The following is a 115,343-nucleotide window of genomic DNA, read 5'->3' as shown; positions in this document are numbered from 1 at the left end:
GCCGTACTTGGGCAGCGGGTCGGACGAGTAGAACTGCACCGTGCCGCCGAGGTCGCTGGTCGACGCCGTGCCGAGCGCGCCGATGCCTTCGGCAAGTTCCGCGCTGCCGAGGTTCTCGGCGATCAGCGCGCGGCTGATGTGCAGGCCGTTGTTGTTGCCGTAGCTCATGTCGCCGAGCGGGATGCCGTCCAGCGTGAAGCCCAGGCGGTTTTGGTTGAAGCCGCGCAGGCTGAAGCGGGTCGACCACTCGTAGTTGCCGAACGGATCGGACGACTCGAAATGCACGCCCGGCTTGCCGGCCAGCACTTTCAGCGCGCTGGTGCCCGGCGGCAGGATCTTCACGTCTTCCACGGTGATGCGCTGCACCTGGCGCACTTCGCCCTGGCCGATCGCGGAGACCGACTCCAGCGTCTTGGCCTTGTCGGCGGCGGCATCGGCCGGCGCGGCGGGCGTGGTGTCGTTGTCGCCGGGAGCTGCGGCGGCCGTGCCGTGCAGCGCCGCGAACAGCGCGAGCGCGAGGCCGGTAAGGCGGATGGAACCCTTGCGGACTGACATGCGTACGTTTCCTTTGCGCAGCCGTTCCCCTCGCGGGAAGCCACGTCGACAGGTGGAACAGGTGAATGGGAAAAAAGAACGGCTGCCCCTTCGGCGGACGCATCACCCCTTTGCGTCCTGAAGCTGCCCTGCAAGGACGACATGACGCGACCGCCAGCAGCCGTTGGTGTGCAAGCTTGCTGGGGATTTGTGAAATCGGATTTACATCCGCATGTCAGTGGACGCGGATGTGCGTTGGCGCAAGATTGGCGTCAGTTACGCGGGAATTACGCAGGAATTCGCGGCCGCAGAGCGGAGGGCGTAGGTTGGGGTGAGCCGCAGGCGAACCCCAACGATGCGATGCATTTGAACGTGGTGATGTTGGGGTTCGCCTGCGGCTCACCCCAACCTACGCGGGCATGGCGTTACGGCGAGAACAGCACCTTGCCCTGCGCCGCCGGCAACGCCACGCCCAGCGACTTCGCCAGCGTCGGCGCGATATCGCGCATATCGATCGCACCGAGGTTCTTGCCCACCGGCACGCCCTTCCCTTCCACCAGGAACGTCGAGCGCATCATCGGCCAGGCCGGGTCGTAGCCATGCATGCCGCGGTAATGGCTGGGCGCCGGCAGCGGCACGTCCGGCTTGATCGCCATCTCGTAGCCGGCCTTGAACAGCACGAACCACGAGGCCTGCGCCGTGCCGCCGCGTTCCACCGTCTGCGCATGATCGAGCACGCGCTCGATGCCGTACGCCGGATTACCCTGCAGCTGCGCGAGCAGGCCCTGCACCTTCGCCACCGTCGCCGCGTCGCCCGGCTCCTTCAGCACGATCGCCGCGCTGCCGCCGTCGTTCCACGGCATCGCCTGCCAGTCGGCCACGGCGCCGTCCTTCAAGGTGATCAGGCCGGCCTGGATAAAGGGCGCATAGAGATTGACGTCCTGCTGCACCGGCGCGAAGCCGTGATCGGACACCACCGCGATCACGCCATCCGGATGCACGCGGCGCGCCGCCGCCACCATCTCGCCGACCAGGCTGTCGATGCGCTCCAGCGTGCGCTTCGACTCCGGCGTATCGGGGCCGCTGTGGTGCTGCTCGTGATCGAGCGAAGCCAGGTACGCCGTCATGAAAGCGGGCTGGCGCTCTTCCAGCAGCTTCACCGCGAAGCGCGTGCGGTTCTCGTCGCCGGCCAGGGTCTCGTCGATGCCGTCGGCGTAAGGGCCGAGTTCTTTCTCCAGCGCCGGCAGCAGGCCGGGCGTGGCCAGCGCGGCGAGCAGCTTGCGGTCGTCCGGCAGGCCGGTGCGCCAGATCTGCGGCAGGTTCCAGTCCACCTGCGCGCCCACGCTCACCGGCCAGTGCACATTGGCGGTGCTCAGGCCCGCGGCATGCGCGGCGTCCCACAGCGTGGGCACGCGGATATCGCTGGCGTACCAGGCCCAGCCCTGCTGGTTCTTGTTGGTGGGGTCGAAGGTGAGGTTGCCGGCGATGCCGTGCTTATCCGGCGACACGCCGGTCAGCAAGGTGGTGTGGCTCGGATAGGTCAGCGTCGGCAGCACGCCGCGCACGTCGGTGGCGTAGCTGCCTTCGGTCATGAAGCGCTGCAGGTTGGGCAGCTTCAGGCCGTGCTGCGCGGCCTGCAGCACGTCGGCCGGGCGCAGGCCGTCGATCGAGATCAGCAGCACCGGTACCGCATGTACCGGTGCGAGAAAGGCCAGGCCGAGCAGGCCGGCCGCGAAGCCACGTTGCAGACGCATGGAGTCACCGCGCAAGGAATGAACGGGCGAGTGAACCCGTCCGCGGTGACAGCGTGATGGCAGCTCAGCGACCGTCCACCGCTTTGCGGCCCAGTGCCGGGTCGTCGGTAAAGAAGGCATCGACGCCGGCATCCAGATAAGCGCGGATTTCCGCGATGGAACCGGCCTCGTTGAAGGTCTTCGGATCGCTGCCCTGCCAGAAGTTCTTCGCCTGGAAATGGTTCTCCGGGCGGAACGTATACGGGTGCAGCTCCAGCTTCGCCGCATGCGCGTCGTGCGCCAGCGCGGTGGGCTGGCCCAGCGTGCCGTCCTTGTTGAGCGGGATGATGGCGCGGATGTTCGGGCCGATCGCGTCGGCATAGCCGGCGATCTCGCGCAGCCCGGCCGGCTTCATCATGTCGGCATAGGTGAGCTTGCCGCCCGCCGCCGCCACGTCGTATGGCTGCTCCTTCGGATCGTCCAGCAGCTGCAGCAGGCGCACGTTCGGATGGCTCTTGCCCAGCTTGCCGCGCAGGTAGCGCAGGTTGGCGATCTCGAAGGACTGGATCTCCACCGGCGCGGTACGCGTATAGCTATGCGCATCGAGGATGGCCAGCACGCGGTCTTCCATCGGCAGGCCGGCTTTCTGGAAATACGTGCCGTGCTTGATCTCGGGGATCAGCCCCACCACGCGCCCTTGCGCGGCGGATTCGGCGGCGACGAAATCGATGATTTCGTCCAGGGTGGGAATCTGGAACTGCCCGTCGTACTTGGTGCCGCGGAATTCCGGCAGGCGCTCGCGCGCGCGCAGGGTTTTCAGTTCCGCCAGGGTGAAGTCTTCGGTGAACCAGCCGGTGACAGGGTGGCCGTCGATGGTCTTGGTGGTCTTGCGCCCGGCGAACTCCGGATGCGCCGCCACGTCGGTGGTGCCGCCGATCTCGTTCTCGTGGCGCGCCACCGGCACGCCGTCCTTGGTCATCACCAGGTCCGGCTCGACGAAGTCGGCGCCGTCGGCGATCGCCTTGGCGTACGAGGCCAGGGTGTGCTCCGGCCTCAAAGCGCTGGCGCCGCGATGGCCCAGCACCAGCGGCTTGGCCGCCAGGGGACGTTCGTTGGCATCGACCGGATGCGACATGAGCAGGGCCAGCAGGGTGACGGCCATGCAGCTTAGCGTTTTCATCGGCGTGTTCCTCAAGGCACCTGCGCAGCATACGGGTTGGGGATGGCGGGCCCGTACACGGCCCGCCATCCCGCCCGCCCCTTAATTTCTTAGAACTTCACGTCGAGCGTCAGGAAGCTCTGCCGCGGCGCACTGGCGTGGAACGCCAGCTGGCGGCCGTTCGGATCGGTGTTGGCGAAGGCCGTCAGGTTCGATGCATAACGCTTGTCGGTGAGGTTGCTCACGTTGAGCGACAGCCGCACGTCCTGCGCAAACCACGCCGCGCCGAAGTCGTAGCCGGCGCCGAAATCGAACGAGGTATAGCCGCCGAAGCCCTGGTCGTTGGTGTAGGTGTAGTAGCGCGAACCGGTGTACTTGCCGCGCAGGCTCAGGTTCCAGGGGCCGTAGGTCCAGGCGATCTCGCTGGCGAACATGCGCTTGGGCGTATCCACCGTGATCTTGCCCTTGGTCGGCACCACCGCGCCGTTCTGCACGTAGTTGTCGTCATACGTGGAACGGTTGAACGAGGCCGAGTTGTACCACTGGAAATGCTCGAACGGCTTCCAGATAAAGGTGAACTCCGCGCCGCGGCTGCTCACCGAACCCACGTTGTAGAAGCGCGTGGTGCACGCCGCCGTGGTGCCCTGCTGGATGCTCGGGCAGGGGTTGAGCGAGAGCAGGCGGTTGTCGAACTTCACGTCGTACACCGCCGCCGAGGCCTCGAACTCGCGCTGCACGATGCGGTAGCCGCCTTCGATGGTGCGCGACTGCTCGGGCTTGAGGTTGCCGCGGGTGGCGTCGAACGAGGCCTGCGTCACCAGCAGCGGGCCGCTGGCGCCGCCGCCCTGGAACGCGGCGATGTTCTTGGCGTAGGACAGGAACAGCTCCTGGCCGGCATCGAGCTTGTAGCCCAGGCCCACCTGCGGCAGCAGGTTCTTCTCGGCCTTCAGCGTGCCGTTGGCCACCGGTGCCTCGTAGTTGCCCGGCGCCTGGCGCGCGGTCATGGTCACGTGCGGGCTCTTCACGCCGATGTCCACGCTGAGGCGGTCGTCCAGCAGCTTGAAGCTGTCCTGCAGATAGGCCTGGCGCGTGGTGATGGTGTAGGCCTGGTTGAACAGGCGGCGGTCCGGATCGCTCAGATAGGTGTCGTCGCTGATCGGGCTGCTGAGCGTGTACGGGATGTAATAGAAGTTGCGCTCGACGTTGTGGTGGTTCTGCTCGTACCACACGCCGCCTTCCAGGTGATGGCTGCCCAGGTCCCAGCCCAGCGACGCCAGCACGCCGTTGCGGTTGATCTTGTAGTTGGTGCTGCGGATCGAGATCGGCAGCTCCTGCGCGGTGCCCGGGTTGGACTTCTGGCCCGGCGACCACCAGTGGCCCTGGCCGGCGTTCTCGTGGTGGTAGACCTGCGCGTGCACGGTCACCGCGTCGCTGGGATAGAAGTCGCCGGCGAGGTAGTACAGGTCGTCGCGGCGCAGCGCGCGGCTCTGGTAGTAGGCGTCGTCGATATTGTCCACGCCGCCGGAATAGCCGCAGCGCGCGTCCTTCGCACCCTTCACCGTGTAAGCCGGCGCGCAGTACGCCGCGGCCAGCGCGCGCTTCCAGTCCGGCGCGTACAGGTTCCAGTCCCAGCCCAGGCCGCGCGCCATGCCGCTCTTGGACAGATACGCATAGTCGGCCTGCGAGGTGCGCGAGGTGTCGGCGAAGGCGGTGATGCGGCCGCCGTCGAACTGGTACACCGCCTTGGCGTTGAACTGCTTGGTGGTGGTCGGCGATTCCGGCGGCGCCCACATGTCGGCGGTGGCGCGCACGCCCGACAGGTACATGGAGAAGCCGTGGAAGTCGCCCGTATCCAGGCGCAGATAGGTGCGGCGATTCTGGTCGCTGCCGAAGGTCTGCGCGAAGCGGCCGCCGAAGGTCGGCAGCGGATCGGCGGAGAAATACTGGATGGCGCCGCCCAGGTTGCTGGTCGAGGCGATGCCTAAGCTGCCGATGCCCTGCGCCAGCTCGGCGCCGGCGGCGTTCTCGGCGATCAGCGCGCGGCTGATGTTCAGGCCGTTGTAGTTGCCGTAGGCGTTGTCGCCCAGCGGCAGGCCGTCCAGCGTGTAGCCCAGGCGCTGGCCGTTGAAGCCGCGCAGGCTGATGGTCTGCGATTCCTCGTTGGCGCCGAAGGCGTCGTTGGACTGCACGTTCACGCCCGGCATCCGGTTGAGGATCTTCTGCAGGCTGGTGCCCGCGGGCAGCACGGCGACGTCCTTGGTGGTCACGCGCTGCACCTGGCGGGTTTCACCCTGGCCGATCACCGAGACGCCTTCCAGATTCTTGGCCGCGTCGGGCTTGGCGGTGGCGTCAGCGGTCGGCAGGTCCTCGGCCATGGCGCCGTGGGACAAAGCGGCGAGCGCGACGGCGGTGGCCATCGCCAGCAGGTTCTTCTTCATGAGATGCAGAGCTCCAGGAGATCGGGGCGCCGCGCGTGGGGACGCGGACGTTCAAATATCGTGAAGCGGGCAGATGTCGGTTCTTTGACGATGGGATGACGGGCGCGGGCGCCCGGTCACAAAGCGGGCCGCCCCTCGACCTGGCGCAGATACTCCGTGGGGCTGGCGCCGATGATCCGGTGGAACATGCTGCAGAACGCACTGCAGCTGGCATAGCCGGCCTCGCGCGCCACCGTCTTGATCGGACGGCCCAGGCTCATCTGGCTGATCGCCCGCGCCAGCCGCACGTGCTGGCGCCAGCGCACGAAGGACATGCGCAATTCGCTTTCGAACAGGCGCGCCAGCGTGCGGCTGCTGGCGCCGACGCGCGCCGCGAGCTGTTCGAGCGTATCGGGCCGCGTGGCATCGTCGAGCAGGCGCTGGCAGGCCTTCTTCAGGCGCGGGTCCGCGGGCACCGGGATGCGGAACGGCGCTTCGTCCGCCTTCAGCAGCGCATGCAGCAGCAACGGCATGGCCAGCTGCAAGGTGGACGCATCGCGTTCGCCATGCGCCTGCACCGCGGCCAGGACCAGCTCGCGCAGCAGCGGCGACACCGCCAGCACGCGGCAATGCGTGCCGAACGGCGCGCTGGTGGCGCGGTCGAGATAGAGCATGCGCACCGCCACGCGCCCTTCCATCAGGATCTCGTGCGGCATACCGATCGGTATCCACAGCGCACGCTGCGGCGGCACGATCCAGATGCCTTCGCGCGTGGTCACCTGCATCACGCCGCTGGCGGCGTAGATCAGCTGGCCGCGACGATGCTGGTGCCTGGGCACGTGGCAGCCGCGCGGGTAGTCCTTGGCCAGCGCGGTCATCGGCCACGCGGCGGCGCGCTTCGCTGGCTGTCTGATTCGCGACACAGGATGGCTGCCGTTCGATGGATGGACAGGGCTAGCTTAAGTCTGTGCCCGCGGCACCCCACGCCGCAACGGCTTTTCCCCACCACCGGCCACGCTTATGCCAACCCATTCCCCTTCCCGGCGCAGCCTGCTGAAAGCCGGCCTTGCCGCCGCCGGCGCGCTTGCGCTCGGCCCCTTCGATGCCTTGGCATCGCCACGCGAACGCCCGGCCCTGGTCGTGCTGTGGTTGAACGGTGGGCCCGCTGGCTTGTTCAACAGTGCCGACGCGTTTCTTGCCAACGGCGCGTTTGGCGTGACATCCGGCAATGTCCGCGCGCTGGGCCATGGCTTGTATGTCGATGCCGCTTCGCTGGGCGCGCTGCCGCCGGTCGCGCTGGCGCATATGGCAGCCGTGCCGTTCAAGCATGGGTTGTACAGCCACAACGATGCGCGCGTGGCGATGCTGCAAGCGGGGCCGCGCAGCCAGCTGCTGCGGATGGCTGCGGCCTTGCCGGTCAGCCCTCTGCCCTGCGCGATCGTCAATCGGCTCGGTCTTCCTGTGGGTGTTGCGTCCGATCCGCCGGCGGAGCGCGGCATCGCGTGGCGGCACGTCGGCAACTTTGCGGATGCGGGGCTTGCTGCTGCCGAACGCGAAGATATTCGCCATGCGTATGGCGTGAGTCAGGGACGTTCGGCGGTGGAGGATCTGCCCGGCACCTTCGCGGCCGTCGAAGCGCTGATCCGTGCCGATACCCGCGTGGTCTTCGCGCAGATCGCTTTCACCGGCCGTGAGGACAGGCAGTTCGATACGCATCACGACGACAGCGGCAAGCTTGCGCGGCAGATCATGGCGCCGATCACACCCGGCCTTTCGGTGTTCCTGCAGCGCATGCTCACCTTGCGCGGCCGCAATGTGGTGACGCTGCTGACGGGCGAGTTCAGCCGCACGCTGCCCGGTGCCGATCATGCGAAGGGCGGGACGGCGACGGTGATTGGGAAATATCTGAGAACAGGTTCCGCGGGACGGCAATTGCCGGATGGTTCGCCGTCAGAAAATTCTGCTGCGCCAGAGGCGCTATGGGCGTTTCTCGCTGCTGCCTTGCGCGTGGATGGCGCCGCACCTTTCGGCAGCCATCCACATTCGCAACTGCTGATTTGAATTTTTCAGATTTCGACTAAAGACAAGGCGAGGTTGCCTTGCTAGTTTTGCAGGTGTTGTCCGCGGAGTGATTTCAAGCGCGTCGCGGACAACCATGGCAGCAATGTCGTGAGAGCGCGGGCCAAGGGTGGTAGGACACCCCTGACCCGCTAACCATCACCAACTTCTAGGGAGTCGATCATGGCTAGGCCAGATCATACGTCACTCGCACGCTCGCCGATCCCCAGGGCGACACCTCCACCGAGCATCCAGGTCGTCCGCATACGTCGCGGGCACGGTTGAAGAACCGCGGACTTAAGAGTTTTCGCAGGTAATGATTCCTAGCCGTGCAACCCGGCGCGTTGCTTCGTGCAACGGCGAAAGCGACTGAAGCCGCAACCTACTTCATCAATCAAGCCGCCCGGCGCCTGTGTCCCAGGTGACCGGTAAGCCTCGAGTCCGTATGGTCGCGGCACGCCGTGCTGTCCGGCGGCGTGCCGTTCTCGGAACGAGGGCGGCGCATGGCAAGGAGTTGCTTATGGATATCTATGGCGAAGCGTGGATGACGCGCCACGTGGAGTATTTTTCCGATCCGGAGGCGGGGCCGGATGCGTTGTTGAACGATGCGACCGAGTGGCTGCATTACGCGCATAACGCGATTCGGTGGCTCTCTGAATTGGGCGACGAACGCGGCAGCGTGAATACACAGCGCCTACCGGTCATGCTGGAAAGCATCGCGGCGTTTATCGAAATGGGAACGCGCTGCGCGACGCAGGCGCATTTGCGGATGCAGTGGTTGCAGGTACGCGCCGAGGAACACGCGACCATCGACGATGACCGCGACGCTTCCTAGAACAAATCGAGCGACACCCTCTCAACCCCCTCTCCCCTCCGGGGAGAGGGTCGGGGTGAGGGGCCGGGCGGAGCAGTGCGCTGATGATCGAGAAAGCCCAAAGGCTTCTCCTCTCTTCGTAGCAACGCCACCGCGAGCACCCGCCCCTCATCTGCCTGCCGGCATCTTCTCCCCGGAGGGGCGAAGAGTTGCTTCGATGGGCCTTATTTACTCACCTGCTTCAACCAAGCCTCATACGTCGGCCGCTCCACCGGCACCCCGTCCGCATTGCAGCTCCCCAGCTTGCACAACTCCTCCCGCAAGCGCGGCGCGTTCTGCACGATCACATGGAAGATCGCGTTCTGCTCGATCTCCCCATGGAATGCCGACGCGCCCGGGCCATTGGCAAAGATCGCCACGTCCTCGCCACCATGCGTCTCGCCCTTCAACGGCACGATCGACTCCTGCATGTAATCCGGCGCCGCCGTATCGACCTTGGTCAGATCCGGCCGCCCCTTCTTGGCCGGCGAGTACTCATTGGGGTTGTGCGGATAACGCTTCGGCCCTTCCGGCTGCTTGTCGGTAGCGCCGGTATAGCCCGGGCCATTGGCAAACCCTAAGGTGGTGTACGGCTTGCCGGTCGCATCGCGCGCCAGACCCGCGCCGCCTTCCTCGTCGTAGCTGTCGGTATGGCCCTGCACCAGGCCGAGGATGTCGTTGCCGCGCTTGGGGTAACCGGCGAAGGTCATCGTATGCGCGTGATCGGCGGTGACCACGATCAGCGTGTCCTTGGGATCGGTGTTAGCAAGCGCCGCCGCCACCGCATCGGCCATCGAAATGGTCTCGTCCAGCGCACGATAGGCATTGCCCGCATGCAGTGCATGGTCGATACGGCCGCCTTCGACCATCAGGAAGAAACCGTTCGGGTTCTGCTTGAGCACATCGATCGCCGCCGTGGTCATCTCAGCCAGGCTCGGCTCGCCGGCCTTGTCCTGCGGGCGCTCATGCTCGTAGTTCATATGCGAAGGCTCGAACAGGCCGAGCAGGCGCGGCGTCTTCGACAGATCCAGCCCCTTGAGCTGCTGCTCGTTCCACACGTAGGTGCCACCAGGATGCTTGGCCTTCCACTCGGCGATCAAGTCGCGGCCATCGAGGCGCTGCCCCACCTTGTTGACGTACTCCGGATCGGTCTCGCCCGCCGGCATGAACTCGGTGCGGCCGCCGCCCATCGCCACGGTAAGCCCGTCGATGGCGGGAAAATCGACCAGCTGCGCCGCGAAATCCTTGCACCCCTGCGCCTTCGCCTGCGCGCTGAGCTCGGCATCCACTTCCCAGTTGCGCTCCGGCAGATGGCCATACGTGGCCGCCGGCGTGGCGTGGGTGATGCGCGTGGTGGTCACCGCACCGGTACTCATGCCCGCGGCCGCGGCCAGCTCCAGCGTCGTCACCAGTTCCTGGCCCTTGCTGGCCGCGCAATCCTGCCTACGCGGCACCTGCGAAATGCCGATATAGCCGGCGCGCGTCTTCACGCCGGTCATGATCGCGGTCATGGTGCCGGCGGAATCCGGCGTCTGCTGATCGGTCTCGTAGGTGCGGCTGAACGCGCTGAACGGGAACTGCTCGAAGCTCAGCTTGTAGCTTTCGCCATCGACGCCCTTGCGCTGACCGGCGCGCACGTGCGCGGCGGCGATGGTGGGGATGCTCATGCCGTCGCCGAGAAACACGATGACGTTCTTGGCGCGCTGTCCTTGAACGCTGGCCTGGGCGGAGACTTTGGCCGCTTGCGCGGCGCCGTTGCGGAACCACCATTGCGGGGTTTCGCCTTCGGGGCGCTTGATCTGCGGGACGTCAATCGCTGCCGCGGTGTTCTGCTTGGCTGGCGCCATGGGCTGGCTGGCGCAGGCGGTGATCAGCGCGCTGAGGGAGAGTGTCAGCGCGCGTTGCGCTAGCTTGGACGAATGGGTCATGGGTGATCTCTCGTCGGTGGGGCGGGTGCGGCAAGCCGCGGATGATAGCTCACGGGTGTGGGCTGTGATTCCGCCTTGCTCGTCATCCCGGCGTAGGCCGGGATCCAGTTTCTGTATCGCTCGGTTGTCGTGGTGCTGCGATTTGGCCGCTTATGCAGCGGGCATTTCGGACGCCTGCCGGCGCCCGAGTCACTTTTTCTTTGCTGGCCCAAAGAAAAAGTAACCCAAAAGAAATGGCCTTAGAGCCAAGGCTCGCGACGCGACTAGAAGGAGCGGTGGACGGCTGCGGTAACCGGATTAACCTGGGTCTACACGAAACGACGGTGCGTTTGCGTGGCGGGTGCTTCAACGTGCCGTTGCGAAGAGGATGTTCAAGGAACGAGGCTAGCTTTGGCTCTTCGTTCCTGTTTGCGACGCCACATCACTTCTCCCTCTCCCCTCCGGGGAGAGGGTCGGGGTGAGGGTTCGGGCGGAGCGCGGCGGTGGATATCACCTCAATCTGATCTGAAAGGCTTCGCCGATTTTTTTAGCACGCGTAGGTTGGGGTGAGCATAGCGAACCCCAACGTGGCAAGGCGCATGAAGGTGCGAGTGTTGGGGTTCGCCTACGGCTCACCCCAACCTACGCCGTACGCAACGAACAGAGCTAAGCCCAAACGCCGGCCTCGCTCCTTGAACATCCTCTTCGCCACGGCACGTTGAAGAACCCGCTACGTAAACGCACTGTGGTTTCGTGTAGACCCAGGTTAATCAGGCTACCGCAGCCGCCCACCGCTCCTTCTAGTCGCGTCGCGAGCCTTTGACTTGAGGCCATTTCTCTTTGGTTACTTTCTCTTTGGGCCAGCAAAGAGAAAGTGACCCGGGCGCCGGCAGGCGTCCGGAATGCCCGCTGCATAAGCGGCCCAATCGCGACCACGCAAAAAAAGCGCACTACAGCTTGAGGTAAACCCGCCGGCGATCCATCGCCCAAACAATGGCCCACCACACGGCAACAAACGCCACCGCATAAGCAAACGAAGCGACATATGCCCCCGCCACCGGCGTAATCCACCCACCGAACACCGTTCGATACAACGGATCCTGTATCCCCAAACCAGGCAGAAGGATCTGCATGAACTCCGAGCCGGCGTAGGCGGCCACCGCGTTAACGCCAAACCGCCGCCCCCACGCCGGCCACCCACGCAAATCCACCAACAGGTGGAACACCAACAAAGCCAACGTGGCCCACCCAGCCGTCCACAACACAAACGACGGCGTCCACAGATTCTTATTGAGCGGCTGCAACAGCCCCCACATCGCGCCAAGCAACACATAGACAGTGCCACTCAACAGCAACGCACGGCGATCATTGCCGCGCAACCCATGCCCCGCACGCAACCCCAGCAGCGCCGTCGCGATAGAAGGCAGCGTGCCGAGCAACCCCTCCGGGTCATGCCCCAACCCCGTGGCAGGGAAATAGCGATACGCGTAATGGCCGAAGATCGCCGTATCGGTACGGCTCAAGACATTGTGGAACGGCTCCAGCGTGCCGCCGAGCACCAGTAACGCCGCGTAGCCGATCAGCAACAGCGCAATGGCACCCCACTGCGCCCGCGCATTCGCATAAAGCTGGAACGCGGCCACCGCGCCAAAACAGATGCCGATCCGCTGCAGCACGCCGGGAATGCGCATATGCGCATCCGGCAGGATCAGTGCCGCCGCCACATTGATCAGCAGCCCGAGGCCGACGATGCGCAGCGCACGCACCATCGCCGCGCGCAACAGCACCCCGCGGTCCGCGCCCTGCTCCATCCGCGGCGCGATCGCCAATGCCACCGATACACCCACCACGAACAGAAAGAACGGAAACACCAGATCCGTCGGCGTGCAGCCATGCCACTGGGCGTGCTCCAACGGCCAATACACATGGCCCCAGTCGCCCGGATCGTTGACCAGCAGCATCGCCGCGACGGTGCAGCCGCGCAGGGCGTCGACCGAGGCGAGGCGAGGCTGGCTGGCGGGGGTCATGGCTGGGCGGTCGGGGTCAGGCTGGCGCGCTCGATGCCGTACAGCGGGCCGGTGATGGGGGCGGTGAAGACCAGGCAGAGGTCGTGTACGCCGCGCTGGTCGGGCAGTGCGGCGGCGAGCTGGAAGCGGCGTGGGCCGGACGGGTCGGGCAGCGGCATGCTGGCGAGTACTTCGCCGTCGCAGCGGTCCTTGTGCACCACCATTTCGCCGTGCGCGGTCCTGGCCGGACGCGACACCACCAGCTTGGCCTCGTGCGCGAGCTGGAAGTTGCGCTCCAGCCGCACCGCTTCCACCTGGATGCTGCGGATACCGTCGAGGCGCGCCTCGGGGTAGCGCTGGCAGGTATCGAAGATATTGATGCTGTAGGCCGGCGCCGTGCTGGTGGCATCCGGCAGCGGCTGCACGCGCAGGCGGAAATCGCTGCCCGGGCAGTTGCGCAGCTCGGCGTTCTCGCGGGTCAGCAGATGGGTGGCGTCGAGCACGCGCTCGCGTGGCGCGGCCAGCGGATGGCCGCTGGCATCCAGCGCAATGGCACGCACCGTGGTGGGCAGCTTCACCTCGAACGGCGCCTGGTAGCGCGGCGATTGCGCGGTGGGTTCGCTGCCGTCCACCGTGTAGTGCAGTTCGCCGAACTTCGTCTGGTTGCCCAGCGTCACGCTGGCCTTGCCGGCGGCGAGCGCGGCATTGCGGTCCACCTCGATCGACGGCGCGAACGCGCTGTCCGCATAGCCCACGTTCTGCGCGCGGTAACGCGCCAGCTGCGCGGGCAGGCGTGCAAGGAAGCCCGGCCAGTCGCGCGTGGCCACCGGCGACCACACCACTTCGGCCAGCGCGTCCAGGCGCGGGTAGATCGTGTGCTGCAGCAGCGCGTCGCTGGTGATGTATTCGGTCCACACATTGGCCTGGGCGCCGAGCACGTGGCGCGCCTGGGCGGCATCGAGTTCCTTCGGTACGGCTTCGAAGGCGTAGATGCTGGCCAGGTCCTGCACCGGCTCGCGGCCGGCGCTTTCGTCGGCGCGGTCGCTCTGCAGCTGGTTGAGGTACAAATCCGGCGACGGCGAGGACACCACGTCGTGGCCCTTCTGCGCCGCTTCGATCGCACCCTTGATGCCGCGCCACGACATCACCGTGGCATCGGCCGGCACGCCGCCTTCCAGGATCTCGTCCCAGCCGATCAGGCGGCGCCCATGCGCTTTCAGGTAGGTGCCCATGCGCGCGATGAACCAGCCCTGCAGCGCGTCCTCGTTCTTCAGGCCCAGCGCATGCATCTTCGCCTGCACCGCGGGCGAGACCTGCCACTGGTCCTTCACCGCCTCGTCGCCGCCCACGTGGATATAGCGCGAGGGGAACAGCGCCATCACTTCGTCCAGCACGTGCTGCATGAACACGAAGGTGGCGTCGTCCACGTTGTACAGATAGGTGTGCACGCCCCAGTCCACCGACACCGGCGGACGCTTGCCAGTCACGCCCAGCTCCGGATACGACGCCACGGCGGCCTGCGCATGGCCGGGCATGTCCAGCTCCGGCACGATGGTGATGTGGCGCGCGGCCGCATAGGCCACCACGGCGCGGATCTCGTCCTGCGTATAGAAGCCGCCATAGCGCTGCGGCTCGCCGTTGCTGCCGGCATCCGGCGGCGTGCGCCAGGCGCCGATGCGGGTCAGGTCCGGATAGCGCTTGATCTCGATGCGCCAGCCCTGGTCGTCGGTGAGATGCCAGTGCAGCACGTTGAGCTTGTGCAGCGCCATCTGGTCGATCAGCGCCTGGACCTCGGCGACGCTCTGGAAATGCCGCGCCGAATCCAGCATCAGGCCGCGCCAGGCGAAGCGCGGCGCATCTTCGATATGCACGAAGGGCGCGGCGGCCTTGGCCTCGCCCTGGGTAAGCAGCTGCCACAGCGTCACCGCGCCGTGGAACAGGCCGTCGCCGTCGCGCGCCACGATGCGCGCGCCATGCGCGTCGACGTCGAGGATGTAGCCCTCGGCCGGCGTGGATGCCTTGGCATCGTGGCTCAGCACGATGGCGGGCGCGTTGCCTGCCTTGTCGACGATGCGCAGCTCCACGCCGCGGCTGCGCTTGATCTGCCCGGCCAGCCAGCCGGCGGTGCGGCGGCTTTCGGCATCGGCGGCGACCAGCACGGTATGGGCGTCGACGGTAAAACTGCCAACGGCGCGCGTGAGCTTCGCCGGCAGCGGAATCAGCGATAGCGGCACGTCGGAGCGTTGCTCCGCGGCGAGCGTAAAAGACGGAAGGATGGCCAGTGCGGCCAGCATCAGGGTCCGGCCAAGGCGTGGTGCAAAAGTCACTGGCTGCGTTCCTCGTAGCTCAAGTCTGGCGTAGGTTGGGGTGAGCGCAGCGAACCCCAACGAAGGCACGTGTCCAGACGTCCGTTGGGGTTCGCTGCGCTCACCCCAACCTACAACTTTTCGGGGCTCCTCCCAAAGAAGGGCCCGGACATGCCGGGCCCAATGGGGAGGTTGTTGCTCAAGTCTGCCACCGAAGCGGACGTCGCTCGACCAGGCGGTGGCACCGCCCCGGCGCGGCCGCGTGCGGCATGAGGGGAAAGGCCAACCCTGGCCGGTCTCATGCGCCCGCGGCGCGCCGCCCCGCAAGGGCGGCTGTTCCTCGTCGAGCCATCCCCTGCGCTTCCGATGAAGGAAGCGCAGGGGCACAGAGCACGATCAGAAGTTCACGTGCGCGGCCAGCATGTAGCGGCGGCCGGTCGTGTACTTGTTCAGTGGCATCGACTCGCTCTGCAGGTACTGCACGTACTTGGAGTTGAGCAGGTTCATGCCGTCCAGGGTGAACGAGATGTTGTCGTTGAGCTTGTAGCCGATGGTCGCGCCCAGGTCCTTGTAGGAACCGGTCGTGGCCGGCGGCGCACCGGCGATGTAGCCGCCGGCGAGGTAGGAGCTGCGCCAGTTGTAGGTCAGGCGGGCGCTGTACGGACCCTTCTCGTAGTACGGGCTCAGCGAGTACGAGTTCTTCGAGCTGTACGGCAGGGCGCCGCCGGAGTCGAGCGTGGCATCGGCATAGGTGTAGTTGGCCACCACGCCGAAGCCGGTATCGGCGAACGGCTGCTGGTAGGACAGGCTCACGCCCTTCACCTTGCCGCCGCCGACGTTGCGCGGACGGCTGATGTCGTAGCCGCAGAAGCCATTGGCCGTGCACTGGCCGTTGGCGACGAGGCGGGCGAAGGTGGTCGGGTCGTTGTCGTGCGCCGAGTTGTAGTGCTGCTCGATGGCCGAATCGACAAAGATGTAATTGTCGATCTTCTTGTAGAAGCCGGTCAGCGCCAGCACCGACTGCGGCGCGAAGTACCACTCCGCCGAGGCCGAGAAGTTGCTCGACTTGTACGGGTCGAGCTTGGAGTTGCCGCCCGAACCGGTCAGCACCGAGTCGTTGAGGAACAGGTTGTTCACCTGCATGTTGTACGGCGCGCGGGAGATGACCTTGGCCGCCGCGAAGCGCAGCACCACGGACTCGGTCAGGTCGTACGACACGTTCAGCGAGGGCAGCCAGTTGTTGTGCGTGGTGGAGGTGGTCTGCCACCAGCCGGCCGGGGCCGGGTACACCGGCACGCCGCTGTAGTTGAAGCCGCTGGCGTCGTCCACGGTGTGCACGTAGCGCACGCCCACGTTGCCGCGGAACGGGCCCGAGCCGAAGTCCGCCTGCAGATAGGCGGCCGTGGTCTTCTCCACGATCTTCCAGGTGCCGTTGAGATACGAGCCCGGATCGTCATTGCCGCCGTTGGTGCTGCGCACCCAGTTCCACTCCGCGTCGCGGTCGGGCTGGATGTGGCTGGCCGCGTCCGGCAGCATGCCGGAGAAGCCGCCGAGCGTGTCGGTGTAGCCGGACGTGCCGAGGTTGGCCAGCGAGATCGGGCCGTTCGGACCGTAGACGTGCTGCTCCATGCTTTCTTCGTGGCGGTTGTAGCGCGCGCCCACCAGCACGGTGTTGACGAAGCTGTCGAAGTCCTTGGTGAAGTCGAGCTGGCCGTAGGTGTCCTTGGCGTTGGCATGGAACACGCCGTAGTTGCCCGGCCAGCCGCCCATCCCGGGGGTGTCGCCCATGTGCCAGTTGGCCGGATTGCGCGCCAGGGCGGGGCTGTCGAACTGGAAGCCGCGGTTGATATCCCAGCTGTAGCCGCCGCCGTACACCGGCTCCATGGCCACCTGCGACATGTCGTTGTTGTTGGCCTTGCTGTAGCCGACGGCGCCGCCGAGGGTCCAGCCGTCGCCGCGGTAGTTGCTCTTCAGGTCGAACGCGGTGGTGCGCACCACCGAGTGGCGGATGTTGCTGTCGAAGGTGCCCTGGGCGATGTCGCCGCAGGTCGGGTCGTCGAGCTTGCCGCACACGTGGCCGCCGGTGACGATGCCGTTGGCGCCCTGGGTGAAGCTGGTGATCTGGCCGGGCGTGGCATGCGTGAACGGATACAGCGACTGGTTCCAGTTGTTGAAGTTCTCGCGGATGTACAGGCTGTTGAAATCCACGTCCCAGTTGCTGGTCGGACGCAGCTGGAAGCCCAGCGTGACGGTGTCGCGCTTGCGCTCCTGCTGGAAGAACGCCGAGTTGATCTCGTCCGGCACCTTGGCATTGGGATTGAGCGAGCCGTTGGCGATGCCGGCGGCCACGGCCGGGCTGCTGGCGTAGTCGGACACCGGGTGGTAGCCGAAGATCTCGATGCCCTGGCGGTCGATCTTTTCCTCGAAGTGCTGCGCCGAGGCGATCACGCCGAAGGTCTTGGCGTCGTTATGCCAGCTGTACAGCAGCGAGCCGGACGGACGATGGTTCTCCGCCTGGTCGTTGTAGTTCAGGCTGAAGGAGCCGCGCCAGGTGTTCGGCGCCAGGTCCAGCGGCTGCAGCGTGTGCAGCAGCACGGTGCCGCCCAGGCTGCCTTCGGTCAGGCGCGCTTCCGGGCTCTTGTACACCTCCAGGCGGCCGACGATTTCCGGCGCCAGCATGGTGAAGTCGAAGCCGCGGTTCGGCTGCGCACCGTACTGCCACGGCGTCTGCGAAATCGGCTGGCCGTTGAGGAAGGTGAGGTTGAGGCTGGGGTCGGTGCCGTCGATGCTGACACGGTCGCCCTGGCCGAACTGGCGGTCGATGGTGACGCCGGGAATCAGCGCCATGGCTTCGGCCACGTTGGTGTTGGGGAACTTGCCGATGTCTTCGGCGGTGACCGCTTCGACGATGGCGTCGGCATTGCGCTTGGTGTCCAGCGACTGCTGCAGGCTGGCGCGGATGCCGGTGACGGTGACGCCCTGCAGGTCGACGGCCTTCTTCTGGTCGGCCTGCGACTGGCTGCTCTGACCCTGTGCGTTCGGGTTGGGCGTGGTCTGGCTCTGCGTCGTGGCGTCCTGAGCATGGATCGCGCCGGCCATACACAGGCTGGCGATGATGCTCGCGGCGAGCATAGTTCTACGGTGCGACATGTAAACCTCCCTCAAGGCTTATGTGTTCCAAACGAGCGAACGGCCTCGCGTGGTGTGACTGGCTGGGCCGAGGCCCCCGGATACGTCGTTGCGTTACAACTCTGGTGAGTTCATTGCCTGGTTGCCTCCCCGGCCGGCGCATGACCGTCCAGGTACATGCCAGCCGCGCCGATGACGCCGAGCTGGCCGTGTTCCATCAGGCGCACGGGCACTTGCTGCAAGAAGGCCCGCATCACGCCCTTGTTGAAGAAGCGCTCGCGGAACGTGCTGGCCAGCAGCACTTCGCGGATCTGCGGCAGGATGCCGCCAGCGAGAAACACGCCGCCGCGCGCGCCGTAGAGCAGGGTGAGATCGCCGACGAAGCTGCCGAGCAGGCCGCAGAACACCTCCAGCGCTTCCACCGCCGCCGCATCGCTGCGTTCCAGCGCGGCGCGGGTGATGTCGCTGGGCTTGGCCAGCACCGGCGTTTCGGCGCGCAGCACGCACAGCGCGCGGTAGAGATTGAGCAGGCCGGGGCCGGACAGCGCGTGTTCGAACGACACGTACGGACGCTCGCCCGACAGCACGCGCAGGATCTCGATCTCGCGCTCGTTGCCCGGCGACAGGGCGATCTGCCCAGCTTCGGTCGGCAGCACTGTGGCGTGCGGCTTGCCCGGCAGCAGCACCGCCGAACCCAGGCCGGTGCCCGGCCCCATCACCAGCACGGGGCCGGCGCCGCCCGGCGTCTGCGCCTCGATCACCGGCGTGGTGTCGGCCTGCACCAGGAACTGGGTGGCGTAGGCCACCGCTTCGAAATCGTTGACCACCGCCAGCTGCTGGATGCCTAGGCTGTCGCGGATGTCGCGGATGGACACCGGCCAGGGCAGGTTGTCATTGACGATGGCATCGCCCAGCACGTAGCCGGCGCTGGCCACGGCGCACTGGTCCACGTGCACGGTGGCGCCCAGCTGGCTGACGAAATCCTTGAGCACGGCGGTGAGGCTGGGCCATTCGGCGCAGGCGTAGCGGTGGTACTGCAGCACGGTGACCGGCCGCGCGCCGTCCGGGCGCTGGCTGACCAGCCCGATCCGCGCATGGGTGCCGCCGACATCCGCCGCCAGGAAAAGCGTGCCCTGCGAGGCACCCTTCAGCCCGACGCCCTGGTTGGCCAGTTCCGCCACAAGCCCCTCCCCGTTTCACGATCGACGCGGTCATGCCGACGTCATGCTGTTGTCACAGCCCCCGATGGAGGCGGAATATGGGAGCGCGATGACAACGTTGTCAACAGGTCGAATTTCCTAGACCCGCAAAGACGTTTCCGCGACGCAGCAAACACTTCGCCATAACGCAGGTGACGGCCGTGCCAAAAGCCCGCCAATCCGCATGGCTGCGCCACTTAGCACGGTTTTTGCGGGGTCCGGAACGGCCATGCCGCGGCGCGCCATGGCCGGGCGGACAGGGGGATGACCCGGGTTGCCCCGGACTGGCCGGCCGGGAACGCCGATTGACAACGTTGCTAGTTAGCGCCGATAAAACGACGGGAGGCGACGCGGCCCGCGGGCCTTCGTCGGCATCGGCACATTCGGGGAGTCAATACATGTCGTCCACAACGCTAGCTACCGGCGATACGCACGCCCGGGCCTCCGGCCTGGTGCCGATGCTGATCATCGGCCTGCTGTTCTTCATCTTCGGCTTCGTCACCTGGCTCAACGGGCCGCTGATCACCTTCGTCAAGCTGGCGTTTTCCCTGGACGACGTGAACGCCTTCCTGGTGCCGATGGTGTTCTATTGCTCGTACTTCTTCCTCGCCCTGCCCTCGTCCGCGGTGCTCAAGCGCACCGGCATGAAGAAGGGCATGGCGCTGGGCCTGTTCGTGATGGCCATCGGCGCGGTGCTGTTCGGCCAGTTCGTGTCGATGCGCGTCTACGGCGGCGCGCTGTCCGGCCTGTTCGTGATCGGCGCGGGCCTGGCCCTGCTGCAGACGGCGTCCAATCCGTACATCAGCATCCTGGGCCCGATCGACAGCGCCGCGCAGCGCATCGCCTTCATGGGCATCTGCAACAAGATCGCCGGCGCGCTGGCGCCGTTCGTGTTCGGCTGGCTGGTGCTGAGCGGCATCGACACCTTCGACCAGCAGGTCAAGGCCGCGCCTACGCCGGAAGCGCGCGAAGCGCTGCTCACTACCTTCGCCGCCAAGGTGCACATGCCCTACCTGGCGATGGCCGGCCTGCTGGTGGTGCTGGCGGTGTGGGTGCTGCGCTCGCCGCTGCCGGAGATCAAGCCGTCGGGCGCCAACAGCGAGACCGAGATCGGCCACGCCAAGGGCAACCTGCTGAGCTTCCCGCACCTGTGGCTGGGCGTGCTGTGCCTGTTCCTCTACGTGGGCGTGGAAGTGATGGCCGGCGACGCCATCGGCACCTACGGCCAGGGCCTTGGCCTGCCGCTGGATGCCACCAAGCATTTCACCTCGTACACGCTGATCGCCATGCTGGGCGGCTACCTGGCCGGCCTGCTGCTGATCCCGAAGATCATTTCGCAGCAGAGCTACCTGGCCGTATCGGCCGTGCTCGGCGCGATCTTCACCATCGGCGCCTGGCTCACCACCGGCTATACCTCGGTGGGCTTCGTGGCCGCGCTGGGCTTTGCCAACGCCATGATGTGGCCGGCGATCTTCCCGTTGGCGATCAAGGGCCTTGGCCGCTGGACCGAGGCCGGCTCGGCGCTGCTGATCATGGCGATCGTCGGCGGCGCGCTGGTGCCGCAGGCCTTCGTGCACCTGAAGCAGCATTACGACTTCCAGCTGGTCTTCATGCTGCTGATGGTGCCCTGCTACCTGTACATCCTGTTCTACGGACTGCGCGGGCACCGCGTGGGCCAGCACGCGCCGTGAGGTAGTCAGGCGGGGCCGTTTGTCACGGTCCCGCCATCCTCACTGCAACTTGCTGGGCTACGATGCCCGTCCTGTTTCCCCCGGAGTTTCCCGCGTTGCGCAACCCCACCATCAAGGACGTCGCCAAATCGTCCGGCGTCTCGCTGAAAACGGTCTCCCGCGTGATCAACCGCGAGGCTTCGGTGCGTGCCGACACGCGCGAAAAGGTGGAGCGAACGATCCAGGCGCTCGGCTACCAGCCCAATCCTTCCGCGCGCGGCCTGCGCAGCACGCATGCGTATGCGATCGGCCTGGTCTACGACAACCCCAACGCGCACTACGTGATCAGCATGCAGGAAGGCGTGCTGTCGGCCTGCCGCGAGCGCGGCTTCGGCCTGCAGATCCACCCCTGCGATTCCTCTTCGCCCAGCCTGGAACAGGAACTGTGCGCCCTGGTGGAACGCAACCGCCTGGCCGGCCTGGTGCTGGCGCCGCCGATGTCCGAGCAGCATGAGCTGGTGACGGCGCTGTCGGCGCAGGGCATCGACTTCGTGCGCATCATTTCCTCGCGCGACGACCCGCACGACGGCTCGCCCTGCGTCTACGTGGACGACCGCAGCGCGGCCTATGCGATCACCGAGCATCTGATCCAGCTCGGCCACAAGCGCATCGGCTTCCTGTGGGGCGAGCCGCATCACCGTTCCAGCCCCGAGCGCTACCAGGGCTATGCCGACGCGCTGAAGGACTACGGCGTGGTGCAGGACCCGAAACTGGTGCTGCCCGGCCGCTACGCGTTCGACGACGGCTTCCGCGGCGCGCGCAACCTGCTGGCGCTGGACGATCCGCCCACCGCGATCTTCGGCAGCAACGACGAGATCGCCGCCGGCGTGCTCGCCGCGGCGCGCTCCAGCGGGCTGGACGTGCCGTGGGATCTGTCCATCGCCGGCTTCGAGGACAGCCCGTTCTCCAAGCAGGCCTGGCCGGCACTGACCACCGCGCGCCAGTCCACCCGCGAGATCGGCCGCCACGCCGCGCTGCACCTGATGGCCGACCTGCAGCGCGACAACGGCGACGCCTTCGCCGAGCCGCCGAACGAATGCTTCATCCCGGAGCTGGTGGTGCGCGGCTCGACCGCGCCGCCGAAGAACAACACTCCGAAGAACCCATCCAGGAATGCTCCGGCCAAGAGCGCTCCCGTCAAGAACACTTCCACCAAGAGCGGCACGCGCCCGACCCGCAAGGCCTGACGCCGCGCCGCTGCATGCATCACCGAGAACGCCATCCATGAAGCAAGCCAGCGACACCCTGATGTACCGCGAGGCCCACGAGTCCGCCGACGTGGTCGAGCGCCAGCTCGCCGCCAATGCCGGCGTGCTCAAGGCCCTGGGCGAACGCCTGCGCGCCGAGCCGCCGCGGTTCATCGTCACCTGCGCGCGCGGCAGCTCCGATCATGCGGCGGCGTATGCCAAGTACGTGTTCGAAACGCGGCTGGGCCTGATCACCGCCTCGGCCTCGCCGTCCGTGGCGTCGATCTACGACGCCGACCTGAAACTGGATGGCGCGCTGTTCCTGGCCATCTCGCAGTCCGGCAAGAGCCCCGACCTGCTGCGCAGCGCGCAGGCGGCGAAGGATGCCGGCGCCCTGGTGGTGGCGATGGTGAACGTGGAGGATTCCCCCCTGGCCGCGCTGGCCGACACGGTGATCCCGCTGCGCGCCGGCCCCGAAGTGAGCGTGGCGGCGACCAAGAGCTATCTGGCCACGCTGGCGGCGATCCTGCAGCTGACCGCGCACTGGGGCAACGACGACACCTTGCACGCCGACGTGGCGCGCCTGCCGGCCGACCTGCGGCGCGGCTGGGACGCCGACTGGAGCCCGCTGGTCGAGGGCCTGCGCGAGGCGCGCAACCTGTTCGTGGTCGGCCGCGGCTACGGCTTCGGCGCGGCGCTGGAAGCGGCACTCAAGCTCAAGGAAACCTGCGGCCTGCACGCCGAGGCGTTCAGCGCGGCCGAAGTGAAGCATGGCCCGATGGCGATCGTCGGCGCGGGTTTCCCCGTGCTGTTCTTCGCCCAGGGCGACGACACCCTGGACAGCACCCTGGCCGTGGCTGAGGAATTCCGCGCGCGCGGCGCGCGCGTGCTGGTGGCCAAGCCCGGCGCCAGCGGCCCGGACGCGCTGGCGCTGCCGGCCGGCATGGATTCGATCGTCACCCCGCTGCTGGCCGTGCAGAGCTTCTATCGCGCGGCGAGCGAACTGGCGCTGGCGCGCGGCTTCGATCCGGATGTGCCGCCGCATCTGCGCAAGGTGACGGAGACAGTGTGATGAGCGCAGCGCAACCGCTTACCGCCCTGGTCAATGGCCGCGTGCTCGGCGAACACGGCACGCGCAGCGATCTCGCCGTGCTGCTGCGCGGCGGCCGCATCGAGGCGCTGGTACCGGCGGGCGATGCTCCGCTTAGCTACGCCGAACGCCACGATCTGCAGGGCCGCTTGCTGCTGCCCGGCTTTATCGACGTGCAGGTCAACGGCGGCGGCGGGCTGCTGTTCAACGCCGCGCCCACCGTCGAAACATTGCGCGGCATCGCCGCCGCGCACCGCCGGTTCGGCACCACCGGCATGCTGCCGACCCTGATCACCGACACCGCCGACGTGATGCACGCGGCGCTGGAAGCCGTGGACGCCGCCATCGCCGAAGGCGTGCCGGGCATTCTCGGCATCCATCTGGAAGGCCCGTTCCTGGCGCCGGCGCGCAAGGGCATCCACGACGCCAACCTGTTCCGCCTGCCCGATGCCGCCGATATCGCCGATATCGCGCGCCGGCACCGCGGCGTGGTGATGATGACCCTGGCGCCCGAACGCGTGCCGCTGGAAACCATCCGCCAGCTCAGCGCCGCCGGCGTGATCGTGGTGGCCGGCCATACCGCCGCCGACTACGCCACCACGCGCGCCGCACTCGATGCCGGCGTCAGCGGCTTCACCCATCTGTACAACGCGATGACCCCGCTGAGCAGCCGCGAACCCGGCGTGGTCGGCGCGGCGCTGGACGATCCGCACAGCTGGTGCGGCCTGATCGTGGACCTGCACCACGTGCATCCGGCCAGCCTGCGCGTGGCCATCGCGGCCAAGGCGCGCGGCAAGAGCGTGCTGGTCACCGACGCCATGCCGCCGGTGGGCGCGGACGATCCCACCTACGTGCTCAACGGCCAGACCATCGTGGCCCGCGACGGCATCTGCCAGAGCGCCGACGGTGTGCTGGCCGGCTCGGCGCTGGACATGGCCACCGGCGTGCGCCACCTGGTCGACGCCGTGGGCCTGCCGCTGGCGGAAGCCTCGCGCATGGCCAGCGCGTATCCAGCCGCTTGGCTGGGGCTGGAGCGCGAGCTGGGCCGCATCGTGGCCGGGCAGCGCGCGGACTTCGCCGTGCTGGACGACGGCCTGGTGGTACAGGAAACCTGGATCGGCGGCGTGCGCTACGCCGCCTGATCGCGCCTTACGGGGCGGCGCCGTCCACCACTTCGACCGACACGATGCCGTGCACCCAGCGCGCGGCGCGCTTGTCTTCGGGCACCACCAGCCGGAACGGGCCGTCCGCGGCCAGCGGCTGGCCGTCGTGCGCATCGGCGAGCAGCACGGTGCGGCCTTCGATCAAGGGATCGAGCTCGGCCAGCGCGAACACCGCCTGGTAGTGGTCCGTGGCGGTGACGCGCACGAACAGCGCCAGGCTCTTGCCGCGCAGCGGCTTGTCCAGCGCGCCGGCCTTGCGCAGCACGTCGGCCAGCGCGACGCCGGACCACACCGAAGGCTTCTCGTCATGCACCGCGGCCGTGATCTTGGCCTGCGGCAAGGCGGCCAGCGCGGCGTGATCGAACACGGTGGTCTTGCCGTCCACCACCACGCGCAACGACGGCGCAGGATCGGCAGCCTGCGCCGCAAATGCCCACAGGCAGCCCAGCAGGAACCACGCAAAGCGATAGCGGCTTGCACGCATCATGGTCGGCAGATCCATTCCCCGGGTGGTGCCGGATTGTAGGCGGCGTTTCCTCCGGCCGTCGCTGCCGGCTTCACCGAACTTGAACGTGAAGCGCCGGTACAGTGCGCGGCGAAGTGGTTCGACTTGACCGGCGTCAAGTGATGCCCGGCCAGGCGGCGCTAGCATCGATGGAGGGCGCGGCCTCGCGTCCGTCCCGCCGGCAAGGGGAGTGAGCATGGAACGTCCCGCGGATCGCACCGGGAAACGCCAGGAGCGGATGGTCTTCCTGCTCCTTACCGTCGCGCTGTTTCCCATCCTGGCCGTACTTACCGTCGCCTCCTACGGCTTCGCCGTGTGGATCTGGCAGATGTTCAACGGCCCGCCGGGGAGCTGAGCATGAGCTCCGATACTTTCCAGGCCGGCCGCCGCGCCTTTCTGCAGGGGCGCTTCCCGCGCGGGAACGAAGCCGTGAACGACGAACTGCATATCTCCAGCCTGCTGGTGCAGCTGCGGCCCGAGGCCATGCCCGCGCTCGAAGCCTATGTCGGTACGCAGCCCGCGCTGGACATCTCCGCCCGCGGCGAGCACCGCTGCGTGCTGCTGTGCGAAACCGGCCATCAGCGCGAGGTGATGGAGCTGATCGACGCGATGCTGGCCCTGCCCGGCGTGGTCAACGTCTCGCTGATCTACCACCACGCCGAGCCGCGCGAGGAACTCGAACAGCCGCTGCATCCGCCACCGGGAGCCGACGCATGACCCTGACGCGACGCGACTTCATCCGCAGCACCGCGGCCGCCGCCGCGGCCAGCGCCGCCGGCCTCGCGCTGCCGGCAGCCGCCAGCAACGTGCTGACCGAAGGCGATCTCACCCAGCTGAAATGGGACAAGGCGCCGTGCCGTTTCTGCGGCACCGGCTGCGGCGTCAACGTGGCGGTGAAAAACGGCCGCGTGGTGGCCACCCATGGCGACGTGCATGCGGAGGTCAACCGCGGCATCAACTGCGTCAAGGGCTATTTCCTCTCCAAGATCATGTACGGTACGGACCGCCTGACCCAGCCGCTGCTGCGCAAGACCAACGGCGCCTACGACAAGAACGGCCAGTTCACGCCGGTGTCGTGGGACGAGGCCTTCGACGTGATGGCCGCGCAGTTCAAGCAGGTGCTGAAGGCCAAGGGGCCGGGCGCGGTGGGCATGTTCGGTTCCGGCCAATGGACCATCTTCGAAGGCTATGCCGCCAACAAGCTGATGAAGGCCGGCTTCCGCAGCAATCATCTGGACCCCAATGCACGCCATTGCATGGCCTCGGCGGTGATGGGCTTCATGCGCACGTTCGGCATGGACGAGCCGATGGGCTGCTACGACGACATCGAAGCGGCCGACGCCTTCGTGCTGTGGGGCTCGAACATGGCGGAGATGCACCCGATCCTGTGGACACGGGTGACCGACCGGCGCCTGTCCAATCCGCACGTGAAAGTGGCGGTGCTGTCGACCTACGAGCACCGCAGCTTCGAGCTGGCCGATATCCCGATCGTGTTCACGCCGCAGACCGACCTGGTAATCCTCAACTACATCGCCAACCACATCATCAAGAGCGGCCGGGTCAACCAGGACTTCGTCGGCAAGTACACCACGTTCAAGCGTGGCAACGACGATATCGGCTACGGGCTGCGCCCCGACAATCCGCTGGAACTGAAAGCCAAGCACGCCAAGGATGCCAATGGCGGCCAGCCGATCACGTTCGAGGAGTTCGCCAACTTCGTCGCGCCGTACACGCTGGAGAACACGGTGCAGATGACCGGCGTCGAGCGCGGCTGGCTGGAAAAGCTGGCCGAGCTGTACGCCGACCCGAAGATAAAAGTGACCTCGTTCTGGACCATGGGCTTCAACCAGCACACGCGCGGCGTGTGGGCCAACAACATGGTCTACAACATCCATCTGCTCACCGGGAAGATCGCCACGCCGGGCAACAGCCCGTTCTCGCTGACCGGCCAGCCCTCGGCCTGCGGCACCGCACGCGAGGTGGGCACCTTCAGCCATCGCCTGCCGGCGGACATGGTGGTGACCAATCCGGAACATCGCCGCCACGCCGAGGACATCTGGAACATCCCGCACGGCATCATCGACCCGGTGCCCGGCTATCACGCGGTGGAGCAGAACCGCGCGCTGCGCGACAGCAAGCTCAATGCCTACTGGGTGATGGTCAACAACAATATGCAGGCCGGCGCGAACATGCTGGAGGAGACCTATCCCGGCTATCGCAACCCCGACAACTTCATCGTCGTCTCCGATGCGTATCCCACCGTCACCGCACAGGCCGCCGACCTGATCCTGCCCGCGGCGATGTGGGTGGAGAAGGAAGGCGCCTACGGCAATGCGGAGCGGCGCACGCAGTTCTGGCATCAGCTGGTGAAAGCGCCGGGCGAGGCGCGTTCGGACCTGTGGCAGCTGATGGAATTCGCCAGGCGCTTCACCACCGACGAATGCTGGCCGGCCGACATCCTCGCCGCCAACCCGCAGTTCAGGGGCAAGACGCTGTATGACGTGCTCTATCGCAACGGCAAGGTGGACCGCTTCCCGGTGAGCGATATCGAAGCCGGCTTCCAGAACGACGAAGCCGCCGCGTTCGGCTTCTATGCGCAGAAGGGCCTGTTCGAGGAATACGCCGAATTCGGCCGCGGCCACGGCCACGACCTGGCGCCGTTCGACGCCTACCACCAGGCGCGCGGCCTGCGCTGGCCGGTGGTCGACGGCAAGGAAACGCGCTGGCGTTATCGCGAAGGCGCCGACCCTTATGTCAAAGCCGGCACCGGCTTCCAGTTCTACGGCAACCCCGACGGCCGCGCCGTGGTGTGGGCGCTGCCGTACGAGCCGCCGGCGGAAATGCCGGATGACGAATACAACCTGTGGCTGTGCACCGGCCGTGTGCTGGAGCACTGGCATTCCGGCTCGATGACCATGCGCGTGCCGGAGCTGTACCGCAGCTTCCCGGCGGCGGTGGTGTTCATGCATCCCGACGATGCGGTGGCGCGCGGCCTGAAGCGCGGCGACGAAGTGCGCGTGGTCTCGCGGCGCGGCGAAATGCTTTCGCGCATCGAGACGCGCGGCCGCAACCGCGTGCCGCGCGGGCTGGTGTTCGTGCCGTGGTTCGATGCCGGGCAGCTGATCAACAAGGTCACGCTGGACGCGACGGACCCGATCTCCAAGCAGACCGACTACAAGAAGTGCGCCGTCAAAGTGCTGCCCGCCTGAGGATGCCCTGATGTCGAACACTTCCCGCTTCGCCGCCAGCGCCATCGTGGTGCTCGCACTGGCCTCGGCCCTGGCCTTCGTGGCTACGCACCGGCGCGTGGGGCCGACTGGCGAGCAGCAGGCAGCAGCGCCGGCCGCCGAGGCGCCTGTGGCGGCGCCGCGTCCGGCCGTGGCGGTGGTGCCGGCCGGCGCCGGGCTCGATGCGATCCGCCGCGGCGCCGAGATCGACAAGGAGATCGCCCCGGCGCCGATGGCGCGCGTGGAGAACACCGACATAAGGCGCAACCGTGCGTATCCGATGCAGCCGCCGACCATTCCGCACACCATCGACAACTACCAGATCGACCGCAATTCCAACCGCTGCATGCTCTGCCACGCGCGCGCCAACGCCGACAAGTTCCAGGCGCCGCCGGTCAGCGTCACGCATTACATGGACCGCGACGACCAGTTCCTCGCCACCATTTCGCCGCGCCGCTATTTCTGCAACCAATGCCACGTGGTGCAGACCGATGCGCAGCCGCTGGTGGCCAACGGTTTCAAGGACATCGACACCGTGCTGTCCGAACAGAAGGCGAACTGAGCATGTGGCCGTGGCTCAAGCGCTGGGCGCTCGCTTTCTGGCACACGCTGCGCCGCCCCAGCGTGCACTACAGCCTGGGCTTTCTCACCCTGGGCGGCTTTCTCGCCGGCGTGCTGTTCTGGGGCGCGTTCAATACGGCGCTGGAAGCCACCAATACCGAGAAGTTCTGCACGAGCTGCCACGAGATGCGCGACAACGTATTCCAGGAGCTGAAAACCACCATCCACTACAGCAACCGCTCCGGCGTGCGCGCCACCTGCCCCGACTGCCACGTGCCGCATAACTGGACCAACAAGATCGCGCGCAAGATGCAGGCCTCCAAGGAGGTATGGGGCAAGATCTTCGGCACCATCAACACGCGCGAGAAATTCCTCGACGAACGCCTGGTGCTGGCCGAACACGAGTGGGCGCGCCTGAAAGCCAACGATTCGCTGGAATGCCGCAACTGCCACAACTACGCCTCGATGGACCTGACCCGCCAGTCGCCCCGCTCCGCCGCCATCCACAAGCGCTGGCTGGGCACGGGGGAGAAGACCTGCATCGACTGCCACAAGGGCATTGCGCACCATCTGCCGGATATGAAGGGTGTGCCGCAAGGATGAGCTCTTGCCCCCTCTCCCCTCCGGGGAGAGGGTTGGGGTGAGGGGGCGGGCGGAGCGTAGAAGCGGTAGCAGAAAGCGAGCGACGCCCTGTCGACCCCTTCCCGCGAGCCCCGCCCCTCATCCGGCTGCCGCCACCTTCCTCGCTCCTCAAAGCAGAGCACATCCATGTGCTCTCCCCGCGTGCTCCCCGGAGGGGAGAAGGCTTCGATAGCCACGCTCGACACCAAACTGCAACACCCATTGCCCAGCATGGCCGGCTGGCTCCTACCCATTCGCCGAGGTCCCGCATGTCCCCGCTCCATCGCCGCGCCCTGAAAACCGCGGCCACCCTGCTGCTGGCCGCCGTTTCCGCCAGCCCCGTCCTGGCGGCTCCGCACCGGGTGATCCTGTTCGTATGGGACGGCATGCGCCCGGACGCGGTGAGCGAGGAGGACACGCCTAACCTGCTGGCCCTGAGCAAGCGCGGCACCTGGTTCGAGGACAACCACTCGACCTATCCCACTTTCACCATGGCCAACGCCTCTACCTTCGCCACCGGCAGCTTCCCGGGCCCGCTGGGTTTCTACGGCAACCGCTTCTGGGCGTCGCGCGAGACGGGCCTGAAGAGCGAGCCGGTGGCGCGCACCACCACCGGTGAGGATGTGAGCTTCCGCAACCCGGTCTACACCGAAGACGACCTGGTGCTGCGCGCGCTGGACAAGGCCAGCAAGGGCGACCTGCTGGAACTGCCCACGCTGTTCGCCGCCGCGCAGAAGGCGGGGCTGAAGACCGCGGCCATCGGCAAGTCCGGCGCGGCTTTCCTGCAGAACTACCGCCTGCCCAACCAGGGCGACCCGGACAAGGTCGGCCTGCTGCTGGACGAGCGCGTCGCGCTGCCGCTGTCCTTCGCCAAGGAGCTGCAGGCCGCCGGCTATCCGCTGCCCAAGACCGCGCCGAACATCTACGCCGAAGGCGAAGTGACGCTGAGCGAAGAGAACGCCGACCCCACCGAGCGCGCCAAGGCCGCCAAGCTCAAGGACGGTGCCACCAGCGACGCCACCGCCGGTGGCGACACCCCGCCCACCGCGGCGAACGCGTGGATGATGAAGGTGTACCTGGACCAGGTGCTGCCCAAGCACAAGCCGGACCTGAGCGTGGTGTGGATGCGCAATCCCGACACCACCCAGCACATCTACGGCGTGGGCTCGCCGGAATTCCACCTCGCGCTGCAGGCACAGGACGCGCTGCTGGGCCAGCTGGAAGCCAAACTGCGCGAGCTGGGCATGGCCGAGGACACCGACATCATCGTGGTCTCCGACCACGGCCACAGCAATATCGCCGGTGCGCGCGACCTGTTCCCGCTGCGCCAGATCAACGACGGCCGCGTGGCCGGCGTGGACAACGAATGGGGCTATTCGGTCTCCGGCGGCATCCGCATGGCGCACGAGCTGAGCACGCGCGGCGGCATCCCGTCCTTCGACGGCCTGGGCTGCGTGTACTCGCCGGTGATGACCGGCCTGCGCGCCGACGGCTCGCAGCTGCAGCCGACCCGCTACGACGACGACGGCCGCCTGTGCGGCAAGCCGATGCCCTACACCACGCCCAGCTACGTGGTGCCGGACAAGCTGCCCAAGGGTGCGCTGGTGCTGGCCCCCAACGGCGGCACCGAATACTTCTACCAGCCCGAGCACAACGCCGAGGTGGTGAAGCGCGCCGTGCGTTTCCTGCAGTCGCGCGAGTACGTGGCAGCCGTCTTCGTGGCCAAGCGCTACGGCGACCTGCCGGGCACCCTGCCGGCGGAGAACGTGCATCTGGAGAACGCGGCGCGCGGTCCGGACATCATCGTCAGCTATGCCTGGGATGCCGATGCGGTGATCCAGGGCTTCCGCGGCACCGAGTACTCCACGGTCTATCCGGAATCGCCCAGCGAACGCGGCGAGCACGGCAGCTTCAGCCCGATCGACGTGCACAACACCTTGCTCGCCGCCGGCCCCGGCTTCCGCGGCGGCTTCCGCGACACGCTGCCCAGCGGCAACGTCGACGTGGCCCCGACCATCGCCGCCCTGCTCGGCCTGAAGCTGCCGCAGGCGCAGGGCCGCGTGCTGAGCGAGGCGCTCGGCGGCGTGCTGGGCAAGGCGGCGGACAGCTATCGAGTGACGCCGACGGAACTGCGCCCGGCGCAGGCGTCCACGGGCTTGAGCATGCAGCGTGTGGACGGCAGTGCGCTGTCGGCTTCGAGCTACAACTTCAGCCTGCAGCTGAAGCAGCTCGAGAGTGCGGACGGCAAGCGCTGGACGTATTTCGATTACGCCAAGCCCGAGCGGCATTGACGCATAACGGGGTGGGCCATCGCGGCCCACCCCGGTGCGGGATCATTCTTCGTACACGTGCAGGTGATTGAACGTCCACGCGTGGTACGACTTCACCAGGTCCTGGTCGATGCAATCGGTGTACAGGCCCTTGCAGCGCTCGCGCAGCACCGTGGCCGCGGAGAAGTACGGATCCATCGGCACGCCCGCCGCCTGCAGCACCATGTTCGGCAGGTGCGCGATATCGAGCATCGGGTAGTTCGGCAAGCTACGGCCCGGCACGTTGCTCTTGATCATGTAGTACGACAGATAGTCCTTGTACGGCTGCAGCGCCGGCGGCCAGCTGCGCTCCATCTGGCGGATCAGGCCGTTGAACGAGGGCTGGTGGTCGCCGAAGTGCATCAGCACGGTGGGCTCGGGGCGATCGAGGAAGGCCTTCTCCAGCTGCGTCATCGCGACATCCGAGTTGTGCAGGTTGGAGAGATAGGTGTTGAAGTTCAGCGCCGGCTTCTCCGCCAGGCCCTTGAGCAGCGGATGGTTGAACGGCGCCGGCAGGGTCGACAGCGGATCCATGTCGTGCGGCCCGTGCTGGGCCAGGGTCAGGATCATCACGAACACCGGCTGGCCCGGCTTCTTCACCTTGTCGTAGACGCGCTTGGCCGCGTCGAACATCTGCGCGTCGGTTTCCTCCCACTCGTCCAGCCCCAGGTCCTTGGCGTCGTAGAACTGGTCGAAGCCATAGGCCGTGTACGCGTTGCGGCCGTTGAGGAAGGCGCCGTTGGTCGGGTAGATCGCCACGGTGAGGTAGCCCAGGCGCTGCAGCTGCTGCGGCAGCGCGTCGCGCACGTGCGGCGCCAGCACGTAGGGCGCGTACATGCCGCCGGGGCCGAAGATGTCCTGCGGCATGCCGGTGAGCACGGCGAATTCGCTGACCCAGGTGCCGCCGCCGAAGGTGTGCACGCGCAGCGGGCCGTGGGCCAGCGTGTACTTGTCCGGCTTGAACATCTGCACGCGGCACTGCGGCACGTTGCATACGGTGAAGTTGGACGGATCGAAAGTGCTTTCTTCCAGCACCTGCACGATGTCCGGATACGGCTGCTCCGCCGCGCCGTGGCCGCCGTGCGCGGTGGCGCTCCACTCCTGCTCGGCCAGGGTGTCGTCGGTCATCGGCGGCAGCGAGACGTTGGAGTCCTGCAGGTTGACGAAGAAATTGGTGAGCTGAGCGTCGTCCGACAGCTTCTGCCAGGCATTGCGCGCATGCACCTGGGCGAACGGGCCGTTCGGCAGCAGGCAGACCCAGAACGCCAGCGCACAGGCCACGGCGCCGCCGACGCGCACGGCCAGCGCCTTCGGCCGCGACAGGCCGTTCAACAGGCGCCGGTCGCCGCGCCACACCAGCCACAGGCCCAGCGGCACCAGCACCGCCACGCCCAGGGTCAGTTCCCACAGGTGCGGGTAGTGGGCCAGGGTTTCGACCAGGCTGGAACGCAGGTAGTAGACGAAGTCCGACGGCATCAGCGGCGCGTCGAGGTACTGCTGCTTCATCTCCGAAATGAAATCCAGGCCCAGGAACAGCGCGCCGGTCACCACCAGCGCCATCGCCACGCGCGCGAACGCGAACAGCAGCACGCCGCAGGTGCACAGCATCAGCGCAAAGACGAAGCTCTGCTGCTGCAGCACGGGTTCCTGGCCGGCGGTGGCGCGCACGCAGCCGGCGAAGAACAGTGTGGCGCACAGCCACGCCACGCTGTTCCGCGTGAAGCGAAACGACCATCTCTGCATGTTGCGTTGGCCCCCTGTTCCGGCCGGTCTGTCATCAGGGCGCCATCTTACGTTCTCATTTCTTTCACAGACAGAACCAGAGGTAACAGGCAGCCCGCGCCGCGCAAGGGTTCAGCCGCCGTTGCCCGGGTACGGCGCGGCGCCGAGGCATCGCCGGCCATGCCGATCTGCTAGCTTGCGCGGCTTGCTTTCGTTCGCAGGGAATCCACCATGTCGCTCCGCCAGCTCCCCCTCGCCGCCCTGACCGCCATGCTGCTCGCCGGCTGCGCCGCCCAGGGCCCACGCACCGACCGCGTGCCGGACGGCAGCCACGCCCAGGTCGCGATCCTGGAGACCACCGACATCCATTCCAACGTGCTGAGCTACGACTATTACAAGCTCAAGCCGGACGCCACGGTGGGCTACGAGCGCACCGCCACCCTGATCCGCCAGGCCCGCCAGCAGTACCCGAACAGCTTTCTGTTCGACAGCGGCGACACCATCCAGGGCAGCGTGCTGGCCGACTACGAGGCCCAGGTGAAGCCGGTCGGCTGCAACCAGGAGCTGTCGATCTACGCCGCCATGGACGCCATCGGCTACGACGGCGGCACCGCCGGCAACCACGAGTTCAACTACGGCCTGCCGTTCCTGTCGCAGGTGACCGGCACGCCGATGAACGTCGACGGCGGCCGCAGCGACCGCTGCGCCGGCCCGCATTTCCCGCTGGTGCTGGCCAATGTGTTCAGCGCCCGCGACGGCGCGCCGATCTTCAAGCCGTGGACGGTGGTGGAGAAGACCATCCAGGTCGACACGCCCAGCGGCGGCAAGCGCGCCGTGCCGCTGCGCGTGGGCATCATCGGCTTCACCCCGCCGCCGATCCTGGAATGGGACAAGCAGAACCTGGAAGGCAAGGTCACCGTGACGGGCGTGGTGGAAGCGGCGAAGAAATACCTGCCGGAACTGCAGGCCCAGCATCCGGACCTGATCGTGGCGGTGCTGCACGGCGGCCTCAACACGGCCACCTATACCTCCGACATGGAAAACGGCGGCTGGTACCTCGCCGCCGTGCCCGGCATCGACGTGCTGCTGCTGGGCCATTCGCACACCGAATTCCCCGGCCCGCACTACAAGGACATGCAGGAAGTGGACGCCCAGCGCGGCTTCGTGCGCGGCGTGCCGGCGGTGATGGGCGGCTTCTTCGGCAAGGACCTGGGCGTGGTCGAGCTGGCGCTGGCGCGCCGCGACGGCCGCTGGACGGTCGACAAGGAACACACCCACAGCGAAGTGCGCCCGATCTGCCCGAAGAAGAACGAATGCGTGGCGGCCGACCCCGCCATCGCCCCGCTGGTGGCCCAGGCGCATGAGGCGGCCGTAGCGCACGTGAGCACGCCGATCGGTGAGACGCGCATCCGCCTGAGCAGTTATTTCGCCGACGTGGGCAATATGACGGCGCTTTCGGTGGTCAACGCCGCCGAGCGCGACTACGTGCAGGCCGAGCTGCCCAAGACCCATCCGGAACTGGCCAAGGTGCCGGTGGTGGCCTCGGCCGCTGCCTTCCGCACCGGCTTCGGCGGCCCGGACGACTACACCGACGTGCCGGCCGGCCCCTTGAGCCTGCGCAGCGCCGCGGACCTGTACTTCTATCCGAACACCCTGGCCGCGGTGAAAACCGACGGTGCGGGCCTGAAGGCGTGGCTGGAGAAATCGGCCGAGCGCTTCCGCCAGATCGACCCGTCCGCCACCGCCGAACAGCCGCTGCTCAACGACCGCATGCCGGGCTACAACTTCGACCAGCTGCAGGGCGACATCAGCTATGTGATCGACGTGACCAAGCCGGCCGGGCAGCGCATCGTCGACCTGCGCTGGAAGGGCAAGAAGGTGGATCCGCAGCAGCCCTTCGTGATCGTCACCAACAACTACCGCGCCAGCGGCGGCGGCAATTTCCCCGGCCTGGACGGCAAGAACATCGTGCTGTCCGCGCCGGACGGCACCCGCGAGATCCTGGCCAAGTGGCTGGAGCGCCAGCGCACGCTGGATGCGAAGGCCCTGCCGAAGCGGTCCTGGCGCTTTGCGCCGGTGAAGACGCGCGGCCCGGTGGTGTTCAAGGGCGCGGCGGGCAAGGAGGCGGAGGCCCGCGAGGCCGGGGTGAAGAACCTGCGGCAGGTGAAGGACAACGGGGACGGGACGGCGGTGTACGCGATCGACCTCTCAAAGTAAGCGATCATCTGCCCCCTCTCCCCGCCGGGGAGAGGGTTGGGGTGAGGGGGAACTACGGAGCGGTAAAGCGGCAACGCAAAAACGCTTATCGCTTCGTCGATAACTCGTGGCGAGCCCCGCCCCCTCATCCGGCTGCCGCCACCTTCCTCGCTCCTCAAAGCAGAGCACATCCATGTGCTCTCCCCGCGTGCTCCCCGGCGGGGAGAAGGGTTCCACTAGGCAGCCTTACATCCCCAAAAACGACTTACCCTGCTTCAACACCGTGTCGCACACCTTGGTGGTGATCTGCGACTTCAGGTCGCTCGATCCGCCGCCCACGCTCGACAAGTCCAGGCTCTTGCCATTGCTGCCCTGCAGGATGCCGTTGGCGCCGCTCAGATAGCTCGGATCGCGGCTGGGATCGCCGCCCGCCGGCTGGCTGGAGTTCTTCTTTTTCTTGCCCATCAGCCCGCCCAGCACATCGCCGCCTGAGGCCGCCTCGCCGCTGGACGAGGCACCGCCGCCGGCGCCGAGCTTGCCCATCAGCTGGTCCTTGATGCCCGAGGCGCCGGAATTGCCGCCGAGGTAGTTGTTCTTCACGCAGTACTGCAGCAGGCCGGCGACGTTGCCCATGCTGCCGGAGCTCATCGAGCCGCCGCCGCCGCCCAGCAGTCCGCCGAGCTTGCCGAGGTCCTGCGCGCTGGCGGTGCCGCAGGCCAAGGCCAGGCAACAGGCCAGGCCGGTAGCGGCGATGCCGCGGATGCGCTTGTTCATGGGGATCGCTCCTTGTTGTTGAGTCCGCGGGGATTCAACACCGCGCCTCGTTACGCGGGTGTCACTGCGGCCTGCTCCTAAAGTTTCAGTTGCACCTGTTGACTGCGGTGCAGCATGGCCCGTATGGTCGGTCGCATGTCGCCGATTTCTTCCTCCATCCGCATGCTGTCCAACCCGGTCCTCACCGGGCGCATGCCGCTGGCCGGCGCCATCGCTTCCTCCGCCACGATTATTACCACCGGTACCGGTACCACCGGCCACGGGTGGGTGTCCGCGCGCGAGTAGCTTCATCACACGCAACGGCCCCGCCCCTCGAAGAGGCGGGCCGGGCCACTCCGAACCGCCAGCGAGAGACGGGGCTCCCAACCCAAGGAGACCACCGTGAACGCCCTCGCCCCGCAACTGGAACATCCCAAACACCCCGTGCTTGTCCGGGCGCTGCCGACGACCACTCCACGCCGCCGCATGCTGGCCGTGGGTCTGATCGGCCCCGGTCGTGTCGGCAGCGCCCTGCTCACTCAATTGCGTGCGGCGCAGACGCGCCTTTCCGAAGCCGGCCTGGAACTGAAACTGTGCGGCGTGGCCGCCAGCAAGCGCATGTGGCTGGACTGCGACGACCCCGACCTCAACCGCCGCTGCGACCGCGCCCAGACCTGGCGCCCCGCCGACCTGCGCCAGTTCGCGCGCCACGTGCTCGGCGACGACGGCCGCCACGCCATGCTGATCGACTGCAGCGCCAACGATGAAGTGGCCGCGCACTACGCCGACTGGCTCGCCGAAGGCGTGCACGTGGTCACCCCCAACAAGCTCGCCGGCAGCGGCCCGCTGGAGCGCTGGCAGGCGATCCGCGCGGCCAGCCATGCCGGCGCGCGCTTTCGCTACGAAGCCACCGTCTGTGCCGGCCTGCCGGTGGTGCAGACGCTGCGCGACCTGCTCGACACCGGCGACGAGCTGCTCGCCGTCGACGGCATGTTCTCCGGCACGCTGGCCTGGCTGTGCAACCGCCACGACGGCGGCCGCCCGTTCTCCGCGCTGGTGCGCGAGGCGCATGCGCTGGGCTATACCGAACCCGATCCGCGCGACGACCTGTCCGGCCTGGACGTGGCGCGCAAGCTGGTGATCCTGGCCCGCGAAGCCGGCTGGGCGCTGTCGCTGGACGAGGTGAACGTGCAGAGCCTGGTGCCGGCGGAACTGGCCGCGCTGGACCCCGAAGCCTTCATGGCGCGCCTGCACGAACTGGACGCCCCCATGGCCGCCCAGCTGGCCATCGCCCGCGCCGAGGGCGGCGTGCTGCGCCACGTCGCCAGCCTGGACCGCGACGGCCGCGCCAGCGTGAAGCTGGCCGTGCTGCCCGCGTCCCACCCTTTCGCGCACACGCGCCTGACCGACAACGTGGTGCAATTCACCACGCGCCGTTACCACGATAATCCGCTGCTGGTGCAGGGACCGGGCGCCGGGCCGGAAGTGACGGCCGCGGGCGTGTTCGGCGACCTGCTGCGCATTGCCGAGTCGCTGGAGGCACGCGCATGAACGCCCAACTTGCCCAATCTCCGGAACCGATGGCCCGCTCTCCCCAACGCGCTCTATCCGCCCAGGCCCTGGCGCCGGCCAGTGTCGGCAACGTCGGCGTCGGCTTCGACGTGCTCGGCCACAGCCTCGCCGGCGCCGGCGACCGCGCCACGGTGCGCCGCATCGAAGAACCCGTGGTGCGCATCGCCGCCATCGAAGGCGTGGTCACCGACCTGCCGCTGGACGCCGCGCAGAACACCGCCGGCATGGCGCTCATGGCGCTGCGCAAGGCGCTGGGGCTGCGCCACGGCTTCGAGCTGGTGCTGCACAAGGGCATCGCGCTGGGTTCCGGCATGGGCGGCTCGGCGTCCTCCTGCGTAGCCGCGCTGGTGGCCGCCAACGCGCTGCTGGAACGCCCGCTGCCGATGGAAGCGCTGTACGGCTTCGCGCTGGAAGGCGAGGCCGTGGCCAGCGGCGGCCGCCACGGCGACAACGTCGGCCCGATGCTGCTCGGCGGCCTGGTGCTGGCCACGCGCGACCGCCTGGTGCGCGTGCCGGTGCCGGAGGCCTGGCATTGCGCCCTGGTCCATCCGCATATGGTGCTGGAGACACGCAAGGCGCGCGCCGCGCTGGCCGGCGCCTACCAGCTGGGCGAGTTCGTCGCGCAGAGCGCCCATCTCTCGCTCACCCTGGCCGGCTGCTGGCAGGGCGATGCGGCGCTGGTGCGAGAAGGCTTGAACGACGTGCTGGTGGAACCGCGCCGCGCGCCGCTGATCCCGGGCTTTGCGCGGGTGAAGCAGGCGGCGATGGATCACCACGCGATGGGCGCCAGCATCTCCGGCGCCGGCCCCAGCGTGTTCGGCTGGTTCGAACGCCGCGAAGAGGCCCAGGCCGCGGCGGCCGCCATGGCCGCGGCCTTCGCCGAAGCGGGCCTGGACAGCGACACCCTGGTCTCGCCCGTCGCCGGGCCGGCCGCCGCATTGATCGACGTGGAGCGCAAGGCATGAGCGAACCGCTGCTCTATCACAGCACCCGCGGCGCCGCGGAAGGCGCCGGCATCGGCGAGGCGATCGCCGCGGGCCTCGCACCCGATGGCGGCCTGTACGTGCCGGAGGCGCTGCCCAGCCTCAAGCCGGGCGACTTCGATGCGCGGGGCAGCCTCGCCGACACCGCCGCGCGCCTGCTGCGCCCCTTTTTCGCCGGCCATGCGCTGGCCGCGGAGCTGCCGGCCATCTGCGCCGAGGCCTTCGCCTTCGACGCACCGCTGCGCCCGCTGCCGCAGCACCCCGGTGCCGCGATGCTGGAGCTGTTCCACGGCCCCAGCGCCGCGTTCAAGGATTTCGGCGCGCGCTTTCTCGCCAGCTGTTTCCGCCGCCTGCGCCATGCCGGCGAGCCACCGCTGACGATCCTGGTCGCCACCTCCGGCGATACCGGCGCCGCCGTGGCCGCCGCGTTCCACCGGCAGCCGGGCGTGGAGGTGGTGATCCTCTATCCCGACGGGCTGGTCTCGCCGCGCCAGGCGCACCAGCTCGGCTGCTTCGGCGACAACGTGCGCGCGCTGCGTGTGGCCGGCCGCTTCGACGACTGCCAGCGCATGGTCAAGGCCGCGCTCAACGACAAGGCGCTGCAGGCGCAGCGGCCGCTGTCGTCCGCCAACAGCATCAGCCTCGGCCGCCTGCTGCCGCAGATGGCCTACTACGCGCACGCTTCGCTGCGCTGGTGGCACGAGCACGGCCGCCCGCTCAACTTCGTGGTGCCCACCGGCAACCTCGGCAATGCGCTCGCCGCGGTGTGGGTGCGCGAGATGGGGCTGCCGGTCGGCGCCATCGAGCTGGCCTGCAATGCCAACGAGACGCTGCCGGATTACTTCGCCGGCGCTGCGTACGCGCCGCGCGCCGCGGTGGCCACCCTGGCCAATGCGATGGACGTGGGCGCGCCCAGCAACTTCGAGCGGCTGCGCTGGACCTTCCCCTACGACACCGATCTGCGCCAGCAGCTTTCCTCGCACAGCGTGGACGACCAGACCATCCGCGCCACCGTGCTCAGGCACGCCGCGCATGGCGAAGTGTTCTGCCCGCACACCGCCACCGCCATGCACCGGCTCGACCTTCGCGCGGACCGGGCCGACTGGGCCGTGGTGGCCACCGCGCATCCGGCCAAATTCGAAAGCGTCATCGAACCGCTGATCGGGCAGACCGTACCCCTGCCGCCCGCACTGGCCGCTATGCTCGCCCGGCCGGCGCACGCCGAAGCGCTGGACGCCAGCGACGAGGGGCTGAAAGCGTGGCTGCTGGATGGAGCCGCGCCGCAGCAGGCGCGCCGGCTGGGTTGAATGTCCGGGCAAACACGCGAGGTGAACGCATGGGCGAACTGCAACCTTGGTTCTACTGACCGGTGAGGCCGTCGGCACTCGCCGGCGGCCCACCCTCATGCACGCCGCCAACCGCTTTTTGTGCCCCGCCGCAACCGCTTTTCGCCCCCGGTAAAGCCGGCCTCGAATGACTCCGTACGCCGCTGAATGGTTTCTCATGCGGCTCGACGTACCAGTCCATGCAAAGCGCTGATATGCGTCGACTTAGCTGTCGACTTTCGATGCCATCGATAGGAATGGTCTGATTTCCAGGCTTTTCCTCGATCCATGCGCATCCACGAAATCACCACGAATAATCGCGCGCTCATCGCATCCAGCCATCTGGACGTCCAAATGTGATCGAGCAAACTTTTTTCGATCATTACACAAGAAACTGTTGACACGCCCCGACGAGCCCCGTTAGGGTCGATGACATGTCGCAACGCAACACCACCGCCAGCATCGCCGAAAGGACCCGCCCTCCAGCGGTTCACGGCTTGCTGCGGCTCCGCGGCAACCTCCTTCTTGCCCTTGTACTCGTACTCCTTATTACCAACGGAGGTGCGGGCTGAGGGCGTGTGTCCAGGTAAAGAAAAACTGACCTGAATACTCCTAAAGAACCCCGCACCCGAACAGGATGCGGGGTTTTTTGTTGCCCTCGGCCCAGCACCGCAACGGAGCCGACATGACCAACGACACCCAGCACAGCAACGACAGCAGCGAGGACGGCGTAGTAGCCGACGACCGCGTGCGCATCTTCGACACCACCCTGCGCGACGGCGAACAGGCGCCCGGCTTCGGCATGGACCGCCGCGCCAAGCTGCGCATGGCGCATGCGCTCGAAGCACTGGGCGTGGACGTGATGGAAGCGGGCTTTCCACAGGCGTCGCCGGACGATTTCGCCGCCGTCGCCGAGATCGCCAGGTCCGTGCGCCACTCCACCGTGTGCGCACTGGCGCGCTGCCAGGCGGCGGATATCGACACCGCCGGCCGCGCACTGGAAGCCGCGCAGCACTCGCGCATCCACGTGTTCCTGTCGACCAGCCCGCTGCATCGCGAGCACAAGCTGGGCATGAGCAAGCAGCAGGTGATCGACACCGCCATCGCCGCCGTCGAGCGCGCGAAGGCCTTGTGCCACGAAGTGGAGTTCTCCGCCGAAGACGCCATGCGCACGGAACCCGATTACCTGGCCGAAGTGTTCAGCGCCGCGATCGCCGCCGGCGCCACCACGGTCAACGCGCCGGACACCGTCGGCTACGTCACTCCCGCCGAAATCGCCGAACGCTTCGCCTACCTGCGCAAGCACGTGAAGGGCGCCGAGCGCGTGGTGTTCTCCTCGCACTGCCACGACGACCTCGGCATGGCGGTGGCCAACAGCCTCGCCGCGGTGAGCGCCGGCGCGCGGCAGATCGAATGCACCATCAACGGCATCGGCGAGCGCGCCGGCAATGCCTCGCTGGAGGAAGTGGTGATGGCGCTGCGCGTGCGCGGCCCCTACTTCGGCGTGGACTCGCGCATCGACGCGCGCCGCCTGGTGCAGACCTCGCGCCTGCTGACCCAGCTGACCGGCCAGGCCGTGCCGCGCAACAAGGCCATCGTCGGCGACAACGCCTTCGCGCACGAATCGGGCATCCACCAGCACGGCATGCTCAAGCACCGCGGCACCTACGAAATCATGCGTCCGCAGGACGTCGGCATGGGCGAAACCAAGCTGGTGCTGGGCAAGCATTCCGGCCGCCACGCGCTGCGTTCGCGCCTGCAGGCGCTGGGCCACAGCCCGGAAGAAGCCGCGATGGACGAGATCTTCGCGCGCTTCAAGACGCTGGCCGACAAGAAGCGCGAGATCCACGACGAAGACCTGGAAGCGCTGGCGCTGGGCCAGGACCCGGACGCCGCCGGCCCTTGGCGCATCGTGCAGCTCAATTCCACCTCGCACCTGGGCGGCAGCGCGTCCGCCTCGGTGCGCCTGGCCCACGACGACGGCCGCGAGGTCGGCGAAGCCGCCATCGGCGACGGCCCGGTCGACGCCGTGCTGCGCGCCATGGAGCGCGCCACCGGCACCGACCTGGAGCTGACCCAGTTCCAGGTGCGCGCCGTCAGCGAAGGCGGCGACGCCCAGGGCCAGGCCCAGCTCACCGCGCGCCACGCCGCGCGCGACTGGCGCGGCAACGGCGTCAGCACCGACATCGTCGAGGCCACCGCCCTGGCCGCGCTTTCCATCGTCAACCGCATCGAGCGGCAGGCCGCCCCGACCGCCGCCGCGCAACCGCAAGTCCAAGGAGCCACCGCATGACCACGCCCTTTCTCTGGCACAACGGCCAGATCAAGCCGTGGACCGAAGCCACGGTCCATGTCAGCACCCACGCGCTGCACTACGGCTCCTCCGTGTTCGAAGGCGAGCGCGTGTACGCCACGCCGCAGGGCCCCGCCTATTTCCGCCTGGCCGACCACACCCGCCGCCTGTTCGAGTCGGCGCGCGTGTACGAGATCGAGATCGGCTACAGCGAGGACGAGATCAACGCCGCCTGCATGGAAGTGATCCGCGCCAACCGCATGGGTTCGGCCTATGTGCGCCCGATCGTGTTCCGCGGCGCCGGCGGCCTGGGCGTGCTGGCCAAGCCCGGCGCGCCGGTGGACGTGGCGATCATGGCGATGGAATGGGGCGCCTATCTCGGCGATGCACGCGAGCACGGCGCCGATGTGTGCGTGTCGTCGTGGCAGCGTCCCGCGCCGAACACCGTGCCGAGCTGGGCCAAGGCCGGCGGCAATTACCTGAGCAGCCAGCTGATCGGCCTGGAAGCGCGCCGCGGCGGCTACGCCGAAGGCATCGCGCTCGGCCACAACGGCCTGCTGAGCGAAGGCGCCGGCGAGAACGTGTTCGTGGTGAAGAACGGCAAGCTGCTCACGCCGCCGACCAGCGCCGGCATCCTGGCCGGCATCACCCGCGACACGGTGATGACGCTGGCGGAAGACCTGGGCATCAAGGTCGAGGAACGCGACCTGCCGCGCGAAGCGCTGTACACCGCCGACGAAGTGTTCATGACCGGCACCGCCGCCGAGATCACCCCCGTGCGCTCGGTCGACCGCAAGCCGGTTGGCACCGGCCGCCCCGGCCCGATCACCCGCGCGCTGCAGGAAGCCTTCTTCGGCCTGTTCGACGGCAAGACGGACGACCGCTGGGGCTGGCTCTCCCCCGTGCACACGCAAGCCACCGAGCAGGTGGCCGCATGAGCGCGCGCACCCTGTTCGAGAAACTGTGGGACGCGCATGTCGTCGCGTCCGAAACCGCCGACACGCCCGCCATCCTGTACATCGACCTGCACCTGGTGCACGAAGTCACCTCGCCGCAGGCCTTCAGCGAACTGCGCGAACGCGGCCTGAAACTGCGCCGTGCCGACCGCACCCTGGCCACACTGGATCACTCCACGCCGACGCTGCCCGCGAACGACAAGGGCGAGCGCCCCTACGCGAACGCGGAAGCCAAAGCCCAGGTTGCGCAGCTGGAAGCGAACTGCCGTGAGTTCGGCGTCGAGCTGCACGGCTGGGACAGCAGCGAGCGCGGCATCGTGCACGTGATCGGTCCGGAGCTGGGCGCCACCCAGCCGGGCATGACCATCGTCTGCGGCGACAGCCACACCTCCACGCACGGTGCGTTCGGCGCGCTGGCCTTCGGCATCGGCACCACCGAAGTCGGCCACGTGATGGCCACGCAGTGCCTGCTGCAGCGCAAGCCGAAGACGCTGGCGATCCACGTCGACGGCCAGCTGCCCAAGGGCGTGGGCGCGAAGGACCTGATCCTGCACATCATCGGCGAGATCGGCGTCGACGGCGGCACCGGCCACGTCATCGAATACCGCGGCGAAGCCGTCGAAGCGCTCTCGATGGACGAGCGCATGACGGTCTGCAACATGTCGATCGAAGCCGGCGCGCGCGCAGGCCTGATCGCGCCGGACGACGTCACCTTCGATTGGCTGAAGGGCCGTCCACGCGTGCCGCAGGGCGAGGCCTGGGACGCGGCCGTCGCCAAGTGGCGCGCGCTGCGCACCGACGCCGGCGCCAGCTACGACCGCGAAGTGCGCATCGACGCCAGCAAGGTCAAGCCCACCGTCACCTACGGCACCCATCCGGGCATGGCCATCGCGATGGACGTGCCGGTGCCCGCCGCACGCACCGCGCAGGAAACCCGCGCGCTGGACTACATGCGGGCGCAGCCGGGCAAGCCGATGCAGGGCACGCCGGTGGACGTCGTCTTCATCGGCAGCTGCACCAACTCGCGCCTGTCCGATCTGCGCGAAGCGGCCGAGATCCTGCGTGGGCGCCGCATCGCCGACGGCGTGCGCATGCTGGTGGTGCCGGGCTCCGAAGCGGTGCGCCGCGACGCCGAGCGCGAAGGCCTGCATCAGGTGTTCACAGCGGCCGGCGCCGAGTGGCGCGTGCCGGGCTGCTCGATGTGCATCGCCATGAACGGCGACCTGGCGCAGCCGGGCCAGCTGGTGGTGAGCACCTCCAACCGCAATTTCGAAGGCCGCCAGGGCAAGGGCGCACGCACCGTGCTGGCCAGCCCCGCCACCGCCGCCGCTTCCGCCCTGGCCGGCTCCATCGCCGACCCGCGCGAATACATCAACGAGGCCGCCGCCGCATGAAACCCGTGACCCGCCTTCATTCCCGCACGGCCGTGCTGGCCGACGAGAACATCGACACCGACCGCATCATCCCGGCGCGCTTCCTCACCACGACCGAGCGCGCGGGCCTGGGCAAGCTGTGCTTCAACGACTGGCGCTACCAGCCGGACGGCAGCGACAACCCGGCCTTCCCGCTCAACCAGCCGCAGGCCAAGGGCTGCGCCATCCTGGTCGCCGGCCGCAACTTCGGTTGCGGTTCCTCGCGCGAACACGCGCCGTGGGCGCTGCTCGACTACGGCATCCAGGCGGTGCTGTGCAGCGAGATCGCCGACATCTTCCGCAACAACGCGCTGAAGAACGGCCTGCTGGCCATCGTGGTGTCCGAAGCCGAGCACCACTGGCTGCTGACCCACCCCGGCACCGAGCTGACCATCGACGTGCAAGGCCAGTACATCGCCCTGCCCGACGGCGGCCGCATCCCGTTCCAGCTCGAGCCCTTCGCCCGCCATTGCCTGCTCAACGGAGTCGACCAGCTCGGCTACCTGCTGCAGCACGCCGACGCCATCGCCCACTACGAACAGCATCTGGAGCAAGCCGCATGAAAGCCCGCATCGTCACCCTGCCCGGCGACGGCGTCGGTCCGGAAGTCACCGCCGCCGCCGTCGCCGTGCTGGAAGCCGTCGCCGCCCATTACGAGCACAGCTTCGAGTACGAGGAACACCTGATCGGCGGCTGCGCCATCGACGCCACCGGCGAGCCGCTGCCGGCGCATGCGCTGGCCGCGTGCCAGTCCGCCGACGCGGTGCTGCTGGGCGCGGTGGGCGGACCGAAGTGGTCCGACCCGTCCGCGCCGGTGCGCCCCGAACAAGGTCTGCTGGCGCTGCGCGCGGCGCTGGGCGTCTATGCCAACCTGCGTCCGCTGCAGGTGCATCCGGCGCTGACCGCACTGTCGCCGCTGAAGGACGACAAGCTGCGCAACGTGGACGTGCTGTTCGTGCGCGAGCTCACGGGCGGCGCCTACTTCGGCGCCAAGACGCGCACCGCCGACACCGCCACCGACGAGTGCAAGTACACCGTGGCCGAAGTCGAGCGCGTGGTGCGCCGCGCCTTCGAGCTGGCGCGCGGCCGCCGCCACAAGGTCACCTCGGTGGACAAGGCCAACGTGCTGGAAACCTCGCGCCTGTGGCGCAGCACGGTGCAGCGCATCGCCGCCGACTATCCGGACGTGAAGCTGGAACACCAGCTGGTCGACTCGATGGCCATGCTGCTGCTGACCCAGCCGGCAAGCTACGACGTGGTGGTCACCGAGAACCTGTTCGGCGACATCCTCACCGACGAAGCCGCCGCGCTGGCCGGTTCGCTGGGCCTGCTGCCCTCGGCCTCGCTGGGCGAAGGCGCGCGCGGCCTGTACGAGCCGATCCACGGTTCCGCGCCGGACATCGCCGGCAAGGGCGTGGCCAATCCGGTCGGCGCGATCCTGTCCACCGCCATGCTGCTGCGCCACTCGCTGGGCCTGGAAGAAGAAGCCGGCGCGGTGGAAGCGGCCGTGGAGCACGTGCTGCAGCACGGCCCGCGCAGCCGCGATATCGGCGGCGACGCCGGCACCGTCGCTATCCGCGAAGCGGTGGTCGCGGCGCTCGACGAACACGTCGCCAACTCGGAAGCCTTTTTCAGCGGAGCGCGCGCGTGCGGCTAACTGCTGCCCGCGCGGCCTCCGTGCCGCCTGCTTCCCCCTGCGCGCGGCGGGATATGAGGGCGTCGCTCACTCCGCCCCGAGTGAACGCCACTCCCCGCGCCCTGTCCCGCGTGCCCCTGCGCGCAGGGGGAGCAACCTGTTGTCATGCCATCCGGAGCTTTTCTTTCCATGCGCAGTGATCTCATCAAGACCGGCGCCGACCGCGCCCCCGCGCGCGCGATGCTGCGCGCCACCGGGCTGGACGACGGCGCCATCGCCAAGCCGCTGGTGGCGGTGGTGCATACCTGGTCCAACGTCAGCCCCTGCAACCTCAACCTGCGCGAACTGGCCGAGCACGTGGCCGAAGGCATCCGCGCCGCCGGCGGCACGCCGGTGGAGTTCAACACCATCGCGGTCACCGACGGCATCGCCATGGGCACGCCCGGCATGCGCGCCTCGCTGATCAGCCGCGAAGTGATCACCGACTCGATCGAGCTGGCCGTCGACGGCCACTGCCTCGACGCGATGGTGGTGCTGTGCGGCTGCGACAAGACCATCCCCGCCGCCGCCATGGCGATGGCGCGCCTGGATATCCCGGCGGTGGCGCTGTACGGCGGCACCATCGCGCACGGCACGCACGACCAGCATCCGATCACCATCCAGCAGGTGTTCGAAGCGGTCGGCGCGCACGGCGCGGGCAAGATCGACGACGCCGAACTGGCCTCGGTCGAGCGCGACGCCTGCCCCGGCGCCGGCGCCTGCGGCGGCCAGTTCACCGCCAACACGATGGCCATGGTGCTGACCACGCTGGGCCTGTCGCCGATGGGCTTCAACGATATTCCCGCCACGCATCCGGCCAAGGCCGCGGCGGCACGCCGCTGCGGCGAGCTGGTGATGGACTGCCTGCGCGAACAGCGTTCGCCGCGCGCGCTGATCAACCGCACCTCGCTGCGCAATGCCGCACGCATGGTCGCCGCCACCGCCGGCTCCACCAATGCGGTGCTGCATCTGCTGGCGATCGCGCGCGAAGCCGGCGCGCCGTGGACTCTGGAAGATTTCGAGCCGGCCTCCGTGCATACGCCGGTGATCGCCGACCTGTTGCCCGGCGGCCGCTACACCGCGGTGGAGATGTTCGGCGCCGGCGGCGCCGCGCGCGTGGCGCAGGAACTGATCGGCGCGGGCATGCTGGAAGATGCCCCCACCGTCACCGGCCGCAGCCTGTTCGAGGAAGCCGCGGCAGCGCCGCGCGCGGCGGAGCAGGACGTGATCCTGCCGGTCGCCCAGCCGCTCAAGCCGCGCGGCGGCTATTCCATCCTCTACGGCAACCTCGCGCCGGAAGGCTGCATCCTGAAACTCGCCGGCAAGGGCGCCACGCATTTCGAGGGCAGCGCCCGCGTGTTCGAAAGCGAGGAGCAGGCCTTCGCCGCCGTGCAGCAGGGCCGCATCGCCAAGGGCGACGTGATCGTGATCCGCAACGAAGGCCCGGCCGGCGGCCCCGGCATGCGCGAAATGCTCGGCGTCACCGCCGCGCTGATCGGCCGCGGCCTGGGCGACGATGTCGCGCTGATCACCGATGGCCGCTTCTCCGGCGCCACCCACGGTTTCATGGTCGGCCACATGGCGCCCGAAGCCGTGCGCGGCGGCCCGATCGCGCTGCTGCGCGACGGTGACCGCATCCGCATCGATGCCGGCCTGCGCGCCATCGAAACCGATGCGGACCTGGCCGAGCGCCGCAAGCACTGGACCGCGCCCGCACCGAAGGTCACCACCGGCGCCCTGGCCAAGTACGCGCGCCTGGTCGGCTCCGCCTCCGACGGCGCGAATACCCATCCCAACACCGCTGTCTCCACCCCCAAACACGTCCAAGTCACCGCTACCGAAGGAGTCACCGCATGAGCAGCACCACTTCCAACCCGACGCTGGCCAACGCCCGCATCGCCGTGCTCGGCTACGGCAGCCAGGGCCGCGCGCACGCCCTCAACCTGCGCGACTCCGGCCTCGACGTCGTGGTCGGCCTGCGCAAGGGCGGCCCCTCGTGGGAGCGCGCCACCGCCGAAGGCTTCAAGGTGGCCGAGCCGGGCGAAGCCGTGCGCGGCGCCGACCTGGTCGCCGTGCTGACCCCCGACATGGTGCAGCCGTCGCTGTACAAGGAATCGATCGAACCGAACATCAAGGCCGGGGCGGCCCTGCTGTTCGCGCACGGCTTCAACGTGCACTTCAAGCAGATCGCCCCGCGCGAGGACATCGACGTGATCCTGGTCGCGCCGAAGGGCCCGGGTGCGCTGGTGCGCCGCGAGTACGAGATCGGCCGCGGCGTGCCCAGCATCTGGGCGATCCACCAGGACGTCACCGGCGAAGCCGAAGCCAAGGCCAAGGCCTACGCCGACGGCATCGGCGGCGGCCGCGCCCTGCTGATCAAGACCGACTTCAAGGAAGAGACCGAGACCGACCTGTTCGGCGAACAGGCCGTGCTGTGCGGCGGCGCCAGCTCGCTGGTGCAGGCCGGCTTCGAGACCCTGGTGGAAGCCGGCTACCAGCCGGAGATCGCCTACTACGAAGTGCTGCACGAGCTGAAGCTGATCGTGGACCTGTTCTACGAAGGCGGCATCGCGCGCATGCTGGAATTCGTCTCCGAGACCGCGCAGTACGGCGACTACGTCAGCGGCCCGCGGGTGATCGACGCCGGCACCAAGGCACGCATGAAGGACGTGCTCACCGACATCCAGGACGGCACCTTCGCGCGCAACTGGATCGCCGAGTACCAGGCCGGCCTGCCCAACTACAAGCGCTTCAAGCAGGCAGACCTGGAGCATCCGATCGAGCAGGTCGGCGCCAAGCTGCGCGCGCGCATGTCCTGGCTGCAGGCCGGCGCCGCCGCGGCGAACAAGCCCGCCGCCGAGCCGCTGAAGAAAACCGGCTGAACCACCCCGCCCCTCGCCACGACGGCGAGGGGTTTTCACTGCCATGAGGATTCGCGACACCATGAACGCCCTGCTGCCGGACATCGCCGACGCCACGCACGCCGACGACGCCACCCATCCCCTCAACGCGCTGCGCATGAGCGGTGCCGAGGTGGTGGTCCAGGTCCTGGCCGACGAGGGCGTGGACGTGCTGTTCGGTTACTCGGGCGGCGCCATCCTGCCGGTGTACGACGCGGTGTTCCGCTACAACGCCACGCATATCGGGCCCAGCGGCGGCGAACCGATGCCGCTGATCGTGCCGGCCAACGAACAGGGCGCGGGCTTCATGGCCGCCGGCTATGCGCGCGCCTCGGGCAAGGTCGGCGTGGCCATCGTCACCTCCGGCCCCGGTGCCACCAATATGGTGACGCCGGTGCGCGACTCGATGTCCGATTCGGTGCCGATGGTGGTGCTGTGCGGCCAGGTGCCGACCACCGCGATCGGCTCCGATGCATTTCAGGAAGCGCCGATCGCCAACATCATGAGCGCCTGCGCCAAGCACGTGTTCCTGGTCACCGACGCCGAAAAGCTCGAAGCCACCTTGCGCACCGCCTTCGAGATCGCACGCAGCGGCCGCCCCGGACCGGTGGTGGTCGACATCCCGAAAGACGTGCAGAACACCTTGCTGCCCTTCCACGGCGAAGGCCTGCTGCCGATGCCCGGCTACCGCGCGCGGCTGCAGCGGCTGGAGCAGTCCGTGCTCGACGACACGCAGTGCGCCGCCTTCTTCGAAGCACTGGCGCAGTCCAAGCGTCCGCTGATCTATGCCGGCGGCGGCACCATCGCCTCCGGTGCTTCCCACGAACTGCGCGCCTTCGTCACCGACTACGGCCTGCCCGTCACCACCACCTTGATGGGCCTGGGCGCCTACGACACCACCGAGCCGCTGGCCCTGCACATGCTGGGCATGCACGGCACGGCGTATGCCAACTATGCGGTGGAGGATTGCGACTTCCTGTTCACCCTGGGCGCGCGCTTCGACGACCGCGTGGCCGGCGTGCCGGACAAGTTCGCGCCGCAGGCGAAGTTCATCGCGCAGATCGACATCGACCCGGCCGAGATCGGCAAGGTCAAGACGGTCGACTGGCACCACACCGGCGACCTCTCGCGCACGCTGGCTCAGCTGCGCACCTGGGGCGAACGCCACGGCTGGCGCGAGAAACTGTCCGAACGCTACGCGCCGTGGCATCGCCACGTGGCGGAACTGAAACACACGCACGCGCTGGACTACGACCGCGCCAGCCCGCTGATCCAGCCCTATGCCGTGATCGAAGAGATCAACCGCCACACCCAGGGCCACGCGGTGATCAGCACCGGCGTCGGCCAGCACCAGATGTGGGCGGCGCAGTATTTCGATTTCCGCGAGCCGCGCCATTGGCTGAGCTCCGGCTCGATGGGCACCATGGGCTTCGGCCTGCCCGCGGCGATCGGCGCGCAGTTCGCGCGGCCCGGCGCGGTGGTGATCGATATCGACGGCGACGCCAGCATCCGCATGAATCTGGGCGAGCTGGAAACCGTCACCACCTACGGCCTGCCGGTGAAGGTCGTCGTGCTCAACAATATCGGCGACGGCATGGTGCGGCAGTGGCAGAAGCTGTTCTTCCGCGGCCGCTTCGCCTCCTCCGACAAGAGCCTGCACCGCAAGGACTTCATCAAGGCCGCGCAGGCCGACGGTTTCGAATGGGCGCGCCGCCTGGAGCGCAAGGAAGAACTGGCCGCCACCATCGCCGACTTCCTTGCCCATCCGGGCCCGGCCTTCCTGGAAGTGATGATCGACCCCGACGCCGGCGTGTATCCGATGGTCGGCCCCGGCGCCACTTACGCACAGATGATCACCGGCGACCACATCGCCTCGCGCCAGTCGGTGCAGGCCGACGGCGCCGCCAGCGATATGTTCTGACGAGACACTCATGAAACACACGCTTTCCATCCTGCTGCAGAACGAAGCCGGCGCCCTGGTGCGCGTGGCCGGGCTGTTTTCCGCGCGCGGCTTCAATATCGATTCGCTCACCGTGGCCGCCACGCAGGACCCGGCCGTCTCGCAGCTCACCCTGGTGATGCACGGCGCCGACGAGGCGGTGGACCAGCTGATCAAGCAGACGCGCAAGCTGGTGGATGTGATCGAAGTCAGCCATCCCGCCGCGGAAGCCTTGCAGTGAACGCGGTGGCCGCACCCCGGCCGCCGGCGGAAGACGCGGACCACGACCTGCTGCGGCGCACGCTGGCCTCGCGCGTCTACGAAGTGGCGCGCGAATCCGCGCTGGAAGCGGCGCCGCTGCTGTCCGAGCGGATCGGCCAGCACGTGCTGCTCAAGCGCGAAGACCAGCAGCCGGTGTTCTCCTTCAAGCTGCGCGGCGCCTACAACAAGATGGTGGGCCTGGATGAGGCACAGCGCGCGCGCGGCGTGATCGCCGCTTCCGCCGGCAATCATGCGCAAGGCGTAGCCCTGGCCGCGGCGAAGCTCGGCCTGCGCGCGGTGATCGTGATGCCGGTGACCGCGCCGCAAGTGAAGATCGATGCGGTGCGCCGCCTCGGCGGCGCCTGGGTCGAGGTAGTGCTGGCCGGCGACTCCTACAGCGACGCACAGGCCGAAGCCGCGCGGCTCGAACAACAGCACGGCTACACCTTCGTGCATCCCTTCGACGACCCCGCCGTGATCGCCGGCCAGGCCACGGTGGGCATGGAGATCCTGCGCCAGCATCCGGGCCCGCTGCATGCCGTGTTCGTGCCGGTGGGCGGCGGTGGCCTGCTGGCCGGCGTGGCGGCGTATATCAAGGCGCTGCGGCCGGAAGTGAAAGTGATCGGTGTGCAGACGGTCGATTCCGACGCCATGGCGCAGTCGCTGGAACAGGGCGAGCGCGTGGCGCTGGACGAAGTCGGCCTGTTCGCCGACGGCACCGCGGTCAAGCGCGTGGGCGCGGAAACCTTCGCGCTGTGCCAGCGCCACGTGGACGCCATGCTGCGCGTCGACACCGACGCCATCTGCGCGGCGATCCGCGACGTGTTCCAGGAAACCCGCTGCGTGCCGGAACCCTCCGGCGCGCTCGCCCTGGCAGGCCTCAAGCAGTACGCCGCCACGCACGATCTGCACGACGCCAACCTGGTCGCCATCGTGTCCGGCGCCAATCTCAACTTCGACCGCCTGCGCTTCGTCGCCGAGCGCGCCGAAGTGGGCGAGCAGCGCGAGGCGGTCTTCGCCGTCACCATTCCGGAAGAACGCGGCAGCTTCCGCCGCTTCTGCGCCACGCTGGGCCAGCGTTCGATCACCGAGTTCAACTACCGCATCGGCGATGCGGCGAACGCGCACATCTTCGTCGGCATCCAGATCCGCCAGCGCGACGAGCGCGAGGCGCTGACCGCCGCCTTCGCCGCCGAAGGCTTCGGCGTGCTCGATCTGACCGACGACGAACTGGCCAAGCTGCACCTGCGCCACATGATCGGCGGCAGCTCGCCGCTGGCGCGCGATGAATTGCTGTACCGCTTCGAATTCCCCGAGCGGCCGGGTGCGCTCACGCGTTTCCTGGGCCATATGCATCCGGACTGGAACATCAGCCTGTTCCACTACCGCAACCACGGCGCGGACTACGGCCGCATCCTGGTCGGCATCCAGGTGCCGGCGGACGAACGCGCGATGTTCCAGCAGTTCCTGGCCCAGCTGGGCTATCCCTGCCGCGACGAGAGCGGCAATCCCGCGTATCAGTTGCTGCTGCGCGACGGGACACGTCCGGCCGCGGCATAAACGCGAGCTTTTCGTCCCCGCACGAGCTAACCGGATACCGGCATGCATGCCGGACACCCGTCTTGGTATCTCCCTGTCGCCCGAGGCGCAGCAAGCCGAGTTCGCCGTCATCTGATATCGGCGAGGCCGCTCCCGCCTCGTCTCGATACGGGGAACTCCCATGCCAAGAACCGATGCTCTTGCGCTTGCGCTGCTGCTCTCGATGGCGCTTGGCGGCACTGCTCGTGGGCAGTCGTCGCCGCTGCAACTACGCGGGGACAACGCGCCGCCCGGACTGTCCGTGCTGGAACGCTCCACCGGCACCAACGCCAAGCTCGACAACGCTCTGCTGCGCATCAAGCGGCAAGCCGCGGCCCTGACCTCCGCCAACCGCTCTGCCACCGTACGGTCAGGCAGCGCGGCACCCTATGTCACGGTCGATGTCGTGGCAAAAGGCGATGTGGCCGCCGTCCGTACGCAGCTGGAAGCCCTGGGCTTCGAAACCGGTGCCGTCTACCGCAACGACATCGGCGGACGCCTGCCCGTTTCGCAGATCGACCGGGCGGCGGCGCTCTCCGGCGTGCTCACCATCAGCGTGCCGGAAAAGCGCACCCGCTCGGGCCTGGTGAGTTCGCAAGGGGACGCCGCGCAGCGCAGCAAGGCGCTGCGCGAAACCAGCCGGATCCACCCGACGACCACACAAGCTTCCACGTTCGTCGCGCTAGACGGCAGCGGCCTGACCATCGGCGTGATTTCCGACAGTTTCGACTGCCAGGCCGGCAAGTCCGAAGACATCGCGAACGGCGACCTGCCCGCTCATGTCTCCGTGCTCAAGGAGTCGAGCGATTGCCTGGGTGCCGGCTCGGACGAGGGCCGCGCCATGGCGCAGATCATCCACGACGTGGCACCGGGTGCGAGCATCGCCTTCTACTCGCCGGACACGCTCGCCGACTTCGCCCAGGGCATCAAGACGCTGGCCCTGCCGATCGGCCAGGTCGACGCCAACGGCCGCCGTGGCGCGGGCGCGCGGATCATCGTCGACGATCTGGGCTTCTTGAACGAGCCGCTCTACCAGACCGGCCTCGCCGGTGCCGCCATCGACGAGGTGGTCCGCACGCATGGCGTCGCGTATTTCACCGCCGGCGGCAACGACGCCAACCGGGGCCGGGCAGCCTACGACAACAACGACGCCAGCTTCGCCAGCGTAGCCGTCCAGCCCGGCGATGGCGGCCCCCGTGCGCCGCTCAACGTCGGCGAGCGCCTGCTCAACTTCGACGCAAGCGGCGGCAGCACCCTGGAGAATCTGCCTATCACCGTCAGCGCACGCTCGACTGCCGTCATCGGCGTGTATTGGGATCAGCCCATGACCTCACCCAATGCCAGCAGCTCGCTCAACCTCTGCCATGGCGACCATCGCGGCAAGCAGATCAGGGCCGGCATGTGCACGGGCCGCTCGGTCATCGGCCAGCCGGCGCAGTTGCGCCTCTATATCTCCAATTCGGGGAAGGCCTATCAGGGCACGTTGCGCCTTGGCCTGGCCGAGGGACCCGCACCGGCGCGGGTGCACCTGATCGTGCTCGCCGGCGGCGCCACCATCGACAGCCACGGTACCGATACCGGCACGCTCTATGGGCATACCTTGTCGGCCAATGCCATGACGCTGGGCGCCGCCGACTATTTCAGCACGCCTTACTGCAACAGCTCACTGCGCACCGCCGCGCTGGAATCGTTTTCCTCCGTCGGCGGCACGCCGCTGCTGTTCGATAATGACGGCGCCGCGCTGGCGCAGGCCGACGTCCCGCGCAAACCGGATTTCGTCGCCCCCGATGGCGTGACCACCACCTTTTTCGGCCAGTTCAGCGCGAATACCGGAGCCCCCATGGCAAACATCGCCGACTGCCGCGCCGATCCGGACTATGCGTCCTACCACTTCTATGGCACCTCCGCCGCAGCCCCGCACGCCGCCATCGCCGCCCTGCTGTGGCAGGCCGAACCCACGGCCACGGCGGCCAACCTCTACGAAGCCATGCAGGCCTCGTCGATCGACATGGCGAGCGGGGGTTTCGACCACCGCTCCGGGCACGGCTTCATCCAGGCCGACCAGGCCCTGGTCCATCTGCGCCAGGCGCTGAAAGACGCCAGCGCCGGGCAACAGACGCCCTGATCCGGCCCCACCTCCCGGTGTTCGCGCGGGAGGTAGGGGGGTGACCCCCTCCTTGCGTTTATCCCTACAGATGACCGGGAAAAGTCCCGGCGGGTTTTGCCGTAGCCGTCTGTCGCCTCCGGGCGCGGGCGGCGCGGCGCCGATTTCCCTCTGGTGCCCCCGGAGGGGAGCGCAAGACGCACGGATGGCGGATTGTGGGCCTCGTCCTCCCCTGAAACGAGGCCAAACCCTGGCAACAGGGGCTACCCCCCTCCCTCGTGCTTGGGCACGGGGGAGGGGTTTTACCCACGCTGGCGCGTTTTCCGAGCGAGGTAGCCTTGAACAATTGCGATACTCTGGCCCTTGGGGGTTTCCGCGTACGGAATCAGGGTATGGGTGGAAGTTCGGCCGACGGCGAACAGCCGGGTCGCCAGGTGGGAAATGCACTGCGTTTCGACAGCTTCGTGCGCGAGCAGCGCCAGTCCCTGCTGGCCTTCCTGCGCCGCCGCGTGTCGTCCGAAGAGGACGCGCAGGACATCGCCCAGGAAAGCCTGGTCCGCCTGATCCGCTATCGCGAACATGCCCCGGAATCCTGGAGTTCGCTGCTGTACCGCATCGCCATCAATGCGCTGAACGACCGCGCCCGCCGCGCGCAGACGCATTACCAGCACGACCACATCAGCCTGGACGAGCACGCGCACGGCCTGGTCTCCAACGACCAGGACCACGAACAGCGCATCGCCAACCAGCAGGAGCTCGCGCGCCTGCAGCAGGCCCTGCTCGGACTCCCCTCGCGCTGCCGCGAGATCTATCTGCTCAATCGCATCGAAGGCATGAGTTACCCCGAAATAGCTAAGCACTGCGGCATCTCGGTCAAGGCCGTGGAAAAAAACATCAGCAAAGCGCTTGCGCTGTTGCGCAAGAAGCTGGGCGACAGGGGGCTGGGCGAATGAACGCCAACGACGCAAGTTCACCGCGCGCCTGTCCCACCAGCGCCGAAGCCTGGCTGGCCCGCCTGCATGCGCCGGACTGCGGCCCCGCCGAACGCGCCGCGTTCGAACACTGGCGCGCGCAGCACCCGGACCATGCGCAGGCCTATGCGCAGGTCGAGCGCCTGCACGCCAACGCGGCCCTGCTCGCCGGCGACCCGCTGCTGCGCGCGGCGAGCCTGGCCGCGCGCCGCCGCACCGCGGCGCGGCGCGACCAGCGGCGCCTGCTGGCGCGGCTGTTGCCTATGGCGGTGGCGGCCTCGGTGCTGCTGGCCTTCGGCGTGTCGTATCTGCTGCGCGGCACGCCGGGCGGCAACGCCGGCTTCTCGCGCCGCTACGCCAGCGCCACCGAGCTGCCGCGCAAGCTCACCCTGGACGACGGCACGCAGATGATCCTGGATGCCGATTCCACCGTGACCACGCACTTCGACGCGCAGCGCCGCCTGGTGACGCTGGAGCGCGGGCGCGCCGAGTTCGCCGTCGCGCACACGGCGGCGCCGTTCGAAGTGCATGCCGGCGGCAACGTGATCCGCGATACCGGCACCGTGTTCCAGGTGAGCAAGGAACGCGACGCCGTGGTGGTGGGCCTGCTCGCCGGCTCGGTGGAAGTGACCCATGGCCAGCAGACCCAGGCGCTGTCGCCTGCGCAGCAGCTGCGCATCGCCGCCGACGGCAGCAGCGCCGTGGTCGGCACGCTGGACACCCAGGCCGCGCAGGCCTGGGGCCAGGGCGAGCTGGTGTTCCGCGAGCGCCGACTGGATTCGCTGCTGGCCGAGATGAACCGCTATTCCGACACCAAGCTGCTGCTGGGCGACCAGCGCCTGGCCGACCTGCGCATCAGCGGCAGCTTCCACGCCGGCGACCAGCAAGCCCTGGTCAAGGCGCTGGATGCCGGCTGGGGCCTGCGCGCGGTGACCACCGGCAACCATGAGCTGACGCTCTATCCCGGACAGCCCTCGAACGCCGGAGGCGCGCGCCGCTGAGTAGCCCGCGCCGTCCCGCGTTGCCGCAACCCCGGCGCTGCTAGCAGGCATGCGCGCAGGTCGTCTGTTTCCGCTTCTGGCCGCGGCCCTGGTGCTGCTGTGGCCGGTGCGGGCTGCGCATGCGCTGGAAGACCGCGATTACCGCATCGACGCCGGCACCCTCGACGACGGCCTGCGCGCCTTCGCCCGGCAAAGCGGCACACAGCTGCTGTACGCGCCGGAGATCGCCATCGGCCGGCACAGCGCCGGCCTCAGCGGGCATTACTCGGCCGACCAGGCGCTGCAGCAGCTGCTGCGTGGCAGCGGCCTGCGCGCGGTGGCGGTGGACGAACACACCTATGTGCTGAAGGCCACCGCGGTCGCCGCGGTGAGGGTCCCCGCGCAGGACCTGCCGCCGATCGAACGCCCTTCGCCAGCGCCGCGCCTGGCGCCGGTGGAAGTGACCGGCACGCATATCCGCCGCACCGACGTCGAAACCGCCTCGCCGCTGACCGTGATCGATCACGAGCAGATCGAGCGCAGCGGCTACCAGACCCTGTTCGACCTGCTGCGCGCGCAGCCGGGCATCCGCGTGAGCAATGCGCCGGTGGCGATGACCGAGGGCGAGCTGTATCAGAACAACGGCCTGGCCACGGCCACCGGCGCGGCCTCGGTGGATCTGCGCGGGCTGGGTTCCTCGGCCACGCTGTTCCTGGTCGACGGCCAGCGCATGGCCGGCTATGGCCTGAGCCAGAACAACTTCAGCACCGTCAACGATCTCAACAGCATTCCGCTGGCCCTGGTCGAACGGGTAGAGATCCTGCGCGACGGCGCCTCGGCCATCTACGGCTCCGACGCCATGGCCGGCGTGATCAACGTGATCATGCGCAAGGACGCTCCCGGTGTAAGCCTCAGCAGCAGCTACGGCATCTCCGGCCACGGCGACGCGCAGCAGCGCCGCGTCACCGCCAGCGCGGGCGGCATGATCGGCCACGAACTGCATGCGCTGGTGAGCGTGGACTACCTCAACCGCCAGCCGCTGCTCGGCGGCGCGCGCGACTGGAGCCGGCAGCGCCAGTCCGGCTCGGACGACAGCAGCGGCGATGCCAGCGCCTTCGTGCTGGACGGCGCCAACCTGCGCTACCTGGCCGGCGGCTGCTCGGCGCGGCAGCGCAATGCCAGCGGCGTGTGCATCGACGACGACGCGCAGCTCACCAGCCTGCAGACCGGTCTGCTCAGCCGCTCGCTGTTCGCGCATCTGGATCGCCGCTTCGGCGCGCTGCAGGCCTATGCCGACCTGCGCTGGACCAAGATCGACCAGCGCCAGCAGATGGCGCCGCTGCGCGACAGCTTCATGCTGCCGGCCAGCCATCCGGACAACCGCAGCGGCGACGACGAGCCGATCTACGACCACAGCTTCAGCGACCTCGGGCCGGTACGCGACCTCTCCGTATCGACCAACCGCTTCGTCACGCTGGGCCTGAAGGGCCATTGGGACGAATGGGACTGGGACGTGCACGCCAACGACCAGCGCAACCGCAGCGACGACCAGTTGCGCGGGCTGCTGCGCGTGGACAGCTTCGCCAGTTCGCTGCAATCGGGTTCGTTCCGGCTGGACGCACCCAACGACGCCGCGGTGGTGCAGGCGATCTCGCCCGTGCTGATGCGCCACGCCACCGCCGCCAAGACCAGCCTGAGCGTGCAGCTGACCGGCCCGCTGGCGCAGTTGCCGCACGGCCCCTTGTCGATGGCGATCGGCGCGGAGACCTGGCGCGACCGCCTGGACGACCGTCCCGATCCGCTGCTGCTGCGCAACCTGGTGCAGCAGTTCGACAGCCCCTACCAGCGCCACGAGAACCGCCACAGCCTGGCCGCCTATACCGAGTTCAACGCGCCGCTCACCGCGCACCTGCAGGCCAACCTGGCCTGGCGGCTGGACCGCACCCAGCCCTACGGCGCCGCCATCTCGCCCAAACTTGGCCTGAAATGGGACCTGCGCGACGACCTGAGCCTGCGCGGCACCTGGGCCAAGGGCTATCGCGCGCCGACCCTGCTGCAGCTGAGCCGCCCGCCGGTACTCGCCGCCACCCGCTTCATCACCCAGGTGGCGAACAGCGCGCTGCCCTGCGTCAACGCCACGCCGGCCACCGACGACACCTCGTTCTGCCAGGTGCAGGCCAACTCGGTCAGCAATCCGAACCTGCGGCCAGAGACGTCGCGCAGCTATACGCTGGGCATCGTGTGGGCGCCGAGCAGCGCGTTCGGCGCGGCGCTGGATTTCTATCGCATCCGCCGCGACCACGAGATCATCCAGCTGCCGCTGAGCTATGCGCTGCTGCATCCGGACAGCTATCCGCAGCTGTTCCAGCGCAGCCGCCGCGGCGTGCTGTACGCGCTCAACCAGCAGCTGGTGAACCTGGGGCATACCGACGCGCGCACCATCGACCTGGATCTGCGCTACCGCCTCCAGACCGCGCGCTATGGTCGCTACGACATCCACCTGGGCGTCGATTACCTGGACCGGCTGGACCGCCAGATGATCGAGGGCGATCCCAGCATGCGTTACGCCGGCTACGCCTCGCAGCCGCGCGTCAGCGCTTTGGCCAGCCTGGACTGGACGTATCGCGACTGGAGCCTCGGCGCCAACCTCCGCTTCACCGGACACTATCGCTACGAGCCTTATGCCGGCAGTCCGCTGATCTGCCCGGACGATTTGCAGCAGAACGACAAATGCAAGACGCCGGCCTTCACCGTGCTCGACCTGCATGCCGCGTACAGCGGCATTGCGCATTGGTCCTTCAGCTTCAACGTGCACAACGCGCTCGATCACCAGCCGGTGTACTACGGCTCGCCCGGCATCGCCTACAACCCGATGTTCGACGATGTGGTGGGCCGTTATTACCTGATCGGCATAAGCTACCGGCCTTAAGAACATATGGACGTCCGTCGCGATTTGGACGTCCAAATGAAATTAAAGGTAGGGGTAAGGCAAGCGCATGGCGTTTCCCATAAGGCGCGGACATTCCGTCCCGCCTTTCGACAAGGAAACCCGACATGCAAAAGTCCGCCCCTCTTGCCCTGGCCGTGGCGCTGTCCGTGGCGCTCAGCGGCAGCGCGTTCGCGCAGGATCAGCTCAAGGGCAACAACGCACCCAGCGGTCTTTCCGCGCAGGCACGCGCCAGCGGCACCAATGCCAAGCTCGACAACGCGCTGCTGCGCCTGAAGCAGCAGGCCCCCGCGCCGGCCACGCTCAGCAGTTCGGCGCTGCCGGCAAGCAGCAGCACGCAGCGGACCCGTTCGGTGCGCTCGCTCGCACCGGAGAGCTACGTGACGGTGGACATCGTCGCCAAGGGCGATGTCGCTGCCCTGCGCGCGCAGCTGGAGCAGCTGGGTTTCCGTACGGACGCGGTGTATCGCAACGATATCGGCGGCCGCCTGCCGGTGTCGCAGATCGACCAGGCCGCGGCGCTGTCCGGCGTCATCACCATCAGCGTGCCGGAGAAGCGCACGCGCTCGGGCCAAGTCAATTCGCAAGGCGACTCGGCACAGCGCAGCAAGGCCCTGCGCGCCGCGGCGCTGGTGCGTCCGGCGACCCCGCAGGAACCGAACCCGCCGCACGTGGACGGCACGGGTCTCACCATCGGCGTGATCTCGGACAGCTTCGACTGCCTGGCGGGAAAGGACGGCGACGTCGACAGCGACGACCTGCCGGTGGATACCACGGTGGTCAAGGAGTCCAGCGACTGCGAGCACTCCGGCACCGACGAAGGCCGCGCCATGGCCCAGATCATCCATGACGTGGCGCCCGGCGCCAGCATCGCCTTCTATTCGCCCGACACCATGGCCGACTTCGCGCAGGGCGTGCAGACGCTGGCCCTGCCCGCCGACCAGGTCGACGCCAACGGCCGCCACGGCGCGGGCGCGCAGATAGTCGTCGACGACCTGAGCTTCTTCGCCGAGCCGCTGTACCAGGAGGGCATCGTCGGCGCCGCCATCGACGACGTGGCCGCCACGTACGGCACAGCCTACTTCACGGCAGCCGGGAACGAAGCCAACGGCGGCCGCGCGGCCTACGACAACAACGCCGCCGCCTTCGCCGCCGCCGCGGTCAAGCGCGCCGTGGGCGCCAAGAGCGACCCGCTCAATATCGGCGAGCGCCTGCTCAACTTCGACGCCAGCGGCGCCAGCACGGTGAACAACCTGCCCTTCACCATCGCCGCCGGTTCGCCGCAGCATCCGAACACCACCCGCGTCGCGCTGTACTGGGACCAGCCGATGACGCCGCCCAATGCCAGCAGCTCGCTCAACCTGTGCGTGGGCGACGCGAACGGCAAGCCGCTGGCCGCCAACCTGTGTACCGGAGCGAGCGTGATCGGGCAGCCGGCGCAGACCATCCTCAGCGTCACCAACAGCGGTGCGGCGATCAACGGCAGTCTGCGCGTGGGCCTGGCCGGCGGCGCGGCGCCCGGGCGCGTGCATCTGATCGTGATCGGCGGCGGCTCCACCATCACCCGCTACGGCACCGACACCGGCACCATCTACGGCCATCCGCTGTCGCCGAATGCGCAGGCGGTGGGCGCGGCCGATTACTTCAAGACGCCGTTCTGCAACGCGGCCCTGCGCACCGCGACGCTGGAGTCGTACTCGTCCGTCGGCGGTACGCCGCTGCTGTTCGACAACAACGGTGCGGCGCTCGCACAGGCAGCCGTGCCGCGCAAGCCGGACATCGTCGCGCCGGATGGCGTGACCACCAACTTCTTCGGCATGCAGAGCATGGACGCCGGCGCCGCCAACTCGCTGGTGGCCGATTGCCGCACGTATCCGGACTTCCTCGGCTTCCAGTTCTATGGAACCTCGGCGGCAGCTCCGCATGCCGCGGCGGTCGCCGCGCTGCTGTGGCAGGCGGAACCGAATGCCACGAAGTCGCAGTTGTACGGCGCGCTGCAGGGTTCGGCGATCGATATGGGCGCGGCAGGCTTCGATTACCGCTCGGGGTATGGGTTTATCCAGGCGGATCAGGCGTTGGCGCGGTTGCGTACGAATCTGCAGAAAGCGGTGGCGATGAAGAAGAAGCCGTAAGTCGGCCAGAAAACCCCTTCTCCCCGTCGGGGAGCACGCGGGGAGCGCACATGGATGTGCGCGGCTTTGAGGAGCGAGGAAGGTGGCGGCAGCCGGATGAGGGGCGGGTGCTCGCGGTAGAGGATTAACGAAGCGTCGCACGCTTCGATGCTTCCGCTTCTACGCTCTGTAGGTCCCCCTCACCCCAACCCTCTCCCCGCAGGGGAGAGGGGGTTCATCGCGCGCATCTCTGTCAACGCCCAACAACTGACGCGAAGCTTGCACAACGCGCGCACAAATTACGTAAGCACCAACGCAATACGTCACGACCATGTGAAACGCGATATCGCATACGCCGCATCGTCTACGCATTTGATGATGCCGTTCGCGCTTTAGGAATATTTACGCTTGACACGAATTTTCTCGCAGCGCACGTTCGAACCCGGGAGGCGGCAGTCGCATCTTCATGCGTGCTGCCAGGTTGTCGTCTCGCGCGACTTCATCGGGAGAAGTTCATGTCACGTCGTTATGTGTCGCGTCCGCAAGGACGCGTCTGGGTCAGTGCGCGCCCATGCAGCCTGGCCATGCTTGGATTATCGATGGCGCTGGCCGCCAACGCGCAGGACAGCGCGCCGGCCGATCAGCAGAAAGCCAAAACACTCGAAGGCGTGCAGGTCGTCGGCTCGCGCGCCAAGGACCGCACCGCGGCGGAAACACCGGCACCGGTCGACGTGATCGGCCGCGAGCAGCTGGAAAACGCCGGCGTGGTCGAAGTGGGCCAGGCGCTGCAGATGCTGGAGCCGAGCTTCAACTTCTCGCGCACCTTCGTCAGCGACGGCACCGACACCATCCGTCCGGCCACCTTGCGCGGCCTCGGCCCCGACCAGGTGCTGGTGCTGGTCAACGGCAAGCGGCGGCATCAGCAGGCGCTGGTGAACGTGCAGCAGACCATCGGCCGCGGTTCGGCCGGCACCGACATCAATGCCATTCCGATCTCCGCGATCGAACGCATCGAAGTGCTGCGCGACGGCGCGGCGGCGCAGTACGGCTCCGATGCGATCTCCGGCGTGATCAATATCGTGCTGAAGAAACAGGTGGGCCAGACCGATGGCTCGGTGACCGCGGGCCAGACCTACAAAGGCGACGGCTTTACGCGCCAGGGCGGCATCAATACCGGATTTCGCCTGGGCCAGGACGGCTATCTCAACCTCACCGCCGAATACCGCCATCGCGATCCCACCAATCGCGCCGGCCCGGATTCGCTGCGCGTGAGTCCGCCGCGCGTGACGCAGAAACTCGGCGATGCCGACACCAAGGACGCCTACTTCTGGCTCAACGGCGGCCTGCCGATCGCCGGCGGCGAGCTGTACTGGTTCGGCGGCATCTCGCAGCGCAAGGGCGACTCGTACGGCTTCTTCCGCCCGGCCGGCGACAACCGCACCATCCCGTCGCTGTATCCGAACGGCTTCCTGCCGAACATCGCCACCAACGTGAAAGACGCATCGCTCGCGGTGGGCTATCGCGGGCCGCTGGCCGACAAGTGGGACTACGACATCTCGCTGATCCACGGCCGCAGCCAGTTCGGCTTCGACGAACGCAATTCGGCGAACGTGAGCTGGTGGTACGAGCCGCGCGATCCGGCCAATCCCGCCGCCGGCATCTACGGCGCCTCGCCCACCTCGGCCGACACCGGCACGCTGCGGCTCAACGAGACCACCTTCAATGCCGACGTGCGCGGCCCGATCGACTGGGGCATCGGCCACGATGCGCTCAATCTCGCCTTCGGCTTCGAGTGGCGGCGCGACAGCTACCAGATCCTGCCGGGCGACCCGGTGTCGTACACCTACGGACGCACCGACAACCGCGCGATTCCCATCTACGGCCAGACCGGCGATATCGCGCAGCCGGGCATGCAGGGCTTCCCCGGCTTCTCTCCGTCGGAAGCGGTGAACCAGGCGCGCCACAACATCGCGTTCTATGTCGACGCCGAATCGCAGGTGACCCAGCGCGTGCTGCTCGGCGCCGCCGTGCGCCACGAGCATTACTCGGACTTCGGCGGCACCACCACCGGCAAGCTCTCGCTGCGCTTCGACGCCAACGACAGCTTCGCCGTGCGCGGCACCCTGGCCACCGGCTTCCGCGCGCCGGGCGTGCAGCAGCTGTTCTACAGCCAGCGCTCCACCAACCTCGACCCCAGCGGCACGCTGACCGACACGCTCACCGCACGGCAGAACAGCGCCGTGACGCGCGCCTTCGGCATCCAGCCGCTGAAGCAGGAGACCTCGCACAGCGGCACCGCGGGCATCGTCTACAAGCCCGGCAACGACATCACGCTGACCGTCGACGTGTTCCGCATCGACATCAAGAACCGCATCATCTTCTCCAGCAATATCGTGCCGGAGAGCGTGGGCACCGACGGCAATGCCTGCGCGGCGAACAATGCCAACTGCCCGATCCGCGCCATCCTGCAGCCGTTCGGCGTGGGCCAGGTGCTGTTCTTCACCAATGCGATCGACACGCGCACCAAGGGCATCGACGTGGTGGCGGAGAAAGGCTTCCGCTTCGACGACAGCTCCACGCTCGACCTGACCGCCCTGCTCAACTACAACAAGACCGAGGTCACCAAGCGCAAGTCGCAGTCCGCCATCCTGCCGCCGGACAAGCTGTTCGACGACACCCAGGTGACCCTGATCGAGCAGGGCCAGCCGCGCGTGCACCACATCCTGCAGGGCATCTACCGCACCGGCCCCTGGGACTTCACCCTGCGCGGCAACTACTTCGGCCAGGTCAGCGGCCAGGGCTTCACGCCCGGCGTGATCCAGACCTGGAGCGGCAAGTGGCTGGCCGACATGGCGGTGGGCTACCGCTTCTCGCGCAACCTGAAGCTCACGGTGGGCGCGGACAACGTGTTCGACACCTATCCGGACAAATGGAATCCGAAGACGGGCGCACCGTTCCCGCAGCTGGGCTTCGTGTATGGCTGGGAGACGCTGCCGTTCGGCGTGAACGGCGGGTATTACTACGCGCGGCTGGATTTCAAGTTCTAAGGCGACGTCAACCCAGCGCCTTGGCGTAGGTTGGGGTGAGCCGCAGGCGAACCCCAACGTTGCGAAGCGCTTGAAGGTGGCGCTGTTGGGGTTCGCCTGCGGCTTGCCCCAACCTACGCCTCAGGTGGCATCCAGCTCGAACACGTGGTTGTCGTAGTCGCTGAAGTACAGCGCGCCATCGCCGCGCGCCAGCTGGTACTCGATCTTCAGCACGTTCAGGCGTTCCGCGCAGGCGCGCAGCTCGGTGGGGTCGACCGCCAGGGCGATATGGTCGCCATGGCGGGTCGCCGGGCCCATGCCTTTGACCAGCACGAAGCGCACGCCAGCCAGTTCCACGTGGGCTTCCTGGTGATGGCTGTCGTCGGGCTCGGAGACCAGGACGCGGGCATCGGGGAAGACCGCGGAGAACAGGCGGGCGGTCTGGTCCGGGTCGTGCACGATCAATGCGATGTGGCTGATGGCCTTGGGCATGGCGGCTCCTCGGGCGACGCGTGAGAGTATGCGCGCGGGCGTGACGATGTCGATGACAACGGCGTTTCAGGGCGCTCGTCACGCCAACCTCGGCGACCGCCCAGGCTAAACTTCGCCGCATGGCTCCGACCTCCCGCAAGCGCCAGCGGCGCGTTACCTCCTCCGGCTCGGCGCGCCCGCGCCCCGCCGCCGCCCCGCCGGCCCGCCCGGCCGACAGCTCCAGCCGCGCCACCCGCGTGCTGGACGTGCTGCTGCAGCGCCTGCCGCCGCATTACCGCGAGAAGGCGCGCGATTACCTGGTGCTGACCCGCATGGACCGCCCGATCGGGGCGCTGTTGCTGCTGTGGCCGACCTGGTGGGCGCTGTGGCTGGCAGCCGGCGATTTTCCGCCGGTGAAGGCCTTGGTGATCTTTACCCTGGGGGTGTTCGCGATGCGGGCGGCGGGCTGCGCCATCAATGACTATGCGGATCGGAAGCTCGATCCGCAGGTGGAGCGGACGGCGGGGCGGCCGATTGCGGCGGGGCGGGTGACGCCGCGCGAGGCGCTGATGGTGTTCGCTGCGCTGTTGGTGTTTTCGTTTTTGCTGGTGTTGTTTACCAACGCGCTGACGATCAAGTTGTCGTTTGCCGGCGCAGCGCTGGCGGCGCTGTATCCGTTTACGAAGCGCTACACGTATATGCCGCAGGTGGTGTTGGGGGCGGCGTTCGGGTGGTCGATTCCGATGGCGTTTGCGGCGGTGAGTGGCGGGGTGCCGCCGCTGGGGTGGCTGTTGTTTATCGCCAATATTCTGTGGTCGGTGATCTATGACACGCAGTATGCGATGGTGGATCGGGATGACGATTTGAGGGCTGGGGCCAAGTCGACGGCGATTCTGTTTGGGGATGCGGATTTGCCGATCCTGGGGATTCTGATTGGGACGTTTTTGTTGGCGATGGTGTTTGTTGGGCAGCGGGCGGTGTTGGGGTGGCCGTATTGGTTGGGGTTGATTGGCGCTGCCGGGTTGTTTGGTTGGCAGTTGTGGCAGATTCGCACGCGTGATCGGGCGGCGTGTTTGTGGGCGTTCCGCAACAATAATTGGTTGGGAATGGTGTTGTGGGTGGGGATTGTGCTGGCGCTGGCGGTCAAGTGATCGCCATCCTGACGTAGGCCTCGCCTTGCTCGTCATCCCAGCGGAAGCTGGGATCCAGTGACTGTCTCGCTTGGTTTTCGCGGTGCCGCGAATGGGCCGCTTATGCAGCGGGCATTTCGTGCGCCTGCCGGCGCCCGAGTCACTTTTTCTTTGCTGGCCCAAAGAAAAAGTAACCCAAAAGAAATGGCCTTAGAGCCAAGGCTCGCGACGCGACTAGAACGAGCAGTGGACGGCCGCGGCAACGGATTAACCAGAGTCGACACGAAACGACTGTGCGTTTACGTGACGCGCGCTTCAACGTGCCGTTGCGAAGAGGACGTTCAAGAACCGCGGCCAGCTTCTGCTCTTCGTTCCTGCACGCCTCACGACTTCACCCCTCTCCCCTCCGGGGAGAGGGCAGGGTGAGGGGCCGGGCGGAGCGGGGACGCGGGCGCATTCAAGCCGCCCCAACCAATCCCACCCAGGCCTTCATCGCACAATCCACCACCCCCATCAGCTGCTTGCGTGACGCGCCGTCGCGCGCCTGCAGGGAAAGGCCGTTGAGGACGGTGGCGTAAAAAGCGGCCACGGTGCTGATGTCCACTGAGGACGATACGTCGCCGTCAGCCACGCCCTGCTTCAAGCGGCGGCGGATCAGTGACTGGGTTTCGTTGCGGCGTTCGGCGAGGTCGTGGAATACCGCCTCGTTCTCGGTGGTGCGATGCGTCGCACCCAGCACGACCAGGCAGCCGCGGCCTTCGCCGAAGCGGCGGGCGGCTTCGCGGAGCATGGCTTGGATGGCTTCGCGGGCGGTGACGTCGCGCTTGTGGAGTTCGTCGCGGGTGCGGGGGCCGGCGGAGGTTACGTACAGGTCCAGGGCTTCGCGGAACAAGGCTTCCTTGCAGCCGAAGGCGGCGTAGAGGCTGGGGGCGTTGATGCCCATGGCGGTGGTGAGGTCGCCTACCGAGGCGCCGTCGTAGCCGCGGTCGAGGAAGACCTCCATGGCCAGGCGCAGGACCTGGTCGCGGTCGAATTTGCGCGGGCGGCCCCGCTCTTTCGTCGCAGTTGTCATCGGAAGCACCTTTCTGTAGCGGTCAATACATAAAGTTCTTGACAGCTCCCGTCAAGGGCTGTTCCTATTTATGTATCGACCACTACATAAAAGGCAGCACGAGCATGAGCACTCTCAACGGCAAGGTGGCCCTGGTGACGGGCGGTTCGCGCGGGATCGGCGCGGCGACCGTGCAGCGGCTGGCGCGGGATGGCGCGGCGGTGGCGTTTACCTATGTGAGCTCGCCGGACAAGGCGCAGGCGCTGGTGCGGGAGATCGAGGCGGCCGGCGGCAAGGCGCGCGCCTATCAGGCGGACGCGGCCGATCCGGCGGCGCTGCGCGCCACGGTGGATCAGGCCGCCGCGGACTTCGGGCGCCTGGACATCCTGGTCAACAACGCCGGCATCTTCCTCGGCGGCGTGTTCGAGGAAACCACGCTGGAGGACTACGAGCGCACCATGGCGGTGAACGTGCGCGCGGTGTTCGTCGCTTCTCAGGCAGCGGCGCGGCATCTGGGCGAAGGCGGACGCATCATCAGCATCGGCAGCTGCCTGGCCGACAGCGTGCCGTCGCCCGGCATGACGCTGTACTCGATGAGCAAGTCCGCACTGTCGGCCTTTACCAAGGGGTTGGCGCGCGATCTCGGCGCGCGCGGCATCACGGTGAACCTGGTGCAGCCAGGCTCGACCAACACCGATATGAACCCGGCCGACGGCGAGCACGCCGAGCATCAGCGCATGCGCATGGCGATCCCCCGCTACGGCGACGCTTCGAATATCGCCGGCATGGTGGCCTGGCTCGCCAGCGAGGAAGGCCGCTTCGCCACCGGTGCGGCATTCACGGTGGACGGTGGCGCCAATGCCTGATGGCGCCGCTACCGCCAAGCCGCACAGCCTGCGCGACCGCCTGCTGGTCCTGGCGGCGGTGTGCCTGGCCGGCCTGGGCATGCCGCTGAGCTTTACCGGCCCGGCCATCGCGCTGCCGGCGATCGGGCAGGCGCTGGGCAGCGACCCGCGCCTGCTGTCGTGGGCGGTGAATGCCTTCATCCTCGCCTTCGGCAGCAGCGTGATGGCCGCCGGCACCCTGGCCGACCAGTACGGGCGCAAGCGCATCTTCACCCTCGGCATCGGCTTGTTCACCAGCTTGTCGGTGCTGCTGGCGCTGTCGCGCAACCTGTGGTGGCTGGACCTGGGCCGCGCCGCGCAGGGCATCGCGGCGGCGCTCACCATGTCGGCCGGCGCCGCGTCGCTGGCGCAGGAGTTCGAAGGCCATGCGCGCACGCGGGCGTACAGCCTGCTCGGTACCACGTTCGGGCTGGGCCTGGCATTCGGGCCGCTGTTGTCGGCGTGGCTGATCGACTCCCTGGGTTGGCGCGCCGTGTTCCTGTCCACCGCGGCCATCGGCGTGCTGGTGCTGTTGGTCGGCGTGCCGCGCATGCGCGAAACGCGCGACCCCGGTGCACAGGGGCTGGATCTGCCGGGCAGCCTGAGCTTTACCGCGGCGCTGGTGCTGCTCACCTTCGGCATCATCGAAGCGCCGCGCCATGCGAACGGCCACCTGCCGCTGCTGCTGGTGGGCGCGGCAGCGGCGATGCTCGCACTGTTCGTCTATGTGGAACGCCGCGTGCCGCGGCCCATGCTTGACCTGTCGCTGTTCCGCAACCCGCGTTTCCTCGGCGCGCAGGCGCTGCCGCTGGCCACGGCGCTGTGCTACGTGGTGCTGCTGATCTTCCTGCCGCTGCGTTTTGTCGGCGTGGAAGGGCGCAGCGAAGTGGCGGCCGGCCTGCTGATGATCCCGCTGTCCGTGCCGATGCTGGTGGTGCCGTTTGTCGGTGCGCTGCTGACGCGCTGGCTTTCCGCGGGGCTGCTCTCCGCGCTGGGCCTGGGCCTCGCCGCCGCCGGCTTGTTCTGGTTGCGTGCGGCCGCCGTGCCGGGCGCGGATTGGGATGCACTGCTGTGGCCGCTGCTGCTGATCGGCACCGGTTCCGGCCTGCCCTGGGGCTTGATGGACGATCTGGCGGTGAGCGTGGTGCCGAAAGAGCGCGCCGGCATGGCCACCGGCTTCTTCACCACCACGCGCGTGGCGGGCGAAGCGATTGCGATGGCGGCGGTGGGCACGGCACTGACTGGCCTGATCGAAACGCAACTGGCAACGGCGCCGCACGAGCAGGCGGTTGCGGCGGCGGCGAGCCTCGCGACGGGCAGCATGGTGCACGCGGCCAGCGTGGCCCCGGCGATCGGCCGCGATGCTTTGCTGCACGGCTACAGCGGTGCGTTCGGCGGCTTGCTGGTTGGCCTGGCGGCGTTGACCTTGGCCTTGGCCGCGGCATCGTTCGTCCTGCTGCGCCGGCGCCGCGCTCACGCATCGGCAACCGCCGCCTCGCCAGAACCCTGCAACGCCCATTGATCCGGATACATAGGCAGAGGGGCGGTCATCCGCCCCTCCATGACTGGTTACACAACATTTTCATGACAGTTTTGGACGTCTAAACCCAAGCTGTCGGCTAGCCGTCATCCCCCCTGAGCTTCGCTGTCACAGCGCCGCTTTAACTTGCGCCGCGTCAGAGCCTGTGTCCGGGCCAGGGAAGCCTTCACACGATACCTAGTGCGGCTCCATTGGTGCGATCCCATTGGATCAGCAAGCGGTGTCGATCGTGCTGCGGTTGTCCGTACGCAAGGCTCCGTCATTCCCTCTTCCCCGGAGTCACGACGTTGCGCACCACATCGATCAGCCACGCCATCGGCCTGGCCCTGCTGGGCGGCCTGCTCTGCTCCTTCGCGCCGCAGGCCAGCGCGCAGGACAGCAACTCTTCCACCGGCGACAACAGCAAGCCCGCCGCCGACCGCGCCAAGAACCTCGACGGCATCGTGGTCACCGCCCGCTCGGGCGTGGAGACGCGCACCAAGGCCGAGACCAGCTATTCCATCACCACCATCGACGAAGACCGCCTGCGCATGCAGGCGCCGACGTCGGTGACCGAGGCGATGAAGTCCGTGCCGGGCTTCTGGGTGGAAGCCTCCGGCGGCGAGGCCAGCGGCAATATCCGCGCGCGCGGCATCCCGGTGGACGGCTTCGGCTCGGTCAACCTGCTGGAGGACGGCGTACCGGTGCAGCACGACCCGGCGCTGGGCTATCTCAATGCCGACCAGGCCTTCCGCCTGGACGAAACCATCGAGCGCATCGAAGTGGTGCGCGGCGGACCGTCCTCGGTGTTCTATTCGAACGCGCCGGCCGGCGCGATCAACTTCATTCCGCGCAAGGTCGGCGACAAGGCCGAGGGCCTGGTGAAGTTCACCGTCGGCGACTACGGCCTGACCCGCGGCGACTTCTGGGTCGGCACGCCGGTGGGCAATGGCTGGAAGCTGAGCGCGGGCGGCTTCTACCGCACCGACAGCGGCATCCGCGACCCCAAGTTCAACGCCAACGACGGCGGCCAGATCCGCCTGAACCTGGCGCGCGACTTCGAAGGCGGCAGCTTCAGCGCCGACGTCAAGCACCTGGACGACAAAGTGGCGCTGTACCTGGGCATTCCGATGCGCACCACCGCCGACGGCGATATCCGCGCGGTGCCGGGCTTCGACGGCAACTACGGCACGCTGGCCGGCCCCGAGACCGAGCACGTGCTGATGAAGATGGGCAACGGCGGCCTGTACAACTTCGACAACAGCGAAGGCACGCACGTGAAGCGCGACCAGCTGACCCTGAAGTTCGATTACGAACTGGGCGGCGGCTGGAAGCTGGCCGAGTCGCTGCGCTACGACGATACCCATACCCAGCGCAACGGCGTGTTCCCCAACTCGCTGATGAGCGCCACCAAGTACCTCGCCTCGGTGGCCAGCCAGAAGCCGGCCGGCGCCGCCGGCCTGCAGCTGCGCTACGCGGACAACCCCGGCCAGGTGTTCGACAACGCCAACCAGAACGGCAACGGCCTGGTGGTGCTGGGCGGCCTGCGCGGCGTGACCATGCCGGTGAAGGAATTCATCAACGACACACGCCTGCTGCGCAAGTTCGACCTCGGCGGCCAGACCCACGACGTCACCTTCGGCTACTACTACGCGCGCTTCGACCAGGACTTCAGCCGCTACTCCTCGGTGGCCCTGCTCGACGCCACCAACAACGCGCGCCTGCTCGACCTGGTGGCGGTGAACGCCGCCGGCCAGCCGGTTTCCACGCTCACCGACCACGGCATCTCGCGCTACGGCTACGAGTGGGAGAACGCTACCGGCACCTCGACCACCAATGCGTTCTATCTGTCCGACGAGTGGCAGGTGAACGACGAGCTGCGCATCGACGGCGGCGTGCGCTGGGAACAGGTCAACACCCGCGGCAAGACCGAGACCAAGCAGACGGTGAACCTGGGCACGCCGGCCATCTCACAGATCATCACCGGCACCGGCCAGTACATACCGTGGGACCACACCTTCAACAAGCTGGGCTGGACCCTGGGCGCCAACTGGCAGTTCTCGCCGCGCTCGGGTGTGTTCGCGCGCTGGACGCCGACCTTCCGCCTGCCCAACCTGAGTACCTACATCACCAACCCCACCGCCGTGCCGGTAACCCAGACCATGAAGCTGGGCGAAGTCGGCTACAAGTACACCGACCGCCAGCTCGACCTGTACACCACCGCGTTCTACACCAAGTACAACAACGTCGGCTTCAGCAACTACGTGTTCAATCCCAACGGCAATACCTCCACCACCCAGCAGGGCTATGCGGACACCAAGACCAAGGGCCTGGAGCTGGAAGGCACCTGGTATCCGGTGGACTGGTTCGACGTGCAGGTCACCGCCACCCTGCAGGACCCGCAGTACAAGGGCCTGCGCTATACCGAGCTGGTGTCCGGTGCGCCGGTGCTGCGCGATTACGAAGGCAACCAGCTGATCCGCGTACCCAAGCAGAGCTACCGCGTGGTGCCGGGCCTGAACCTGCTGGGCGGCAAGCTGCGCCTGCAGCTGGCCTACGAGTACGAAGGCCAGCGCTACGTGGATACCGCCAATTCGGTGAAGCTGCCTTCGTACGACGTGTGGAGCGCCAGCGCGCGCTATGACATCTCGCCGATGTGCTCGCTGTTCTTCTACGCGGACAACATCACCAACTCGCTCGGCCTGACCGAAGGCAACCCGCGCGCGGGCGAGCTGGCGAGCGCGGATGCCGGTGCCAACACGTTTATCGCGCGTCCGATCCTGGGCCGTGCGTATCGTGCGGCGGTCATGTATCGCTTCTGAGGACAGAGGGCCGGACGCAAGTCCGGCCCTTTCAGGCATGAGACAACGAATCCTGTTCCATCGGTTTGCTGTGGCGGCGCTGCTGTCGTGGGCGAGTGTCGCCGGCGCGTGCGATCTTGAGCGCGCCGGCCACGGTTGCGATCTGAACGTGCTGGATCGCCAGCTGCATCTGAACGACGTGCAGGCGGTCGGCACGCACAACAGCTACAAGCAGGCGATGCCGCCGGCGGAGCTTGCCGCGCATCGCGCGCACGATCCGCGCGGCGCGGACGGCATCGACTACGGCCATCCCGCGCTTGCCGCGCAGCTCGACGAAGGCGCCCGCACCATCGAGCTGGACGTGTACTACGACCCTAAGGGCGGCCACTACGCGCACCCGCCCGGCGCCTTGCGCAAGGGCTACGCCACGCCGCCCTGGCCGGCGGAGGCCGCGGCGCAGATGCTGCATCCCGGCTTCAAGGTGATGCACCTGGCCGATATCGATTTCCGCAGCAACTGCCAGACCTTCGTGATCTGCCTGGCGCAGATCCGCAACTGGTCGCGCGCGCACCGGCGGCATGTGCCGATCATGATTCTGATCAATGCCAAGGACGGCAAGGGCAGACCGGGTGCGGCCGCGCCGATGCCGTTCGACGAACGCGCCTTCGATGCGCTGGATGCTGAAGTGCGCTCGGTGTTCGCGCCGACGGAGCTGATCACGCCGGACCTCGTGCAAGGCCGCTATCGCAATCTGCGCCAGGCGGTGCTGGCCGGCGCATGGCCGGCGCTGGGCGCAGCGCGCGGCAAGGTGTTCTTCGTGCTCGATGAGGACGCGGAGAAAGTCGCCGCCTATCGCGGCAGCCGTCCTTCGCTGGAAGGCCGGGTGATGTTCGTCAACACCGATGAGTCCTCACCCGCCGCCACCTACCTCACCATCAACGACCCCGTGCGCGACGGCGAGCGCATCCGGCGCGACGTCGCCGCGGGTTATCTGGTGCGCACGCGCGCCGATGCCGATACCGCCGAGGCGCGCCGCAACGACAGCACCCGGCGCGAGGCCGCCTTCGCCAGCGGCGCGCACTACGTCTCCACCGATTACATGCACCCCGATGCACGCTTCGGCGACTATCGTGTGCGCCTGCCGGGCGATGCCGTTGCGCGCTGCAACCCCGTCCGCCAACCCGATTGCCATTCTCCGCAAGGTTCCGCCAAGCCATGAGCACCCGCCTGTTGCGTTCCCTGGCCCTCGCCGCCGCCCTGCTGCCGTTCGCCGCCACGCGGGCGGCCGATACCGAGAGGCCTGACCTCGTGCTGCACGGCGAACTGAGCGGCAAAGACCACCAGACCTACCGCACGCTGCCCTTCGACGTGCCGGCGGGCACCACCCGCATCACCGTGCAGTTCGACTACAGCGGCCGCGAGGAGAAGACGGCGGTGGACCTGGGCCTGCTCGGCCCCGACGGCTTCCGCAGCCAGGACGGCTTCCGCGGCTGGAGCGGCGGTACCAAGAAGCTGTTCACCGTGTCGGCTACCGACGCCACGCCGTCCTATCTCCCCGGCGCGATCCGCCCCGGCCGCTGGCAACTGCTGCTTGGCATTCCGAATATCCGCAAGGAAAGCCACAGCAACTACACCGCCAACATCTGGTTCGGCCATGCCAACGACCCGGCATGGGAACCTGCCGTGCTCCATCCACCGCTGCGCAAGGACGCCGGCTGGTATCGCGGCGACCTGCATATGCACACGGCGCACAGCGACGGCGGCTGCAAGAACCAGAGCGGCGAACGCGTGCCCTGCCCGCTGTTCTTCACCGTGCAGGCCGCCGCGCAGCGCGGACTCGACTTCATCGCCATCACCGACCACAACACCGTGTCGCACGCCAATGCGATGCGCGAACTGCAGCCCTACTTCGACAAACTGCTGCTGATCCCTGGCCGCGAAGTCACCACCTTCACCGGCCACGCCAACCTGTTCGGCACCACGGCGCTGGTGGATTTCCGCGTCGGCAGCAAGGAGGTGCCGGACTGGAACGCACTGCTGAAGGCCATCGCACCGCTGCATGGCGTGATCTCCATCAACCATGCGATCCGCCCCAGCGGCGAGGTATGCATGGGCTGCGGGTGGACGGCGAAACCGCTGGTGGATATGAGCCTGGTGCAGGCGGTGGAAGCGGTGAACGGCAGCGACGTCGGCACACCGATTTCCGGCCTGCCGTTCTGGGAATCGCAACTGGCCAAGGGCTACCGCCTCACCGCCATCGGCGGCAGCGACAACCACGAAGCGTTCCAGAACGAGGCGCGCATCGGCACCAATCCGACCGGCGTGCCGGCCACCGTGGTGTATGCGCAGGAACTGTCGATGCCGGCGATCCTGGATGGCATCCGCGCCGGGCACGTGTTCATCGACACCGAAGGCAGCCGCGACCGCGTGCTGGAACTGAGCGGCGAAGCCGATGGCGCCAAGGCCATCATGGGCGACGCCCTGCGCGTACCCGCGAACGGCACCGCCTCGTTCGATGTGCACGTCGCTCACGCGAAGGGCGCCAGCCTGACGGTGCTACTCGATGGCAAGCCGTTCGCTCCCGCCATCGCGGCGCAGGTCGACACGGACGACCTGCATCGCCACTTCAGCTGGAGCAGCGATGGCAAGGCGCATTGGCTGCGGGTGGAGGTGCGGGATGCGGCGGGCAAGGCGTTGCTGGTGGGCAACCCGATCTACCTGAACCCCACACGCTGATTTCGACGGGATGAGCCCTGCAGGTTGCGGGCGGACAAACGAGCTTTAGCGAGTTGCGTCAATAACCGTCGACATGCGCGTAATTTCGCGACGCGAGGCACCCGTGTCGGCGGCGACATCGCGCCATGCCGCCACCGATTGGCGCACTTCTCGCTCGATCACCTCAAGCCGCTTTCTGGAAACACGATAGAAGTCCGCCGTACCCTTCCATAAAGCGCTGTCCGGAGTCGGATCGACATCGTCGATCGCCAGAACATGCGCATCTTTTTCGGGATTGGGATTGATATCGAAGGCCGGCGACAAGCGCCAGCCATTCCCTTCGCGCAGGAAGCCGTGATTGCGCAGGTGATCGTCCCGGTTTCCGATCAGGATCGTGAACAGCACGCGCCGGTAAAGTTGCTCGAGATCGGAGCCGATGTGGTTTGCGACGCCGCTGTTCTCGATGGCCTGCACGATGTCGAGATACGAAGCGCCATCGCTCTGCTCCAGATCCGTCAGCGTCAACGCGGAGGCATAAGCTCGGCGCGAATCGCCATGCCGGTCGAAGCGGCGGACAAGATAGGTATGGCCACGATCCGAGAACTGCATGACGCGCGCTTCGGGCATATCGATGCCGGCCGCACGCGCGAGGCGATAGGCAATGAATTCCCACAGGCCGATGTCGTGGCGATCATCGTTGGAGGGAAACTTTGCCAGCCATAGCGAACCATCGACGTCGCGCACGGCGGCCTTGGGACGCGCTCCGCCGAGAGCCGAGCCGGGAGCAGCCAGATGCATCAGCCATTCGATGCGCTCCGGCGTGTCATCGTCATCGTTGCGTTCAACTTCCGCCGTGATCGCTTCGAGCTCGCGCAGATCCGTGATGGGTGGAGCTTGCAGCCTGTCCGCGTCCACGAACTGCTGGGTGTCCGGGCTGAAGAGCCGCAAGGCGCCCATGCGGGTTTCATCGCTGACACCTGCAAGGTAATCCCAGTCGCTCAGCGGGCGCGGCGCCTCGCCGCGCTGGCGCGATCGTATCCGCTCGCGCCGCTCGATCAGCATGCAGCCCCAGCGGTCGGGTGACGCGTCCTGGAATGCCGGAGAGAGTCGATTCGCGCCCGCCCGTGCGTAGAGACGTCCAGGCCCCACGATCAGTTGGTGATCGAGATCGAACGGCGCGATATCGCCGGTGCCAGCGATCCAGCCGTCCGCATATTCAAAGCCGATGACCTGGCGACCGCGATTGATGCTTCGCTCCAGGTGACCGACCAGCGCACTGCCGCCGAGGCTTGCATCGTCGAGCCGGACGTCCAGATCGTTCATCGCTTGCTCTGCTCCGGCGGCACGGTCTTGACCGTGCGGCGACCGCTGGGGCGCGGTGGCGCAAGCAGCGCATCCTGGAGTTCACGCCCTAGCTTGTCGTCGGCTGCCAGCTTGTCCAGATCGGCCGCAAGGTTCAGTACGGAGAGCACGCGAAACATGGTGGCGAGGCTGGTCGACGGATCGCCGTCCTCAAGCTTGGCCAGCGTGGGAACACTGACGCCCACGCGCTCGGCCATCACCGCCTGGGTCATTTTCCGGCGCAGGCGCGCGGCGCGCAGGCGCTCACCGAGCGCCTTGATCGCGCGCTGGGCGGCGGGGTGGCTGGGTGGGGTGCGCTTAGCCATACCAATTAAATTACATTGAAATGGCCTTTAATACAATTTAATTTTGTATTTGAACGCCGATTTGTTCAGATTTCTCCGATCATTTCAGTCCTGGCTCCGGGGACGCTGCGGCTCACCCGAACACCACCACGCTCTGCCGGCTCAGCGCCACCGCCTCCCCCTCGGGACTCCACAAGGTGGCGCTCTGGTTGAGATAGCCGTGGCTGCCCGCGGTGACTTCGGTATCCATCAGCCACAGGCCTTCGCGGGCCGGGCCGAAGTCATCCGACAGCAGTTCCAGCGTCCAGGTGAGCGAGCTGGCCATGGTCGGCTGTTTCAGCATCGACAGGCCGGGGGTGGGGACGATGTCGGCGTAGCCGATGATCTGCGACTCGCCCAGGGCGCCGGGGCCCGCATAGGGTTCGTCGCGGAAGCCGACGTAGATGCCGGTTCGCGGCTCCTCCCTGCCTTGGAAGATCGACACGCCGCCCAGCCAGCGCGTCGCCACGTGCTGCGTGAACGCTGGAGCGATGCCTTCGACATACGTGAACGGCTTGGCGGCTTCCGCCGGCGGCAGAAGAGGCCGCGGTGGCCTGATGTCGAGTGCTGACGCGCGCGCTTCGCCGAACACACCGAACAGCAGGCAGGCGGTCTGGCCCTGATCGAGCACGCGCGCTTCGATCTGCGTCACCGATTTTCCTCGGCGCAATACGTTCGCTTCGATCCGCACCGGCCCCGGTGCGATCGGCGCGATAAAGCTGGCCTGCAGCACGCGCAAGGGCACCGCTTGCGGCACCAGGTCGCGCATCGCGCGCACCGCCAGCGCCGCTTGCAGGCCACCGAAGATGGTGCGGCCCTGCGCCCAGCTTTCCGGCACCTCGGCGGTCCAGCCGCCATCGTGCGGACGGACGGTGTCGAGCACTTGCGAATACAGCATGTCGATTCTCCATGACGTCATCAAACTTATGCGCGGCGCATCGGCTCACCCGTGAAATTCCCGGGCGATTATCGGGAGATCGTGATCGCATCGATGCTTCGCGCAAGGCCTAGTATCCCAGCACATGACGAGGCGATGCACCTGCATTACTACTGCGCGGCCTCAGTGCAGCGAGGCACGGCGTTTCAACGCCGCAACGGACGCATACCCCCTCACTCGATCAACGGTGCCACGATGTCCACACCACACAGCAAACCGACGCTTGGGCTTATCCCGCTGCTCGCTGCCTTGGCACTGGCGCTGAGCGGCGGCAGTTCGATCGCCAAGACCGCCGCGCCGAAACACACCCGGCTGCCCACCTTCAGCATCGGCTGCAGCGATTATGTTTCCTGCGGTTTTCCCAGCGCCGTCAATACCGGCGTGCTGAAAGGCACCACGCTGAAACCGATGTCGGGCGGCGCCGACGGCATCAACATCACCCAGGATGGCACCGTGATCGATGGCGCCGACATCACCGGCTGGGTCAACGTCAGCGCCAACAACGTCACCATCAGGAATTCGCGCATCAGCACCACCGGCTACTGGGGCATCATGCTGGCCGAGGGTTTCTCCGGATTGAAGGTGCTCAACTGCACCATCGTCGGCGTGGTCGGCCAAGGCGCCGACAATGGCGGCGAAGACTACGGCATCGCCAATTACGGCGGCCCCGACGTCGAGATCGCCTACAACGACATCTCCGAGTTCGCGCACAACTTTGCCGGCAGCAATGGCTACGTGCACGACAACTACATGCACGATATGCAGGCTTTCATCTACGGCACCGGCACCGACTACGCACACCTCGAAGACGTGTACGACGGCGGTAACGACACACGCCCGCTGATCCTGCGGCACAACACCTTTCTCGACCAGGTCACCGGCGATCGCGGTGAAACGGCGGCGGTGTATGCGACGGACGATTTCGGTCCGCTGACCAATGTCACCATCGACAACAACTGGATGGCCGGCGGTGCGTATGCGCTCTATGCGGGCAGCCGCACCGGCAACTCCACCAACATCCACGTCACCAACAACTACTTCTCCACGGTGTACTTCGCCAACAGCGGCTTCTACGGGCCGCTGGGTGCGTACGATCCTGCCGGCGCGGGGAATGTGTTCAGCACCAACGTGTTTGCCGATGGCCCGAATGCGGGGCAGCTCATCACGCCTTGACCGGGCGATGCGCGCCGGGGCGTCAATGCATGGGCGCACGCGCCAGCGCCCATGCATCCACCCGCCGCACACCGGCGCGCTTGAGCACGCGTGCGCATTCGGCCAGGGTGGCGCCGGTAGTCATCACGTCGTCGAACAGGGCGATGTGATCGGGCAGCGCGGCGCCTTCGCGCAGCTGGAACGCGCCGCGCACGTTGCGGCGGCGGGCGGTGCGATCCAGTTCGGTCTGGGCGGAGGTGTCGCGGGTACGCACAAGCACGTCGTGCCCCAGCGCAACGCCGAGCATCGCCGCCAGCGGACGCGCCAGCTCCAGCGCCTGGTTGTAGCCGCGCTGGCGCAGGCGCGAGCGGTGCAGCGGCACCGGCACAATCAGGGCCGGCCGTTCGGACGGGACCGGTTCGCCGCGCCATAGCGCCGCCAGCGTGCGGCCCGCGGCAAGGTCGTCGCCGAACTTGAAGCGCGTTTCCAGGCGGTCCAGCGGCCAGCCATAACGGAACGGCGCCCACGCCGCCTCCCATGGCGGCAGCCGGCGCAGGCATTGTCCACAAGCGGCAGCCGCGACCGGCAGCGGCAAGGCGCAGCGCGCGCAGCAGGAATGATTGCGCGGCATGTCCTTCGCGCAGGCGGTGCACAAGTCCATGCCCTGCGCACCCGGAGCGCTGCACAGCAGGCAGCGCCATGGCAGCACCGCGGCGTGCAGGCGATCGAGCCCGCGCTGGAGCAGACGAACCGGCGCCTCCATGCGCATGCGACCGGCCTAGACCTTCGGCTTGAACATCGCCGCGTCCAGGATCGACCACAGGTGGATGATCCACCCCAGCCACACGATCCACAGCACGCCGGCCAGCACGAACATCACGATGGCGATCAGCAGGCGCCCCTGCACCAGCTGGCCGAGGCCGGGGATGAAGAAGCTGCAGATAGCGGCGAGCACATTGCCCGTACTGCCTTGTCCGGTGGTCATGCATGGGCTCCTGGATGGGCTGAACAGGTGGATCGTAGCCCAGAGCCGCCATTCCGACGCAGGCCATACGTTCCCGCATCGTCAACCTGATTATCGCCACTCCGGTTGACAGGCGCCGCAGCGCTGCCAGACTGTCGCCCTTCCCCGCCAGAGCCATCCCCATGACTCAAGCTCTCCGCCACGACTGGACCCGCGACGAGGTCGCCGCGCTGTTCGCGCTGCCGTTCAACGAGCTGCTGCACCGCGCGCACTCGCTGCATCGCGAGCACCACGACCCCAACGCCGTGCAGGTCTCCACCCTGCTGTCGATCAAGACCGGCGGCTGCCCGGAGGACTGCGCCTACTGTCCGCAGGCGGCGCGCTACGACACCGGCGTGAAAGCTCAGAAGCTGATGAGCGTGGATGCCGTGGTGGCGCGTGCGCAGGCGGCCAAGGACGCCGGCGCCAGCCGCTTCTGCATGGGCGCGGCCTGGCGCAGCCCGAAGGACCGCGACGTGGCCAAGGTGGCCGAGATCGTCTCGGCGGTGAAGGCGCTGGGCCTGGAAACCTGCGCCACCCTGGGCATGCTCGATGGCAACCAGGCGCAGACGCTCAAGCGCGCAGGCCTGGACTATTACAACCACAACCTGGACACCGCGCCGGAGTTCTACGGCGAGATCATCCACACCCGCGACTACCAGGACCGCCTCGACACACTCGAACACGTGCGCTCGGTGGGCCTGAAGACCTGCTGCGGCGGCATCGTCGGCATGGGCGAGACGCGCACGCAGCGCGCCGGCCTGCTGCAGACCCTGGCCAACCTGCCGGAGCATCCGCAGTCGGTGCCGATCAACCAGCTGGTGCAAGTGGCCGGCACGCCGCTGGAAGGCACCGAAGCGCTGGATCCGTTCGAATTCGTGCGCACGATTGCGGTGGCGCGCATCCTGATGCCGGCCTCGATGGTGCGCCTGTCCGCCGGCCGCCAGCAGATGGACGACGCGGTGCAGGCGCTGTGCTTCTTCGCGGGCGCCAATTCGATCTTCTACGGCGAGAAGCTGCTCACCACCGGCAACCCGGACGTGGAGCACGATCGCCGCCTGTTCCAGCGCCTGGACCTGCATCCGCTGCAGGTGGTGGAAGAAGCCGGCACGGTGCACGCCGATATCCTGGAAGACGCTGCGATGGCGGGCAGCTGCGGCAGCGGTTGCGGCTGCAGCGCGGCGGCCTGACCGCAGCGCCATGCCCCGCCCTTCCCTGCTCGCACGCCTGGCGCAGGCCACTCAGGAGCGCGCGCGGTCCGGCCTGCTACGCCGGCTGCGCACCGTCGAGCACGCCGAAGGCCCGTGGCTGGAAAGCGGCGGGCGGCGCCTGCTCGGTTTCTGCGGCAACGACTATCTGGGCCTGGCGCAGCATCCGCTGGTGATCGCCGCGTTCAAGCGCACGGCAGACGACGAAGGCGTGGGCAGCACCGCCGCGCATCTGATCTGCGGCCATCGCGCCGAACACGCGGCGCTGGAAGAAGCGCTGGCCGACTGGACCGGCCGCGAGCGCGTGGCGCTGTTCTCCACCGGCTACATGGCCAACCTCGGCGCGATGCAGGCGCTGCTGCGCGCGGGCGACGTCTGCGTGCAGGACAAGCTCAATCACGCCTGCCTGCTCGACGGCGCCGCGCTGGCCGGCGCGGAACTGAAGCGCTATCCGCACAACGACGTCGACGGCGCCGCGCGCCAGCTCGCCAGCCGCACGGAGGCCGGCGCATTACTTGCCACCGACGGCGTGTTCAGCATGGATGGCGACCTCGCCCCGCTGCGCGAACTGGCGAAGCTGTGCGAAGCGCAGGACGCCACCCTGATGGTCGACGACGCGCATGGCCTGGGCGTGCTCGGCGACAACGGCGCCGGCACGCTCAGCCTGCTGGAGCTGGGCCAGCGCGAGGTGCCCGTGCTGATGGCGACCCTGGGCAAGGCGCTGGGCTGCCATGGCGCCTTCGTCGCCGGCTCCGCCGGCCTGATCGAAGGCCTGCTGCAGTCCGCCCGTACCTACGTCTACACCACCGCCATGCCGCCGGCCGTCGCTGCCGCCGCGCTGGCCGCGGTGCGCGTGGCGCGCGAGGAAAGCTGGCGGCGCGAGAAGCTGGCCGCGCTGATCCGCCGTTTCCGCGACGGCGCACACCAGCTGGGCCTGCCCCTGATGCCTTCGGATACCGCCATCCAGCCGCTGCTGCTGGGCGAGGCCGGCACGATAATGGCCGCCGCCGGCGCGCTGGAACAGGTGGGTTTCCTGGTCGGCGCGATCCGCCCGCCCACCGTGCCCGCCGGCAAGGCGCGGCTGCGCATCACGCTGTCGGCAGCCCACGAGGAGGAACACGTGGACATGCTGCTGGAGGCCCTGTCCGGCCTGGCGCCGGGCGAGGCAGGCAGCCCGCCGCTATAATGGCGCGCTACCTGCCGTATCCCTCATGCCGATCGTCAATCTCTCCGCCTACAAATTCGTCAGCCTGGAAGACCTTCCTGCGCTGCGCGAGCGCGCGCTCGAACGCTGCCTGGCGCTGTCGCTGAAAGGCACCATCCTGCTGGCGCCGGAGGGGATCAACCTGTTCCTGGCCGGCCCGCGCGAAGCGACGGACGCGTTCATGGCCTGGCTGCGCGAGGACGCGCGCTTCGCCGACCTCGCGCCGAAGGAGTCGTTGTCCGACGACGTGCCGTTCGGCCGCATGCGCGTGCGGCTGAAGAAGGAAATCATCACCATGCGCCTGCCGACGATCCGGCCCGAAGGCGGCCGCGCCCCGTCGGTGGCGCCGGCCACGCTGCGGCGCTGGCTGGAACAGGGCCGCGACGACGACGGGCGCGAAGTGGTGCTGCTGGATACGCGCAACGACTACGAAACGGATGTGGGCCTGTTCGAGCACGCCGTGGATTACCGCATCGCCAGCTTCACCGCCTTCCCTGAAGCCGTCGCCGCGGATCGGGCGCGCTTCGAGGGCCGCACGGTGGTGTCGTACTGCACCGGCGGCATCCGCTGCGAAAAGGCGGCGCTGCATATGCAGGATATTGGCGTGGAAAACGTGTTCCAGCTCGAAGGCGGCATCCTGAAATATTTCGAAGAAACCGACGGCGCCTATTGGCGCGGCGGCTGCTTCGTGTTCGACGAACGCGGTGCGGTCGACAAGGAACTCGCTCCCTCCGCCATCGGCGGCGACAGAGCGGACGCATGAGCCTGCACGTGGACGTGCGCGGCACGGGTCCCGTGCCGGTGGTGATGTTGCACGGCTGGGCCATGCATGGCGGCGTGATGGCGCCGCTGGCCGAAGCGCTGGAACAGCGCTGCACCGTCTACGTGGTGGATCTGCCGGGCCATGGCCATTCGCGCGACTGCGGCATTCCGCTGGCGCCTTCGGCCTGCGCCGCGGCCATTGCCAACGCGACACCGCCGGCCCTGTGGCTGGGCTGGTCGCTGGGCGGCCTGATCGCGCTGACTGCCGCGCTGGAACGCCCGCGCCAGGTGCGCGGCCTGGCCATGGTCTGCGCCACGCCCAAGTTCGTGCGCGACGACAGCTGGCCCTACGGCAGCGACCCCACCCTGGTGCGCCAGCTCGCCACCGATCTGGAAACCGACTACCACGCCACGCTGGAGCGCTTCCTGGCGCTGGAAGCCATGGGCAGCGCCGACCCGCGCGCCGAGCTGCGCCATCTGCGCGCGCTGGCCTTCGAGCGCGGCGAGCCGGACCTGCGCGTGCTGCAGGAAGGCATCCGCATCCTCGACGACACCGACCGCCGCGCCGCCCTGCCGGACCTGGCGGTACCCAGCGCCTGGATCGCCGGCCACCGCGACCGCCTGGTGCATCCGCAAGCGATGCAGTGGTCGTCCACCCAATGCGGCGGCGGCTACGACGAGATCGCGCGCGCCGGCCACGCACCGTTCTTCGGCCACGCCGAGGCAGTGGCGCAGGCCCTCAACCCTCTGCTGGATAGCTGGCGATGAGCGACTTCCATATCGACCGGCGCCAGGTCCGCCGCAATTTCGGCCGCGCCGCGCGCACCTACGAGCAGCACGATGCGCTGCAGCGCGAGGTGCAGAACCTGCTGTTCGAGCGGTTGGATTTCTATCTGGAAGCGCCAGCCCTGGTCGTCGACGTCGGCGCCGGTACCGGCCGCGGCGCGGCGCTGCTGAAGAAGCGCTATGCCAAGGCGCAGGTGCTGGCGACGGATCTCGCGCTGCCGATGCTGCGCGCGGCCAGGCAGCATGCGAGCTGGCTGAAACCCTTCCAGCGCGTATGCGCGGAAGCCACCGAGCTGCCGCTGCCGGACCACAGCGTGGACGTGCTGCATTCCAACCTGTGCTTCCAGTGGATCGACGACCTGCAGGCGCTGTTCGGCGAATGCGTGCGCGTGCTCAAGCCCGGCGGCCTGCTGCTGTTCTCCACCTTCGGCCCCGACACGCTGAAGGAACTGCGCGCGGCCTGGGCGCAGGCCGACCAGCAGCCGCACGTAAGCCGCTTCCTGGACATGCACGACCTGGGCGACGCCATGATCGCCGCCGGCCTGCGCGACCCGGTGCTGGACGTGGACCGCTACACCCTCACCTACAGCGAGCCGCGCCTGCTGCTGAAGGAACTGCAGGGCCTGGGCGCCACCAATGCCGATACCGCGCGCGAGCGCGGGCTGACCGGCAAGAAGCACTACCGCCAGATGCTGGGCGCCTACGAAACCATGCGCGTCGACGGACGCGTGCCGGCCACCTGGGAGGTGGTGACGGCGCATGCGTGGGGTCCGGCGACCGGCCAGTCGCGCCGCGTGAAAGGCGGCGGCGAGATCGCCAGCTTCTCGGTGGACAGCCTGCGCGGTTCGCGCCGCCGCTAAGCGCCGAAACGGTTGAGCGGCAGGCGCAGGTAGCGCACGCCTTCCTCGTCCGGTGGCGGCAGGCGGCCGCCGCGGATATTCACCTGCAGCGCCGGCAGCAGCAGCCGCGGCACGGGCAGCGTGGCGTCGCGCGCGGTGCGCAGAGCGACGAACGAGGCTTCGGTCGCGCCATCTTTCACGTGCACGTTGCCGTGGCGCTGCGCGGGGATGCTGGTCTGCGCTTCCGCACCGCGCGACGCCGGCGGATAGTCGTGGCACAGGAACAGCCGCGTTTCCGGCGGCAGCGCAAGGATGCGCTGGATCGACGCGTACAGGCGCGTGGCATCGCCGCCGGGGAAATCGCAGCGCGCGGTGCCGGTTTCCGGCGCGAACAGCGTGTCGCCCACGAAGGCAGCGTCGCCGATCAGATAGGTCAGTCCGTCGTCGGTGTGGCCCGGCGTGGCCATGGCGCGGATTTCCATCACGCCCGCATGCAGCACGTCGCCATCGCGCAGCAGGCGGTCGAACTGGCGGCCGTCCGGCACGAATTCCTCGCCCAGGCCGAACAGCGCCTTGAAGCGCGACTGCACGCGCACGATGCCTTCGCCGATGGCGAGCTTCGCGCCGAACGCATCGCGCAGATGGTCGCCCGCACTCAGGTGATCGGCGTGGGCGTGGGTTTCCAGAATCCATTCCACCGTCAGCCGCTGCTCGTGCACATAGGCCGCCACGGCATCGGCCGAAGCGGTCGACACGTGCGCGGCGGCCGCGTCGTAGTCCAGCACCGGATCGATCACCACCGCGGAGCGGCCTTCGTGGACGACGTAGGTGAAGGTGTTGGTGTCGGCGTGGAAGAACGCGCGGACGATGGGTTGGAGCAGGGACATCGGTATTACCTCGCCGGCGTGACGGTGACGCAGCGGACATAGTGCAGCGCGCCGGTTGTTCTTGTCACCGCTCCTACTGAAACTCTTCTCCCCGCCGGGGAGCACGCGGGGAGAGCACATGGATGTGCTCTGCTTTGAGGAGCGAGGAAGATGCCGGTCCCACGGGGACTCCCTTCGGTCGCAGCAGATGAGGGGCGGGGGCTCGCGGTGGCGCTTCTACGGGGCGAAGAAAAACTTTGGCGCTTGTAGCGGCCCTCCGCGCACCGCTCCGCCCGGCCCCTCACCCCAGCCCTCTCCCCGGAGGGGAGAGGGAGCAAGAGCGGCGGCGTCGCTTATTATTTGGCGTTGTGGCGGAAGCAGCCGGTGATGTGGTCGTCCACCATGCCGGTGGCCTGCATGAAGGCGTAGCAGATGGTGCTGCCGACGAAGCGGAAGCCGCGCTTCTTCAGGTCCTTGCTCATGCGGTCGGACACCGCCGTGCTGGCCGGCACCTCGCTGCGCTCGCGCCAGCGGTTCTTCAGCGGCTTGCCGTCGACGAAGGACCATAGATGCGCATCGAGGCTGCCCAGTTCGTCGATGACCTGGAGCGCGGCCTGCGCATTGCCACGCGTAGCGGAAAGCTTGAGGCGGTTGCGCACGATGCCCGGATCGAGCATGAGCTTTTCCAGCTCGCGATCCTTCATCGCCGCCACGCGTGCGATCTCGAAGTTATGGAACACCTCGCGGTAGCGCTCGCGCTTGACCAGCACCGTGCGCCAGGACAAGCCGGCCTGCGCGCCTTCCAGGATCAGGCATTCGAACAGCAGGCGGTCGTCGTGCAGCGGCACGCCCCACTCGCTGTCGTGATAGTCGCGTTCGATCTCGCTGCCGTCGGCCCAGGCGCAGCGGGTGAGAGGCTTAGCCATGCGTCGTGCTCCCGAAGGGAGGCGCAGCATAGCGGGAACGGGGAGCGCCGCGCTCCCCGTCCCTGGCCGATCAGATGGTGATCGCCTCGCGCCGGCGCTGGCGCATATGGTTGAGCACCAGCACCACCACCAGCAGCACCAGCACCACGGCGAAGATGCTGACGCCGAGGTTGTCGCCGCGCAGGCCGGCGGCATAGCCGGCGGGCAGCTGGCTGCCGTTGTCTTCGATATTCACCGCGGCCATGCCGGTGTAGTGCATGCCGCATACGGCGACGCCCATCACCAGGGCGCTGCCCACCATCTGCGCCATGCCGCGCAGGTTGAAGGCCAGCCACAGCGCGGCGATCGAGGCGACGATGGCGATCAGCACGGACAGCGCCACGATGCTCACGTCATAAGTGATGAAAGCGCCCATCAGTACCGCCGCCATGCCGAGGTAATGCATGCCGGCCACGCCCAGACCCATGCACACGCCGGCCGCCACCAGCTTGGGCCAGCTGAAGCTGCCGCTGCCAGCGATGGCCAGGCCCATCGAGCAGGCGGCGAACGCGAGCACCGCCGACAGCGACGTACGCGCCAGGTCGTAGGTGACCGGCATGCCCATGTCGCAGGCGAGCATGGCGATGAAATGCATGGCCCAGATCGCGCCCACGCCCATGGCCGCCCCGGCGGCGAGGATGGCGGCGGTGCGCTGGCGGCTGCTTTGCGCCAGCGGAATGCCCACCGCCAGTTGCAGCGCCGTATACGAACCGAGCACCGAGATCAGGTAGGAAAGAACGATCAGCATCCAGCTGTAGCTTTGATGCGCAGCCATGGCATTTCTCCTTGGTTCGCGTGGAATTGGTTCGCGTGGAAATTCAAAAAAAGCCCGCCTGCGGCGCGGATGCGCCGTGGGTGTCTGCCATGGGTCCGGGCCGGGACCGGTCCCCCCTGCTTACTGCACGTCCGTCAGTGCGAGATCTCGAGAATGCAGCTCGCCGCGCCGTGGCTGCGGCAGAACAGGTTGCGTACGAACACGGTCTGCGGCTCGACGGATCCGCCGAGCACGCCTTCGATATAACCACTGAAGAAACGGCAGCCGGACTGACTGCCGGGCGAACACAACGGGCTGTTCTGGATCAACAGCTGGCCGTCGCGCCAGTCCACGCTGGCCAGCTCGCGCATGGCCGGCACGGCAATGCGCTTGATCGCATCGACCAGGGTGAGCTTGGCGCCCATCGCGTACTCGCGCTTGTACACCCAGGCGCCGGTGCGGCGGCCGGCCAGATGCAGCGAGGCTTCGCGCGCATCGGCCGCCACCGCGTGTTCGAGATTGCGCAGCCAGGGATAGATCTTCGGATAGTCGCGCGCCAGCTGCGGCAGCGTGCTTTCCACCTGGTGCACGTCGGGGCCTGCGCTTTGCGTCGGCGGCAGCGGTGCCGGCGGCGCTATCGGCGCGGGGCCTGGCGCGGATACCGCCTGCGCCATCGCCGCCATCGCCGGACGGCCTTCGGCAAGGCCCGCTTCGAAGCTCAGCACGCGGCTATGCGTGGCGAGCGCTTCTTCCATCGCGAGCTGCCGGTCGGTGGGACCGCGCACGATCATGGTCAGCCAGGTTCCCCGGCCGTCCTGGGACAAACGTTGCCGCACCAGGGTGAATCCGTTGGCCACGACGACGCGGCCAAGCTCCACCAGCAATCCTTCGCGGCGGTCCGAAAGGACCTGCACCTCCAGCTCGATCATCTTTCCCCCTGTGGTCGATGCTGGTTTCAATTGTGAACGGCAACATGAGTCATGCGATCCAGGCAAAATGTGATGTCTTTCTAGAAACTCGCATTGCGCCTCGCATTCATTGATCGGCTCGACGTTTGTTCTACACACGCTCTTCACGCAAGCGCGTCGGTACACGTCGATCCATCGCTAAGCTTGCGCATCGCTGACCTCTTTCCACTTACGTCGCACACACACTCGACGAAAAAATTTGCGCAGGCCACATGTCTTCGAATGCTTCCAGGCGCGGCGCGATCGCCGCGATGCTCGTCACCATCCTCATCTGGGCCTACAGCTGGGTGGTGATGAAGCAGGTGCTGCAGCATGCGGGGCCGTTCCAGTTTTCCGCGCTGCGCTACACGCTGGGCGCGCTGGTGCTGTTCGGCGTGCTGCTGGCGACGCGGCAGTCGCTGCGTCCGCCACCGCTGCTGCCGACGGCGCTGATCGGCTTGTGCCAGACGGCGGCGTTCCAGGGCCTGGGCCAGTGGGCGCTGGTGGAAGGCGGTGCGGGACGCGTCGCGCTGCTCGCCTACACCATGCCGTTTTGGGCGGTGCTGCTGGCGTGGGTGGTGCTGCGCGAGAAGCCTACGTCGCGGCATTGGGCAGGGCTTGCGCTCGCGGCGCTGGGCCTGGTGTGCATCATCGAGCCCTGGCGTGGCCTCGGCACCGGCGGCAGCACCATGCTGGCGATCGGCGCGGGCGCGGCCTGGGCGATGGGCACGGTGCTGAGCAAGCGCATGTTCCAGCGGCATAAGCCGACACCTCTCAACCTCACCGCGTGGCAGATGCTGTTCGGCGCGCTGGGTCTGTGCATGGTGGCGCTGCTGGTGCCGCAGCGGCCGATCGACTGGACCTGGGATCTGATCGCGGGCCTGGCCTACAGCGTGGTGCTGGCGTCGAGCGTGGCCTGGGGCCTATGGCTGCTGGTGCTGCAGCGCCTGCCGACCGCGGTGGCGAGCCTGTCCAGCCTGGGCGTGCCGATCGTCAGCGTGCTGCTGGCGTGGGCGATCCTGCACGAGCAGCCGTCGGCGATGGAATGGGGTGGGATTGCGCTGGTGCTCGCTGGCTTGCTCGCCGTGAGCGGTTTGAAATTGAAGAGGCCGGCGTAGGTTGGGGTGAGCCGCAGGCGAACCCCAACGTTGCCACCTTCAAGCGCCGCGCAACGTTGGGGTTCGCCTGTGGCTCACCCCAACCTACGCGGTGAGGGCGCTTACCAGGGCAAGGCGTCGAGATCGATGTTGCCGCCGGTCAGCACCAGGCCGACGCGGCGGCCGGCGAAATGCTCGGGCTGCTTCAGCACCGCGGCGAGCACGGTGGCGCTGGACGGTTCGATCACCAGCTTCAGTTCGCGCCACAGCAGCTTCATCGCCGCGACCACTTCTTCGTCGCTGACGGTGATCACCTGCGTGCGATGCGTGCGCAGCGCATCGAAGTTCGGCTCGCCGACCAGCGCGCGCAAGCCATCGCAGATGGTGTCCGGATGAAAGGACTCGATGCGTGCGCCGCGCGCCAGCGACTGTGCGATATCGTCCGCACCCGCCGGCTCCGCGCCGAACATGGCCAGCTCCGGCTTCAAGCCATGCGCGGCAATCGCACAACCGGCGGCAAGCCCGCCGCCACCAAGCGGCGTGATCAGCGCATCGATGCCTTCCACCTGGCGCAGCAGCTCCAGCACCAGGGTGCCCTGCCCCGCCATCACGCGCGGGTCGGCATAGGGATGCACCATCTCCGCGCCGGTCTGGCGCTGCACCTCGGCGGACATCGCCTCGCGCGCCGCTTGCGTCGGCCCGCAGCGGTGCAGCACCGCGCCGGCCTGTTCGATCGCATCCACCTTGGCGCGCACCGCGCCGGCGGGCACCACCACATGCGCCGTGATGCCGCGCGTGGCGGCGGCCATGGCCAAGGCATTGCCGTGGTTGCCGGAGGAATGCGTGACCACACCGCGCGCAGCCTGTTCGTCATCCAGCGACCACACCGCATTGCAGGCGCCGCGGAATTTGAACGCGCCGCCGCGCTGCAGGTTCTCGCATTTGAAATGCAGTTCCGCGCCGGCGAGTGCATCCAGGCGTGCACTGCGCAGCACCGGGGTCACCATGGCGTAAGGAGCGATGCGCGCGGCGGCGTCGCGGATCTGGTCGAGGTCGGGCAGTGCACTCATGGCAGTTCGATCTCCACGCCGCAGCGGAAGCGGCGTTCGGTTCCGGGTTCGAGGCGGATGGCATCAGCGCAATCCGCCCGGTTGAAGGCATCGGCCCAGCTTTCCATCGGCTCCAGCGCCACCGAGCGGCGCACGTCGCGCGTGACGGTGTCGGCGGTGAACGCCAGCATCACACCGGACTCCTGCCACACGGCCAGGCCCAGGCCGCTGTCGGGGTCGCGCAGGCGGGTGCGGGCGCGGCCGTCCTCGTCCAGGCGCAGCTGCGCATAGGCGTGGTTGATCTCGTGCGCGCCGATCGGGCGCGGGCGGCGGAAATCCAGCGCGGGCTCTTCCTGCATCGGCACGTGCGCCGCCTTGCCGGGCAGCGGGATGTAGTCGGCATCGGTGCGCACGATGGTCTCGGCGGGAATCTGCAGTTCCCAGGCATCGGCCGGTGCATCGCCCAGGCGGAAATACGGATGCCAGCCGAAGAAGCACGGCGCCGCGCGGTCGCCGACATTGCGCATGCTCGCTTCCAGCGTGAGGCCGTCGGCATCGAGCAGATAGCTGATGCTGAGGTCGATCGCGAACGGGTAGCCCGGATGCACGCCGGGGCGAATCGCCGAGGTCCGGAATTCAACATGCGCACCCAATTCGTTCGCGCCGAAACCGGCCAGTTCGAAATCCACGCCGCGCACGAAGCCATGCCGTGCCGCCCGCTGCCTGCCCTCGATGCCGGGCTGCAGGTCGTGGGTTTCGCCGTCGAAGCTGTAGCGCGCATCGTCGATGCGGTTGGCGAACGGCGCCATGATGGCGAAGCGCGAGCTCGGGCGGCTGTCCAGCTCGGCGGCGTCGCGGTAGCCGTCGGCCAGGTCCAGCGTGGCCGCACCCAGGGTCTGTTCCAGCCCGATCACCGTGGCACCGCGCCGCGCGATGCGCACGCGCCGGCCGCGGGAGGGGTCTTCCAGGATCACGATCTCGTGGGGCCCCACGCTGCTGCGTCCGGCGCGGTAGGCATGGCTCGGCATTAGCTTGTCCTGCTGCGAAAATGCCGCATGTTAGCCTGAACCGTCTCCGCAGCCTGCCAATGTCCCTCATGAGCGCACGCGACCAGCTTTCCGCACCCACCATCCGCCTCAGCGATTACCGCGCGCCCGCCTGGCGCGTGGAGCGTGTCGAACTGGAGTTCGACTTGGGGATCGACGTCACCGAGGTGTCGTCCCGTTTGTTCCTGCGCCGCGACCCCGCGCAGGACGAACCGCTGCGGCTGGATGGCGAAGGGCTGGAGCTGCTTTCCATCGCACTGGACGGCCAGCCGCTGGATGCCAGCCGCTACCGCCAGAGCGAAGGCGAGCTGGAAGTGGATGGCGCGCGCGACGGCAGCGTGCTGGAAACGCGGGTACGCCTGCAGCCGGCGCGGAACACGGCGCTGGAAGGCCTGTATCTGTCGGGTTCGCGCGAGAGCGGCTTCCTGCTGACGCAGTGCGAGGCGGAAGGGTTTCGCCACATCACGTTCTTCCCCGACCGGCCGGACGTGCTGGCCCGCTACACGGTGACGCTGCGCGCCGACAAGACACGCTTCCCGGTGCTGCTGGCCGGCGGCAATCCCGATGGCGCGGGCGAAATGCAGGACGGGCGGCATTGGGCGCGCTTCGTCGATCCGCATCCGAAGCCGAGCTATCTGTTCGCCACGGTGGCCGGGCGGCTGGAAAAAATCGAGCACGATTACCGCACGGCGGACGGGCGTGCGGTCAAGCTGGTGATCTGGTCCGAGGCCAACGTGATCGACCGCTGCCACTACGCGATGGATGCGCTGGAGCGTTCCATGCGTTGGGACGAGAAGGCTTACGGGCGCAACTACGACCTGGACGTTTTCCACGTGGTCGCCACCCACGATTTCAATATGGGTGCGATGGAGAACAAGGGCCTCAATATCTTCAACGCGAAGTACCTGCTGGCCGATCCGGATTCGACCACCGACGACGAATACCGCGCGGTGGAAGCGGTGGTGGCGCACGAGTATTTCCATAACTGGAGCGGCAACCGCGTCACCTGCCGCGACTGGTTCCAGCTGTCGCTGAAGGAAGGGCTGACGGTATTCCGCGAGCAGCAGTTCTCGGCGGACATGAATTCGCCGGCGCTGAAGCGCATCGAGGACGTGGCGCTGCTGCGCCGCGCGCAGTTTCCGGAGGACGCCGGCCCGCTGGCGCATCCGGTGCGTCCGGCGCAGTACAGCGAGATCAACAACTTCTATACCGCGACGGTGTACGAGAAAGGTTCGGAGCTGGTGCGCATGATCGCCGGGCGACTCGGCGAGCAGGGCTTCCGGCGCGGCATGGATCGGTATTTCTCGCGCAACGATGGGCAGGCGGCGACGATCGAGGATTTCCTCGGCGCGCTGGGCGAGGCGAACGGGATCGATCTCTCGCCTTATCTGGCGTGGTATGCGCAGGCGGGTACGCCGCGTCTGCGCGCCAGCGGCCGTTACGACGCGATGCGCCGCGAGTACGCGCTCACGCTGGCGCAGCACACGCCGCCTACGCCTGGGCAGGCGGACAAGCGGGCGTTGCCGATTCCCGTGAAGCTCGCGCTGTTCGCGCGCGATGGGCGGATGCTGCCGCTGCATGTCGACGGACATCCGCAGTCGGGGGCGACCGAGCTGGTGGTGGTGGCCGACAAGGCCGAGCAGCAGATCGTGTTCCGCGACCTCGATGCCGCACCGGTACCGTCGCTGCTGCGCGGCTTCTCGGCGCCGGTGATTCTGGAAGGCATGGACGCCGCGGCCGACCTGGCCCTGCTGCTGCGCCACGACGCCGACGGCTTCAACCGCTGGCAGGCCGGGCAGCAGCTGGCCACCTGCGCGTACGAGGCGCTGCGCGAGCATGGCGGCGGCGAGGCTGTGGACGCGTGGAGCAGTGCGCTGGCGGGGCTGTTCGTCGAGGACGGTGTGGATCCCGCGCTGCTGGCCGACCTGATGACGCCGCCCGGCGAGGTGGAACTGGCCGAGCGCGAGCGCGAAGCGGATCCGCAGCGCATCCATGCCATGCGCGAGCAACTGCAGCGGCGGCTGGCCGAGCGCGTGGGCGCCGAGGCCGTCCTGGCGCGCTATCAGGCCCTGTCCGCCCAGACGAGCGAAAAGCTCGACGCCACCAGCCAGGCGCAGCGCCGGCTGAAGCGGCGCATGCTCGACCTGCTGGCCCTGCTCGACACGCCGCGCGCCCAGGCGCTGGCCGCGCAGCAATACGGACACGCGCCCGGCATGACCGACCGCCTCGCCGCACTCGCCGTGCTGGTGCGCACCGGTGCGCCGCAGGCCGCGGATGCGCTGGCGCATTTCCGCCAGCGGTATGCGGACAACCCGCTGGCGCTGGACAAGTGGTTCAGCGTGCAGACCCAGCAGCCTGGCGAACCGGCGCTGGCGACCGTGCAGGCGCTGGAGCGCGATGCCGCGTTCACCCTGAAGAATCCCAACCGGGTCAATTCACTCTATGGCGCGTGGGCGCGCAGCAATCCGTCGGGTTTCCATCGCACCGACGGCGCGGGCTATCGCCTGCTGGCGCAGCGGCTGGCCGAGCTGGATGCGCTCAATCCGCAGATCGCCGCGCGGCTGGCCACCGTGTTCAACGGCTGGCGCCGGCTGGAGCCGGTGCGCCGCGCACGCGCCAGGGAAGCGATTGCCGCTTTGACGGAACGGGAAGGTCTGTCGCGCAATCTCGCCGAGATCGTGCAGAGCATGCTGCACGAGTAAGCGGGCGAACGGGTGGCCCGGCGCGCCGGGCCGCTTCAGACGACGAGGTGGTCGAGCTCGCTGCGCAGGCGGTGCATGCGCGATTCCAGCCGGGGACGCAGCGAGCGGCGCTCGTCGTCGGCGCGCTGATCCAGATGCTCCATCGCCATTTCCACGCGCCCCATTTCGATCAGCAGATCGTGGTGCGGAAAGAACGCCTTGAAGTCGATGCTCATGTCCATGGCCTTGCCCCCTTGAAACGCTACGGCGGGGAAGGCGAAGCAACCGGCGTGCCATTCTTTGTGATGCGCATCACGCGCCACATGGATACTCGTCACGGATTTCCCGGGCACGGATCACGAAATGACGTAGGACGTCAGCTGCTGCCGCACTCCGGCACAAATCTCCGTTTTAGTCACCCCATGTTCACGCTGCAGGGGCAATTATCGCCTTCACGACGAGGCGGCAGCGCCGCCTGCGCCCACCGAATTCACGGTTTCTGGCGCCCGGCAACACGGTCATCCTGGATTCCCCCTGTTCCTGAGACCGCCGGGCGCCAGATCTTATTCTGGTCGGATCAAAGCTTCTCCAAGCCTCCGGCAAGCAGAAAAAACGACGGCGCCCAATGGGCGCCGTCTTGCTTCCTCTCCCCGGCACGCGACCGAACCCCTGTCCGTTCGGTCTCTGCGCGCGTCTCCGCGCAGCGTCTGCCCAGTGAAAGTGCATCGGGACAAAAGCAGGATCCGTGCCAGGAAAATAGCTCCACGTGCTAAAGCACTGATCGGGTTACCATATCGCTTTCTCCGCTCCACTCAGGCGCCCCGCAGGCGGTCTTCACCATGCTTCACCCGATTCCCTACGACGTCATCGTGGTCGGCGGCGGCCATGCCGGCACCGAGGCTGCGCTCGCCGCGGCCCGCACCGGCGCGCGCACGCTGCTGCTCAGCCACAACATCGAGACCATCGGCCAGATGAGCTGCAACCCGGCCATCGGCGGCATCGGCAAGGGGCACCTGGTCAAGGAAATCGACGCCCTGGGCGGCGCCATGGCGCGCGCGGCCGACCGCGCTGGCATCCAGTGGCGCACGCTCAATGCCTCCAAGGGCCCGGCCGTGCGCGCCACGCGCTGCCAGGCGGACCGTGCGCTCTACAAGTCGGCGATCCGCCGCATCGTAGAAACCCAGCCCAATCTGGAACTGTTCCAGCAGGCCGTGGACGACCTGCTGCTGGAAGGCGGCCGCGTGGTCGGCGTAGTGACCCAGATGGGCCTGAGCTTCCGCGCCCGGGCCGTGGTGCTCACCGCCGGCACCTTCCTGGCCGGCAAGATCCATATCGGCCAGGCGCAGTACGCCGGTGGCCGCGCCGGCGACCCGCCGGCCACCACCCTGGCCCAGCGCCTGCGCGAGCTGCCGGTGGCGGCCGACCGCCTGAAGACCGGCACGCCGCCGCGCATCGACCTGCGCAGCATCGACTTCACCGGCCTGGAAGAGCAGCCGGGCGACGATCCCGCCCCGGTGTTCTCCTACCTCGGTTCGCGCGACGAGCACCCGCGCCAGGTCAGCTGCTGGATCACCCACACCAGCGAGCGCACCCACGAGGTGATCCGCGGCGCGCTCGACCGCTCGCCGCTGTACACCGGCCAGATCGAAGGCGTGGGCCCGCGCTACTGCCCCTCGATCGAGGACAAGGTGGTGCGCTTCGCCGAGAAGTCCTCGCACCAGATCTTCATCGAGCCGGAAGGGCTGGACACCTTCGAGATCTACCCGAACGGCATCTCCACCTCCCTGCCCTACGACGTGCAACTGGACCTGGTGCATTCGATCAAGGGTTTCGAGCGCGCGCACATCACGCGTCCCGGCTATGCCATCGAGTACGACTACTTCGACCCGCGCGGCCTGCATCCCTGGCTGGAAACCAAGGGCATTCCCGGCCTGTACTTCGCCGGGCAGATCAACGGCACCACCGGCTACGAGGAAGCCGGCGCGCAGGGCCTGATCGCCGGCCTCAACGCCGCGCTGGCCACGCAGGGCAAGGCGCCGTGGTATCCGCGCCGCGACGAGGCCTACATCGGCGTGCTGATCGACGACCTCACCAGCAACGGCACCATCGAGCCCTACCGCATGTTCACCTCGCGCGCCGAATACCGGCTGCATCTGCGCGAGGACAACGCCGACCTGCGCCTCACCGAAACCGGCCACGCGCTGGGCGTGGTGCCGCAGCAGCGCTTCGACGCGCTGCGCGCCAAGCGCGAAGCGGTGGAGCGGGAAACGCAGCGCCTGGGCACGCTGTGGGCGGCGCCGAACAACGCGCTGGGCGCGGCGATCGAGCGCCAGCTCGGCATCGCGGTCAGCCGCGAAAGCAACGCGCTGGACCTGCTGCGCCGCCCGGAACTGGACTACGCCCGCCTCGCCACCGTGCCGGAACTGGGTCCCGCCGTGAGCGACGCCGACGTCGCCGCCCAGGTGGAAGTGCAGGCCAAGTACGCCGGCTACCTGGAGCGCCAGCGCGAGGAGATCGAGCGCCAGCGCCGCCACGAGCAGACGGCCATTCCCGACGGCTTCGACTACGACAAGGTGCGCGGCCTGTCCGCCGAAGTGCTGCTCAAGCTCAAGCGCGCGCTGCCGCAGACCATCGGCCAGGCCTCGCGCATCAGCGGCGTCACCCCCGCGGCGATCTCGCTGCTGCTGGTGCATCTCAAGCGCCGCGCGGCCTGAGCAGCCGGCGGCGCGGCCGCGCACGGACATGGAACCGTTGCGCGGGCATGGCATGATGCGGCTTCCACCGATGGGAGCACGAACGATGGAAGTCTGGATCGGCCGGGATGGCGAGCGGCATGGCCCCTATAGCGAAAGCGACGTGCGCGATTGGTTGCGCACCGGCAAAGTGAGCCCGGACGACCTGGGCTGGTACCAGGGCATGACGGATTGGAAACCGCTGTCCGCGCTGTTTCCCGAAGAGCCGCCCGCGCTCGACCGCGTGTATTCCCCGCCCAAGGCCCCGCTGCAGACCGCGCCCAGCGCCGAACGCTCGCTGGAAGACCACGCCGGCTTCTGGAAGCGCGTGGTGGCCTACATCCTCGATTACATCGTGCTGGTCATCCCCAATCTGCTGATCAGCAAAATGCTCGGCGCCGAGGCCGCGCAGAACGCGCTGATGCAGAGCGCGCAGAGCGCCACCGGCGATCCCGGCGCGCTGATGTCGGCTTACGGTGCGTTCTACAGCGCCATGCTGCCGGCGATGCTGGTGCAGATCGTGATCGCCTGGCTGTATTTCGCGCTGTGCGAGAGCTCGTCCTGGCAGGCCACGCTGGGCAAGCTGGCGATGGGCATCCGCGTGGTGGATCTCAAAGGCAACCGCATCAGCTTCATGCGCGCCACCGGCCGCTATTTCGCCAAGATGCTCAGCGGCATGATCCTGTGCATCGGCTACCTGATGGTGGCGTTCACCGAGCGCAAGCAGGGCCTGCACGACATGATCGCCGGCACCCTGGTGCTGAACGGCCGCGCCAACGAACTGGCGAATGCGAAGTCCGCGCCGTCGAACGAGACGAACAAGGGTTCGTTCAACGCCTGACCCTTGAGTCCGCGCAGGGAACCCGGGCGTTCCCTGCGTTTTTCGCCCTTTCCCACGCTTGTTATCATTCCACGCCCGACCGGCGCGGCATGCCGCGCCCCTTTGTGTCTTCCAAGGAATCGTCAGTACCCCATGCTCAGCATCGAACATCACATTGCCCAGGACATCGCCGCCAAACCGGACCAGGTCATCGCGGCAGTCGACCTGCTGGACGGCGGCGCCACCGTCCCCTTCATCGCGCGCTACCGCAAGGAAGCCACCGGCGGCCTCGACGACACCCAGCTGCGCCTGCTGGAAGAGCGCCTGCGCTACCTGCGCGAGCTGGAAGAACGCCGCGGCGCGATCCTGGCCAGCGTCGAGGAACAGGGCAAGCTCACCGATGCGCTCAAGCGCGACATCCTCGACGCCGACACCAAGGCGCGCCTGGAAGACCTCTACCTGCCGTACAAGCCCAAGCGCCGCACCAAGGCGCAGATCGCGCGCGAAGCCGGCCTGGAGCCGCTGGCGCTGGGTCTGCGCGAAGATCCCACGCAAGCACCCGAAGCCTTCGCCGCGCAGTTCGTCGACGCCGAGAAGGGCGTGGCCGACGTGCGCGCCGCGCTCGACGGCGCGCGCGCGATCCTGATGGAAAGCATCGCCGAAGATGCGCACCTGGTCGGCGAGCTGCGCGACTGGCTGTGGGACAAGGGCCAGATCCGCGCCAAGGTGGTGGAAGGCAAGGAGAACGAAGGCGCGAAGTTCCGCGACTACTTCGACCACATGGAAGCGATCGGCAAGATCCCCTCGCACCGCTTGCTCGCGCTGATGCGCGCGCGCAACGAGGGCGTGATCGAACTGGAACTGGCGCCCACGCTGGAAGCCGAGCAGGGCCACCTGGAAGGCGAAGGCCGCGTGGCCGCGCATGCCGGCATCCTCGACCGCGGCCGCGCCGCCGACGCCTGGCTGCGCGAAACCGTGCGCCTGACCTGGCGCGTGAAGCTGCACCTGCACCTCACGCTGGACCTGTTCGGCCGCGTGCGCGAAAGCGCCGAGGACGAAGCGATCCGCGTGTTCGGCGACAACCTCAAGGACCTGATGCTGGCCGCGCCGGCCGGCGCCAGGACCGTGATGGGCCTGGACCCGGGCATCCGCACCGGCGTGAAGGTCGCGGTGGTGGACGCCACCGGCAAGGTGCTGGCCACCGACACCGTGTATCCGCACGAGCCGCGCAACCAGTGGGACCAGTCCATCGCGCGCCTGGCCGTGCTGTGCAAGCAGCACGGCGTGAACCTGATCGCCATCGGCAACGGCACCGCCTCGCGCGAGACCGACAAGCTGGCGGGCGAGCTGATCAAGAAGCACGCGGACCTGAAGCTGTCCAAGATCGTGGTGAGCGAAGCCGGCGCCTCGGTGTATTCGGCTTCTGAAGTGGCGGCCAAGGAATTCCCCGACATGGACGTGAGCCTGCGCGGCGCCGTGTCCATCGCGCGCCGCCTGCAGGACCCGCTGGCCGAACTGGTGAAGATCGAACCCAAGGCCATCGGCGTGGGCCAGTACCAGCACGACGTGAACCAGGTGAAGCTGGCGCGCGCGCTGGACGCCAGGGTCGAGGACTGCGTGAACGCGGTAGGCGTGGACGTGAACACGGCTTCCGCCGCGCTGCTCACCCGCGTGGCGGGCTTAAGCGCCAGCGTGGCCGAGAACGTGGTCAAGCACCGCGACGCCAACGGCCCGTTCGCCAACCGCATGGCCCTGCTGAAGGTGCCGCGCCTGGGCGAGAAGGCGTTCGAGCAGTGCGCGGGCTTCCTGCGCATTCCCAGTGGCGACAATCCGCTGGATGCGAGCTCGGTGCATCCGGAAGCCTATCCGGTGGTGGAGCGCATCATTGCCCAGTGCGGGCGCGAGGTGAAAAGCATCATCGGCGACAGCGGCTTCCTGCGCGGCCTTAGACCTGAGCAGTACACCGACGAGCGCTTCGGCGTGCCGACCGTGCGCGACATCCTGAAAGAACTGGAGAAGCCCGGCCGCGACCCGCGTCCGGAGTTCGTCGCGCCGAGCTTCGCCGAGGGCGTGGAAGACCTGAAGGACCTGCGCCCCGGCATGATCCTGGAAGGCCGCGTCACCAACGTGGCCGCGTTCGGCGCCTTCGTCGACATCGGCGTGCACCAGGACGGCCTGGTGCACGTGTCGGCGCTGTCGCACACCTTCGTCAAGGATCCGCGCGACGCGGTGAAGGCCGGCGACATCGTCAAGGTCAAGGTGATGGAAGTGGACCTGCCGCGCCAGCGCATCGGCCTGTCCATGCGCCTGGACGACGAACCGGGCCAGGCCCGCGCCGGCCGGCCGGCCGGCGGCAACAACAGCGACAACCGCGGCGGTCCGCGCGATGGCCGTGGCCCGCGTCCGGGCGGCGGCGCGCCCAAGCCGGCCGCGGCGCCAGCCAACAGCGCGTTTGCCGATGCGCTGTCGCGCGCCATGAAGCGCTGAGTCCGGCCCCGTCCAGGCATGCTGCGCTGCGATGCAGCGCAGCATGCGCTGACGTATGGGCATGCATTACCGTAACGCGCGAATAACAAAAGCCATCCCGGCTCAAGGAGCGTTACCGACATGCCCCGCATCCGTCATCTTGCCGGCGCCATCGCCGCCGGCCTGCTGTTCAGCACTGCCGCCGCCGCCACCGATTTCAGCAAGGTCGTGGTCATCGGCGATAGCCTCAGCGACGCCGGCAACATCGCCAAGCTGTCGGGTTCGCCGACCCCGCTGCGCTTCACCACCAACCCCGGCACCACCACGGCGGAGAACGTCGCCGCGGCGCTGGGCCTGCCGGTGACGGCATCGCTCTCCGGCGGCACCGACTACGCCTTCGGCGGCGCCGGCCTGCAGCACAACTCGCCGGGCACCCCGGCCGGCGTGCCGATGCTGCCGCAGCAGTTCCAGATGTACCTGGCGGCCAACGGCGGCCACGCCGACGGCAAGGCGCTGTACCAGGTCTGGGGCGGCGCCAACGACATCTTCTACCTGACCGCCACCTCGACCAATCCGACCGTGCTGGCCGGCGGCGCCGTCGCCGCGGCGCAGACCGAAGTGGGCCTGATCGGCCAGATGCAGGCCGCCGGCGCCAAGTACGTGGTGGTCTACAACCTGCCCGACATCGGCAAGACCCCGTCCGGCATGGCCGGCGGCGCGGCGGCCTCGGCCGGCGCCACCCAGCTGTCGCTCGCCTTCAACGGCGTGCTCAATGCGGGCATCAGCCAGCTGAGCAACAACGGCCTGAACGTGATCCCGGTGAACACCTTCCAGCTGCTCAACGAGGTGATCGCCAACCCGTCGGCCTACGGCTTCACCAATGTCACCACGCCGGCCTGCAACGGCAGCTCGGTGCAGTGCGGCCCGGCCGGTTCCGGCCTGCCCTACAGCTACGCCGCGGGCACCAACAACACCTACCTGTTCGCCGACGGCGTGCACCCGACCACCGCTGCCCACGCCATGCTGGGCCAGTACGTGGTGTCGCTGATCCAGGCGCCGGGCCAGATCTCCATGCTGGGCGAAGCCCCGCTGGCCGCGGCCGCCGCGCAGACCCGCGCCATCCGCAACGAGATGCTGGCCGACGCCATGGGCAGCGATACGCGCTTCTTCGCCAACGTCGACTACGCCCACCAGCGCTTCGACGAGCAGAGCAGCTCGCCCAAGACCACCAGCAACAACGTCAACCTGACCGTCGGCGCCGACGTGCGCGCCAGCGAGCACATCTCGATGGGCGTGGCGCTGGGCATCGGCCAGCACAATGCCGATTTCGCCGGCGGCGGCGGCTACAAGCTGCAGGACATCAGCGGCCTGGGCTACGTCACCTACCACAACGGCGGCGGCTACGTCGGCGGCTATCTGAACTATGCGCAGTCGAACTTCACCGACATCGAGCGCCGCATCCAGCTCGGCGCCATGTCGCGCAGCGAGAGCGGCAAGGCCGACGGCAACCGCCTCGGTGGCGGCGCCACCGGCGGCTGGTGGTTCAACTTCGACTCGATCCGCACCGGTCCGTTCGCCACGGTGGAATGGCAGACCGTGAAGGTCAATGGCTACACCGAAGGCGGCAACGACAGCACCACCATGTGGTTCGGCCGCCAGCAGCGCGACGCGCTGATCTCCACCCTGGGCTGGCGCCTGCAGGGCCATTGGCAGGCGGGCGGCATGATGCTCGCGCCGTATGCCGAGCTGGCCTGGAACCACGACAGCAAGGCCGACCCGCGCAGCGTCACCGCCGGCGTGGTCAGCATGCCCGGCCAGTTCGCCCTCACCGGCTTCCTGCCGGACAAGACCTGGGGCACCGCCGACGTGGGCGTGTCCGCCCAGTTCAGCGAGAACCTCACCGGCTGGGTGGGCTACAGCGGCCGCTTCGGCGACGACAGCCAGAAGTACAACAGCGTCAACCTGGGCGTGAAAGTCGGCTTCTGAGCCGGCTTTCCAGCCCCGTCCAATAAAAAAGCCGTCCGCGCGAGCGGACGGCTTTTTTCATGCCCCGAAGGAAGGCGGCGCTTACTTGTTCTTGCCGTTGGTGGCCAGGCTGAGAATGCTGGTGGCCTGCTTCTGCAGGTTGGCGGCTTCGTCGTCGGCCAGCGCGTCGGTCTTGCTGCCGGCCTGCTCCTGCTTCAGCACCAGGGCGCCGTCGGCGTTCCAGCCGGCGCGCTCGGTGGAGCTGGGCTTGCCGTCCTTGCTCGGCTTCTTCTGCTGCACCACGACCCACGGCTTGCCGTCCTTGTAGGCGTAGTCGGTGGCAGTGAAGCCCTTGTCGCCGTAATCCACCTGCTCGCGGATGAACTTCACTTCGCCGGCTTCGCGGAACACCTGCCAGCCGCGCGAGACCTTGTCTTCCAGCTTGGTGCCGCTGGTGATCTTCATGCCGCCGATCTGCTTCTGCACCGCATTGAACGCGGCCAGTTCCTTCTCGCCCGGGGTCTGCTCGCCCACCAGCTGGATCGACACCTGGTTGCCGGCGCCCTTGGTCAGCACCGGCGTCTGCAGCGGCGCGGTGTAGCGGCGGTCGCCGTCGGTCAGCACGGCCTGCACGATGTACATGCTGTTCGGGTTGACGTCGGCCGGATTGAATTCCAGCTCGAACGACTGCGGCAGGCTCGCCACCGGGTCGATCGTCTTGCTGGCCAGCGGGGTGCCGTCCTGGGCCGGATCGAGCAGCTTGATCTCGAGCTTGGCCTGCGGGGACACCTGGCCCGCGGCATCGCGCAGCGCGACCGTGCCACCGACCGCATTCGCCTTGATCGGCTGCTGGCCGGGCGCCGAAGCCGCCGGCGCGGACTCGCCGCCAGCCGACGCCGCGGGCTGCGACGAATCAGAAGAATTGCAGCCGGCGAGAGCGAGCGCTGCTACCGACACCAGTGACCAGACGATCCTGCGCATTGGGGAACCTCAATCAATCGATACAAACACGGTCACGAAAGCTCTGGCGCTCAGGGGCGCGAGTCATTTTCGCGGGGGAAGTTCGGAGAATACCCCAAAATTTATGAATCGGACAAAGTCAACATTACCTTTACCACTCCATACGTCATCGCATGGAAATAGTCGATTCGACAATAGTAATAGCCGTCCAATCAGCCATTTAGATAAAAATCTTACAAAAAGAGGCCGCACATCGCATGCGGCCCAGGGAGATCCCCGCCCGTGAGGGCGGGGTATTTATTGGAAGAATCACTACGGCTAAGTCAGAGCGAGAAGTCGTACTGCGCTGCCACACGCACATAGCGCGGCGTCTGGTAGCTGGTCGGCGTACCGAAGGTGGTCTGGTAGTAATCGGTCGCGTTGGTCTCGCCCGCTTCGTCGATGGTCAGCGGGGTGTGGCGGTTGAACACGTTGGTGATGTCCATGCTCAGCTGCAGACCCTTGGCCCATGCCGGCTTGTAGTTCACGCCCAGGTCCAGGTTCCACAGGGTCTTGGTCCGACCCAGGCTGCCGCGTGCCACCGGCTGGCCCTGGCAATAGAAGTAGGAGGCGTTGCTGCCGTAGCCGGCGTACGAATCCCAGTCTTCATTCACGCCAAAGCAGTTCTTCGGACGTCCGGTCTGCACCAGCAGGTTGGCGCCCACCATCCATTCCGGCGTGACCTGCCAGGAGCCGTACACCTTGATCGTGTGCTTGCGATCATTCGGCAGATTGCCGTTGCTGTAGTACATCAGCTCGGGGTAGTCGAAGTCCTGCGTGGTGCCCGTGTCGGCCTGGCCGATGTCGGACTTCACCAGGCCTTCGGTGTTGCCGTAGCTCTTGGCCCACACGTACGAAGCCTTGACGTACCACTTGTCGTTCCAGCTCTTCTCGGCCGACAGCTCCACCGAGGAGAACGAACGCTTGGCCTTCGGCTGGCCCAGGTCATGCGAGGACAGCTTCACGTGGCGCGAGATGCCGGCGTCCGCATCGTCCTGGGTGAGCGGGATGTTGAGATCCACGCCGCGGCCCGGGTTGAAGATGTAGCAGCCCGGCACGCCGCTGGGCGTGCTTTCCGGCACGCCGCCCGGATTGGCGTCGCTCTGCGGCGGCAGGCCGAGCACGTTCACCGCGTAGTTGTAGAACGGGCGCCAGTCGCAGGCGTCGTCGATGGCGTTGCGCAGCTTGCGGTGCATCAGGCGGATGCCGACGGTCCAGTCGTTGTCCAGCTGCTTCTGCGCACCGAGGATGAACTCGTCCTGCTTGTAGGGCTTCAGATCCTTGTCGGCCACCCACGAAGCCTTCGGCGTCGTGCCGTTCTCGCCGTTGGCGAAGTAGGTCTCGGCGTACGCCACGCGATCGTAGTTCGGATCGGCATTCGGGATGTTGTGCAGACCGATCGGCGCGCCGGTGATCGGGTTGACGCCGGTGTAGTACTGGTCGTGGATGCTGTAGATCGACGCGCTGGCCGCGCGCAGCGCCACGTTCGCCGCGATCGGCAGCGAGTAGGTGCCGGCGGTGCCGTAGATCTTCAGCGACGAATCGCCCATCACGTCCCAGGAGAAGCCCAGGCGCGGCTGCCAGATGTTGCTCTGCTTGACGTAGCTTTCGCCGGCGCCGTTCTTGTTGTTGAAGCCGTCGTTGCGCACGCCGACATAGGCCAGGAAGCGGTCGGTGATCGCCCAGTTGTCCTCGATGTAGAAGGCCTTCTGCTCGATGTCGACCTTGCCGCCAGTCTGGAAGGCGATGGAACGCACGTAGCTGGTTTCCGGCGAACCGGAGTTGTCCACGCCGCGCGCCGTCGGGCGGGTGTAGTAGTTGAAGTACACGCCACCTTCGTACAGCGACTGGCCGGTGTCGGACGTCCACTTGTCCTTGGTGTAGCCGGCATGCAGATCGTGGCTGTCGAGCTTCCATTCCAGGTCGATGCGGCCGGACTTCTTGTCGTCCTTGCCGCCGACCTTGTCGAAGGTGCCGGCGAAGTTGCAGGACGCGAACGGGTTGAGCGTCTTCAGCGTCGCCACCGGATAGCGGCGGTCGGCCACCGTCACGCAGCCCGGCTGGTTGAAGTCGCCGACCACGCCGTTATACGACTCGTACAGGCCGTCCTTGCTCACCGCATACGTGGTGCGCGCCGAACGCAGCTGGCCGTACATCGCCGTCAAGGTCAGCGTGTCGGTCAGATAGCTGGTGTAGTTGAGGATGTCGGTGCGGCCGCCGGTCTTCCAGTACTGCGTGCCCTGGTAGGAACCGCGCAGCGGACGCTTGTTGTCATCCATGCCGCCCTTGTAGACGCGCTCGCTCTGGTGTTCGACATCGCTGAAGCCGGTGTATTCCAGCACGTTGTTGTCGTTGATGTTCCAGTCGAGCTTGACCAGCCAGTACGGATCCTTCCAGTGGTCGTCGAGCATGCCGCGCGAGCCCAGGTCGTTGCCGGGGCTGGAGTAGGTGCCGCCATAGGTGGTGCGGTCGGTGTCGGTCTGGCTGTACAGGGCGTAGAAGAACAGCTTGTCCTTGATCAGCGGACCGCCCAGCCACACGCTGGCGATGCGCTCGCTCTGTTCGTTCTTCTCGCGCACGGTCGCGAGGCGGCCGTTGTTGTAGTACAGGTTCGGATTGTTCGCGCGCAGGCTTTCCGGCGACCAGTCGACGCGTGCGCCGCCGGTCCACTCATTGCTGCCGCGCTTGGTGACCACGGACATCACGCCGCCGGTCGAATAACCGTAGCGCGCGCCGTAGCCGCCGCTCTTCACTTCCATCTGGCCGATGCCCTGGAACGGCACCTGCGAGTAGTTCAGGCCATTGAACTGGTTGGTGACGTTGAAGCCGTTGACGTAGTAGCTGTTCTCGGCCACCGACGAACCGTTGAAGCTGGCCAGGTTGCCGAACTGGGCATCGCCCTTGGTCACGCCGGGAGCCAGCAGCGCCACCGCAGTCTGGTTCTGCGCGATCGGCAGGTTGCGCAGCTGCGCGGCGGTGAAGACGGTGGCGGTTTCCACCTGGGCCACGTCGATGGAAGGCATCGCGTTGGCCGATACCTGCACCACGCCCAGGTCCTTCGCGCTCTTGCTCGCACCGGGGCTGAGGTTGAGGTTCTGGCCGGCCACGACGGTGACTTCATGCGTCGACGGCGTGCCGTTTTCGTTGATGGTCAGCCGGTAGGTGCCCGGCGGCAAAGAACCGATGTTGAAGCGGCCATCGGCGCCCACCGTGACCTGGCGGCTGAAACCGTTGCCGGTGTTCTCCGCCTGCACGGTGGTGCCGGCGGCAGCGTTTCCGTAGATCGAACCCACCGTGCTCTGGGCGAATGCGACGCCACCGGTGAGAGTCAGGCTCAAAGCGAGTGCCAAGCGGGCACGACGCAACTGCCGTACGGCAATAACGGTATGCGAAACCATTTCGTTGTTCTCCCCTTGAATCGCCCGGGCAATATTCCCGGGGAAAGTGAATTGCGATTTCTTCGCTCGCGCGTATTCCCAAATGGGAGTTCGTGCGTTTCCCCGCTCAGAAATCGACTTTCTTACGACAGCTTCGCGTAAGAAATATCGACGCTAGATGAAGATTAGATAAACGTCAACCCTTTCGTAACATCTTGCCGTGTTATAGCCCGGCTAATACGTAAGCGGCCCGAAAGGCTAGCTTGCAAAAGTCAACTGCCAGACCACCCAGGAGATCCCCATGGCTACGCAAATAACTACGACGCCGCCGAACGGGGGCACCTTCGCCGATCGAGTCAAAGTGCTGATCCAGCGCGTCGGCAGCGTGACCGAGATCGCGCGAATGTGCGGTTTCTCCGAGGGTGTCGTGCGTAGCTGGCGCGACGGCAATACCGATCCTTCCCGTGCACGCTGCGTGACGCTGGCCAAGACCATGGGCATTTCCCTGGTGTGGCTGGTGGCCGGCGAAGGTTCGATGATGCAGTCCGAATCGATCACTTCCGGCGAAGAGCTCGGCACCGAGACTTCGCTCACCAACCGCCAGCGCACCAAGCTGCGCACCGCCGCCGACACCTTGCATGCGAGCGGCGTGGCGATGGATCCGCACCGCCTGAACACGGCGCTGCGCATCCTGCAGTCCGAGCTGGACCTGGCCGACAGCAATCTGTCGCTGGCGGACAATGCGGACCTGCTGGCCGACCTGTACGAGATCCTCGGCCCGGGCGGCAACGATGTGGATGCGGCGGCGATGGTGGCGTTCAATCATCGCCTCGGCGACCGCCTCAAGCGCGATCGCCATCTGGCCTGAAGATCCCGCATAAAAAAAACGGCAGCCATCTGGCTGCCGTTTTTCTTTGTGCCGGCGAAACCCGCCGAAACTCAGAGCCGCGCGATATCGGCGATGGCCGTGAATTGCGCCTGCAGCTGGCCGAGCAAGGCCAGGCGGTTCGCGCGCACCGCAGGATTTTCCGCATTCACCAGCACGCCGTCGAAGAACGCGTCCACCGGCGCCTGCAACTGCGCGAGGCGGGTGAGCACGGCGGTGTAGTCGCCCGCCTGCAAGGCACCGGCCGTTTCCGACTTGGCCGCGGCCAGCGCCGACGCCAGCGCGCGCTCCGCATCGGCCTCGAAATGCGCCGGATCGACCGTACCGTGCACCGCTGGCGCGCCGGCTTCTTCGGCCTGCTTGCGCAGGATGTTCGCCACGCGCTTGTTGGCGGCGGCGAGGCTGAGCGCCTCCGGACGGCGGCCGAATTCCGCCACCGCGCGCAGGCGGCGGTCGAAGTCGGCCAGCGAGGCCGGCGCCACCGCCAGCACGGCTTCGAACTGCTCGCCGTTGAAACCCTGCTCGGCGTAGTAGCCGCGCAGGCGTTCGATGACGAAGTCGTACAGCTCGTCCACCAGGGCGGCGCGGCGCTTGCCGGCGTCCAGCGCCGGCGCCTTGCCGTCCTTGCCTGGCTTCAGGCCGGCGGCGAGGGCGGCTTCGGGGATCAGTTCCAGCGCCTCGGTGAAGCTGGCCTTGAGGTCCAGTTCCAGGCCGCCTTCCACCAGGGTGCGCGCCAGGCCCAGCGCGGCGCGGCGCAGGGCGAACGGGTCCTTGTTGCCGCTGGGCTTGAGGCCTACGGCGAAGATGCCGGCGAGCGTGTCCAGGCGCTCGGCCACGGCCAGCACCTGGCCGACCTTGCCCGCGGCGATGGCGTCGCCGGCGAAGCGCGGCTGGTAGTAGCTGTCCAGTGCGGCGGCCACTTCGGCGGTCTCGCCATGATGGCTGGCGTAGTAGCGGCCCATCACGCCCTGCAGTTCGGGGAATTCGCCGACCATGCGGGTGAGCAGGTCGCACTTGCTGAGCGCGGCGGCGCGGGTGGCCTGGCCGGCGTCGACCTCGACGCGGTTGGCCACGATGCGCGCCAGTTCGGCCACGCGCACGCTCTTGTCCCACAGGCTGCCCAGCGACTGCTGGTAGGTGACGTTCTTGAGGTCGTCCTGGTAGCCGGCCAGCGGCGTTTTCAGGTCCTCGTCCCAGAAGAACTTGGCGTCGGCGAAGCGCGGGCGGATCACGCGCTCGTAGCCCTTGCGGATCTCGGCCGGGTTCTTGCTCTCGATATTGGCAATGCCGATGAAATGTTCGGTGAGCTTGCCCCCGGCGTCGAACACCGGCACGAACTTCTGGTTGGTCTCCATGGTGGTGACCAGGGCTTCCGGCGGCACCGCCAGGAACTCGCGCTCGAAGGTGCAGGCGATGGCGGACGGCCATTCGGTGAGGTTGGCGATCTCATCGAGCAGGGCGTCGTCCAGGCGCGGCAGGCCGCCGGTCTGCGCGGCGGCCTTGGCCACCTCGGCGCGGATGCGCTGGCGGCGCTCGGCCGGGTCGGCCAGCACGTTGGAGGCGCGCATCGAATCCAGCCAGATATCGGCGTCGGCCACGTGCACCGGATGCGGATGCAGGAAGCGATGGCCGCGCGACTTGCGGCCGCTCTTCAGGCCCAGCGCCTCGCCTTCGACGATGTCGGCGCCATGCAGCATCACCAGCCAGTGCGCCGGGCGCACGAAACTGTATTCGTGATTACCCCAGCGCATCGGCTTGGGGATGGGCAGGCTCTTGAGCGTTTCGTCGAGGATGTCCGGCAGCAGCGCGGCCAGCGGCTGGCCGGGTTTCACGGCGCGGAACACGAACCAGGCGCCCTTGTCGGTTTCGAGCTTTTCCAGCTGCTCGACAGTGACGCCGCAGGACTGCGCAAAACCTTGCAGCGCCTTGCTCGGATTGCCTTCGGCGTCGAGCGAGGCATTCACGGCGGGGCCGCGGCGCTCGATCGTCTGCTCCGGCTGCTGCGCGGCGACCTGCGGGATATGGACGGCCAAACGGCGCGGCGAAGCGAAGCCGCGGGCGAGATCCAGGCCGGCTTCCACGCCGCGCTTGGCCAGGCCGTCGCAGATGCCGCGCTGGAACGCGGCGGCGAGTTCGTCCAGCGCCTTGGGCGGCAGTTCTTCCGTGCCCAGTTCGATCAGCAGTGACTTGGCGGCGCTCATGCGGCCTGCTCCTTGGACGGCTTCGGTTGCTTCTTCAGGCCCGGAAAACCGAGCTTTTCGCGCTGCGCGACGTAGGCCTCGGCCACCGCGCGGGCCAGCGTGCGCACGCGCAGGATGTAGCGCTGGCGCTCGGTGACGCTGATGGCGCGGCGCGCATCGAGCAGGTTGAAGGTGTGGCTGGCCTTCATCACCTGCTCGTAGGCCGGCAGCGGCAGTCCGGCGGTGATCAGCTTGTTGGCCTCGCCTTCGCACACGTCGAACCAGCGCAGCAGTTCCGGCACGTTGGCGTGCTCGAAGTTGTAGGTGCTCTGCTCGACTTCGTTCTGCAGGAACACGTCGCCGTAGGTGACGGTGCCGTGCGGGCTTTCCGTCCACACCAGGTCGTAGACGTTGTCCACGTTCTGCAGGTACATGGCCAGGCGCTCGAGGCCGTAGGTGATCTCGCCGGTGACCGGCTTGCACTCCAGGCCGCCGGCCTGCTGGAAGTAGGTGAACTGGGTGACTTCCATGCCGTTCAACCACACTTCCCAGCCCAGGCCCCAGGCGCCCAGGGTGGGCGATTCCCAGTTGTCCTCGACGAAGCGCAGGTCGTGCACCAGCGGGTCCAGGCCCAGTTCCTTGAGCGAGCCGATGTACAGCTCGAGGATATTGTCCGGATTGGGCTTCATCACCACCTGGTACTGGTAGTAATGCTGCAGGCGATTGGGGTTCTGGCCGTAGCGGCCGTCGGTGGGACGGCGCGAGGGCTGCACGTAGGCCGCGGCCCAGGGCTCCGGACCCAGCGAGCGCAGGAAAGTGGCGGGATGGAAGGTGCCGGCGCCGACCTCGGTATCGAGCGGCTGCAGCAACACGCAACCCTGCGCCGCCCAGTAGCGGTTGAGGGTCTGGATCACATCCTGGAAGGTACGTGCGGACATGGCTTTCCGTGACCTGGAATAAAGCGGGTTAGTATAGCCGCGCGCTATGCTCATGGCCTGATCGCGCGCAGAAAACCGAGGGGAATCCGACGCATGGCCGCCTCACCGCAAATCGCTTCGCTGTTGGGTCGACGCGGCAAGCTCACGCTCGACGACGTGCTGGCCGCCCTGGTCGTGGACGGTTTCGTCCAGGCCGAGGACGCCAAGAACGTTCGCATGGGCAACCGCAGCGGCCGTTCGGCAGTCGAGCTACATCCGCTGGTGCTGATCGCCAACGCCAAGCTGCCGAACCTGCGCGACCCCGGCCGGCCGCTGAGCCTTGAGGCGCTGACCGAATGGCTGGCCAACCATGCGGGCCTGCCGTACCTGAAGATCGACCCGATGAAGATCAACGTGGCCGCGGTGACCCAGGTGGTCAGCAACGCCTACGCCACGCGCCACCGCATCTTGCCGGTGGCGGCCGCGGCCGGCGAGGTGACCTTCGCCACCTGCGAACCGTTCGATGCCGGCTGGGCGACCGATCTTTCCCACATGATCCGCCGCGACGTGAAGCGGGTGGTGTCCAATCCGCTGGACATCAATCGCTACCTGCTCGAGTTCTACGGCGTACAGCGCTCGATCCAGCTGGCCCAGGATGCCAAGGCCAGCGGCTACGACTCCTCCGCCATCCTCAACTTCGAGCAGCTGGTGGAGCTGGGCAAGAGCGGCGAGGTCGGCGCGGACGACCGCCACGTCGTGCACATCGTGGACTGGCTGCTGCAGTACGCGTTCGAGCAGCGCGCCTCGGACATCCATCTGGAACCGCGCCGCGATGCCGGGCAGATCCGCTTCCGCATCGATGGCGTGATGCACAAGGTGTTCGAGCTGCCGCCGCCGGTGATGACCGCGGTGACCGCGCGCATCAAGATCCTGTCGCGCATGGACGTGGCCGAGAAGCGCCGCCCGCAGGACGGCCGCATCAAGACGCGTTCGGCCGGCGGCCGCGAAGTGGAGCTGCGTATTTCCACCATGCCGACCGCGTTCGGCGAGAAGGTGGTGATGCGTATCTTCGATCCGGATATCGTCGCGAAGGATTTCTCGCAGATCGGTTTCTCGCCGGAAGAAGGCACGCTCTGGCGCAGCATGGTGGAGCGTCCGCACGGCATCGTGCTGGTCACCGGCCCCACCGGCTCGGGCAAGACCACCACGCTGTACTCCACGCTGAAGTACCTGGCCACGCCGGAACTCAATGTCTGCACGGTGGAAGACCCGATCGAAATGGTCTCGCCGGAACTCAACCAGATGCAGGTGCAGACCTCGATCGACCTGGATTTCGCCGCCGGCGTGCGCACCCTGCTGCGCCAGGATCCGGACATCATCATGGTGGGCGAGATCCGCGACCTGGAAACGGCGCAGATGGCCGTGCAGGCCTCGCTGACCGGCCACCTGGTGCTGTCGACGCTGCATACCAACGATGCGCCGAGCGCGGTGACCCGCCTGCTCGATCTGGGCGTGCCGCATTACCTGATCCAGTCCACGCTCACGGGCGTGGTGGCGCAGCGTCTGGTGCGTACGCTGTGCCCGCACTGCAAGCAGGCCACCGAGCAGGAGCCGCACGAATGGACCGCGCTGACCCATGGCTGGTCGGTGCCGCTGCCGGCCACGGTGTTCAAGCCGGTGGGCTGCCTGGAATGCCGCAATACCGGCTTCATGGGGCGCACCGGTATCTATGAGATGATGATTCTGTCGGCGCGCCTGCGCAGCCTGTTGTCGTCGCAGCTGGATCTGGGCCGCTTCGGCACCGCTGCACTGGCCGAAGGCATGCAGCCGCTGCGTATCTCCGCGGCGGCGCAGGTGGCGCGAGGACTCACCACGGTGCAGGAAGTGCTTACGGTGCTGCCGCCGATCGAGTTGCCGGAAGGCCATTCCCACTGACTGCGTTGAAGCTCGCCTGTTGATGAAACCCGTTCTGATCATTCGTACCGGTCGTGCACCCGACCCGATTCGCGCCCGTCACGGCGATTTTCCGCACTGGTTCCGGCTCGGCGCGCAGCTTGCACCGGAGCGGGTGCGTGTTGTCGACGTAGCCGCAGGCGAGGCGTTGCCGCCTCCTGGCGAGGTGGCCGGTGCGTTGATTACCGGCTCCGCCGCGATGGTGACGGAGCGCGCGGCGTGGAGCGAGCGCACGGCGGGGTGGATCCGCGATGCGATGGATCTGGAGTTACCGCTGTTCGGCGTCTGCTATGGCCATCAGCTGATGGCGCATGCGCTGGGTGGCCGCGTGGATTATCTGCCTGGCGGGCGCGAGATCGGCACGATGCTGATCCAGGTGGCGGCGCATGCCAAGGACGATACGGTGGCCTCGACCTTGCCGGCGTCGTTCCGCGCACACACTACGCATGAGCAGAGCGTGCTGGAGTTGCCGAAGGGTGCGACCGTGCTCGCGGGCTCGGAGCGCGATCCGCATCATCTGCTGCGCTATGGGAAGAATGCGGTGAGCGTGCAGTTCCATCCGGAATTCAATGCGGATGTGATGCGTGCCTACATCCATCGCAAGCGTGCCGACATGCATCGGGAAGGTTTCGATCCGCACCACACGTTTCGCCAGGTGGCGCCGACGCCGATCGCGCGGCGGTTGATGCGTTACTTCTCGCGCCATCACGGGATGGCGGCGCTGCGCTGACGATCAGCGGCTGCCGCGTGGCGGCATCGGGAATGGCGTGACCTTCTGGCCGTCGCCGGCATCGCGAATGGCCAGCGAGCCTTTGCGGTCGACTTCTTCGATGCGGATAACCGACTGCATGGGCAGGTGCAGGACGCGGGTGTCCTTGAATTCTTCGCGCAGTTTTTCTTCGGTCGGGTCGACCAGGATGCCTTCGCCGGCGGGTTCGAACACGAGCTCGCCGACTTCGGTGAAGCCCCATAGCGCACTGGAAGCCACGTGGCGGGCGTAGAGCTCGTAGCTCTTGCCCAGGTGCAGGAAGGTGACCTTGTAGAGTTTCTTGTTGCGCATGGATGCAAGTTTATCCGCGCATGCGCCGGACGACGGCATTGCGCGACAGCAGCGCATAGATCACGCCGAACAGGAAACCCGCGATGTGGGTCCACCACACGACGGCGCCATAGCTGGGACCGGCATAGCTGAAAAGCAGCTGCAGCAGTACCCAGATGCCGATGAGCAGAAAAGCCGGAACGCGGACGAATTCGAGATAGAGACCGAGCGGCAGCACCAGGCCGAGGCGCTCGCGCGGAAACAGCGCGATGTAGGTGCCGAGCACCGCGGAAACCGCGCCACTGCAGCCGATGATGGGCGAGTGCACGCCAGCGAGCGAGAGTGCGCCGACCAGGTTGGCGACGATGCCGCCGAGCAGGAACAGCAGAAAGAAGCGCGCAGAGCCGAGCGTGCGCTCGGATGGCAGTCCGAAGATCACCAGGAACAGCATGTTGCCGAGCACGTGCAGCCAGGCGACGTGGATGAAGAGCGCGGTGACCAGGCGCAGCAGCGACGGGTCATGCAGCTGCGCGAGGATCGGTTCCTTGGCGTCGAAAATATTCGCCGGCACCGTACCCCATTCGAGCAGCAGCGACAGGCGCTGGCGCGGTGGCAGTACGGCGAGCCCGATAAAGCTCAGCACGCAGGCCAGCACGAGCAGCATGGTGACCCACGGCGTGCGTTGCCGGCGGCGGGTTTCGACTTGGACAAACACGCGGTGATCCCCCGATTGGCGCATGGGTCCCTGAAGAGTCGAATCATAGGCCAAGCGGGTGTGGCGTATGGGCGTTCTTTGCTTGCTGTTTGGCGTTGAGGGTGAGTTGGATGGCCAAATCAGGCGGTGGCGGTGGGCTATTAGCGCTGCCGCGGATTATCTGTTCGGATTAACTCGTATCGAGTGGAGCGCTAATGGCGTCGTCGATGCTGGGCTAATGGCGGAGCTAATGAAGTGATTATGTTTAGGCCAAGAAAAAACCCTCACCGAGGTGGTGAGGGTTTTTAGGATAAAGCCCCTGGCGATGACCTACTCTTGCATAGCAAGCTACACTACCATCGGCG

The 115,343-nt window shown here is 67.5% G+C and carries 87 protein-coding genes (1 of these 87 running past the window's edge); 54 read left to right on the top strand and 33 right to left on the bottom strand.

The window, feature by feature from the left end; translation table 11 throughout:
* The 5 genes from KK141_RS13350 to KK141_RS13330 all read right to left on the bottom strand — a co-directional run.
* Positions 1-555 carry the 5' end (the start) of a TonB-dependent receptor gene (locus KK141_RS13350; RefSeq protein ID WP_214570041.1) on the bottom strand. It extends 1,725 nt beyond the left edge of the window, so 555 of the gene's 2,280 nt are visible here — the first part of the coding sequence; its start codon is at positions 553-555; its stop codon lies beyond the left edge, outside the window.
* A gap of 404 nt (positions 556-959) precedes the next feature.
* Complete coding sequence (locus KK141_RS13345) at positions 960-2,288, bottom strand: ectonucleotide pyrophosphatase/phosphodiesterase (protein ID WP_214570042.1); 1,329 nt, start codon at positions 2,286-2,288, stop codon at positions 960-962.
* A gap of 64 nt (positions 2,289-2,352) precedes the next feature.
* Positions 2,353-3,402, bottom strand: coding sequence for a glycerophosphodiester phosphodiesterase (locus KK141_RS13340; protein WP_250901763.1), 1,050 nt, complete (start codon positions 3,400-3,402; stop codon positions 2,353-2,355).
* A 134-nt stretch (positions 3,403-3,536) separates the two neighbouring features.
* Positions 3,537-5,801, bottom strand: a complete 2,265-nt coding sequence (locus KK141_RS13335; protein ID WP_250901762.1) for a TonB-dependent receptor — start codon at positions 5,799-5,801, stop codon at positions 3,537-3,539.
* A gap of 179 nt (positions 5,802-5,980) precedes the next feature.
* On the bottom strand, positions 5,981-6,766 hold the full coding sequence (locus tag KK141_RS13330; protein ID WP_214570044.1) for a helix-turn-helix transcriptional regulator: 786 nt from the start codon (positions 6,764-6,766) through the stop codon (positions 5,981-5,983).
* Between the two features lie 97 nt (positions 6,767-6,863).
* Between KK141_RS13330 and KK141_RS13325 the strand changes: the two genes are divergently transcribed.
* Positions 6,864-7,904 (top strand): DUF1501 domain-containing protein, encoded by a 1,041-nt coding sequence (locus KK141_RS13325; RefSeq protein WP_214570045.1) that lies wholly within the window; start codon positions 6,864-6,866, stop codon positions 7,902-7,904.
* Positions 7,905-8,421: 517 nt separating this feature from the next.
* Positions 8,422-8,736, top strand: a complete 315-nt coding sequence (locus KK141_RS13320) for a hypothetical protein (RefSeq protein ID WP_214570046.1) — start codon at positions 8,422-8,424, stop codon at positions 8,734-8,736.
* 203 nt (positions 8,737-8,939) lie between these two features.
* Here the strand turns inward: KK141_RS13320 and KK141_RS13315 are convergent, their stop codons facing one another.
* From KK141_RS13315 to glk, 5 genes are all read right to left on the bottom strand, one after another.
* On the bottom strand, positions 8,940-10,682 hold the full coding sequence (locus KK141_RS13315) for an alkaline phosphatase (protein ID WP_214570047.1): 1,743 nt from the start codon (positions 10,680-10,682) through the stop codon (positions 8,940-8,942).
* Positions 10,683-11,611: 929 nt separating this feature from the next.
* Positions 11,612-12,688 carry a heparan-alpha-glucosaminide N-acetyltransferase domain-containing protein gene (locus tag KK141_RS13310; RefSeq protein ID WP_214570048.1) on the bottom strand — a complete coding sequence of 359 codons (1,077 nt, stop codon included), beginning with the start codon at positions 12,686-12,688 and terminating at the stop codon, positions 11,612-11,614.
* The gene (locus tag KK141_RS13305) at positions 12,685-14,901 is read right to left on the bottom strand and encodes a family 20 glycosylhydrolase (RefSeq protein WP_345777830.1); all 2,217 of its coding nucleotides are present in this window, start codon (positions 14,899-14,901) and stop codon (positions 12,685-12,687) included. The genes KK141_RS13310 and KK141_RS13305 overlap by 4 nt, the downstream gene beginning before the upstream one ends.
* A 468-nt stretch (positions 14,902-15,369) precedes the next feature.
* Positions 15,370-18,123, bottom strand: a complete 2,754-nt coding sequence (locus tag KK141_RS13300; protein ID WP_214570049.1) for a TonB-dependent receptor — start codon at positions 18,121-18,123, stop codon at positions 15,370-15,372.
* A 110-nt stretch (positions 18,124-18,233) separates the two neighbouring features.
* The gene (gene glk, locus KK141_RS13295; protein ID WP_214570134.1) at positions 18,234-19,274 is read right to left on the bottom strand and encodes a glucokinase; all 1,041 of its coding nucleotides are present in this window, start codon (positions 19,272-19,274) and stop codon (positions 18,234-18,236) included.
* Positions 19,275-19,699: 425 nt separating this feature from the next.
* Between glk and KK141_RS13290 the strand changes: the two genes are divergently transcribed.
* From KK141_RS13290 to nagA, 4 genes are all read left to right on the top strand, one after another.
* Positions 19,700-20,992, top strand: coding sequence for a sugar MFS transporter (locus tag KK141_RS13290; protein WP_214570050.1), 1,293 nt, complete (start codon positions 19,700-19,702; stop codon positions 20,990-20,992).
* 95 nt (positions 20,993-21,087) lie between these two features.
* Positions 21,088-22,218, top strand: a complete 1,131-nt coding sequence (locus tag KK141_RS13285) for a LacI family DNA-binding transcriptional regulator (RefSeq protein WP_214570051.1) — start codon at positions 21,088-21,090, stop codon at positions 22,216-22,218.
* Between the two features lie 37 nt (positions 22,219-22,255).
* Positions 22,256-23,290, top strand: coding sequence for an SIS domain-containing protein (locus tag KK141_RS13280; protein WP_214570052.1), 1,035 nt, complete (start codon positions 22,256-22,258; stop codon positions 23,288-23,290).
* Positions 23,290-24,450, top strand: a complete 1,161-nt coding sequence (nagA, locus tag KK141_RS13275) for an N-acetylglucosamine-6-phosphate deacetylase (protein ID WP_214570053.1) — start codon at positions 23,290-23,292, stop codon at positions 24,448-24,450. Before KK141_RS13280 ends, nagA begins: the two co-directional genes overlap by 1 nt.
* Before the next feature lie 7 nt (positions 24,451-24,457).
* Here nagA and KK141_RS13270 read toward each other — a convergent pair whose 3' ends face one another.
* The gene (locus KK141_RS13270; RefSeq protein WP_214570054.1) at positions 24,458-24,958 is read right to left on the bottom strand and encodes a molybdopterin-dependent oxidoreductase; all 501 of its coding nucleotides are present in this window, start codon (positions 24,956-24,958) and stop codon (positions 24,458-24,460) included.
* Positions 24,959-25,172: 214 nt separating this feature from the next.
* Between KK141_RS13270 and napE the strand changes: the two genes are divergently transcribed.
* The 6 genes from napE (at position 25,173) to KK141_RS13240 (ending at position 31,676) form a co-directional block, all read left to right on the top strand.
* Positions 25,173-25,331 (top strand): periplasmic nitrate reductase, NapE protein, encoded by a 159-nt coding sequence (napE, locus tag KK141_RS13265; RefSeq protein ID WP_214570055.1) that lies wholly within the window; start codon positions 25,173-25,175, stop codon positions 25,329-25,331.
* A 2-nt stretch (positions 25,332-25,333) separates the two neighbouring features.
* Positions 25,334-25,693, top strand: coding sequence for a chaperone NapD (locus KK141_RS13260; protein WP_214570056.1), 360 nt, complete (start codon positions 25,334-25,336; stop codon positions 25,691-25,693).
* On the top strand, positions 25,690-28,185 hold the full coding sequence (gene napA / locus KK141_RS13255) for a periplasmic nitrate reductase subunit alpha (RefSeq protein ID WP_214570057.1): 2,496 nt from the start codon (positions 25,690-25,692) through the stop codon (positions 28,183-28,185). Before KK141_RS13260 ends, napA begins: the two co-directional genes overlap by 4 nt.
* A 10-nt stretch (positions 28,186-28,195) precedes the next feature.
* Positions 28,196-28,765 carry a nitrate reductase cytochrome c-type subunit gene (locus tag KK141_RS13250; protein ID WP_214570058.1) on the top strand — a complete coding sequence of 190 codons (570 nt, stop codon included), beginning with the start codon at positions 28,196-28,198 and terminating at the stop codon, positions 28,763-28,765.
* 2 nt (positions 28,766-28,767) lie between these two features.
* A complete protein-coding gene (locus KK141_RS13245) occupies positions 28,768-29,367 on the top strand; it encodes a NapC/NirT family cytochrome c (protein WP_214570059.1) in 600 nt (199 codons plus the stop codon).
* A gap of 287 nt (positions 29,368-29,654) precedes the next feature.
* Entirely contained in the window at positions 29,655-31,676 is a 2,022-nt protein-coding gene (locus KK141_RS13240) for an alkaline phosphatase family protein (protein ID WP_214570060.1), read from the top strand.
* A 42-nt stretch (positions 31,677-31,718) separates the two neighbouring features.
* On the opposite strand, the gene KK141_RS13235 is transcribed toward KK141_RS13240, so the two are convergent.
* On the bottom strand, positions 31,719-33,437 hold the full coding sequence (locus tag KK141_RS13235; protein WP_214570061.1) for an alkaline phosphatase family protein: 1,719 nt from the start codon (positions 33,435-33,437) through the stop codon (positions 31,719-31,721).
* 210 nt (positions 33,438-33,647) lie between these two features.
* On the opposite strand from KK141_RS13235, the gene KK141_RS13230 reads away from it, so the two are divergent.
* Positions 33,648-35,633, top strand: a complete 1,986-nt coding sequence (locus KK141_RS13230) for a bifunctional 2',3'-cyclic-nucleotide 2'-phosphodiesterase/3'-nucleotidase (RefSeq protein WP_214570062.1) — start codon at positions 33,648-33,650, stop codon at positions 35,631-35,633.
* A gap of 225 nt (positions 35,634-35,858) precedes the next feature.
* On the opposite strand, the gene KK141_RS13225 is transcribed toward KK141_RS13230, so the two are convergent.
* Positions 35,859-36,386 (bottom strand): DUF2501 domain-containing protein, encoded by a 528-nt coding sequence (locus tag KK141_RS13225; RefSeq protein WP_214570063.1) that lies wholly within the window; start codon positions 36,384-36,386, stop codon positions 35,859-35,861.
* A gap of 135 nt (positions 36,387-36,521) precedes the next feature.
* On the opposite strand from KK141_RS13225, the gene KK141_RS13220 reads away from it, so the two are divergent.
* The 20 genes from KK141_RS13220 to KK141_RS13125 all read left to right on the top strand — a co-directional run bounded on the left by KK141_RS13220 (position 36,522) and on the right by KK141_RS13125 (position 65,419).
* Positions 36,522-36,671, top strand: a complete 150-nt coding sequence (locus KK141_RS13220; RefSeq protein ID WP_214570064.1) for a hypothetical protein — start codon at positions 36,522-36,524, stop codon at positions 36,669-36,671.
* Positions 36,672-36,851: 180 nt separating this feature from the next.
* Complete coding sequence (locus tag KK141_RS13215; RefSeq protein WP_214570135.1) at positions 36,852-37,916, top strand: homoserine dehydrogenase; 1,065 nt, start codon at positions 36,852-36,854, stop codon at positions 37,914-37,916.
* A 29-nt stretch (positions 37,917-37,945) separates the two neighbouring features.
* Positions 37,946-38,902: a homoserine kinase gene (locus tag KK141_RS13210; RefSeq protein ID WP_250901759.1), complete on the top strand. Its 957-nt coding sequence runs from the start codon at positions 37,946-37,948 to the stop codon at positions 38,900-38,902.
* Entirely contained in the window at positions 38,899-40,227 is a 1,329-nt protein-coding gene (gene thrC, locus KK141_RS13205; RefSeq protein WP_214570066.1) for a threonine synthase, read from the top strand. Before KK141_RS13210 ends, thrC begins: the two co-directional genes overlap by 4 nt.
* Before the next feature lie 703 nt (positions 40,228-40,930).
* Positions 40,931-42,538 carry a 2-isopropylmalate synthase gene (locus tag KK141_RS13200; RefSeq protein ID WP_214570067.1) on the top strand — a complete coding sequence of 536 codons (1,608 nt, stop codon included), beginning with the start codon at positions 40,931-40,933 and terminating at the stop codon, positions 42,536-42,538.
* Positions 42,535-43,476: a branched-chain amino acid transaminase gene (locus KK141_RS13195; RefSeq protein WP_214570068.1), complete on the top strand. Its 942-nt coding sequence runs from the start codon at positions 42,535-42,537 to the stop codon at positions 43,474-43,476. Before KK141_RS13200 ends, KK141_RS13195 begins: the two co-directional genes overlap by 4 nt.
* Positions 43,473-44,888, top strand: a complete 1,416-nt coding sequence (leuC, locus tag KK141_RS13190; RefSeq protein ID WP_214570069.1) for a 3-isopropylmalate dehydratase large subunit — start codon at positions 43,473-43,475, stop codon at positions 44,886-44,888. Before KK141_RS13195 ends, leuC begins: the two co-directional genes overlap by 4 nt.
* Complete coding sequence (leuD, locus tag KK141_RS13185) at positions 44,885-45,469, top strand: 3-isopropylmalate dehydratase small subunit (protein WP_214570070.1); 585 nt, start codon at positions 44,885-44,887, stop codon at positions 45,467-45,469. The genes leuC and leuD overlap by 4 nt, the downstream gene beginning before the upstream one ends.
* Positions 45,466-46,563, top strand: coding sequence for a 3-isopropylmalate dehydrogenase (leuB, locus tag KK141_RS13180; RefSeq protein WP_214570071.1), 1,098 nt, complete (start codon positions 45,466-45,468; stop codon positions 46,561-46,563). Before leuD ends, leuB begins: the two co-directional genes overlap by 4 nt.
* A 168-nt stretch (positions 46,564-46,731) precedes the next feature.
* A complete protein-coding gene (locus KK141_RS13175) occupies positions 46,732-48,438 on the top strand; it encodes a dihydroxy-acid dehydratase (RefSeq protein ID WP_214570072.1) in 1,707 nt (568 codons plus the stop codon).
* A complete protein-coding gene (ilvC, locus tag KK141_RS13170; RefSeq protein WP_214570073.1) occupies positions 48,435-49,463 on the top strand; it encodes a ketol-acid reductoisomerase in 1,029 nt (342 codons plus the stop codon). Before KK141_RS13175 ends, ilvC begins: the two co-directional genes overlap by 4 nt.
* Positions 49,464-49,599: 136 nt before the next feature.
* Positions 49,600-51,402 (top strand): biosynthetic-type acetolactate synthase large subunit, encoded by a 1,803-nt coding sequence (gene ilvB, locus KK141_RS13165; protein ID WP_214570136.1) that lies wholly within the window; start codon positions 49,600-49,602, stop codon positions 51,400-51,402.
* A 10-nt stretch (positions 51,403-51,412) separates the two neighbouring features.
* Complete coding sequence (gene ilvN, locus KK141_RS13160) at positions 51,413-51,661, top strand: acetolactate synthase small subunit (protein WP_026633363.1); 249 nt, start codon at positions 51,413-51,415, stop codon at positions 51,659-51,661.
* Positions 51,658-53,241, top strand: a complete 1,584-nt coding sequence (ilvA, locus tag KK141_RS13155) for a threonine ammonia-lyase, biosynthetic (protein WP_214570074.1) — start codon at positions 51,658-51,660, stop codon at positions 53,239-53,241. The genes ilvN and ilvA overlap by 4 nt, the downstream gene beginning before the upstream one ends.
* A gap of 202 nt (positions 53,242-53,443) precedes the next feature.
* Complete coding sequence (locus KK141_RS13150) at positions 53,444-55,384, top strand: S8 family serine peptidase (protein ID WP_214570075.1); 1,941 nt, start codon at positions 53,444-53,446, stop codon at positions 55,382-55,384.
* Positions 55,385-55,755: 371 nt separating this feature from the next.
* On the top strand, positions 55,756-56,316 hold the full coding sequence (locus KK141_RS13145) for a sigma-70 family RNA polymerase sigma factor (RefSeq protein WP_214570076.1): 561 nt from the start codon (positions 55,756-55,758) through the stop codon (positions 56,314-56,316).
* On the top strand, positions 56,313-57,335 hold the full coding sequence (locus KK141_RS13140) for a FecR domain-containing protein (protein WP_214570077.1): 1,023 nt from the start codon (positions 56,313-56,315) through the stop codon (positions 57,333-57,335). The genes KK141_RS13145 and KK141_RS13140 overlap by 4 nt, the downstream gene beginning before the upstream one ends.
* Before the next feature lie 49 nt (positions 57,336-57,384).
* Complete coding sequence (locus tag KK141_RS13135; protein WP_214570078.1) at positions 57,385-60,243, top strand: TonB-dependent receptor; 2,859 nt, start codon at positions 57,385-57,387, stop codon at positions 60,241-60,243.
* A gap of 125 nt (positions 60,244-60,368) precedes the next feature.
* The gene (locus KK141_RS13130) at positions 60,369-62,393 is read left to right on the top strand and encodes a S8 family serine peptidase (protein WP_214570079.1); all 2,025 of its coding nucleotides are present in this window, start codon (positions 60,369-60,371) and stop codon (positions 62,391-62,393) included.
* 494 nt (positions 62,394-62,887) lie between these two features.
* Entirely contained in the window at positions 62,888-65,419 is a 2,532-nt protein-coding gene (locus KK141_RS13125) for a TonB-dependent receptor (RefSeq protein WP_214570080.1), read from the top strand.
* 120 nt (positions 65,420-65,539) lie between these two features.
* Here KK141_RS13125 and KK141_RS13120 read toward each other — a convergent pair whose 3' ends face one another.
* The gene (locus KK141_RS13120; protein ID WP_214570081.1) at positions 65,540-65,890 is read right to left on the bottom strand and encodes a hypothetical protein; all 351 of its coding nucleotides are present in this window, start codon (positions 65,888-65,890) and stop codon (positions 65,540-65,542) included.
* A 236-nt stretch (positions 65,891-66,126) separates the two neighbouring features.
* On the opposite strand from KK141_RS13120, the gene ubiA reads away from it, so the two are divergent.
* Complete coding sequence (gene ubiA / locus KK141_RS13115) at positions 66,127-67,020, top strand: 4-hydroxybenzoate octaprenyltransferase (RefSeq protein ID WP_345777559.1); 894 nt, start codon at positions 66,127-66,129, stop codon at positions 67,018-67,020.
* 436 nt (positions 67,021-67,456) lie between these two features.
* Here the strand turns inward: ubiA and KK141_RS13110 are convergent, their stop codons facing one another.
* Positions 67,457-68,071, bottom strand: a complete 615-nt coding sequence (locus KK141_RS13110) for a TetR/AcrR family transcriptional regulator (RefSeq protein WP_214570083.1) — start codon at positions 68,069-68,071, stop codon at positions 67,457-67,459.
* A gap of 104 nt (positions 68,072-68,175) precedes the next feature.
* On the opposite strand from KK141_RS13110, the gene KK141_RS13105 reads away from it, so the two are divergent.
* The 5 genes from KK141_RS13105 to KK141_RS13085 all read left to right on the top strand — a co-directional run bounded on the left by KK141_RS13105 (position 68,176) and on the right by KK141_RS13085 (position 75,990).
* Positions 68,176-68,916 (top strand): 3-oxoacyl-ACP reductase family protein, encoded by a 741-nt coding sequence (locus tag KK141_RS13105; RefSeq protein ID WP_214570084.1) that lies wholly within the window; start codon positions 68,176-68,178, stop codon positions 68,914-68,916.
* Positions 68,909-70,456: an MFS transporter gene (locus KK141_RS13100; RefSeq protein ID WP_214570085.1), complete on the top strand. Its 1,548-nt coding sequence runs from the start codon at positions 68,909-68,911 to the stop codon at positions 70,454-70,456. Before KK141_RS13105 ends, KK141_RS13100 begins: the two co-directional genes overlap by 8 nt.
* A 305-nt stretch (positions 70,457-70,761) precedes the next feature.
* Positions 70,762-73,275 carry a TonB-dependent receptor gene (locus tag KK141_RS13095; RefSeq protein ID WP_250901744.1) on the top strand — a complete coding sequence of 838 codons (2,514 nt, stop codon included), beginning with the start codon at positions 70,762-70,764 and terminating at the stop codon, positions 73,273-73,275.
* A gap of 37 nt (positions 73,276-73,312) precedes the next feature.
* Positions 73,313-74,473 (top strand): phosphatidylinositol-specific phospholipase C1-like protein, encoded by a 1,161-nt coding sequence (locus tag KK141_RS13090; RefSeq protein WP_214570086.1) that lies wholly within the window; start codon positions 73,313-73,315, stop codon positions 74,471-74,473.
* Positions 74,470-75,990, top strand: coding sequence for a CehA/McbA family metallohydrolase (locus tag KK141_RS13085; RefSeq protein WP_214570087.1), 1,521 nt, complete (start codon positions 74,470-74,472; stop codon positions 75,988-75,990). The genes KK141_RS13090 and KK141_RS13085 overlap by 4 nt, the downstream gene beginning before the upstream one ends.
* Positions 75,991-76,035: 45 nt before the next feature.
* Here KK141_RS13085 and KK141_RS13080 read toward each other — a convergent pair whose 3' ends face one another.
* The 3 genes from KK141_RS13080 to KK141_RS13070 form a co-directional block, all read right to left on the bottom strand.
* Positions 76,036-77,292 carry a HipA domain-containing protein gene (locus tag KK141_RS13080; protein WP_214570088.1) on the bottom strand — a complete coding sequence of 419 codons (1,257 nt, stop codon included), beginning with the start codon at positions 77,290-77,292 and terminating at the stop codon, positions 76,036-76,038.
* Positions 77,289-77,636 (bottom strand): helix-turn-helix transcriptional regulator, encoded by a 348-nt coding sequence (locus KK141_RS13075; protein ID WP_214570089.1) that lies wholly within the window; start codon positions 77,634-77,636, stop codon positions 77,289-77,291. Before KK141_RS13075 ends, KK141_RS13080 begins: the two co-directional genes overlap by 4 nt.
* 112 nt (positions 77,637-77,748) lie before the next feature.
* Positions 77,749-78,552 (bottom strand): thioesterase family protein, encoded by an 804-nt coding sequence (locus KK141_RS13070; RefSeq protein WP_214570090.1) that lies wholly within the window; start codon positions 78,550-78,552, stop codon positions 77,749-77,751.
* 234 nt (positions 78,553-78,786) lie between these two features.
* On the opposite strand from KK141_RS13070, the gene KK141_RS13065 reads away from it, so the two are divergent.
* Positions 78,787-79,764 carry a right-handed parallel beta-helix repeat-containing protein gene (locus tag KK141_RS13065; protein WP_214570091.1) on the top strand — a complete coding sequence of 326 codons (978 nt, stop codon included), beginning with the start codon at positions 78,787-78,789 and terminating at the stop codon, positions 79,762-79,764.
* A gap of 22 nt (positions 79,765-79,786) precedes the next feature.
* Here KK141_RS13065 and KK141_RS13060 read toward each other — a convergent pair whose 3' ends face one another.
* Both KK141_RS13060 and KK141_RS13055 read right to left on the bottom strand, forming a co-directional pair.
* Complete coding sequence (locus KK141_RS13060; protein ID WP_214570138.1) at positions 79,787-80,506, bottom strand: ComF family protein; 720 nt, start codon at positions 80,504-80,506, stop codon at positions 79,787-79,789.
* Positions 80,507-80,521: 15 nt separating this feature from the next.
* The gene (locus KK141_RS13055) at positions 80,522-80,728 is read right to left on the bottom strand and encodes a hypothetical protein (protein WP_214570092.1); all 207 of its coding nucleotides are present in this window, start codon (positions 80,726-80,728) and stop codon (positions 80,522-80,524) included.
* Positions 80,729-80,889: 161 nt separating this feature from the next.
* Between KK141_RS13055 and bioB the strand changes: the two genes are divergently transcribed.
* From bioB to bioC, 5 genes are read left to right on the top strand one after another with little or no spacing between them, the layout of a single operon-like run.
* On the top strand, positions 80,890-81,936 hold the full coding sequence (gene bioB, locus KK141_RS13050) for a biotin synthase BioB (RefSeq protein WP_214570093.1): 1,047 nt from the start codon (positions 80,890-80,892) through the stop codon (positions 81,934-81,936).
* A gap of 10 nt (positions 81,937-81,946) precedes the next feature.
* Positions 81,947-83,140 (top strand): 8-amino-7-oxononanoate synthase, encoded by a 1,194-nt coding sequence (gene bioF, locus KK141_RS13045; protein WP_214570094.1) that lies wholly within the window; start codon positions 81,947-81,949, stop codon positions 83,138-83,140.
* Between the two features lie 25 nt (positions 83,141-83,165).
* Positions 83,166-83,921: a sulfurtransferase gene (locus KK141_RS13040; protein ID WP_214570095.1), complete on the top strand. Its 756-nt coding sequence runs from the start codon at positions 83,166-83,168 to the stop codon at positions 83,919-83,921.
* Complete coding sequence (gene bioH / locus KK141_RS13035; protein ID WP_214570096.1) at positions 83,918-84,688, top strand: pimeloyl-ACP methyl ester esterase BioH; 771 nt, start codon at positions 83,918-83,920, stop codon at positions 84,686-84,688. The genes KK141_RS13040 and bioH overlap by 4 nt, the downstream gene beginning before the upstream one ends.
* The gene (bioC, locus tag KK141_RS13030; protein WP_214570097.1) at positions 84,685-85,566 is read left to right on the top strand and encodes a malonyl-ACP O-methyltransferase BioC; all 882 of its coding nucleotides are present in this window, start codon (positions 84,685-84,687) and stop codon (positions 85,564-85,566) included. The genes bioH and bioC overlap by 4 nt, the downstream gene beginning before the upstream one ends.
* Here the strand turns inward: bioC and KK141_RS13025 are convergent.
* From KK141_RS13025 to KK141_RS13010, 4 genes are all read right to left on the bottom strand, one after another.
* A complete protein-coding gene (locus tag KK141_RS13025) occupies positions 85,563-86,432 on the bottom strand; it encodes an MBL fold metallo-hydrolase (protein ID WP_214570098.1) in 870 nt (289 codons plus the stop codon). The two genes, bioC and KK141_RS13025, sit on opposite strands and share 4 nt — an antisense overlap.
* A gap of 335 nt (positions 86,433-86,767) precedes the next feature.
* A complete protein-coding gene (locus KK141_RS13020) occupies positions 86,768-87,337 on the bottom strand; it encodes a DNA-3-methyladenine glycosylase I (protein ID WP_214570099.1) in 570 nt (189 codons plus the stop codon).
* A 70-nt stretch (positions 87,338-87,407) separates the two neighbouring features.
* On the bottom strand, positions 87,408-88,151 hold the full coding sequence (locus KK141_RS13015) for an MHYT domain-containing protein (RefSeq protein WP_214570100.1): 744 nt from the start codon (positions 88,149-88,151) through the stop codon (positions 87,408-87,410).
* A gap of 134 nt (positions 88,152-88,285) precedes the next feature.
* On the bottom strand, positions 88,286-89,059 hold the full coding sequence (locus tag KK141_RS13010) for a hypothetical protein (RefSeq protein WP_214570101.1): 774 nt from the start codon (positions 89,057-89,059) through the stop codon (positions 88,286-88,288).
* Between the two features lie 251 nt (positions 89,060-89,310).
* Between KK141_RS13010 and KK141_RS13005 the strand changes: the two genes are divergently transcribed.
* Positions 89,311-90,195, top strand: a complete 885-nt coding sequence (locus KK141_RS13005; RefSeq protein ID WP_214570102.1) for a DMT family transporter — start codon at positions 89,311-89,313, stop codon at positions 90,193-90,195.
* A gap of 101 nt (positions 90,196-90,296) precedes the next feature.
* Here KK141_RS13005 and KK141_RS13000 read toward each other — a convergent pair whose 3' ends face one another.
* Together KK141_RS13000 and KK141_RS12995 are read right to left on the bottom strand one after the other, a co-directional pair.
* A complete protein-coding gene (locus KK141_RS13000) occupies positions 90,297-91,244 on the bottom strand; it encodes a pyridoxal-phosphate dependent enzyme (protein ID WP_214570103.1) in 948 nt (315 codons plus the stop codon).
* The gene (locus tag KK141_RS12995; RefSeq protein ID WP_214570104.1) at positions 91,241-92,251 is read right to left on the bottom strand and encodes an aldose epimerase; all 1,011 of its coding nucleotides are present in this window, start codon (positions 92,249-92,251) and stop codon (positions 91,241-91,243) included. The genes KK141_RS13000 and KK141_RS12995 overlap by 4 nt, the downstream gene beginning before the upstream one ends.
* A 68-nt stretch (positions 92,252-92,319) precedes the next feature.
* Here KK141_RS12995 and pepN point away from each other — a divergent pair, with 68 nt between their 5' ends.
* Positions 92,320-94,971, top strand: coding sequence for an aminopeptidase N (gene pepN, locus KK141_RS12990; RefSeq protein ID WP_214570105.1), 2,652 nt, complete (start codon positions 92,320-92,322; stop codon positions 94,969-94,971).
* 35 nt (positions 94,972-95,006) lie between these two features.
* Here the strand turns inward: pepN and KK141_RS12985 are convergent, their stop codons facing one another.
* The gene (locus KK141_RS12985; protein WP_167255383.1) at positions 95,007-95,192 is read right to left on the bottom strand and encodes a hypothetical protein; all 186 of its coding nucleotides are present in this window, start codon (positions 95,190-95,192) and stop codon (positions 95,007-95,009) included.
* Positions 95,193-95,789: 597 nt separating this feature from the next.
* On the opposite strand from KK141_RS12985, the gene mnmG reads away from it, so the two are divergent.
* The 4 genes from mnmG (at position 95,790) to KK141_RS12965 (ending at position 102,954) form a co-directional block, all read left to right on the top strand.
* The gene (gene mnmG, locus KK141_RS12980; RefSeq protein WP_214570106.1) at positions 95,790-97,664 is read left to right on the top strand and encodes a tRNA uridine-5-carboxymethylaminomethyl(34) synthesis enzyme MnmG; all 1,875 of its coding nucleotides are present in this window, start codon (positions 95,790-95,792) and stop codon (positions 97,662-97,664) included.
* Positions 97,665-97,749: 85 nt separating this feature from the next.
* Positions 97,750-98,523 (top strand): RDD family protein, encoded by a 774-nt coding sequence (locus KK141_RS12975; RefSeq protein ID WP_214570107.1) that lies wholly within the window; start codon positions 97,750-97,752, stop codon positions 98,521-98,523.
* A gap of 132 nt (positions 98,524-98,655) precedes the next feature.
* Positions 98,656-100,989: a Tex family protein gene (locus tag KK141_RS12970; protein ID WP_214570108.1), complete on the top strand. Its 2,334-nt coding sequence runs from the start codon at positions 98,656-98,658 to the stop codon at positions 100,987-100,989.
* Positions 100,990-101,109: 120 nt separating this feature from the next.
* Positions 101,110-102,954 carry an autotransporter domain-containing protein gene (locus KK141_RS12965; RefSeq protein WP_214570109.1) on the top strand — a complete coding sequence of 615 codons (1,845 nt, stop codon included), beginning with the start codon at positions 101,110-101,112 and terminating at the stop codon, positions 102,952-102,954.
* An 81-nt stretch (positions 102,955-103,035) separates the two neighbouring features.
* On the opposite strand, the gene KK141_RS12960 is transcribed toward KK141_RS12965, so the two are convergent.
* Entirely contained in the window at positions 103,036-103,914 is an 879-nt protein-coding gene (locus tag KK141_RS12960) for a DUF1481 domain-containing protein (protein WP_214570110.1), read from the bottom strand.
* A 302-nt stretch (positions 103,915-104,216) separates the two neighbouring features.
* On the bottom strand, positions 104,217-107,270 hold the full coding sequence (locus tag KK141_RS12955; RefSeq protein ID WP_214570111.1) for a TonB-dependent receptor: 3,054 nt from the start codon (positions 107,268-107,270) through the stop codon (positions 104,217-104,219).
* A gap of 340 nt (positions 107,271-107,610) precedes the next feature.
* Between KK141_RS12955 and KK141_RS12950 the strand changes: the two genes are divergently transcribed.
* On the top strand, positions 107,611-108,177 hold the full coding sequence (locus KK141_RS12950) for a helix-turn-helix transcriptional regulator (RefSeq protein WP_214570112.1): 567 nt from the start codon (positions 107,611-107,613) through the stop codon (positions 108,175-108,177).
* A gap of 71 nt (positions 108,178-108,248) precedes the next feature.
* On the opposite strand, the gene glyS is transcribed toward KK141_RS12950, so the two are convergent.
* Both glyS and glyQ read right to left on the bottom strand, forming a co-directional pair.
* Positions 108,249-110,396, bottom strand: coding sequence for a glycine--tRNA ligase subunit beta (gene glyS, locus KK141_RS12945; protein WP_214570113.1), 2,148 nt, complete (start codon positions 110,394-110,396; stop codon positions 108,249-108,251).
* Positions 110,393-111,313 carry a glycine--tRNA ligase subunit alpha gene (gene glyQ, locus KK141_RS12940; protein ID WP_214570114.1) on the bottom strand — a complete coding sequence of 307 codons (921 nt, stop codon included), beginning with the start codon at positions 111,311-111,313 and terminating at the stop codon, positions 110,393-110,395. Before glyQ ends, glyS begins: the two co-directional genes overlap by 4 nt.
* A 93-nt stretch (positions 111,314-111,406) precedes the next feature.
* Here glyQ and KK141_RS12935 point away from each other — a divergent pair, with 93 nt between their 5' ends.
* Both KK141_RS12935 and KK141_RS12930 read left to right on the top strand, forming a co-directional pair.
* Complete coding sequence (locus KK141_RS12935; RefSeq protein WP_214570115.1) at positions 111,407-113,227, top strand: GspE/PulE family protein; 1,821 nt, start codon at positions 111,407-111,409, stop codon at positions 113,225-113,227.
* Between the two features lie 22 nt (positions 113,228-113,249).
* Entirely contained in the window at positions 113,250-113,975 is a 726-nt protein-coding gene (locus tag KK141_RS12930) for a glutamine amidotransferase (protein WP_214570116.1), read from the top strand.
* A 3-nt stretch (positions 113,976-113,978) separates the two neighbouring features.
* Here KK141_RS12930 and KK141_RS12925 read toward each other — a convergent pair whose 3' ends face one another.
* Positions 113,979-114,305 (bottom strand): DUF1820 family protein, encoded by a 327-nt coding sequence (locus KK141_RS12925; RefSeq protein WP_214570117.1) that lies wholly within the window; start codon positions 114,303-114,305, stop codon positions 113,979-113,981.
* A gap of 10 nt (positions 114,306-114,315) precedes the next feature.
* Positions 114,316-114,999: a rhomboid family intramembrane serine protease gene (locus tag KK141_RS12920; protein ID WP_214570118.1), complete on the bottom strand. Its 684-nt coding sequence runs from the start codon at positions 114,997-114,999 to the stop codon at positions 114,316-114,318.
* Positions 115,000-115,343: the final 344 nt, after the last annotated feature.

It is taken from the genome of Dyella sp. LX-66, assembly GCF_018599165.1.
In the GTDB taxonomy this organism is placed as follows: domain Bacteria; phylum Pseudomonadota; class Gammaproteobacteria; order Xanthomonadales; family Rhodanobacteraceae; genus Dyella_D; species Dyella_D marensis.
The sequence above is the reverse complement of the archived record's forward strand: the minus strand, read 5'-3'. Positions and strand labels throughout refer to the sequence as shown.

Excerpts from the sequence above, each read along its gene's own strand:
- KK141_RS13345 (WP_214570042.1), bottom strand. The coding sequence starts at position 2,288 with ATGCGTCTGCAACGTGGCTTCGCGGCCGGCCTGCTCGGCCTGGCCTTT.
- KK141_RS13340 (WP_250901763.1), bottom strand. The coding sequence starts at position 3,402 with ATGTCGCATCCGGTCGATGCCAACGAACGTCCCCTGGCGGCCAAGCCG.
- KK141_RS13335 (WP_250901762.1), bottom strand. The coding sequence starts at position 5,801 with ATGGCCGAGGACCTGCCGACCGCTGACGCCACCGCCAAGCCCGACGCG.
- KK141_RS13325 (WP_214570045.1), top strand. The coding sequence starts at position 6,864 with ATGCCAACCCATTCCCCTTCCCGGCGCAGCCTGCTGAAAGCCGGCCTT.
- KK141_RS13320 (WP_214570046.1), top strand. The coding sequence starts at position 8,422 with ATGGATATCTATGGCGAAGCGTGGATGACGCGCCACGTGGAGTATTTT.
- KK141_RS13315 (WP_214570047.1), bottom strand. The coding sequence starts at position 10,682 with ATGACCCATTCGTCCAAGCTAGCGCAACGCGCGCTGACACTCTCCCTC.
- KK141_RS13310 (WP_214570048.1), bottom strand. The coding sequence starts at position 12,688 with ATGACCCCCGCCAGCCAGCCTCGCCTCGCCTCGGTCGACGCCCTGCGC.
- KK141_RS13300 (WP_214570049.1), bottom strand. The coding sequence starts at position 18,123 with ATGTCGCACCGTAGAACTATGCTCGCCGCGAGCATCATCGCCAGCCTG.
- KK141_RS13290 (WP_214570050.1), top strand. The coding sequence starts at position 19,700 with ATGTCGTCCACAACGCTAGCTACCGGCGATACGCACGCCCGGGCCTCC.
- KK141_RS13280 (WP_214570052.1), top strand. The coding sequence starts at position 22,256 with ATGAAGCAAGCCAGCGACACCCTGATGTACCGCGAGGCCCACGAGTCC.
- nagA (WP_214570053.1), top strand. The coding sequence starts at position 23,290 with ATGAGCGCAGCGCAACCGCTTACCGCCCTGGTCAATGGCCGCGTGCTC.
- KK141_RS13270 (WP_214570054.1), bottom strand. The coding sequence starts at position 24,958 with ATGATGCGTGCAAGCCGCTATCGCTTTGCGTGGTTCCTGCTGGGCTGC.
- napE (WP_214570055.1), top strand. The coding sequence starts at position 25,173 with ATGGAACGTCCCGCGGATCGCACCGGGAAACGCCAGGAGCGGATGGTC.
- KK141_RS13260 (WP_214570056.1), top strand. The coding sequence starts at position 25,334 with ATGAGCTCCGATACTTTCCAGGCCGGCCGCCGCGCCTTTCTGCAGGGG.
- napA (WP_214570057.1), top strand. The coding sequence starts at position 25,690 with ATGACCCTGACGCGACGCGACTTCATCCGCAGCACCGCGGCCGCCGCC.
- KK141_RS13250 (WP_214570058.1), top strand. The coding sequence starts at position 28,196 with ATGTCGAACACTTCCCGCTTCGCCGCCAGCGCCATCGTGGTGCTCGCA.
- KK141_RS13245 (WP_214570059.1), top strand. The coding sequence starts at position 28,768 with ATGTGGCCGTGGCTCAAGCGCTGGGCGCTCGCTTTCTGGCACACGCTG.
- KK141_RS13240 (WP_214570060.1), top strand. The coding sequence starts at position 29,655 with ATGTCCCCGCTCCATCGCCGCGCCCTGAAAACCGCGGCCACCCTGCTG.
- KK141_RS13235 (WP_214570061.1), bottom strand. The coding sequence starts at position 33,437 with ATGCAGAGATGGTCGTTTCGCTTCACGCGGAACAGCGTGGCGTGGCTG.
- KK141_RS13230 (WP_214570062.1), top strand. The coding sequence starts at position 33,648 with ATGTCGCTCCGCCAGCTCCCCCTCGCCGCCCTGACCGCCATGCTGCTC.
- KK141_RS13225 (WP_214570063.1), bottom strand. The coding sequence starts at position 36,386 with ATGAACAAGCGCATCCGCGGCATCGCCGCTACCGGCCTGGCCTGTTGC.
- KK141_RS13220 (WP_214570064.1), top strand. The coding sequence starts at position 36,522 with ATGTCGCCGATTTCTTCCTCCATCCGCATGCTGTCCAACCCGGTCCTC.
- KK141_RS13215 (WP_214570135.1), top strand. The coding sequence starts at position 36,852 with ATGCTGGCCGTGGGTCTGATCGGCCCCGGTCGTGTCGGCAGCGCCCTG.
- KK141_RS13210 (WP_250901759.1), top strand. The coding sequence starts at position 37,946 with ATGGCCCGCTCTCCCCAACGCGCTCTATCCGCCCAGGCCCTGGCGCCG.
- thrC (WP_214570066.1), top strand. The coding sequence starts at position 38,899 with ATGAGCGAACCGCTGCTCTATCACAGCACCCGCGGCGCCGCGGAAGGC.
- KK141_RS13200 (WP_214570067.1), top strand. The coding sequence starts at position 40,931 with ATGACCAACGACACCCAGCACAGCAACGACAGCAGCGAGGACGGCGTA.
- KK141_RS13195 (WP_214570068.1), top strand. The coding sequence starts at position 42,535 with ATGACCACGCCCTTTCTCTGGCACAACGGCCAGATCAAGCCGTGGACC.
- leuC (WP_214570069.1), top strand. The coding sequence starts at position 43,473 with ATGAGCGCGCGCACCCTGTTCGAGAAACTGTGGGACGCGCATGTCGTC.
- leuD (WP_214570070.1), top strand. The coding sequence starts at position 44,885 with ATGAAACCCGTGACCCGCCTTCATTCCCGCACGGCCGTGCTGGCCGAC.
- leuB (WP_214570071.1), top strand. The coding sequence starts at position 45,466 with ATGAAAGCCCGCATCGTCACCCTGCCCGGCGACGGCGTCGGTCCGGAA.
- KK141_RS13175 (WP_214570072.1), top strand. The coding sequence starts at position 46,732 with ATGCGCAGTGATCTCATCAAGACCGGCGCCGACCGCGCCCCCGCGCGC.
- ilvC (WP_214570073.1), top strand. The coding sequence starts at position 48,435 with ATGAGCAGCACCACTTCCAACCCGACGCTGGCCAACGCCCGCATCGCC.
- ilvB (WP_214570136.1), top strand. The coding sequence starts at position 49,600 with ATGAGCGGTGCCGAGGTGGTGGTCCAGGTCCTGGCCGACGAGGGCGTG.
- ilvN (WP_026633363.1), top strand. The coding sequence starts at position 51,413 with ATGAAACACACGCTTTCCATCCTGCTGCAGAACGAAGCCGGCGCCCTG.
- KK141_RS13150 (WP_214570075.1), top strand. The coding sequence starts at position 53,444 with ATGGCGCTTGGCGGCACTGCTCGTGGGCAGTCGTCGCCGCTGCAACTA.
- KK141_RS13145 (WP_214570076.1), top strand. The coding sequence starts at position 55,756 with ATGGGTGGAAGTTCGGCCGACGGCGAACAGCCGGGTCGCCAGGTGGGA.
- KK141_RS13140 (WP_214570077.1), top strand. The coding sequence starts at position 56,313 with ATGAACGCCAACGACGCAAGTTCACCGCGCGCCTGTCCCACCAGCGCC.
- KK141_RS13135 (WP_214570078.1), top strand. The coding sequence starts at position 57,385 with ATGCGCGCAGGTCGTCTGTTTCCGCTTCTGGCCGCGGCCCTGGTGCTG.
- KK141_RS13130 (WP_214570079.1), top strand. The coding sequence starts at position 60,369 with ATGCAAAAGTCCGCCCCTCTTGCCCTGGCCGTGGCGCTGTCCGTGGCG.
- KK141_RS13125 (WP_214570080.1), top strand. The coding sequence starts at position 62,888 with ATGTCACGTCGTTATGTGTCGCGTCCGCAAGGACGCGTCTGGGTCAGT.
- KK141_RS13120 (WP_214570081.1), bottom strand. The coding sequence starts at position 65,890 with ATGCCCAAGGCCATCAGCCACATCGCATTGATCGTGCACGACCCGGAC.
- KK141_RS13110 (WP_214570083.1), bottom strand. The coding sequence starts at position 68,071 with ATGACAACTGCGACGAAAGAGCGGGGCCGCCCGCGCAAATTCGACCGC.
- KK141_RS13105 (WP_214570084.1), top strand. The coding sequence starts at position 68,176 with ATGAGCACTCTCAACGGCAAGGTGGCCCTGGTGACGGGCGGTTCGCGC.
- KK141_RS13100 (WP_214570085.1), top strand. The coding sequence starts at position 68,909 with ATGCCTGATGGCGCCGCTACCGCCAAGCCGCACAGCCTGCGCGACCGC.
- KK141_RS13090 (WP_214570086.1), top strand. The coding sequence starts at position 73,313 with ATGAGACAACGAATCCTGTTCCATCGGTTTGCTGTGGCGGCGCTGCTG.
- KK141_RS13085 (WP_214570087.1), top strand. The coding sequence starts at position 74,470 with ATGAGCACCCGCCTGTTGCGTTCCCTGGCCCTCGCCGCCGCCCTGCTG.
- KK141_RS13080 (WP_214570088.1), bottom strand. The coding sequence starts at position 77,292 with ATGAACGATCTGGACGTCCGGCTCGACGATGCAAGCCTCGGCGGCAGT.
- KK141_RS13075 (WP_214570089.1), bottom strand. The coding sequence starts at position 77,636 with ATGGCTAAGCGCACCCCACCCAGCCACCCCGCCGCCCAGCGCGCGATC.
- KK141_RS13070 (WP_214570090.1), bottom strand. The coding sequence starts at position 78,552 with ATGCTGTATTCGCAAGTGCTCGACACCGTCCGTCCGCACGATGGCGGC.
- KK141_RS13065 (WP_214570091.1), top strand. The coding sequence starts at position 78,787 with ATGTCCACACCACACAGCAAACCGACGCTTGGGCTTATCCCGCTGCTC.
- KK141_RS13060 (WP_214570138.1), bottom strand. The coding sequence starts at position 80,506 with ATGGAGGCGCCGGTTCGTCTGCTCCAGCGCGGGCTCGATCGCCTGCAC.
- KK141_RS13055 (WP_214570092.1), bottom strand. The coding sequence starts at position 80,728 with ATGACCACCGGACAAGGCAGTACGGGCAATGTGCTCGCCGCTATCTGC.
- bioB (WP_214570093.1), top strand. The coding sequence starts at position 80,890 with ATGACTCAAGCTCTCCGCCACGACTGGACCCGCGACGAGGTCGCCGCG.
- bioF (WP_214570094.1), top strand. The coding sequence starts at position 81,947 with ATGCCCCGCCCTTCCCTGCTCGCACGCCTGGCGCAGGCCACTCAGGAG.
- KK141_RS13040 (WP_214570095.1), top strand. The coding sequence starts at position 83,166 with ATGCCGATCGTCAATCTCTCCGCCTACAAATTCGTCAGCCTGGAAGAC.
- bioH (WP_214570096.1), top strand. The coding sequence starts at position 83,918 with ATGAGCCTGCACGTGGACGTGCGCGGCACGGGTCCCGTGCCGGTGGTG.
- bioC (WP_214570097.1), top strand. The coding sequence starts at position 84,685 with ATGAGCGACTTCCATATCGACCGGCGCCAGGTCCGCCGCAATTTCGGC.
- KK141_RS13025 (WP_214570098.1), bottom strand. The coding sequence starts at position 86,432 with ATGTCCCTGCTCCAACCCATCGTCCGCGCGTTCTTCCACGCCGACACC.
- KK141_RS13020 (WP_214570099.1), bottom strand. The coding sequence starts at position 87,337 with ATGGCTAAGCCTCTCACCCGCTGCGCCTGGGCCGACGGCAGCGAGATC.
- KK141_RS13015 (WP_214570100.1), bottom strand. The coding sequence starts at position 88,151 with ATGGCTGCGCATCAAAGCTACAGCTGGATGCTGATCGTTCTTTCCTAC.
- KK141_RS13010 (WP_214570101.1), bottom strand. The coding sequence starts at position 89,059 with ATGATCGAGCTGGAGGTGCAGGTCCTTTCGGACCGCCGCGAAGGATTG.
- KK141_RS13005 (WP_214570102.1), top strand. The coding sequence starts at position 89,311 with ATGTCTTCGAATGCTTCCAGGCGCGGCGCGATCGCCGCGATGCTCGTC.
- KK141_RS13000 (WP_214570103.1), bottom strand. The coding sequence starts at position 91,244 with ATGAGTGCACTGCCCGACCTCGACCAGATCCGCGACGCCGCCGCGCGC.
- KK141_RS12995 (WP_214570104.1), bottom strand. The coding sequence starts at position 92,251 with ATGCCGAGCCATGCCTACCGCGCCGGACGCAGCAGCGTGGGGCCCCAC.
- pepN (WP_214570105.1), top strand. The coding sequence starts at position 92,320 with ATGAGCGCACGCGACCAGCTTTCCGCACCCACCATCCGCCTCAGCGAT.
- KK141_RS12985 (WP_167255383.1), bottom strand. The coding sequence starts at position 95,192 with ATGGACATGAGCATCGACTTCAAGGCGTTCTTTCCGCACCACGATCTG.
- mnmG (WP_214570106.1), top strand. The coding sequence starts at position 95,790 with ATGCTTCACCCGATTCCCTACGACGTCATCGTGGTCGGCGGCGGCCAT.
- KK141_RS12975 (WP_214570107.1), top strand. The coding sequence starts at position 97,750 with ATGGAAGTCTGGATCGGCCGGGATGGCGAGCGGCATGGCCCCTATAGC.
- KK141_RS12970 (WP_214570108.1), top strand. The coding sequence starts at position 98,656 with ATGCTCAGCATCGAACATCACATTGCCCAGGACATCGCCGCCAAACCG.
- KK141_RS12965 (WP_214570109.1), top strand. The coding sequence starts at position 101,110 with ATGCCCCGCATCCGTCATCTTGCCGGCGCCATCGCCGCCGGCCTGCTG.
- KK141_RS12960 (WP_214570110.1), bottom strand. The coding sequence starts at position 103,914 with ATGCGCAGGATCGTCTGGTCACTGGTGTCGGTAGCAGCGCTCGCTCTC.
- KK141_RS12950 (WP_214570112.1), top strand. The coding sequence starts at position 107,611 with ATGGCTACGCAAATAACTACGACGCCGCCGAACGGGGGCACCTTCGCC.
- glyS (WP_214570113.1), bottom strand. The coding sequence starts at position 110,396 with ATGAGCGCCGCCAAGTCACTGCTGATCGAACTGGGCACGGAAGAACTG.
- glyQ (WP_214570114.1), bottom strand. The coding sequence starts at position 111,313 with ATGTCCGCACGTACCTTCCAGGATGTGATCCAGACCCTCAACCGCTAC.
- KK141_RS12935 (WP_214570115.1), top strand. The coding sequence starts at position 111,407 with ATGGCCGCCTCACCGCAAATCGCTTCGCTGTTGGGTCGACGCGGCAAG.
- KK141_RS12930 (WP_214570116.1), top strand. The coding sequence starts at position 113,250 with ATGAAACCCGTTCTGATCATTCGTACCGGTCGTGCACCCGACCCGATT.
- KK141_RS12925 (WP_214570117.1), bottom strand. The coding sequence starts at position 114,305 with ATGCGCAACAAGAAACTCTACAAGGTCACCTTCCTGCACCTGGGCAAG.